Consider the following 115,343-nt stretch of genomic DNA (forward strand, 5'->3'; position numbering starts at 1 on the left):
GCATCGGCGGCGCCGACCCCGCGGGGGGCTCGGGTCTGATCGGGCTGCGTGACCGGGTGCATGCCCTGGGCGGGGCGATCGAGGTCAGCAGCCCCCCCGGGGAGGGGACGGCGATCGTCGTCGAGCTTCCGCTGCAGCCCGACTAGGGCGTGTCCGGTGGATCTTGTTCGATGAGAGCCGTGATCCAGGTGGTTCCTGGCGGCGCCGCTGGATGGCCCTCATACCGGGCGTATCCGGGCGATCCGGCGGTGTCGCCAGGGGCCGCCTGGGCGCGGCTATCGCGGACGAAGATCCGCCGGGCACGCCCTTAGTGGCGATCTGTTCCGTCCGCGGCACGGGCGCCGTCCTGGTCGGTGCTGTGGGCGGACCACTGGAGGAGGAATCGCAGCGCTTCCTGGGCCGGCGAGCCGGGCGGGGCGGTGTAGGCGACCAGGTGCTGATCGGGCTGGGTATCGACGGACAGCTGCTGGACGTCGAGGGTGAGCGCGCCCACGACCGGGTGGCGGTAGGTCTTGGTGAGCTGGCGCGGACCCCGCACCTGGTGACTGCCCCACCAGGCCCGGAAGTCCGGGTCCTGTACGCACAGCTCTCCCACCAGCGCCGTCACCCGGGGGTCACCGGGGTTGCGGCCGGCTTCCATCCGCAGCACCGCGACGCACTCGCGTGCGGAGCGCTCCCAGTCCGCGTACAGGGATCGGTACGCACCGTCGAGGAAGGTCAGCCGGATCAAGTTGCGCTCCCCCGCCGTCAGCGCGCCGAAGTCGGTCAACAGCGCGACCGCCGCACTGTTCCACGCCAACACGTCCTGGCGCCGGTTCAGCACCATCGCCGGGATGTCGGGCATCCCGTCAAGCACCTGCTGCAGCGCCCGGTCGACCTTCTGGCTGCCCGACGGTGGCCAGGTGGGAACGGCCGGCGCGACGTCGGTGTGAAGAGGTATCCGCGCGCGTCCGCAGCGAGTTGCAGCGCGTCCGCGAGGGCGTCGAGAACCGGGCGGGAGACCCTGAGGGTCCGGCCCTGCTCCAGCCGCACGACGTAGTCGGTGCTCACGTTCTCTTGGCAAAGAGGGTCCCGCCGTCGTCGTCTCCCACCCGATGAGCGGAGTGAAGGAGCAGACCGCGGGCCTCTACGCCGAACGCCTGGCCCGCGCCGGCTTCGTCGCCCCCGCCTTCGACGCCGCCTACCAGGGCGATAGCGAAGGGGTCCCACATCTGCTCGAAGACCCCGCCCACCGCTTCGAGGACATCAAGGCGGCCGTCACCTACCTCGGCCTTCGCGACGACGTCGCCCCCCGACCGCATCGGGGCACTCGGCATCTGCGCATCGGGCGGCTACGTCGTCCCCGCCGCAGCGACCGACCACCGGATCAAGGCCGTGGCGACGGTCAGTGCCGTCGACACCGGCAGCCTGTTCCGCGACGGCCTCGGCCGCACCCAGGACCCTCAGATCCTGCAGGGCATGCTCGACGCCTCAGGCGAGGCTCGCACCGAGGAAGCCCGCGGCGCGCCGGCGCGTCTCCAGCAGATCCATCCCGACACCGGCGAGCAGGCCAAAGCACTCGGGCAGCACGTCTACGACGGCTGGGAGTACTACCGAACCCCCCGTGCCCAGCACCCACGGTCGGAGAACCACTTTGTGCAGCGCAGCATCGACCTGATCGCTCAGTTCGACGCCTTCGGCCCCCTCTCTGTCAACGTTGGGCGAGTCACCTGATCGCACCCCGCCCACTGCTGATGATCGCCGGAACCAGGGCTGCCACCCCGTACCTCACGAGCGAGGCGATCGAGAAGGCACAGGGGCCGAAGGAGCTCTTCTGGATCGACGGCGCCACCCACGTCGACCTCTATGACAAGGACGAATACGTCCCCGGTGTCATCCCGAAACTGGCCCGATTCTTCGCGGCATAGCGGAGACGGCCGCCGGGGCCGCGGCGGCGCCGCCGGCATCGGTATCCCGCGCGACCCGGACCCCGGTAGGGCGTCGACGGAGGGTTCTCCCCACATCGGAACGCGGGTTGTCCCGGACAGCTGTAGGGACTGCTCGGTGTATCGAACCGCTCGTGCGGCACATCCTTCTGGGGTCGGAGTAGTCAACGGTCCGACCCGGTACCCGGAAGGAGCGGCGATCATGACCACCACAACTCTCCCCGCGTTGAGCAACCGGGACCGCGCCGTGCTCCGGGCGATCGCCGCGGACCGCTGCACCGTCACCGATGACGCCGGGCACGCGCTGACCGTCGACGGCCTGTCCTTCTGCGACCAGTTCGCGGGTGTGCGGCTGGCCCTCGCCGGGCTCGTGTCCGTTTCCGGCCCAGCGCCGCTCCGGCCGCGGCTCACCGCCGCCGGCGCGACGATGCTCGCCGCCGCATGAGCTCCCTTGCAGGAGGGGGTTGGCATCGGGTGAGCCGAGGACCGACACTGAGGCCCCAGAGCGGGGGCGACCCGCCCGCCGTGGAGTCGTCGGCCGGAGGACCGCAGCGCGATGAACGACCATCGCTGTCTGCCGCCGGCACCCGTCCGCGTCGGAGACGAGTACCCCTGCACGTGCCGCGCGCGGTACGTCTCGGTGCCCGCGTCCTCCGGGCCGGGAGCGGCCTCATGAGCAGGCGCATCCGGCCCGACCCGACGCGGCGGGCGCTCGTGACGGGAATCTGCGGCGCGGCGACGCTCACGGCCTGCGGCAGCGGGGGCGGGCCGACCAGTCCCCCGTCGGCGCCCGGTCCGGGCAGCCCCGCACCCAGCCCGACCCAGGCCGGTGGCTCGCCGTCGGTCGTGGCAAGGTCGGACATCCCGATCGGCGGCGGCACGGTCTTTCCCGACTACCGGCTCGTCGTCACCCGGCCCACGGCCGGGGACGTGCGGGCCTTCACCGCGATCTGCACCCATGACGGTTGCCTGCTCGCCACCGTCGCCGACGCGACGATCCAATGTCCCTGTCACGGGAGCAGGTTCGCCATCGCCGATGGCGCGGTCGTCCACGGCCCGGCGTTACGAGCGCTGACCCCGCGCAACATCGAGATCCAGGGCGACTCGATCATTTTGAATCCGTAAGTCGCCGGGCCGGGGACGCGCCGGGCGCAGATCTTGGATTTACCTTGAATATCTCTTCTACCGCCGATTACTGGCGGTACTCTTACCTGATTCCGGGGGGGAAAGGCGCCCGTGACATGACATACAGCCTTGGGGTCGATCTCGGAACCACGTTCGTGGCGGCTGCGGTGGCACGCTCGACCGGAGTCGAGATGTGCACTCTCGGTGACCGCACCGTGGTCATGCCCGCGGTCGTCTACGTGCGTGACGACGGCGGTGTGCTCACGGGAGACGCCGCCAACCGTCGTGCGGTCAGCCATCCGGACATGGTGGGCCGCGAGTTCAAACGCAGGCTGGGCGACCCCACGCCGATCATGCTGAGCAGCGTGCCCTACCCCGTCACCACCCTGCTCGGCGCGCTCCTGCGCGATGTCGTGCACAAGGTGGTCGCGATCGAGGGCGAGCCTCCGGAGCGGATCGTTCTCACCCACCCGGCCAACTGGGGCCCGTTCCGCCGTGAGCTGTTCGACGAGGTCCCGCTGGCCGCCGAGCTGCCGCCACCTCACATGGTGACCGAGCCCGAAGCCGCGGCCGCCTACTACGCCTTGTCCGGGCGGCTGGACGACGGCGAGACCGTGGCGGTCTACGACCTGGGCGGCGGCACCTTCGACGCCACGGTCGTGCGCAAGCAGGACGGGGCGCTCGGGATCCTCGGGACGCCGGAAGGCGTCGAACGGCTCGGCGGCGTCGACTTCGACGAGGCGATCCTGTCCTACGTCAACTACACCGCCGGCGGTGCGCTGAGCGAGCTCGACATGGGCGACGAGCAGACGGCCGTGGCGCTGGCCCGGCTCCGTCAGGACTGCGTCCTGGCCAAGGAGGCGCTGTCGCTGGACACGGAGACCGTCATCCCCGTGTTCCTGCCCGGCCGGCACTTCGACGTCCGGTTGACCCGTGCGGGCTTCGAGGAGATGGTGCGGGCTCCCATCGAGTCGACGATCGGGGCCCTCGCCCGGACCGTGCAGTCGGCCGGGCTGGCTCCTACGGACCTCAGCTCGGTGCTGCTGGTGGGCGGCTCGTCGCGCATCCCCCTGATCGCCGAGATGGTGTCGAAGGAGTTCGGTCGCCCGACCGTGGAGGACGCTCACCCGAAGTACGCGGTGGCCCTGGGGGCCGCGTCGATCGCGGCCGCGTCGATGCCCGCGCTACAGGGCGCGCAGGGCGGGCACGCCGCCCCGGCCATGCGCGTTGACGGCGTCCGCGCCGCTCCCCCGGACGGGGACGGCGCCCCCGCGCGGCCCGGGTGGGGTGCCGCCGGCGGTTCGGCACCCCGGCCACCTGCGAACGGTGCCGGTCCGATCCCGGCTCCCGCCAGTCCTCCCGTCTCCCCAGACGGGACCGGCCACGGCGCGGGCCCGGTGCCCGGCCCCGCGCGCGCGGGCTCGGGTGGGCCACCCCCGCGCGACCCGCCGGAGATGCCGGGCTTTCCCAGGTCAGAGCCGGAACCGCCGGCCCAACCCCTCGGGAAGCGCACCGGCATACGCCGCGTCCCCCTCGTGGCGGCGGCCATCGTCGCCGTGCTGGGCATCGCCCTCGTGTTCCTGCTGGGGCCGGGGCGCACCACGGAGACGCCCGTGCCGACTGACCAGGCCCAGCATGCTGGACACGCCCCGCCCGCAGTGAGCCCACCGGCGGCGACGCCGACCGTCGCGCCCGTCGCCAGCGTCGCACAGCCCACCGCGGCCGGGGCGATCCGCGTCGCGACGGGACCGCAGGCCGGAGCGGTGACGCCGGACGGCGCGTTCGCCTGGGTCACCAGCACGGGCAAGAAGGTGATTCCCGTGATCGACCTCGCCACGAACAACGTCGTCACGGAGATCCCGATCGCCGAAGGGCCCCCCGTCTACGTCGCGTTCACCGCGGACGGGCGCCGCGCGTACGTCAGCGTCCACGACGAGGCCAACCGGTCCCCCAACTCCGTTCTGGTGCTGGACACGCAGACGCGCGCCGTCATTGCGAGGATCCCCTCCGAGAGTTACCCCTTCACCATCACGGTCAGCCCGGACGGCCGTCAGGTGTACGTCCCCAACCACGACGCCGACCTGGTCTCGGTCATCGACACTGCCACCAACGAGGTGGTCAGGAAGATCAGGGTCAAACCCAACCCGCACGACGCGGCGTTCTCCGTCGACGGCCGCCGCGCCTACGTGGCCAATCACGCGTCCAACCTGGTGACGGTGCTGAACACGAAGAACGGGGCGATCCTTGCGGAGATCCCGGTAGGGCGCAGCCCGCACAGCATCTCTATGTCCCCGGACGGCTCGCGCATCTACGTCGCCCAGTACGACGCCGACTCCGTCGCGGTCATCGACCCGGCGGCCTACACCGTCACGGCGACGATCCCGGTGCAGCGGGAGCCCCAGTCCGTGGCGTTCGCGCCGGACGGCAAGCACGCCTACATCGCCAACTCCGGGAGCAACACCGTCTCCGTCATCGACACCGCGACCAACCAGGTCACCGCGACCGTCGGGGTCGGGCAGACACCGACCGACGTCTTCGTCGCGCCCGATGGGAGGCACACCTACGTCACGAACATCAGCTCCAACGAGGTGACGGTGCTGAACACCGGCGCGTGAGCCGGAAGGGGGCTGTTATCCGACCCGGGCGGGGTGGCGACGCCAGGACCGAAAGGAGAGGTCCCGTGGACACCGCGACCACCCGGAGCCGCCCGGACTGGACCGTCCCCCGCGCCTGGGGAGAACCCGACCTGAGCGGTGGGGTGTGCCCCATTCCCGTCCGGCCCGCGGTGCCCGACGATCGGGTGATGATGCTCGAGCCTGCGCAGGGCGCCGGCGACGCTCCCCCCACCGCCGCCGAGCACGGCACCGCCCCCAACCATCGCACCTCCACCCGCCTCCACGCCCCTCGGGAGGCGCGCCGCCAGGCGGAGCAGGAGCACTGGCAGCGCCGCCGCCTCCTGGAGCGACAGCTGCACGACGGCGCAGCACTGCGGATCTCCGCCCTCTCCCTGCAGCTCGGCTTGATCCGGCACCGGGTTCCCGACGCCGAACCCGACCTGCGAGCGTCCATCGACGTCCTCCAGGACGAGCTGCACGCCGTGCTACAGGAACTGCGCGACGTAGCAGGCAGGATCTACCCCCCGCTGCTCGACGAGGCCGGGCTCGGGCCCGCCCTGCGCGAGGTGGCCGACCGGGTCGCCACGCCGGTGCGGATCGACGCCCCGGAGGCGCGCTTCGGGCCGGCTGCGGAGGGAGCGGCCTACTTCGCTGTCACCGACTGCCTCGACGCCCTCGACGAGGGTGTGCCGCCGGTCGAGGTGCTCGTCTATCGGGACGGCGACGTTCTCGCCGTTGATGTGGCGGGCGTCGACGTCCGGCACGGCCCGCTGATGCACGACCGGGTCCATCGCATGGGCGGGACGATCGACGTGGAAGGCGGCCCCGGTATCGGAACGATCATTGCGAGGATCCCGTGCGAGTAGCGCTGGCCGAGGACGGAGCCTTGTTCCGCGAGGGGCTCCTGATGTTGCTGCAGGCGGCGGGCCACGAGGTGGTCGGTTGCACGGCCGACGGGAACTCGCTCGTCGACCTGCTGTCGACCCGCCCGGCCGACGTCGCCATCCTGGACATCCGCATGCCCCCCGAGCCCGACGGCGGCCTCGTGACCGCCGAGCGGTTGCGCGCGTTGCACCCCGACATGGGGTTGCTCTTCCTCTCCCACTACGCGGAGTCGCACTACCTCATGCGCATCCTCCAGATCGGCACCGACGCGATCGGCTACCGGTTGAAGGAGAAGGTGGGCAGCGTCGACGTCCTCACCGACACCCTCACGCGGATCGAGAGCGGCGAGATCGTCATCGAGCCGGTGCTGGCCAAGCGGCTGGTGGAGCGTCCCCGCGGCGACAAGAAGGGTGTCGTCGCCTCGCTGTCCGAGCGTGAGCTGGACGTGCTGCGGCTGATGGCCGAGGGCCGGTCGAACAATGGGATCGCCGCGCAACTCTTCGTCACGCCCAAGGCCGTGGAGAAGCACATCGCGAACATCTTCGGCAAGCTCGACCTGCACGCCGACACCGCTGAGCACCACCGACGGGTCCTGGCCGTGCTGACCTACCTGCGGTCGCAGCGCGACGGAGACTGAGGCTTGGCCTGGCTCGCCGGGGCCGTTAGCGTCATCCCGCGGGGCCGGAAAGGCGGGGCCGGAAAGGCGTCGGCGGGAACCGGTGGGCGTGATGAACCGGACGATCAGCGCGAGGATGCTGCGGGTACTCCTGGTCGCCTGCGGTGCTGCCTTCCTGCTCGTCGCCGTGGTGAGGGCAGGCGCCCTGATCCATGGACCCCAGCAGCTCGTGGTCGTGCTGCCGTTCGTGGCCGCGGGCCTCGCGGTGGTCGGGCTGGGCCTGGTGCTGCCCGTCGTCGATCGAGTCGTGGAGCGGCTGACCGGCCACCGCGAGGTGACCGCCTACTCGGCGCTGGCGGAGGCTGCCGCCCGCATCAGTGCCGGGTCACTGGAGCAGGCGCTGCCCGGGGTCGCCGAGGTCGTGGCGGGAGGCACGGGCGCCACCCGGGCAGTGCTGTGGCTCGCGGTCGGTGAGCGGCTGGTCGCGGGGGCGGCCTACCCACCCGCGCAGCCCGGTTCCGACAGCGGCCGCGGGCCCCCCTCGGTGGCCAACCTCGCCGTCCTGCTGGCCCGACCGGACACCGACCACGTCGTCCCCGTGCTCGACGGCGCGGTACTGCGCGCGGCGCTGGCCATCGAGAAGCCGAACGCTCCGATCACCCGGGCCGACCAGCGCCTGATGCAGGACGTCGCGAACGGCGCCGGTCTCCTGCTGCGCGGGGTGGCACTGAACGCCGAGCTCGCCGAACGGGTGCGGCGCGCCGACGCTCTCGCCGCCGAGCTGCAGGCCTCCCGGCAGCGCCTCGCCACGGCGCGCGAGGTCGAGCGCCGCCGGCTGGTGATGGAGCTCTCCCACGCGACGACCGACCCGATGGCCGCACTCCGTGCCGAGGTGGGCGGGGCCCGGAGGACCCTGGGCTCGGAGCCCGACGAAGCACCGGACAAGGCAGCATCTGCGCAGGAGATGCTGGCGCGCGCGCTGGTCGGGCTCGACGACCTGCTCGACCGCTTCCGGGTGATCGTCCGCGGCGTGTACCCGGCGGTGCTGCGTGACCAGGGCCCGGCCGCCGCGCTCGACGAGGTGGCCGCGGACCTCCCGCGGTCGGTGCGGCTGACCGGGGGGCTGACCGCGCGGCTGGACTGGGAGATCGAGTCCGGCATCTACTACGTCGCCGCCGCGGCCATGCACGAGCTCGCCGGCCGTCCGGCCGAGCAGGAGCTGGTCCTGCACCTCGAGCAGGCCGGCGGCCGGGTGACCGTCCTCGTCGAGGACCCGACGCCGCCCGTCACAGCCGAGCACCTGCGCACGGCGCTCGCCGACGACGTCGAGCGGCTCGGGGCGCTGGGCGGAGACCTGGAACTGAGCTCCTCCGGTGGAGCGGACCCTGAGCGTCCGGCCGCGGTCATGTTGCGCGCCTGGCTGCCCGAACGGCTCGAGCCGCTGGTCGAGAGCAGCGCCCGAGCGGAGCTGAGGGCATCGTGAACCCGGCGACGGCGGTCCGGACCGGGGCCGGCGCGGAGGTCGACGAGGGCTCTACCGTCCACGACCGGCGCCGGTCGCGGGCCGCCACCCTGGGCTACGCGGTGCTGCTGGCGGCCTGCGCCCTCTTCTCGCTGACGTGGCTCACCGTCGGCGCGATCGTCGCTGTCGCGGCACACGTGCCGCCGGTCGCCGCACATGTTGCCGCCGTCGCCGCAACTGGGAACGAATGGGCACGTGGCCTGGAGGCCGCGATACCGCGGGGCGAGCCCGCCGCACAGGCGATCGTCGACTATGCGTTCAGCCTGGTCAACATCGGCCTCGCCGCCGTGCTGCTGGCCTCCCGACGATCGAGCTGGTCCGCCCGGCTGCTCGCGCTCGCCCTGATCGGATCGGCGGGGGCGTTCAACCTGCAAGCGCATGCCGCGGCGGCTGCAGTGCAGGTCGCCACCGGTTTCGCCATCGGCGGGCTGCACCAGGTGGTCCTGCACGGTGTGGCCTGCGCGGCGTACATCCTCGCGCTGATGCTGTTCCCGGCGGACCGCATCCCCGGCTCCGGCGCGAGCGCCGCCCGCAACGTCGTCGTCGCCGCCGGTGTCGGGACGCTGCTGCTGGTCGGCGTCGGGACGGCGCTGCTGGCGCACACCATCAGCTGCGTGCTCTTCTTCGGCTTCGGCGTCCCGGTGGCCGGGCTGCTGGTGCTGCCCCGGCGCATCCGGCACGGGACGACCGTCGCGGAGCGGACGCAGGCCCGCCTGCTCTTCAGTGTGCTGGTGGCCGCCTTCGCGATCGTGATCGTGCTCGCGAGCATCTCGGTGCTGCTGTCGTCGATCGGCTGGACCGGCCTTGCCCTCGTCGACCCGACCGCGCACCCCGGCACCGCGCAACCGATCGCGCTGCTGTTCTGGTTCTCCCGGCTGGCCTGCGTCGCGGTCGCCGGGGCCATGCTCGTCGCGACCCGTCCGGGCGCCCTGTGGACCGCGGAACGGCTGTTCAGCCGGGGCCTGGTCGCGCTTCTCGTGACCGCGCTGATCGGCGCAGGCTACATCGTCGTCAACACGGTCGCCGGATATGCGCTCGACCCCGGAGCGGGCGATGGCGGGATCGCTGCGGCAGCGCTGGCCACAGGGTCCGCGGCGCTGGCGTTCCTGCCCGTCTACGTCTACGCCGAACGGCTGGTGGACCGGCTGCTCTACGGAACGCGGCCCGCCCCCTACAGCGTGCTCGCCGGCATCACCGCCCTCTCGCAGTCCGGCACCTCCGACGCCCCTGACCTGGAACGCGTCGCCGAGGCCGTCGGTCGTGGCCTGAGCGCCTCGACGTGCCGGCTGACCGTGATCAGGCCGGGCCTGCGCGACCGGACGTACACCTGGGCCAAGGGCGGAGCGCACGCATCCGACGAGCTCGTCGAGGTGCCGGTCAGACAGGGTGTCATGCGGATCGGGACGATCGAGGTCGACCACGCCGCCATCGCCGGCCTGCAGGAGCAGCGCCGGCACCTCCTCGAGGACATCGCCGACAGCCTGGGTGCCGTGCTGCAGGCGAGCCGGTTCGGGATCGAGCTGGAGCGCCAGCTCCGTGCGGCGCTCGCGCACGCCACCGAGATCGCCGACGCACGCCGAGCGGCCGCCGCCGAGATGGACGGCGAGCGACGCCGCATCGAGCGGAACCTGCACGACGGCGCCCAGCACCACCTCGTCTCGCTGCGGCTGACCCTCGGGCTGGTCGAACACCAGGTGTCCACAGGTCAGCTCGACCTGGCGCGCGGCCGGCTCGACCAGGTTCTCGAGCAGATCGACACGGCCGAGTCGGTCCTGGCCGAGACCGCGATGGGAGTGTCGTCGCCGCTGCTGGCCGAGCGAGGCCTCATCGGAGCGCTCGCCACGGAGCTCGGGGCGGGGCACCCACCCGTCATCGTGGACTCCGACGGCGTGGCTCCGGGCCAGCGGTTCCCCGCCGACATCGAGTCCGCCGTCTACTTCTGCTGCCTCGAAGCCGTCAACAACGCGCGCAAGCACGCGCCGGGCGCAGCGATCGGTGTGCACCTCTCCGTCGCCGACGCCCGCCTGCACCTCGTCGTGCGCGACGACGGGCCGGGCTGGGACCCGGCCGCCGCTTCCGGCTCGCCCGGGCACGGGCTGCGGAACGTGACCTCCCGTATCGGCGCCGTCGGCGGTCTGGTCCGGGTCCGCTCCGCGCTGGGCGCAGGCACGACCGTGGAGGGCTCCGTGCCGTTGCCGGACGGGTACGGCGACGACGGGCGCGCTCCCGCTCCGCACGCCGTCCCGGAGACGGCGTCCACGGACCTGCTCGACCAGGTCCGTCACGCGGTGCGCGTGGCGCATGGCCTCTACCAGGCCACCCGGCACGCGGAACCGCTGCGGGCGCTGGGTGCGCGGCTCGACGGGCCGGTGCGGGTCGCGGTCGTGGGACCGGCAGGCGCAGGGACGTCCACGCTGGTCGAGGCCCTTCGGCCGCCGACCCCGACGACCGGGCCCACGCTGATCGACCTGCCTGGGCTCGCCCTCGACGGTCGGGCAGGTCAGCCCGCCGATGCGTTCGTGGTGTTGCTGCGGCACCGCCGCCCCGACGACGCCGCGCTGTTCTCGCGACTGCTCGTCGGCGCCGGCGGGCACCGGCCGCCCCCGGCGGTCGGGGTGCTCGCCCGCGCCGACGAGGCCGTGGGCACGGCTCTGACCGACCCCGGCGTCGCCGAGCGTGCCGCTGCGGAGTGCGGAGCCCGGGCCGACGTGCGCCGCATCTGCCCCGTGGTGGTGCCGGTAGCGGGCCTGCTGGCGCGGGCGGCTGCCGCGACCCGGGAGGCCGACTACGCGGCGCTCGCGAGGCTCTCCAGGTCGTCCGACACCGCGCTCGCGCGGCTCGGTGCGGCGCAGTTCTCGCCGTCAGGTACCGGCCTGCCGGCAACGCACTCCCAGCGGGCCGACGTCGTCGCACCGGCACCCGCTGCGACCGTGCTCGGCGGCCCCGAGCTCACCCACCGGGAGCTACTCGACCGGTACGGGCTGGTGGGCGTCCGGCTGTCCATCGAGCTGATCCGGTCCGGGCGGGCCCCGTCGGCGGAGGCGCTCGCCGCGGCTCTGCTCTCGCTCAGCGGGTTGCCCCGGTTGCGCGAGCTGGTCGACACGCGGTTCGTTCGGCGGGCCGAGACGCTGAAGTCCCGGTCGGCGCTGTGGGCTCTGGACACCCTCGTTCGCAGCGATCCACCCCCCGGCGACTCCCGTCCACTTCTCTACCTGCTCGAACGGATCCAGTCGGGCGCGCACGAGTTCACGGAACTGGACCTCGTCGACGCGTTGCAGGCCGGGGAGCACGATCTGCCCGAGAAGGAGCGCCAGGCGGCCGAGACGCTGCTCGGCAGCTCGGGACCCGACCCGCGAACCCGGCTCTCGCTGGCTCCGGACGCCGGACCGCAGGAGGTGGCCCGGGCGGCAGCTGAGCAGCTCGCCCACTGGCGGCGCGTGGCCTCGCACCCCGCGGCGTCCACCGCCGTCCGGACCATGGGGCCGGTGCTGGTGCGCACGTGCGAGCGGCTGCTGGCAGGTGCGCAGTGAGCCTTTCCCAGTAGCGCCACCGCCGGCTCACCCGGGACCACCTTCAGCGGTTGAACGTTCGCGGACGATCTGGGTGCTCGAGTGTGCTGAGGAAGTCGGAGAACGCCCTATCTGTACGGGTGCTGTCGGCAGTGGCATCGAGGTCCATGAGGAGACCACGAATGACCGCGAGGACGAGGGTAGCGAGCTCCGGCCGATCGATGCTGCGCAGGCCTTCTTCGAGCGGCCCGAGCCAGTCGGTCGTCGCTACTCGGCGAAAGTCGGGCAACAGCTGCTGCGCCGCGCTTTCCCGCAACTGCCCGAACATCCGCAGATAGGGCCGCCCTTCGGGACCGGTTATGAAGGTCCAGGCGTTCGTCAGCGTGACGGTGTAGGGCTGGTCGGTTCGCACGCGCAGCAGGTCGCCGAAGGTGGTGAGCTGGCGTTGCCGCGCGTGCCCAAGGACGGCGCGCAGCAGGCCGTCGCGGGTGCCGAAGTGGTAGAGCAGCATGCGGGCCGAGGTGCCGGCGGCGCAGGCCAGCGGCTCGAGCCTGTCGGGCAGGCCGTGCTCGAGCGCGTGGTCGGTGCAAGCGTCGAGCAGCCGCTCCTTGATCTCGGGTTGCGGTCGCCGTCCCACCGGCGCACTTTTTCACGTAACTGCTGGTACGTCTACCGTTGATTGAACGGCAGTCGTGGTGAACGCGGAGGTGGCGATGAGGGTCGTGTTCGTGCACGGGGCGTGCGTGCAGGACGGGGGGTGGTGGTGGCACCGCATGACCGGGCTCCTGCAGGAGCAGGGGGTGCCGAGCGTGGCCCCGGCGCTCCCAAGCTGCGGAGAGGCCGGCGTGCCGGGAGGTGCTGGTGGCCCAGGGTTGACCGAGGACGTCGGCGCGGTGCGGCAGGTGCTGCAGGACAGCGACGAGCCGACTATCGTGGTCGCCCACAGCTACGGCGGCATCGTGACGGCAGAGGCGGCCGCGGGCGTAGCGTCGGTGCGCCACCTGCTGCTGATCTCTAGTTACCTGCCTGAGGTCGGGCAGAGCCTTTCACAGTTCGGCGACGGCACCCCCGCCCCGTTCCTCGACGTCGACCTCGACGCCGGGACGTTCGGGGTTCGCCCCGAGCTGCTGGTGGACACATTCCTGCAGGACTGCGACGCCGACGTCCAGGCCCAGGCGGCGGATCATCTCGCCGTTCAGAACGTGCAGGTGACCGGGCAGCCGGTTGGGGCGGCTGCCTGGCACGACGTCCCCTCGACATACCTCGTGTGCGCCCAGGACGCGGGCACCCCTGCCCGGTTGCAGCGCGAGTTCGCCCGCGGGGCCGGCCGTGTCGTCGAGCTCGACGCGGGCCATCACCCGTTCCTGTCTCAGCCCGTCGCGGTCCGCGACCTACTGCTTAGCCTGTAAAACGCCCGCGCCGGACAGCCGCCCCGCGCTACCGATAAGCTCAAACGTTTCCAGTCAGAAAGTGGACGTAGTAATCATCAGCTCCCGAGCCCGACGACGCAGCGAGTGTGGGCGGCGACCAGCTCGGGGGCATCCCAGCCGCGAGTCGCGGTGTCCGCGCCGGTCATCCCACATCTGGCGCAGACCCCGGACGCGTCGTGGATGACTTCTCGTCGCAGGATCGTCCAGCCGCCTTCGGCGTCGTGCGCGAACCTGTGGGTCTGGATGGCGTTCATGGCGGCTCTCCCGGCATGGGCGGCGAATCGGAGTCGCCGGCGGCGTGGCTTGATTTGCCTTACCTGGAGATTCTGGAGCGGGCCGACGCCGCGCTCGATGGTGTGGTCCCGCCTTCGGCCGACCTGGTCCCCCGACCTCGAGTAGGGCATCCCCCACCGTGCGGGCGTCACACGGGGTGTCGCTGCCGCGCAGAGAGGGTGTAGTAGAGGTGTGCGACGTCGTCGATGGGCAGCCGGGCGCCCTCTGCCCTCGCCGACTGTGCGACCTCGACGACGTCGAGCAGACCGACACCCTGCAGCATCGCCGCGGTGCGGAGCGCCAGCCGATGCGGCACGCCACGCTCGGTCAGTTCCGCGGCGTGCGAGCCGACCGACTCGGCCTCCTGCCCGATCAGAAGGTCGGGGAGCCGAGGCTGCAGGGTGCGTACCGGCGGACCGAACCGGACGGTCTCGGCCTCCACCAGGATTGGCTGCGGCCGATGGACGAGCAGCCAGTGCGTCGCGCGGGCGATCAGCTGGTGCGACACGCGGACGACCTCGTCGGCCACGGCGGTGGGCACGGTGCTCCGCAGGGCGTCGATCTGCCCCCACAACTCGGGCAGGTCGAAGATCGCGGTGGTGACGAGGTAGGCGCGCAGGACGTCGGCGGTGGAAGCCGACGTCTCCTCCCGCAGGAGGAACGCGCAGGTCATCCCACCGCGGTCGACCATCTCGTTCACGAGCGAGGTGGCGACGATCTCGCGCAGCAGCGGGTGCTCTCCCAGCGCGACGGGAAAGCGGTGGGTCAGCGCGGGCGGGAAGTAGCCGACGATCCGATTCGTCACGGCCGGCAGATCTGGCAGATCGGACTGCAGCATCTCGGCCTTGAGATCGAGCTTGACGTGCGCGAGGAGGGTGGCCAACTCGGGCGAGCTGAGCCCGGCGCCGTCGCCGGCCGTCTCGGCGAGGTTCGCTGGTTCCGGTAGTCCCTCGAGCGCGGGCTGCATCCCACGCCGCGCAACGAGGTCGGCGATCATCCGCGCGTGCACCGCGGCGGCATCCGCAGCATGGGAGCGGCCGATCCCGAGCACCACGTTCTGCGTCCGGTTGTCGGCGAGCACGAGCTGGGCGACCTCGTCGGTCATCGAGGCCAGCAACGTGTCGCGCGCCTCCCGCTCCAACTCGCCGGCGGCGACCAGCCGATCGAGCATGATCTTGATGTTCACCTCATGGTCGGAGCAGCTCACTCCGGCCGAGTTGTCGATCGCATCGGTATTGATCTTCCCTCCGGCCGCGGCGAACTCGATCCGCGCACGCTGGGTCAGTCCGAGATTGCCACCCTCCCCGACGACCTTGACACGCAGTTCCCGTCCGTCGACCCGCACCACATCGTTCGCCTTGTCCCCGACATCGGCGTGCGACTCCCCAGTCGCCTTGACGTACGTGCCGATACCGCCATTCCAGAACAGATCCGCCGGTGCCTGCAACACGGCCCGGATCAACTCCGGGGGACTGAGCGTCACGACCCCCTCGGCGATCCCCAACGCCGCTCGCATCTGCGGCCCGACCGGCACGGACTTCGCCGTCCGCGGCCACACCCCACCACCCGGGCTGATCACAGATCGGTCGTAGTCGCCCCACGACGAGCGCGGCAGTACCGCCAACCGTTCCCGCTCGGCATGGCTGCGATGCGGATCCGGATCCGGGTCGACGAACACGTGCCGGTGGTCGAACGCGGCCAGCAGCCGGATGTGGCGGGACAGCAGCATCCCGTTGCCGAACACGTCACCGGACATGTCCCCCACGCCCACGACACTGATCGGCTCCTGCTGGGCGTCCACCCCCAACTCCCCGAAATGCCGTTTCACGCTCTCCCACGCACCCCTGGCAGTAATGCCCATCGCCTTGTGGTCGTAGCCGACGGATCCGCCCGAGGCGAAGGCGTCACCGAGCCAGAAACCGTAGGACGCGGCCACCTCGTTCGCCAGGTCGGAGAAGCGCGCAGTCCCCTTGTCCGCTGCCACCACCAGATAACTGTCGTCACCGTCGTGACGCACCACCCCGGGTGGCGGCACCGTCTCCTCGCGCCCCGCGACCAGCGCCCGGTTGTCGGTCACATCCAGCAATCCGCTGACGAACATGCGGTAGCACGTCGCCACCTCAGCAGGACCCACCTCCGACCGGCGCACCACGAACCCACCCTTCGCGCCGACCGGGACGATCACCGCGTTCTTCACGGCCTGCGCCTTCACCAGGCCGAGGATCTCCGTCCGGTAGTCCTGCGGCCGATCCGACCAGCGCAGCCCACCGCGCGCGACGGCACCGAACCGCAGATGCACACCTTCCATGCGTGGCGAGTACACGAAGATCTCGAACATCGGTCGCGGTGCGGGCATGTTCGGCACGGCGCCGGAATCCAACTTGAACGAGAAGAACGGCCGCTCCCGGTAGTAGTTGGTGCGGAGCGTCGCCGTGATGACGTTCAGGTAGGCACGTAGGATCCGGTCCGAGTCCAGCCCGGGGACCTGGTCGATCAGCGCGGACGCCTCGGCGAACGCCTCGGTCTGCACTCGGTGCCGCTCGGCGGGGTCGGGCCCCGGATCGAAGCGGGCGTGAAAGAGACGCACCAGCGCAGCACTCACCTCCGAGTGCTCCATCAGGGCGTCCACGACGTAATGCAGCTCGAACGGGCTGCCCACCTGCGCCATGTACCGGGCATAGGCGCGCAACATCGCCGCGTCCCGCCATCGCAGTCCTGCGCGCAGCACCAGAGCGTTGAAGCCGTCGACCTCCGCGTCGCCCCGCCACGCAGTGAGGAAGGCCGTGCAGAACAACCGCTGCGTCTCCTCAGGCTTCCGCTCGGCCATCGCATCCCAGGTCGCGGCGTCGAGCCGCAACCGGAAGTCGTAGATCCAGCACCGGCTCCCGTCGGGCCGGCTGATCACATAGGGCCGCTCGTCGAGCACCTCCACCCCGAGGCTCTGCAACACAGGAAGCACCGTGGACAACGTGACACCCTCGCCGAGCAGGAAGAGGCGGAACCGCGGCTCGACCCCGTGCCTGCCGTGCTCGATCGACAGCTGCAGCTCCGGTTCCTCACCCAGGTCACGAACGATTCGCAGATCGGCGAGAGCCTGAACGGGGTCGACGTCGTCCTTGTAACCCTCTGGCACCCCTGCCACGTAGTCCGCGATCTCGGCGTCGTCGGCGCCGGCTACGTCGAGCACCCACTCGTCCCACGTCATGATCGCGGCGGCGAGCTGACCCTGCAGCCGGACCTGATCGGGTTGTGCGTGCGCCGGGTCGCTGTGCACGGTGAAATGGACCAGCGCCAGGCTCGATCTACCGACCCGGGCGCTGTGCTCGATCCGCCACCCGTGCAGCTCGTGCATGAGCACTTTCTGCATGGCCAGCCGCGCACGGGTGGAGTAGCGGTCGCGGGGCAGGTAGACCAGGCAGGAGAAGAACCGCCGATAGGGCTCCCGGGCCAGGAACAGGCGCAGCCGGCGCGGCTGCGTGAGCGCCACCACTCCGACGGCAGTATCACGCAGGCTCTGTTCACCGGCCCAGAACAGCTCCTCACGGGGATGCTCGGACATCACCTCGAGCATTCGCTGCCCCGCGTACGACTCCAGCGCAGCGCCTGCCTCACGGATCGCGATACGAACCCGCCGGTCGATCCCCGGAATGTCCAGCACGTGCTCGTGCAACGCAGCCACCGTCAGCGCGCCGAGGAACCGGTGTTCCCCCACAAGCCGCCCCGTCCTATCGACCAGGCGGACCACGACCAACGACGGATACACGGGGCGGAACACCCGACCCTGCGCGCTCGCCCGGGTGAGCACGAGTACCTGCTGGGCGGCGGGGCGGTCAGCTTCCAGGGTGTCGCGAAAAACGAGGCCGGCAACGTCGTCCCTGCGGAGGACACCCAGGCTCGAGTCCGACGCTGCCCGTAGCTCGAACCGTTCGCCATCGATCCGCTCACTGTCATAGCGGAGGTAGCCGAGGAACGCGAAACGCCCGTCGGTCAGCCAGAGCAGCAGTCGAACCGCATCCTGTATCTCGGGGCGAGGCGCTCCCTCGGACAAGTCCGCCAGATCAGCAGCCGCCGACCGCGCCGCATCGAGGAGCCGAGCCCGGTCCAGAGCCACGTCACGCACGTCACGCAGCACCAACCGCAGCTCTGCCCCCAGCTCGTCGGCCTCGTCGGCGGGGAGCGGATCCAGCTCGACGCGTATCCACTCCTCGGCGAGGGCGCCCGACGGCAGGTGATCCGTCACTGCCGAGCCCGGCAGGCCGGTGAGTTCGCCGAGGCCGTTCCGAAGCACCACCACCGTCGGATGGATCACCCGGCGGACCTTGGCCTCGATTCTGTCGAGGCCCGCGAGGAGCGACTCCACCACGAACGGCATCTCGTCGGTGACGACATCGACGACCAGCCCGTCGTCCGGCGGACCAGATCCGCTGACCTCGATCAGGGAATCGCCGGGTGCCCGACGCGCAGCCAGCCGCCGGTGCGCATGCACAACGGCGAGGAGCGCGGCATCGACTGCGGGCGGCTCGTCCGAACTCAGAGCGTCGGCCTGGAGGTGCCAGGCGTAGAGCCGGCACAGCTCGGTCAGGTCGGAGTCGGTTGCGTCGCTCGCAGCGATGGTGTCGTCACTCGGCTGGCCCATCACCTTCCTCCGAGCTCATTCGACGTCGGAGTCTGGCCACCCTAGCGGAGTAGACCCCGGGTGATGCTCGTCCCAGCCGTCAACAGATGCCTGAGTTCGCTCGTCGCATGTGCACGTCCCGGTCGGCGAGGGCGCGACCGGCAGCAGCGATGGCCCTCAGCTCGCCGGGCGTCCGGCGGCCTGCGACGGTCGGCAAGGCGGCGCGGAACAGCTCGACGCCGGACGCCCGGACGAACGGGACGCGAACCCCCGCTCGGGCGCGAGGTCGGACAGCTCGTCCCGCATCTGCCGGCGTCCGCGGTGCAACCGCGACATCACCGTGCCGATCGGCGTACCCATGATCTCAGCGATCTCCCTGTACGCGAAGCCCTCGACGTCCGCGAGATAGATCGGGATGCGGTACTGCTCCGGCAACCGGTGGAGCGCATGCGTCACCTCGTTGTCCGGCGACCGGTCCAACGCCTCGCTCTCGGCCGACCGCAGTCCGCTCGAGGTGTGGTTCTCGGCCTCGGCGAGCTGCCAGTCGGTGATCTCGTCGGTGAGTGACTGGATCGGCCGCCGCTGTTTCTTGTGGTAGTCGCTGATGTGGCTGTTGGTCAGGATCCGATAGAGCCACGCCTTGATGTTCGTTCCCTCCGAGAAGGTGTTGAACGCGGCGTAGGCGTTGAGGAAGGTGTCCTGGACCAGGTCCTCGGCGTCCGCCGGGTTGCGGGTCATCCGCAGGGCTGCCGAGTAGATCCGGTCGTGCAGCGGAATCGCATCGCGCTCGAAGCGTGCAGTGCGATCGGCGGATGTCTCGCCCTCGACGATCTTGATGTCGGCAACCGGCATGGCGTCCTCCTGCTCTGATGGCGCGGCGAGCCGCGACGATCGGCTTCCCGATCCCCGGCGGCACGGCCCACAGTTGTGTCGGGTGGAACCCGCAGACCCGCCTACGGCACGCGAGAAGGTGCTTTCCGCTCGCGAGAGAGCCTCCCGCCTGCACCCCGGGGGCACATCACCGCCAGTCCCCATCCGCGCTAGCGAAGTAGACCCCGGGTGGTGCCCGTCCCAGCCGTCAAGAGATGGCTGAGTCCGCTCGTCGCATGCGCATGTCCCGGTCGGCGAGGGCGCGACCGGCAGCAGCGATGGCGAGGTCGAGTGCAACGCGGGCGTCCAGCAGCGCGTCGGCGGTCCTGCGGGCGCCGGTGTCGTTGATGCCCTGGACAGCAGCCGCGGCGACGCAGTTCTCGAGCACGGCGAGCAGCGGCGCGGTGGCCACGTGGACCAGCGCGGAGGCCTGTGTCGCGTGCTGGCGGCCCGCCACCCGACCTGACGGGTGGGCAGCGTCGCGTGGACCGGCGCGGACCGCGTCCGCGGTGGGGAAGGCGATGACGGTCATGGCTGTGAACTGCTCTCCGTGGGAAGTCGAATGGTCCGTCGCCGACTGCACCGAGTTGGCGATCGCGGGCGCATTCCTGGTCTCCTGGTTCCACGTGAAGACTCCGCCGCGCGACACGCCCGGACCATCTCGCTGTCCCTACCGACTCGCGGGCAAACCCCCCGCCGGGGGTGGGAAAACCCCCTGCCGTCGATTCGCCTCCACGGGACCCGGCCCTCAGCTCGCCCGGCGTCCGGCTTCCTGCGACGGTCGGCAAGGCGGCGCGGAACAGCTCGACACCGCACGCCCGGACGAACGGGACGCCACCGCGCCACGGCTGGTGCGCCGGAACCCCCGCTCGGGCGCCAGGTCGGACAGCTCGTCCCGCATCTGCCGACGTCCGCGGTGCAACCGCGACATCACCGTGCCGATCGGCGTACCCATGATCTCAGCGATCTCCCTGTACGCGAAGCCCTCGACGTCCGCGAGATAGATCGGGATGCGGTACTGCTCCGGCAACCGGTGGAGCGCATGCGTCACCTCGTTGTCCGGCGACCGGTCCAACGCCTCGCTCTCGGCCGACCGCAGTCCGCTCGAGGTGTGGTTCTCGGCCTCGGCGAGCTGCCAGTCGGTGATCTCGTCGGTGAGTGACTGGATCGGCCGCCGCTGCTTCTTGCGGTAGTCGCTGATGTAGCTGTTGGTCAGGATCCGATAGAGCCACGCCTTGATGTTCGTTCCCTCCGAGAAGGTGTTGAACGCGGCGTAGGCGTTGAGGAAGGTGTCCTGGACCAGGTCCTCGGCGTCCGCCGGGTTGCGGGTCATCCGCAGGGCCGCCGAGTAGATCCGGTCGAGCAGCGGAATCGCATCGCGCTCGAAGCGTGCAGTGCGATCGGCAGTTGTCTCGACCTTGGGACCGGCCTGCGCCTGGGAGCCGGCGTGCCGGGTCAGCACGTCCGTCATGTCCGTGGCCGGGGCTTGTCTCTGCACCTCGGTGCAGCCGCCCTCGACGATCTTGATCTCGGCAACCGGCATGGCGTCCTCCTGCTCTGATGGCGCGGCGAGCCGCGACGATCGGCTTCCCGATCCCCGGCGGCACGGCCCACAGTTGTGTCGGGTGGAACCCGCAGACCCGCCTACGGCACGCGAGAAGGTGCTTTCCGCTCGCGAGAGAGCCTCCCGCCTGCACCCCGGGGGCACATCACCGCCAGTCCCCATCCCGCTCTTGGTACTGACCCGAAGTCCCACTACCTGCTACCCGGTAGTGCACCGGTGACCCCGGCGCGTGCCACGAGCACCGGCCGGCGGAAGCAGCGGAAGCGCTCGCCTGCCGACATCCGCTCACGCGGGTGCCGACGTGCGCCGGCGTGACGGCGTGGTGCTGCCGCCATGAGCAGCGGCTCTATCTCCTCCGCGACGTGACCAGGTCGTGGCCACGAGGCGGGGCCGGATGTTGCCGTTGGCGAGGCTGAGACTGGCACGGCAGGCGGCCGACAGGCGGGCAGTCGCGGCGCTGCTCCCCTGGCTGCACCGCGGGCAGCGCATGGTCACCGTTCCGGCGAGTTCGTCCACTGCAACGGTCAGTTCCGCTGCGCAGTCGCGACACCAGCGATGCCGCGTGACCGGGTTGACGTGCACCGGGGAAGAGACGCACTGGTGGATCCACCGGCCGTGCACGTGGCAGGTCAGCCGGTCGTCGGGGTCGAGCCGCCCGGCGTCCTCCGCCCGGTCCTCCGCGGCCAACCAGCGCGCCAGGACATGACCCGCCAAGCTCCGCACCTGACCCCGAAGCTCCCTCTCGTTCATGCCGAGCTCCCCACCATTACCGACCGCCGCCACCACGGACGAGGAGCGTGATCGGCAATTTGCTGCACGGATCGAGCCTCGCGGTGACGGCCACCGTGCGCATCACCGCCAGCGGCTGTCGTGCCCGGGCGGTGGCTGGAGTCCTCAGACTCATGCTGGCAGGTATCGCCTGGGGCGCTGACCTTCGCGAGAGCTGGGGGTGCCGGTCGACCCGGCAGGCTCCGTTCAGACGCGGCGCAACACCGAGACGATGACGCCCAGCACAACGGACTCGTCGCCGTCGATGACGTCGTAAGCCGGGTTGCGCGGCTCGAGGTAAACGTGTCCGTTGCGGCGGCGGTACACCTTCACCGTGGCTTCACCATCGATCATCGCGGCGACGATCTGGCCCGAATGGGCCTCGGACTGCTGGCGCACCACGACCGTATCGCCGTCGCAGATCGCAGCGTCGATCATCGAGTCACCGCGGACACGCAGAGCGAAGACGTTGCCGCGCCCGGCGAGTTCGCGGGGCAGCGTCAGAAAGTCATCGACGTGCTCCTCGGCCACGATGGGAGTCCCCGCAGCGATGTCGCCGACCACGGGCACGGAGACCGAGTCGTCGGCGGCCCCCCGAGCCTGGGGCTCCTGCAGGAAGACGCGCACGTCGATCGGTCGGCACATCGCCGTGCCACGCCGGAGGAAGCCCTTCTCCTCCAGGCTCGCCACGTGCTTCGACACCGACGACGGTGACCGCAGCCCGACGGCCTCACCGATCTCGCGCGTGCTCGGCGGATACCCGTACCGGACCACCCAGTCTCGGATCGCGACCAGGATCCGCTGCTGACGCGGCGGCAGCGTCGAGGTGTCCAGGTGCTCGAACGCATCAAGGTCATCGGAGACGGGCACCTGCGGATGGTAGAGGCGGGCACTCGAAGCGCCGGATGCCAGGTGATCGCACAGGGGCCGCCCAACCGGGCCGGCGGCCGGAACGCGGTCCGCCGGCGTTCGCCGCGGCGGCCAACCGGCACGTCAGGACGTTGCGGCGGCGTCCACTGCGACCTCGGCCGGCTGCCTCCGGGCGTGCCGGCGGCCGAGCAGGCCGTAGATCAGGAAGAGACCCGCAGCGAGGACGCAGAGGGCGGCGCCGACGATGCAGGCCGCGGCCCAGGATCCCGTGCTCTCACGCAGACCGCTGAACACGTACGGGACGATCAAGATGCCGATCCCGGACGACGCGATGCACACCGCGAAGAGGACACCGAAGACCTCCGACCGTAGTCCTTGAGAATGAAGTAGGCGATGACGTCGCTCTCGGCGCCTGACGCCAAGGACAGCAGGAGCACAGCTACCCCCACCATCAGGACCGGCAGAGCCGAGATCTGCGTCAGCAGGAGCGCACCGGCCGCGGTGAACAGCAGAATCCCGACCACGACCTTGGAGCGCGAGATCAGGTCCAGCAGGGCGCCGCCGACGATTCGACCGAGGAGGCTGCCCAGGGTGCCCATCGACATCATGGCGGTCGCCACGGCGATGCCGAGTCCGCCGTCGAGCAGCAAGGGCTGCATGTTGACGCCGAAGGCAGCTTGGATGCTGTACATGACCAGGACGGTGAGGGCGAAGACCCAGAAGCGAAGCGACTTGAATGCCCCCCGCGCGGTGACCGAGGTGCCGACGCCCGGCACATCCGGGTTCGCGGCCACCGAGGGGACAGGCTTCTCGACCGCGGGAACCTGCACGCCGAACAGCGCGCAGGGTAGCGCGATCACCAGGGCGAAGGCCGCGAGGACGAGATAACCCGCCCGCCAGCCCAGCGTGTAGACCGCCTCAGGTTCGGCGGCTGCGCCCGCATCACCGCCTACACCGCCTTACTCCCCCTCCGCCACCTCTCGAGAGGATTTCGGCGCTCGCCAGAATGCCATCCTGTCCAGCGCCCGGTCCCTGATCACGATGGTGTGCAACAGCACGCCGGCCAGGTGCGCGGCGAACGTCAGGTACAGCAGGTAGGCCGCGATGATGTGCGCGCGGAGCAGGATGGCGAACAGGGTGATGTTCTGCGGGACGATGGCCGGGAGGTGCAGAGATCCGAAAAGGACGATCGGCAGCCCGGACGCGGACACCATCGCCCAGCCGATCAACGGCTGACAGATCAGAAGCGCGTAGAGCAGGCGCTCGGAGTACTTCGCCGCGAGGCGGTCCAACGGCCCCATCCCGGGCGGGAACGGCGGCAGGACGTGCGTCAGCCGCCAACCGATACGCACCAACACGAACACGAAGATCGCGATACCCAGCGGCTCGTGAATGGCGACCAGGGCATGGAAGTCGGATATCGAGTTCACCATGAACACGCCGATGAACAGTGTGGCGATCACCATCACCGCCATCGTCCAGTGCAGCACCCGCGCGACCACGGTGAACCGCACCGGAGCCGGCGTCGGCTCAGTGCTCATAGCTCGCCTTCCTCGTTTCCACTGTTGTGACGTCGACCGCGCTGGGCGTATGGGGTTCGCGGGTTCTGCGCTCGTAGGACCGCGCATATACGGCCGACCGCGCGGCGAGCAGTGGGTCGTCGGACGGGGCGATGCCCGCCGGCAGCACGAGCGGGTCGAAGTTGACGTCCCGCGCGTTGCCGGGTGCCTCGGTCTGCAGCGAGTCGATCATGAGCGCGCCCACCTCCACCTGGCGTCGGTCGGCGGGCCATGGCTGCGTGGCGTCGTTCGTGGGGTCGCCGGGCTGACCGACCGTCACCAGGAACCGCCAGCGCACCGGACCCTGCGCCACCTTGGCTATCAACGCGTCGAACAGGTAGTCCCGGCCGGGTGGATGCGCTGCGCCCGCCACGGGCTGGAACGGCTCGTCGGGCATCACGGTCCAGCGCACCGGCACGGTCGTGCCCGCCGAGTTCGTGAACCAGAAAGCGTTCAAACTGTGGAACGGGCTGTTGTAGAGGTCCGTCGACGGCGGCGTCTTGTTGATCAGCGCCATGGCCCGTGCGGTCTCCGGATACTTCGCCAGGAACGCCGCGAGCTTCACCGGCTCCGGCTGGCCGGTAGCGGGCACCGGCTCGGTCGCCAGCAACCGCTCGTAGAAGCCCTGCGGCACGCGGTCGGTGAACACCGGCGTGTTCACCATCGCGGTGCGCCACTGCTCGCCGTTGGGCATGTGGAACAGCACGCCGAGACCCCGAACGGTGGCGTTGGCGTCGGCGACGGTCGGCACCCCGCCGGAGAGGGAGAACCGTGCGGTGACAGGTGTCGTGCCGGGCCGGAACACGGTCGCCGTGGACAGCACGGTGCCGGCGCCGTTGCTGGTGAAGACCCCCGTGGCACTGACACCCTTCGCGTGGTTGCGGCGGAATCCGTCGTGCCTGCCGAACACCTGCTCGAAACGGTCAGTGAACCGCGTCGTGGTGAGGGTCTCCGGGGTGAACCAGCCACCTGCCCAGAGAAACCCGCCGACGTTAACTGCGCTTATCCCGCCGATTGCGGCCAGGCCGCCCAGCACGCGCCGCCGGGACAGCGGCGTCCGGCCGATAGGCGGCTCGGCGGCAGGTGGCTCGGCGGCAGGTGGCTCGACCGGTGGAGTTGGTGGATCGGTCGTGTCGTCCATCGGGTCTGCTTTCTCTCCTTCTTCGAACGGCCACGCGTGCGCGCAGGCTGGGTCCGACGAGGGGGGACGCGCTCGGCGTCGAGCACGGTCACGTCTTGGAGATCGATCCCAGCCATGGCCGCCACCAGCCCGGCGATTTTCCGCTGCGACGTTCGCGTGATGCCGCCGACGATCAATGCAGACGTCATGACCGAGACGATAAGCAGACGGTACGGCGAGACTCCACGAACAGTCCACTCATCGGACTATGTTGTCCAGCATTGCCGGATATGAGCCGAAACGTCCCCCCCGCACGGCCGTGCCCTTGGCACTTCAGCCCTCAAGAATTCCCGATCCCGCCAGCCGAACCGTCGACGCTGCGGCCGACCCCGATGACCGAGAGCTCAACGAGCTCGTCGGCGAATCGACGGTGAAAGTGCGGACTTCCGCTCGGTCTGGTGCGAGCACCGGGTCTACGAATGCACCTCCGGCACCAAGCGGTTCACCCATCCCGTCGCCGGACCGATGAAGCTGGACTACCAGGCCCTCGCCCGCAGGCGGGGTCGACCGGTCAGTCGGGCTGCAGCGGTAGCTCGACGACGATCGCCGTCCCGTCACCGGGGCGGCTGTTGATCTCGATCGAGCCGTCCAGGGCCTGCACCCGGTCACGCATGCCGATCAGGCCAGTGCCTCCGGCGGGATCGGCGCCGCCGTTGCCGTCGTCGCGGATCGAGAGACACAGCATGGCGTCGCGCTGCTCGACGGTGACCTGGGCGTAGGAGGCGCGGGCGTGTTTGGTGGTGTTGGTGAGCGCCTCCGACACCACGTAGTAGGCCGCCACCTCGATCCGCTCCCGAGACCGGTTTTGCGCCCGAAACTCCAGCTCCACCGGGATCGCGGTGCGGCGGGCGAGGGTGCGCAGGGCGGGGCCGAGCCCGCCCTCGGACAGGATCGCCGGGTGGATGCCGTGGGAGATCTCGCGCAGCTCCTCGATCACCCCGATGAGCTCGTCGGCGACCCGACCGACCTGCACCTGAAGGGCGGGCAGGTCCGCGGGCACCGCGGACTGGGCGACGCGCAGCTCGAGGCCGAGCGAGACCAGTCGCTGCTGGGTGCCGTCGTGCAGGTCGCGCTCGATGCGTCGGCGGGCGGCGTCCGCGGCGGCGACGATGCGGGCGCGGGAGGCGGTGAGCTGGGCGCGGCTGTCGGCGTTCGCGATCGCGGTGCCGATCAGTTCGGTGAAGCCGGCCAGGCGCTGTTCGGTGTCGGCCGGGAAACGCTCGCGCCGCGTCCCGACGCCGATCCCGCCCCACAGACGTCCCTCGACGACGATCGGGGCCGCGACCCCCGACCGGATTCCCACCCGGCGGACGACGTCGCCGTAGGCGCCGGAGGGCCGGTCGTAGTCGTCGAGGCGAGCCGAGCGGCCCGTGTTCAGGACGGCCGCCATGGCCAGCGGTGGCTCAAGCTCCCAGCGGCTGCCCACAGGCAACGCATCGGCGTATGCGCCGGTGCCGGCGGCGACGGTCGCCGCGCCGTCGGGATCGAGCCGGAGGATGACCGTGGCGTCGGAACCGAGGACCCGCCCGACCTCGTGCGTGACGGCCGCGATCACTTCGGCCGGAGGCACCCCGCGGGCGACGAGCATGGCGACGCGACGCAACGCCGCCTGCTCGTCCGCGAGCACGCGCAGCTCCTCGCGGCTGTCGGCGTTCGCGATGGCGGCGCCGACGAGTTCGGTGAATCGAGCCATGCGCTCCTCGGTGTCGGCCGGGAGGCGCTCGCGCCGCGCCCCGACGACGATCGCGCCCCACGCATGCCCCTCGACGACGATCGGAGCCGCGACCGCCGACCGGATTCCCAACCGGCGGATGGCGTCGCCGTAGGCGCCAGGCGCTTGGCTGATGTCGTCGAGGCGAGCGGGGTGGCCCGTGCGTAAGGCGACCGCCAAGGCCAGCGGTGGTTCAAGGGTCCAGCGGCTCCCCACCGGCATCGTGGCGGCGTATGCGCCCGTGGTGGCGGCGAGGGTCGTCGCGCCGTCGGGATCGAGGCGGACGATGAGCGCGTCCTCGGCACCGAGGACGCTGCCGACCTGGTGCGTGACGGCCGCGAAGATCTCGGCAGGCGGCAGCCCACGAGCGACGAGCGTCGCTACCCGCCGCAACGCGGCCTGTTCCTCGGCGAGAACGGCGTTCGCGTTCGCAAGGGCTTCGGCCTCGCGGGTCCGGCTGTCGGCCACGCCGACAACCGAGCTGACCGCGCCCGCGACGAGGAGGAACCCGACCACGTCCACCACGTTGTTGAGTTCGGCGGCGCCGAAGTCGCGCATCGGTGGGATGAAGTAGTAGGCCAGCAGCAACGAGGCCGCGACCGCGGCGGCCAGCGCCGGGATCAGCCCCCCGACCAGCGCTACCACCACGACCACGAGCAGGTAGAGCAGCATCTGGCTGGGAATGTTCAAGCTGCCGCGGAGAAGCTTGTCCATTCCGAGTGTCAGCAGGGGAAGAACGACCAGCCCGGTCAGCGCTCCGGCGAGCCGACGCCGCCGGGAGGGCCCCGCGGACAACGCGTGCAGCCATCGTCGGGTCGCGACGGGCTTCGTGGGTGACGATGTTTGCAACGTCAAGGTCGCCCTTCCCGTGAGGCGGGTGGTGGTGGCGCGATGCCCGGTCCCGTCAGCAACCGGCCCCAGGTGCGACGGCCTGCGCCCAGTGGCGTGCTCGGCACGGGCAAAGTGCAGGCAGCACGGTGGGAACGTCGTTGCCGACCACAGCATGGTAAGGCCCGCCACGCCGGGCGGTGGCACGCCTGCGAGCCGGCTACAGCGGGGGCGGCGCCGGGGACCTCTGCTCGCGCCCGGTACCGCCGCCGATCACATCATCGACTTCCCTTCGGGCCATGAGCTACCTGGAAAATCCCGACGGAATGACCACCGCCCGAATCCGCCAATGATGTGTATCGCCCCTGCCACGCTGCGGAGCCTGAATTCAAGTGCTGTAGTCAGGCGGCGGTAGTGTGCGAGCCGGGGCGCGGCGCGGGGCACAGCGCATACGCCGCAGATCCGTCGGCGTGGACGAATTGGATCAATACCGAGACTCCGCATTTTTGCCACGATTTGCGCGAATCCGGCACCCACTGCCGTCGCCGAGGTGCGCATCACGGTGTGATCGCACCCACCATCCCTCCGGTGGTCGACCCCTGGACCAGCCCAGATGATTTCCCTTCGGCACCCGCCGAGCGACAATAGATCATTTAGTTGGCCTAGCCAATGAGGCGCTCCTACGATCGAGTTGTTTGTTACCGGGATATAACCGGGCGACGCGGGAGGCGAAAGATATGTGTGGAATCGCGGGACAGTGCGACTTTCGGGGCGACCTCGAGCGCGAACGAGGTCGCGTGCAGCCGATGGTCGACACCATGGCCTGCAGGGGCCCGGACGACGAAGGGCTCTGGACGAGCCGGCATGCCGCACTCGGTCACCGCCGGCTGGCGATCATCGACCTGCCGGGCGGACGGCAGCCGATGACCGTGGAGGAGAACGGCGCGACGCTGGCGACGATCGTCTACAGCGGCGAGGTCTACAACTTCACCGAACTGCGCGCCGAGCTGCAGGGGCGCGGCCACGTGTTCCGGACCGACAGCGACACCGAGGTCGTCCTGCGCGGGTACCTCGAGTGGGGCGAAGCCGTCGTCGAACGCCTCAACGGCATGTTCGCCTTCGCGCTGTGGGACACCAGGCGCGAGGAGCTGTTCCTGGTCCGGGACCGGATGGGCGTCAAGCCGCTGTACTACTACCCGACGCCCGACGGGGTGCTGTTCGGATCGGAACCCAAGGCGATCCTGGCCCATCCGTCGGCACGCGCCGCGCTGGACACCGACGGCCTGCGCGAGCTGCTCGCCTTCGTGAAGACGCCCGGCCACGGGATCTACACGGGCATGCACGAGGTCCGGCCTGGCTCCCTGGTCCGGGTGAACCGCAACGGCCTCACCGTCCTGCGCTACTGGAAGCTGGAGGCCCTCGAGCACACCGACGACCTCGACACCACGGTGGCTCACGTCCGTGAGCTGCTCGACGACATCATCGCCCGCCAGCTGATCTCCGACGTGCCGCTGTGCACGCTGCTCTCGGGGGGTCTGGACTCGAGCGCCGTGACCGCCCTGGCCGCGCAGAAGCTCGCCGCCGTCGGAGCCGGGGCCGTGCGCTCGTTCGCGGTGGGCTTCGTCGGCTACGAGGAGCATTTCAGCGCGGACCCGCTGCGCGACACCCCGGACGGTCCGTACGTCCGTGAGCTCGCCGAGCACGTCGGCGCGAACCACCGCGACATCACCCTGTCCAACGATGACCTGATGGACCCCGACGCCCGGGCGGCGGTTCTCCGCGCCCGCGACCTGCCGGTGAGCTTCGGGGACATGGACACCTCGCTCTATCTGCTGTTCAAGGCGATCCGGGGTCGGTCGACGGTGGCTCTCTCGGGGGAGTCGGCCGACGAGGTCTTCGGCGGGTACCGCTGGTTCCACGACCCGAAGGCGGTCAACGCGGACACCTTCCCGTGGATGGCGGCGTTCGGCAGGGGCGCGGACGACCGCGGCAGCCTGATCGAGCCGGGCCTGCTGCGGAAGCTGGACCTGCCCGGGTACCGCGACGCCTCCTACCGCGACGCGCTCGCGGAGGTGCCGTACGTCGACGGTGTCTCGGCGCGGGAGCGCCGGATGCGGGAGGTGTGCTATCTGCACCTCACCCGGTTCGTGCAGATCCTGCTCGACCGCAAGGACCGGATGAGCATGGCCAGCGGTCTCGAGGTCCGGGTGCCGTTCTGTGACCACCGCCTGGTGCAGTACGTGTTCAACACCCCGTGGGCGTTCAAGACGTTTGACGGCAGGGAGAAGAGCCTGCTGCGCGCCGCGACCCGCGATCTGCTGCCGAAGTCGATCGTCGAGCGGGTCAAGAGCCCGTACCCGTCGACGCAGGACCCCGGCTACGAGCGGATGCTGCGCGACGAGCTCGCCAAGCTGCTGGTGGCCGAGGACGCACCGGTGAAGCCGCTCATCAACCGGGAGGCCGCCCAGACGCTGACCGAGCAGGAGGTCGGGTCCCGCAGCCTCGAGAATGCCCGCGCCAGGATCGAGAACGTTCTGCAACTCGACGCTTGGCTGCGCCGCTACCAGCCGACCCTCGACATCGCCGCCTGAGCCCGCCCGCTGCCAGAAGACGCGCCGAACGGTGGCGGGAGGTGGATGCCGGCCAGCGAAACGGGCGCGTCGTGCTCAACGTCGCCAGGACCAGGGACCACCCCGACAACGAGAGACGGCATGAGCCGGCTGCCTGATGCTTGACTTGATACCCGTGAAGGCTCCGGAGTTGATGCTCGGCATCGATGTCGGGACGACGGCGGTCAAGGTCGCCGCGTTCACGGTGCAGGGAGACCTGGTCAGCGCGCACACGACGGATCATCCAATTGGGCGACCGCGGCCAGGGTGGGCCGAACAGGACCCGCTCGACTGGTGGCGCGGATGTGTGACAGGTATGCGCGCCGTCCTTGCCGGGCTCCCGGCTGGCGCGCTGCGGTCGGTCGGGATCGTCAGCCAGGTGAACACCCACGTCTTCGTCGACGAGCACCTGCGGCCACTGGCATCAGCGATCATCTGGCAGGACCAGCGCTGCGCCGACATCGCGCGAGAGCTCGACGCCAGGTTCACGACCGACGAGAAGGTCAGGATCTGGGGCGGCCCGATCGTGCTCGACGCTTCATTCGTCGGCGCGCGGGCGGAGTGGTTCGCCCGCGAACGGTCTTCGCTGTGGGAGCGGACGCGGTGGGTTTGAGCCCGAAGGACTTCGTGGTGGCGAAACTGACCGGGGTGGTGGCGACCGATCAGCTGTCCGGGGTGCGGGTGGCCGGGGCAGCGGGCTATCTTCCGGAAGCCGTTGGGCTCGTCGACGGGCTGGCTGGCAAGTTGCCGCCGATCTTGGAGCCCGAGGCGACACTGGGCCGCACGACGCTGCCCGAGCTCGGCTCCGCTGACGCGGTCGTCGGAACGATGGACGCCTTCGGCGCGGTTTTCGGCACGCGAACGACGGAACCGAGGCGTGGCATGGTGTCGTGCGGTACTTCGCTGGTTGTCGCAGGAGCATCGAACGATTCAGAACCCGCGCAGGGAATCGTCACCTTTCCTCCGAGGAAAGGGCTCTTCGTGCACGCTGGGCCGACGCAGGCGGCGGGGGACGCGGTGCGCTGGTGGAGCCAGGTCGTTGGGCTGAGCATCGAAGAGGTGCTCCTGTCGGCGGCGGCCGGCATGCCGGGGGTGATCTTCACGCCATATCTCATGGGCGAGCGGGCGCCGCTCTGGGACTCCGAGGTGCGAGGGAGCTTCTTCGGTCTGAGCTCGGCAACGTCGCAAGCGGACATGTCCCGCGCGGTCCTCGAAGGGGTGGCGATGTCGGGGCGGCATGTCCTGGGCGTGGTGGAGCAGGCGTGCGGATTCCCGTTGCCGTCCATGACGTTCTCCGGTGGTGCGGCGCGAAGTGACCTCTGGACGCAGATCCATGCGGACGTGCTGCAGCGCCCCGTCGAACGGCTACGGGTGCACGACAGCGCCGCGCTGGGTGCGGCCCTGCTGGGCGCCGTCGGCGCCGGGATCTATCCCGACGTGGAGACAGCAGCCGCCGCGACCGTCGCCGTCGACTGTGTCTTCACCCCCTCCCCCGACGCCGATCGGCTGGAGCCCCTCTATGAGGCGTACCGCACGTCCTACGCTGCCCTGCGCGACCTGCACACCCGTCTCGCCTCCTGGCGCACCGTTTCCGCGGCTGCGTGAGCGCCTCACTTGAACAACCGCGGCGACTTGCGGAGAACGTACTGACCTGCAGCAGGCTCATCGCGCGGGCACGCGGCGGCCGCCGAACAGCACGGCTCGCACCGGTGTTGCCGGGAGCTCCGCGAGCGCGACGGCGAGAGGATCGCGGAGCAGTACCAGGTCTGCCGGTGCTCCTGGGCGGATCCGGCGGCGCGGGCCGCCGGGATCGTCGGGTGGGGCGAGGTAGGCCGCCAGGGCAGCGGCCGGGGTCAGCCGTTCGGCCGGACCGAGAATGGCACCGGAGGAGGTGCGGCGGCGGGTCGCGGCGGTGATCACGGTCCACGGGTCCAGTGGGCCGTAGGGGGCGTCGCTCGACAGCGCCAGGGGCACTCCGGCGTCGAGCAGGCTGCGGCAGCGATAGAGGTCGGTGTGCTCGGTACCGGGGATCTCGCGTATGTAGTCGTCACCCCGGTCGGCGAGGAACCCGGGTTGGGTGACGACCCGCATGCCGCGTCGTTCGAGGTCGCCCAGCAGCTCGGCGGGCACCAGGGCGGCGTGCTCGACGCGGTCGCCACGGACGGAACCCGCGTCCTCGAGCGCGGCGAGGAGCAGCACGAACGCCTCGCGAGTGACGCAGTGGGCGGCCACTGGACGGCCGAACGCGTGCGCTGTGCGGATCGTCTGACTGAGCGTGTCGAGGTCGGGCAGGCCCGAGTCGGCAAGCACGATCTTGTACGGCCCGGCTGTCAGCGGGGCGGGAGGTGCGGTCCCGAGCGGAGCGCCGAGCACATGCACCTCCTGAGGGAGCGCCCCGTTCGTGACGGCCCCCGCGAGGGCATCGAGTGCTGCTGGATCGAGGTCCGGAGTGGCGTCGGTGACTGAAGTGATCCCGAATGCGGCGAGGCGGGCGCCGACAGCGGAGAGGTCGGGTAAGCCGCGGTCGGGCAGGCGGGAGCGCAGCCAGCCGTCGGCGCGCCAGAGCCGTCCGGTGGGGGCGCCGCCGGGCGCACGTTCGATCCCGGGGTGCTCGGCGTCGGGGAGGCCCAGGCGGCAGGCGGCGGCACTGTTCACGATCCACAGTGCGCCGCTGCGGTGCTGGAGGCGGACCGGGCGGGACGGGTGGAGCGCGTCCAGCGCGGCGGCGTCGAGGTGGCCCGCGACGGTCTCGTGGTAGCCGACGCCGCGGACCCAGCCGTGTTCGTCGGCGGGGGCGGCGGCGAGCGCGGCGGCGAGGGCCGCGGCATCGTGCACTGCGGGGGGACCGCACGCCGCGGAGCGTCCGGCGGCGGCCAGCGCGTGCAGGTGCAGATGGTGGTCGACGAGCCCCGGAATCAGCGCGGCGCCGTCGGCGTCGAGCACCTCCTCGCCTGCCCGGTGGACGAGGCCGACGCCGACCTCGGTCACGCTCCTATCGGCGATCCTGACGTCGACGCGACGGTCCTCGACCTCGGCGTCCCGGATGAGGATCACGGTGCGGTCATCACTGGGCTGTCATCACTGGGCAGGCACGCCCACCGCGGCGAGGACGGCGGCCGTGTCGGCGCCGGCGGCCGGGGCGGCTCCAGCGACGGTGCGCCGCTGTGGAACGGCAACCGGAACCGGACCGGTCGGGGTGTCGAGCATCCAGCCCGAGCCCTCGGGTCGGGCCGCGACGGCGGGGGCCGACGGCCCGGCGTCGAGAGTGGCGGCGACGACCCCGGCCATCGCGACGTCCCACAGCACGCCCGAGCCGTCGGCCGGGGCCGTGAGAGCCAGGGCTGCCGCGGTGAGGCCGGTGAGCGGGTCGGCGATCGCATCACCGCAGAAGACCGGGCCGGCCGCGTCGTACACGACCAGGCCGGCGGCGGCGGCGACGTCGTCGCCGAACCCGACCCGCTGCGAGGACCGGCCGGCCGCGGTGATCGAGATCCAGGTCGTCCCCGCGGCGACGGCGGCCTGCATGTCCAGCCCGAACCCTGCAAGAGCCCGCGGCCGCGAGGCTTCGATGACAATGTCGGCCGCATGGACAAGGGCGGCCAGCCCGGCCCGGTCGGCGGGGAGGCTCGGGTCGAGCACGACCGAGCGGTGGCCGGCATGCAGGAGGCGGTAGAAGCCGGGGGAACCGAGGCGGGCCCCGTCGGGGCGGGTGGGGGTCTCGACCTTCACTACCTGTGCGCCGCCCAGGCCGAGGAGGTGCGCGCAGAGCGGGCCGGCCCACAGCGCGCTGAAGTCGACGACGAGCAGCCCTTCGACGGATCGCGGCGGGAGGTCCGGGAACACCTGGGGTGGCGGTGGGTCCACCGGTGCAGCGGCGAGGCCGAGCAGCGTGGCACGCTCGGCGAGCTCAGCCCCCAGGTGTGCGCGGAGCCAGGCCGCCAGAGCCGGCCACGGGTCGCCGGTGAGGTCCGCGCCGACGAGCGCGCCGAGCAGGAGCGGGTCGTCGGGGCGGGCGCACGAGACGGTTGCCCATCCGTCGGAAGTCGGCAGCAGGCGGCAGCGACCGCCCGCGGACACCGCGCCGCCGCGGGTGTGGCCGGTGAACGCAGCGCGTTCGGACAGCAGGCGCGGCCCGTCCACCCGGACCCGGCCCCCGCTGGCCCGCCCGATCCGCTCGGCAAGCTCGCGCGCAACCGTGGCCGCGCGGCCCGGCGGCACAAGCGGCGGTCCGTCCGCCCGTCCGGTGAGTGCGACGACCCCGCTGGCAGCCCAGTCTGCGACCCGGTCGGACGCCGCAGGTCGCGCGCGGTGGTGCGGCACGGCGCTGACGATACGCTGGGGCCGCGATGACGATCAGCAGTCCGGCGGGTGCGTCGCTGTACAACCTCACTGAGTTATATGGCCGACCCGACGCGACGATCTATCGTCTTCGCATCAGAAGCCCACGGTGACGCACGCTGCCCGACCTCCCGCGGTTCCGGCCATTCCCGGCTCGGTCGAGGTGTGGTGCTCGTGCACGACCACCGACCGCGGGTGGGCGCCGTCGGTGAATTCCCAGTTCACTCTGGAAGTCGCGGTGGCCTTGCCTCCGGCGTCGGTCTGGAAGTCCAACCAGATCTCGTTCTGCGCGTTCGCGTAGGCCGGGTCGACGCTCGGCGTGACCGGGTCCTTCTGATGCTGGAAGTGCGGTCCGGCATCGGCGCCTGTGGCGCCGCAGTCCATGGTGTGGGCGTGCGCCCCGTAGGCGCGGTTGGGGACCAGTCCGCTGACGTCGAGCTTGACGGTCGACGCGCCACCACCGGAGGCCGACGTGACGTTCGCGGTGGCGCCCGCAGGCACGAGTGCGGGCATGTAGGTGAGCGCGATGCCCGGCCCCTGCGCGAACGTCGCCTGGACGTTCGCGGCACGCGCCGCGTTGCTCTGGATGGTGGCAGGGATCGCCTGGGCCGCGGGGGGCGGCGGGGCCGCCTGGCCCGAACACGCGGAGAGCGCGAAGACCGCGAGGAGGGATGCGGCATGGATCCGGTAGTCACGCATCTGTGGAAGATCGCTCGTGGCAATGCGTCGCATGAGGTGCTCCCGGGTGAGGTGACGGGATCGAAGGGTGGTGAGACGCCATGCCGGATGCCGGATGACCGACCGGCGATTATATTGATGCCCCTGCGATCCCATTGTTCAGGATCATCTATTTATTGATTCAGCACACAGTCAGCTCGATCAACTCTTACCCACTACCGCAACTTCGATATTACGGCGGGTTGCCGACCCAGCGCAAGCCCGTCCGCTTCCCCGACTCCCACTTGATCCAATTAGGACCGCCGGATGTTGACCGTCCACAACGCGGACGACAATTCCCGGCCATTGGTGGATATCGCACGCTGCTCTCCGCCCATGGGCTGTTCCGGACGGTGAAGTCGCCCAAGACGTCCGGCGCGCCGATGTGCAGGTCGCGGGCGACAGCGGCGCATGCATCCCGGGGGTCACCGCCGCCGCGGTGGACACGCTCGGCCGCGTCGACTGCGCCGTTGCGCCACGACGTCCGCCGCGACCAGGAGCTCGTCGACCCAGTGTTCGCCCGCGGGCTGCGCGAGCTCGCCGACCGGACCGGCGCCGTCCTGATCCTCGACGACCGTCCGGTGCACTCGGCGCGGTCACCGGAACCGACGTCCTGCGTGACGCGGCCCGCTCGATCTACGTGACGGGCTCGCTGCGCGAGGGGGTTGCGGTATCAGATCTGCGCCCTGCCGCCGTCGACGAAGAGCTCGATGCCCGTGACGAAACTTGAGTCGGCTGAGGCCAGAAACAGCGCCGCCTTGGCCACTTCGTCGGGCTCACCCATGCGGCCCATCGGAACGGCGGACACGATCTTCCCGATGGCTTCTTGGGGTTGCGCCGCCGTCATTGGCGTTGCGATCGGACCGGGGCTGAGTACGTTGGCGCGGATACGCCGGTCCTTCAGTTCGACGGTCCATCCGCGTACGAAATTCCGGATAGCCGCCTTGCTCGCGCCGTAGACCGCCAACCCCGGGGTTCCCTTGATGCTCGCGACGGAACCGGTGAGGATGATGGAACCGCCGTCCCTCATCACCGGTAGCGCCTTCTGCACTGTGAAGAGCACCCCCTTCACATTGATGTCGAATATTTTGTCAAAGTGCTCTTCCGTGACACCTTCGAGCGGAGCGAACTCTCCCACGCCGGCGTTGGCGAAGACGATATCGATCTGCGCCGTGGCTGCTTTGACAGTCTCGTAGAGGCGGTCCAGGTCGGCCAGATTGGCAGCATCTCCCTGAACACCGATGACGTTGTCGCCGATATCCTGCACGGCGTCGTCGAGTTCCTTCTGGCGGCGCCCCGTGACGAAGACATAGGCACCTTCTGCGACGAAGATCTTTGCCGCGGCAAGCCCGATCCCTGCGGTGCCGCCAGTGATGACCGCCACTTTCCCCTGCAACTTGCCCATGCTCATTGCTCCAGATAGAGGTGGATGTGGGTGGCCGGCGACGTCGATCTGCCCCGGCCGCTGAGGGCGTCCCAGCGCGTGTGCCCGGTCGGGTGTGGGTTATCACGAAGCAGCAGGCAGCGGATAACCACGAAACGATCGTCGCCGTCGCAGACGGCCTGTTCCGTGACCGTGGCGTCGACGCGGTGGCCTCAACGAACTGATGGGCGCGGCCGGACCGACGCGCGGCGGCTTCTACAACCACTTCGCCTCGAAGGACGCGCTCGTAGACACCGTACTCGCAAAGGCCATGGCGGACGGGATCGACAACCTCGACCGGGCCATCACCGCAGCCCAGGCATCCGGTAGCGATCCGCTCACCGAACGCATCGACTGGTATCTGTCGCCCGAACACCGCGCCGGCATCGAGCATGGCTGCCCGAACGCGAGCTTCGCCGGCGACGCTCGCCGACTGGACCCGGCCGCCCGCGCCCGCTACGCCAAGGGGCTGGCGGAGAACCTCGACCGCCTCACCCAGACCGTCCACACCTCCGGACTCACCGAGGGCGAGCGGCGAGCGCGCGCAATCGCACTGTTCAGCGAGATGGCCGGCGCGCTGCTCCTCTCACGTGCCGTCGCCGACGCCGACCCCGCCCTCGCCGACGAGATCCTCGAAAGTGCCCGCACCGACCTGCACAACCGCACCGGTGCTGCGCGATAGCAGGCACCCCCACGGGTCGCGCGGCGGCGCCGGACACCGGGAGGCTGCCTACTTCGAGCACGACCCGGACCGCCTGCGGGAGATCGCCTGGTGGCTGAGCAGGGCGGAGGGGGCGAGGCTGCGGTAGGAGCCGGCATGCCAGACCAGCGGCTCTCCGTGCGAGCGGCCGGTGGCGGTAACCGCGCCGACGACGATGGTGTGGTCTCCTTCCGGATGGGCTGCATGCACGCGGCAGCTCAGCCAGGCCAGGGCATCGTCGAGTACGGGCAGGCCATCGGCATAGGAATGAGCCAAGCCGGCGAATCTGGGACCAGGCCCGGTGAAGGCTTCGGCGACTTCACCGTGGCGATCACGCAGGATGTTAACGGCGAACCGGCCGCAATCTAGCAGCGTTGCCAACGTACCGGACCGGTTGTCGATGCAGACCAGGAGCAGCAGCGGGTCCAGCGACAGGGAGCAGACCGCGCTTGCGGTCATTCCCCGTGGGCTCCCGGAAGGCGCCACCGTGGTGATCACGGTGACACCCGAGGGCAGCTGGGAGAAAACTGATCGGAACGTCTGGCTGTCCGGCCTGCCGGAGAAGTCGATTGTGGACAGTGACGTGCCTTCTCCGCGCCGCGCCAATGCAGAAGTCGCCATGTCAGGCGCTCCCCGGCGAGGCCGACGGTGCTGTCTCGGCGGTGAACAGGACCTTGTTGTCACCGAGCAGTCCCCGCAGGATGGCTTCGAGGTTTTCCCGCAAGGCGCACTCGGCGATCGGGTTGATCAGGTCGGCGATGCTGGGCATACCCAGGTCGAACTCGGCGGTGAAGACGACGCGAGCATCCTGGCCGGCGGGCGTCACCGTCCACTCTCCTGAAAGTTCCTCGAAGTCTCCATCGAGCTGTTCGAACCTGATCACGCGCCCTGCAGGGTCAACGTGATCTCGCTCCGACCAGCACAGGATTCCGTTACGGAAGTTGACCGACCACTCCGACTCCACAACCCCGTTTCCCAGCCGACGTAACGTGATCTCGCGGACGGCGTCGGTGTAGTGGCTGTAGCGTTCGAAGTCGCTGATACGGGCGAAGACAGTGTCGGCGTCGGTGTGCGGGACGAGGGCTCGGACTTTCACCTGCGGCACGTCAGGCGCTCCTTTCCAGAGAAGTGGTGCGATGAGTGATGTGTCGGGCGGTACCGACGGCGCGACCGGTGCGAAATGTGGGTCAGGGCTTAGACAATCGACAGCGGGCCGCCGGCGATGTAGCCGCACAGCGGTTCGGCCATCCGGCCGCGGGAAGGTGGGTGGAAGGCCAGGGCAGTCGAGGCGGCGGCGAGATAGGTGACGTCGTTGGAGGAGATGTAGGCCATCCCGCCGAGCGCTTCGACGCACTGGCGGACAACCAGGCCGATCGTGTCCTGGGCGTGGTAGCGGCAGACGAGCGCATCGACAAGGGCGTCCTGCCCCGCGCGTTCCTGGCTGATCGCCCGGGCCACACCTTCCACGCCGCGCATCGCGGCCTCGATATCGGTGAATACTCCGGCCCGCAGCGAGGCGTTTACCTTGCCAGCAAGCAGGACCCGCTCGACCAGGGCGCTCGCCACACCGATGTAGCAGGCTGACATCAGCAACTCGAACCACACGAAACCGGCGGTCTGGAGCTCGTCGAGTTGCTGGTCCGGCGTGATCTCGGTGCGTACAACGAGATCCATGGGCACCTCGACGTCGGTCAGGACCACTTCGTCGCTTTCCGCTCCGGCAAGGACGGCATTGTTCCAGAATGGGCGCACCTGCAGGCCGGGGCTGTCCTTGCCGACCAGGGCCACTGCCATCCGCTCACCTTCGTCCGTGGGCAGGGCCACCGATGCGGTAAGCAGGTCCATGGAGTGCGCCAGGCTGCACGGCTTTTTGCTTCCGTTGATCACGACCTTGCCGCCGCGCACTTTCGCACGCATGGTCGGCGACAGAATCGCTTGCCCCGTGCGGCCTTCGGCAAAACCGGAAGCGACCAGCAAGCTCCCTTCAGCGATCGCCTGCAGCAGCATCCACTCGAGTCCCTGCGCGTTCGCGCTGACATCGACCAGACTGGCGATGGAAAAGTGGTGCATCGTGGTCGCAATCGCCAGCGACGGAGAACGGGAGGCGATCGCGCGTTGCACCCGAACTGCTGAGACGGCGTCGGCACCGAGCCCGGAGTGCTCAACGGGAACGAGCAGCGCCGGCCCACGAGCGTCCTTGAACAGCTTCAGTCCTGGGCCGCGAGCACATTCCAGATCGCCCAACGGCATGGCGGACAATTCGGCGTCCAAGCCCGGAAGAAGCTCATTCAGCGTAGCCCTCTCGCGCTGCATGAATCGCATGTCCGTTCCCCTTTCTGTTCGAGCACCCGGTTGCGAATTTTGATCAACAGCTATGACGCACAAACGACTTCTCCGGCGTCACCTCGGCGGCGTCTACCCCGGCGATCTCCTCGATGATCCCGGCAAGGGCGGGGAGGATCTCTTTGTTGCTCACGTGGTTCCCTTTCCCTCCTCGAACGCCACCTTTTCGGTGTGCAATCCGTGACGGACCGGATCCGCCGGAAATACATCGAAGGTGCGTGTCACGGGTGCCGACCACCTGACCGGAGTAGCTCGGTCCAACGCCGTACCCGGAGGAGTCCGTCCGGCTCGATCTGCGCTATGTCGAGAACTGGCACTGACCGACGCCACCACCGCGACCACCACCGTGCCCGCCAGCAACCACAGCGTCCAGCTGCGCAGGCCGTCGGTCAGCACCGCGTAGACGGCGCCGGCGGCGTCCCGGCCGCCCGGCTCGACGTGGGCGAGCACCGACGCGCGGGCCCACGGCAGGGCGATCAGCAGCAGCCCCAGCCCTGAGGCCGTCACCGCCCAGGCACGGACCGTGGCCAGCGGGCGGCGGGAAACCACGAGGGCGCCCGCGAAGGCCGCGATCGCGATCAGAGCGGTCCACAACCACAGCAGCTTCAGCAGTCCGACCGCCGTGTAGACCAGCGGCGCGTCGTGCGGGGTCAGCACGGTCACGCCGATGTCGTCCGGCACCAGATCGAGCAGCCGGGCCGCGAGTCCGACCGGGTCCTGCGTCGAGACGGCCAACGCGGCCTGGCCGACGGTGAGCCGCACCGGACGGCCCTCCACCAACTGCGCGTGCGCCGAGGCGAGGGCCGTAGTGCTGAATAGATCGGAGGTCAGCAGCGCGTGCACACCCGCGCCCACCATCGACCGGGCTCCGCGCTCGACCGCGGGCCGGAAGCCTCCCAACGTGGGCGGCAGCAGCGCCGCCGTCTCGTCGAGCGCGGGCTGGACGACCGTGTCGGCCACCCGGGAGCCGACCCAATCCTGCACCGCCGGCTCGGCGAGCACCGCCCGCGCCCCGGAGACGAAGACCTCGGTGTCCACGACGTAGCTGCGTGCCCACAGCGACGTGCTGGAAAGCACCAGGCACAGGGCGCTGACGGCGACCAGCAGGCCGGCGACGAAACGGCGCATGAGCTCTACTCCTCCTGGTCCTGTTGCGCCGGGCGGTGGTGGCGGGTCACCGCGCCGGAGCGGGTCGCGGCGTCGCGCCAAAGCAGAAGTCGCCATGTCAGGCGCTCCCCAGCGAGGCCGACGGTGCTCCCTCGGCGGTGAACAGGACCTTGTTGTCACCGAGCAGTCCCCGCAGGATGGCTTCGAGGTTTTCCCGCAAGGCGCGCTCGGCGATCGGGTTGATCAGGTCGGCGATGCTGGGCATACCCAGGTCGAACTCGGCGGTGAAGACGACGCGAGCATCCTGGCCGGCGGGCGTCACCGTCCACTCTCCTGAAAGTTCCTCGAAGTCTCCATCGAGCTGTTCGAACCTGATCACGCGCCCTGCAGGGTCAACGTGATCTCGCTCCGACCAGCACAGGATTCCATTGCGGAAATTGACCGACCATTCCGACTCCACAACCCCGTTTCCCAGCCGACGCAAGGCGATCTCACGGACAGCGTCGGTGTACTGGCTGTAGCGTTCGAAGTCGCTGATGCGGGCGAAGACGGCGTCTGCGTCGGTGTTCGGGACGAGGGCTCGGACTTTCACCTGTGGCATGTCATGCGGTCCTTTCCAGAGAAGTGGTGCGGTGAGTGGTGTGGCGGGCCGCCAGGGCGGTGGCGGCTTCGGCGACGGCGTCGAGCAGCCAGGTGGTATCCGCATCGGACAGGATGGCTGGCGGGGTGAGGCGAATGACGCGGTGGGCGTTGAGTGAGTGATTCACAAGCACGTGTCGTTCGAGCAGTTCCAGGGTTAGTTCGGCGGCGATCTCCTCGTCGCGCAGTTCGATGCCCATGAGCAGGCCGATGCCGCGGACGTCGGTCACCAGGTGGGGACAGAGCTCGGTCAGGACGGTGCGGATGGCAGGCAGGATCGAATCGCCAAGTGTCTTTGCGCGCTCGACCAAACCTTCTTCGCGGATCGCCTGGACGGTGGCAGTCGCGGCTGCCATGGCTACGGGTGATGCGGCGAACGTCGAGGTGTGCAGGAACGGGTCGCGGTTGAACGGGACGTAGGCATCCGTCGTGGCGATCATTGCGGCCACCGGGACGACACCGCCGGAGAGGTTCTTGCCGGCGAGCAGGATGTCCGGTTGGACTTCCTCGCGATCTGCTCCCCACCACGCTCCGAGCCGGCCGAGTCCAGTTTGGATTTCGTCGAGAACGAAGAGTGCGCCGTTTTCACGGCACAGCCGCGCTACCTCGCGCAGGTAGCCAGGCGGCGGGATGACAACACCGCCCTCGCCCTGGACTGGCTCCACCACCACGCAATGGTTTTCGCCCTTTCGCAGCACGGCGGCCAGGGCGTCGGGGTCGCCGTAAGGCACGTGCTGGACGCCGGGCAGTAGCGGCTGGAATGGCTGTTGGTAGAGGGGTTTCGCGGTCAGGGTGAGGGCTCCCATGGTCTTTCCGTGGTAGCCGCCGGTGGTGGATACCAGGTTTGGCTTGCCGAGGGCTCGGGCCAGCTTGATCGCGGCTTCGGTGGCCTCGGCGCCGGAGTTGACGAAGTGCACGCGGTCGAGATTGGCTGGTGTCACCGAGGCGAGCTCGCGGGCGGCCTCTGCGGCGGTGGGTTCGAGCAAGATCCGGGTTGACAGCGGATGACGCCGGATTTGCTCGATGACCGCCTCGGTGACCCTCGGGTGCCGGTGTCCCAGAAGGAAAACCCCGTAGCCACCGCAGTTGAGGTACTCGATGCCGTCGGCGGTGTATATCCGGGTGCCCTGCGAGGAGACTTCCATTGCGCCGCCGGCCATTTCGGCCAGCCGCGCCCGTCCACGACTGAGATGCCGTTTGTAGAGGCTGATGATCTCAGCGCTTGTTGCTGTGCTCATGCCGCAGCCTGCTTCGAGCGCACCGACCTGTTCGAGCGCACCGACCCGCGAGTCCGAGCCATGTAGACCGTTGTGGCCGCCTGGGCCTGAGCCAGCGCTTCCGTGGTGATCGCCGGCATGCCAGGAATGCGCTCCACGGTGGACGGGAAGGTTTTCGTAGCAGCGAACAGGGCCGCCATCGCGAGCAGGTCGTCGAACTGGCGACGGGCCATCTTCGGCAGTGGCTCGATGAACACAGGCCGGATCAGACGGTCGATCATTTCTGGTGTCACGAACCGGGGGGTCACGATGTCGATGCCCAACTCCCGCCCGGTGGCGACGACGACATCGAACACTTGCCGGGTGGTGAGTGCCGCCTCACCAGCTGTAATCCAGTACTCGCCGCTGGTGATCTCGCCGTCGACCAGGCCGGCGATGGCCCGGGCGACAATGTCCTGGGGGATGAAGTCGATGCGATCGGTTGGATCGAGCGGAAGCATCGGCAAGGTGTTCTTCAGTACCGCCAAGCCGAGCATGTGCAGGCCCTGGAACCGAACGATCTCGCCGGTGGCGGAGTCCCCGATGACCACGGAGGGCCGTACGATCGTTGCCGGAACTCCGCTGTCGAGCACCAGCTGCTCGGCCGCGCGCTTGGAGTTCAGATAGTCGGCCGGGTTCGCGGCGGCCTCCCCAAGACTGCCACTGGTCACATCAGCGCGGTCGACGAACGCAGTGCTGATATAGTGCAGGGACGCGCCGGCATCCTTGCAGAAACGCAGGATGTTCTCGGTTCCGGCAACATTCAATCCCGCGGTCGCATTGGGGCCTGCGGTGAAGTCAGTGATCGCGGCCGCGTGGATCACGATGTCGACATGCTCAACAAGGTTGTCGTAGACATCCAGGTCCATGCCCAAACCGAACTGAGTCAGGTCGCCCCGCACCTTCCAGATCTCAGCGGATGGTGTTCTTCGATGGGTCAACGCGATCACCCGGTGGTGTGCCAACTCGGGGATGAGGGCGGTACCGACGACTCCCGAAGCCCCGGTTAGCAGAATGGTCTTCGCCCGCGTGGATCTGAACATGGCGGTGTTCCTCCTCAGTGCAGGTCGCGGCGCACCCTTGCGTGGTGGGCGCGACCGGTGCGAGATGGGGGTCAGGGCTTAGGCAATTGACAGCGGGCGGCCGGCGAGCGTCAGTGCCTCGGCGGGCGACTCGGCGGGCCGTCGGACAATGAACAGACGGTCGCGCGAGCGCGGAGATACATCCGTACGGAGGGACGATCCCGGCGTCAACGTGGACCCCTGCCAGGTTGTTCTTGCCTCGCTGTCCCGATGTAGGCCACCACGTCACCAACGGTCTTCAGCTCGGTCAGCTGCTCGTCGGTGATCTTCATGCCGAACTTGTCCTCGGCCTGCACCGCGATCTCGACCATGGACAGCGAATCGATGTCGAGGTCGGCGACGAATGACTTCTCCGGTTTCACGTCGGCGGCATCGATCCCGACGACCTCTTCGATGATCTCGGCGAGGACGGGGAGGATCTCTTCGTTGCTCACGTGGTTCCCTTTCTCTTTGGTGTGCAGTCTCCTGACGGACCGGGCCCGTCGGAAATACATCGAAGGTGCGTGTCATTCCTGAAGCAGCGGGGCCGACCGCGTAGCGGCCGGCCCCGCGAATCCTCGGAGGCATGGAACGGCTGCCCGCTGCTTCCGGTTTGTCGGTGTTCGAAATGGTGTTTCGTCCGCGCTCCACCGCGGGTTCCCCACTATCGGGAGCGGGGCGGCAGCGGGTCGTGGACCCCGATCACCGCGGGGTGAACCAGCGGTCGTCGATGAACGCGTGGGTGTCGTCGACCGGGTCCCCTGGCCAGCGGTGCTCCTGGTCCTGGCTACCGCCCGGCGGGCCGGACGGTTCCCCGGCCGGGCTGGGCCACGAGCCCCACGGACCCTGCCCCGCCGAGCCCGCTACGGCGTCGCGCCGGCTCGGCCGCGGGGCTCCCCCGCCCCGTCCGGGCAGCAGCCGGGAGTCGCCACGCCCGGGACGGGCGGTGCGATCCCAGTTCCGCCGAACGCCGACCGGCGTGTCGGGTGGAGCCGCGCCCGCCCGACCCGGACCTGCCGGCATCGTCCGGTAGTCCACGTTGCGCCCGTTGGTGTGCGACGAGTCCGTGTGGTGGTTCATCAGGTCGACGGCTCGGGGGGCGCCGTTCGCGCGATCCTGCCCGGCGGAGTGGGGTCGTTGCCCGAGCGCCCGCCGTACAGGTGGACGGTTTCGCCTGGTCGGGGGTGCCAACCCCGGCCTGGGTACTCGTGGGGGCCGCAGCAGCGCTGATTCGATTGCGGCGAGCTCGACGCGGTAGCCGGAAAAGTTGGCCCGCGGGCCGATGCCGCCCAGGTATTCGATCTCGCCGTCCGCGTTGACCCGGCCCAGGTCGCCCGTGCGGTAGATCCGACCGGAACGGTTGGCCGGGATGCCGAGGAAGTCCGGGATGAACGCTTTGTTGGTCACGTCGTCGCGGTTGAGATAACCGCAGGCCAACCCGAGGCCGGCGATGCCGATCTCCCCGGTTTCCCCGTGCGGCAGCGCCCGGTGAGGGTCCTCGGCGTCCAGGATGACGGTGCTGTAGGTGGGCAGCGGGATCCCGATGGTGACCTGTTTGTCCGGGTGCAGCTCAGTCCAGGTGGCCGTGACCGGAGCCTCGGCCGGGCCATAGACGTTGAGCATCCGCCGGCCGGGGCGGTGCCAGCGCGTGATCAGATCCCGCGGGCATGCTTGCCCGAAGACCAGCAAGAACCGCAGGTTGGGCAGCTCGTGCGGGAGCGTGGCGAGTTGAACCGGCACGCAGCACATCGCGGTGACCTGCTGGCTGACCAAGAACTGGTGTAGGTCAGCCCCCAACGGGAGCACGTCGGGCGGTTTGGGCACCAAGGTGGCTCCGCACAGCCACGACACCAAGATCTCTTCGATCGCGAAGTCGAAGGCGAGCGACAGCCCCTGATACACACGATCGCGGGGGCGGATGCCGTACACCTCGGCGGCGACCTTGATGAAGTTGCAGATGCTGCGGTGGTCGATCGCCACGCTGGCGGGGCGGCCGGTGGGGTCGGTGGTGTAGCTGATGTAGGCGAGCTGGCCGGCGTGTGCGCCGCGCTCGATCTGGGCGAGCCGGTGGGAGCTCAGCTCGTCGATCAGCGGCGCGGCCGAGTCGAGGTGGACCAGTTGGGCGCCGCTGGTGCTCAACTGGTCGATCCACTCCGCCCGCTCGGCTACCGACGACATCGACAGCACCGTGCGCACCCGGGCGTCTTCGACGATGTAAGCCATCCGATCCGTCGGGAAGTCGGCGTCGAGCGGCACGTATGCGGCGCCGATCTTGAACACGGCGAGCATCGGGATGTAGGCGTGGGCCGGCTCGTCGAACAGTAGTCCGATCCGGTCACCTGGGTTGATCCCGCGCATCCGCAGATAGCGGGCCAGCTGGTTGGCCCGGGCGTCCAGCTCGTCGTAGGTCAGCGACAGCTCGTCGGAGTCCACCGCGAGCTGGCCGGGCCGGCCGTACAGGCGCACCCACTCACAGCACTCCTCGAACAGGCGGTCCAGACGCTCGTCCTGGCGCACTCGCCAGCCCTGTGGCGCATGCCGGTCGACCAAGATCAGCTCGGAAACGGGGCCCGCGGACGGTCGCTGTGCGTGAGCCGGCAACAGCGCCGGGGCCTCCCGGAGGCCGAAGCGGGTGTGCATCCGCCGCAACCATGGGGGCGCCCACCAGTTGATCCGCCCCGTCAGCTTCATCAACGCCGGGACCAGGAGTCCACGGACGAGCGTTGCGTCCATCAGCACCGCGAGCGTCATGCCGACGCCGAGCAGCTTTAGCGAGGTCACGCTGGACGTCGCGAAGGACAGGAACACCACCGCGATGATCGCGGCGGTCGCGGTGATCAGTCGTCCGGTATGGCCCAGCCCCCGTGCGACGGCGACGGTGTTGTCCCCCGTTTGCTCCCACTCCTCGCGGATACGCGACAGGAGGAAGACCTCGTAGTCCATCGACAGGCCGAATGCCAAGCAGAACATGAGGATCGGGATGGTGACGTCCAGCTGGCCGGTGACCGTGAAGTTCCCGAGGAGCCAGCGGAGGTGCCCCTCCTGGAAGATCCACACCATCGCGCCGAACGTGGCGCTGAGGCTGAGCAGGTTGAGCACCAGTGCCTTCAACGGCACGATGACGCTGCCGGTGAACAGGAAGAGCAGGACGCCTACGGCAAAGGCGATGATCGCGAGAGCCCACGGCACCTTGTCGGCGATGGCGTCGGAGGTGTCGACGAGTTGCGCCGACGCCCCGCCCACGAGCATCGGGACCGGCGCCGGGGTCGACCGGAGCCGGTCCACCAGCTCCTTCCCCGTGGTCGTGGACGAGTTGGCGGCAGGGACGATTGCCATCCAGGTGCCGGAGCCGCGCTCGAATCTGGCAGAGGTCCGGTCCGGCGCGGCGACCTGCACACCGTCGGCGAAGGAGCCGGTGAGCGCGTCGACGCGGGCGGCGCCCGGGAGCCGGGACAGCTCCATGGCGTAATCGGTCAGCGCGCCAGCCTCAGTCCTCTGGTCCGAGACCACGAACAGCTGTGCCGATTCCTGTGTCGCAAAGTCCTCGCGCAGCATGTCGCCGGCCTGTCGGCTCGACGCGCTCTGCGGCAGCGCGCGATCGTCGGGCAGAGCGAACTGGGCGTGCAGGAACGGAGTGCCGAGCGCGACCAGGATCGCGACGACGCCGACAGCGACCAGTCCGGGGCGGCGCATGACCGCACCGGCCAGTCGCTCCCAGAAGGTCGGGAGTACCCGGGCGCGCCGCGTCGGAATGCGACGGAAGATCGCCAGCTTGTTCACCCGCTCCCCCAGCAGGGCGAGGACGGCCGGCAGCACGACCACCGCGCTGATGGCGGCGAGGACGACGACGGCTATGCCGGCATAGGCGATCGAGCGCAGGTAGTACAGCGGGAAGATCAGCAGTGCGGCCAGCGAGATCATGACGGTGGTCGCCGAGTAGACGACGGTCCGCCCGGCGGTTCGCACCGTCTCGATCACCGCACAGTTCGGGGCCCGCCCCCGTGCCAGTTCCTCACGGAAGCGGGTCACCACGAACAAGCTGTAGTCGACGCCCAGACCGAGGCCCAGCGCGGTCGTCACGTTCAACGCGAAGACCGAGACGTCGGTCAGATTGGACAGGATCCACAGTTCCGCCAGCGTGCCGGCGATCGCGACCAGGCCGATCACGAGCGGCAGACTGGCGGCCACCACGCTGGCGAAGACCAGGACCAGGAGCACCAGCGTGATCGGTACGGCGTACTTCTCGGCCCGGAGGAGGTCGGCCTCGAGGACGTCGGTTATCTCGCGGGAGACCTCGTCCGAGCCGCCCGCACGCAGCGTCAGCACGCCCTGCTGCCGGTAACGGTCGATGAAGCCCCGAACGGTGCGTTTCCGGGCGTCGTCGTCACCGGCGAGCCGAGCCATGACGATTGCCGAGCGCCCGTCCTTGCTGCGCAAGCTGGCCGACTGGTCCATGCTCCAGAACGACTGGACCCCGAGCACCCCCGGTTCGGCACTCAGCCGGCGGTCGAGCTCCATCCCGGCCTCCGCGGCCGCGGGATCCGCGACCGTCTGCCCCTCGGGCACGGTGGCGACGAGGACGAAGGTCGGTTGCCCCTGGCCGAACCGTTGATCCAGCATTTTCTCCGCGCGTGCGGACTCCGAGTCCGGGTCGGTGTATCCACCGGTCGAGAGCTGATCCGCAACCCCGCTGCCGATCATCCCCGCGACGATCACCCCGAGAACGGTGACCGCGAGTATCCACAGTCTTCGGCGTACCGCCAGCGCGCCGAGCCGTTCGAACATGGTGCCTCCTGGGCGGACGTCGAGTCGTTGCTGTGCGACGGACGGGATGCGGCCGAGATACGTGCGGGGGCGCTCGTGCCGATACCGCCCTCGTGCAGGTTCACGGCCGGCGACAGGTCCACTGACGCATGCCGGCCGACCAGGTCGCCGGCGCTTGCCAGGACCGGCCGCGAAGCCCCGACGCACGCCAACGGGAGCGGGCAACGCATGCGGGCCGCTGCTCAGGCGCCCCGGCCAACAGCGCGATGACGAGCGCGGCCAACTCGTCCGGGGTCGGTTCGCCCTTGAGGACGGAGATCACGACCGGGTCCACCACGGGTTCCTCCTCACAGGGGCACGTTGCCGTGCTTGCGATGGGGCAACGCCGGCCGCTTCGCGCGGAGGAGCGCAAGGGACCGGATCAGAACCGACCGGGTCGCGCGCGGGTCGATGACATCGTCGATGAGTCCTCGCTCGGCCGCGACGTACGGCGTCATGAGCCGCTCGGTGTACTCCGCCACCAACTCCGCTCGCCGCGCGCTCGGATCGGGGGCGGCGGCGAGTTCCTTCCGGAAGATGATGTTGGCTGCGGCGTCCGCCCCCATGACCGCGACCTCGTTCGAGGGCCAGGCGAAGGAAAGATCGGCGCCGATGGACTTGGAGTCCATGACGATGTATGCCCCGCCGTACGCCTTCCGCAGGATGACCTGGATTCGGGGCACGGTCGCGTCGCAGTAGGCGTAGAGCAGCTTGGCGCCGCGCCGGATGATGCCCGCGTGCTCCTGGCCGGAACCGGGCAGGAAGCCGGGGACGTCGACCAGAGTCACGAGCGGGATGTTGAAGGCGTCGCAGGTCCGGACAAACCGGGCAGCTTTCTCAGCGGCGTCGATGTCGAGGACGCCCGCGAGCACCGAGGGCTGGTTGGCGACGATCCCCACCACCTGCCCCCCGAGCCGGGACAGGGCGCAGACGATGTTCCCGGCCCATCGCGCATGGACCTCGAGGTACTCCCCGTCGTCAGCGATCTCGGTGATCACGTCACGGACGTCGTAGGAGCGGTTCGGTTCGACCGGGACGAGATCGAGCAGTGCCTCGCAGCCCCGATCGGAAGGATCCGACGAGACGACTGCCGGCGGCTCCTCCTGGTTGTTCGAGGGCAGGAAGGACAGCAGGTACCGCACGTCCTCAAGGCAGCCGGCCTCGTCCTCGGCCACGAAGGCCACCGCGCCGGTACGGGTTGCGTGGATCGCCGCTCCGCCGAGGTCCTCGGGGCTGACCCGCTCACCGGTCACCGCTGCGATCACATCCGGACCGGTGATGAACAGCTTTGCGTTGTCCTGCACGGCGAAGACGAAGTCGGTCAGGGCCGGCGAGTACACGGCGCCGCCGGCGCACGCGCCGAAGACGACCGAGAGCTGTGGCACGACACCGGAGGCGCGCACGTTGCGCCTGAAGATCCCGCCGAAGCCCGCGAGCGCGTTGATGCCTTCCTGGATGCGCGCACCGCCGCCGTCGTTGAGTCCGATGATCGGCACGCCCGTCGACTCGGCCAGGTCCATGAGCTTGTGCACCTTGGCCGCGAAGACCTCTCCCAGTGCTCCACCGAAGATCCGGGGATCGTGTGCGAAGACGCACACCTGCCGGCCCTCGACCGTTCCCCATCCGGTCACGACGCCGTCGGTGTCCGGCCGTCGGTGCTCCATCCCGAAGCCGGTCGCCCGGTGCAGGGCGAACGGGTCGAGCTCGACGAAGGACCCCTCGTCGAGCAGCAGGGCAATCCGTTCCCTGGCCGTCAGCTTGCCCTGTGCCCGCAGCCGGGCCGTGGCCTCGGGGTCGCTCCCGTTCATCGCCCGGTGCCGGCGTTCGGCCACCTCGGCGGCCGCTTCCCGCAGGGATCCGGGTGCGGGTCGGGCCGGGGCGCTCACCGGACTCGGGCCCGGTCGACGGGAGGACAGCGGGGTGACGGAACCTCGGCCTACCCGGCCGGCTCGGTCCCCGCAGTGCCGGCACGGAGGTTCGCGGTCCGCACCCTCGCGCTCCGCGACGCCCCACATTTCAGTTCTCACCGTTTCTCCGTCTCCTGCCGACCGTCGTCGCTCCGCAGTCGTTCTCACCTCGGACGTCACGGGCCACCACTTCTCTTTCTCTTGGTCAAAGAAGGCCAGGGCCTTTCATCGGTCGTCACCACAGGCCGCCCGGGACCGCAGTCGGTGCTAACGTCGAGGAGGGTTCTGGTCTATGGCGGGGGCGCCGGTTGAGGGATCCAGACAGCCGCTGGTACGACGACGAGGACTATCTGAGGGACCTCCTCGCCGAAGCCCTGCAGCCGCTCGGGCCCTGCGAGGAGCACGTTCAGGTCTCCAACCGAGGAGCCTGCCGCGACACGGACACCGCGGCCGACTCCGAGGACCACGGGCCGACATCGCAGACGCACTGATGAAGGTGCGCGGGCGCGGTCAGGCGGAGAGGCCATGGATGTCGGCTGCCTCGAGAGCGGTGCGCAGCCGCGCCAGCAGGCGAGCTCGGGTTGGCCCGATGCTCCCGACCGGCATGCTCAGTCGCGCGCCGATCTCCTCATAGCTCATCGGCGGAGAGGCGACGAGCAGGCCGAGCAGCTCCTGGTGCCGCTCCGAAAGCTCCTGGACGGCGCGGCGGACCATCGCCACCCGCTCCTTCCGCACGGCGGAAGCCTCCGGCTCGTTGTCGTGCCGGTTCGCGGCCCGGTTCTCGGGCGCGCCGAGGTCCGTCCCGTCCGGGTCCAGCTGCGTCTCCCGGCGGGTAGTGCGGATGGCATCGATGGAGGCCCGCTGCGCCGTCGTCCGCAACCAACCGGGCAACCGCTCGGGGGTGCGGATCGTGCCGAGGTTCTCGACCAGCCGCAGCCAGGTCGTCTGCACCGCATCGGCTGCCTGCGCGTCCCCGAGCCGGAAACCGCGGACGACCGACCACACCAGCCCGTCGAACCGGTCGACGATGGCCCTCAGGGCCGCCTCGTCCCCGTGTCCGGCAAGGCGGAGCAGGTGCGCCGTGTCCTTCTCCGCGAGAGGATCGGGGCCGACCGTCCCCGCACCGGCCTCGAGAGACGGGGCGGTGGCAGCGGCCGTCATCCGGCCTTCGGCGCCTGCGGACCGCCGGCCCGGATGGTGCGCGTTGGACAGCCGGATCGTCCGGTGTCCAGCCACGTTCCCCGGCCCGGGGGCGGGCCTCGCCTGCCGTGGGTGCCGCATCAGGTCGGTGGTGCGGCGGGAACCCTGCGGGGTTCCCGACGCAGCCGTCGGGTGTACCCGGTACCGGGTGCGCTCTACCAGGCACATGGCCATGTCGACTCTCGTCTCGTCTGGGCTGCTGGTGCAGCGCGATGCCGATTTCGTGGACATCAGCCTGCTGCGCATCGCCGCCGGGGACGACCGAGCTGTCCCTAGGAGCGGCTGTCCCTGCCCTACATCTGAGGTAGGGAGGGCCCCAGGGCCTCGGCGCGGACCCGGGAACGTCCTCGACCACCCGCGGGTTTGCAGACGACGCTGAGCTGCGGCAACCGCAGCCGACGCAGCCACCGGCCGTACGCGGCCCGCGGGTAGGACCGGTCGGCCTTTCGTCCGCACTCGTATCAGGAGACATGCCCTCCCGTCTGTTGGCGCAGACAGCGGCAAACGAAGGCGACCTCGGCGTCGCAACGAACGAATCAGGCCTGGGAGGGTCCATGTCGGATACACGAATGGCTTCGGCAACCCGCGGTTCCCGGAGAGGCCCGCGTGCGGCGGCGGACGAGATCGTCGTCACCGGTCTGGGTGCCATCACTCCACTCGGTGGAGATGTGAAGTCGTTCTGGGACGGTCTGCTCGAGGGGCGCTCCGGGGTGGTGGCGCTGGACCATGAATGGGCGGCCGACTTGCCGGTCCGGATAGCGGCGCCGATGGCGATCGACCCGGCCGAGACCCTCTCCCGGGTACAAGCACGCCGGCTGGACCGGGCGTCGCAGGCGGCGCTGGCCGCGGCCCGTGAGGCGTGGGCCGACGCGGGCTTCGTCGGGACGGCCGGCGAAACGGGCCTCGACCCGACCCGGGTGGCGGTGGTCATCGGTACCGGGATCGGCGGTGCGCGCTCCATGATCACGCAGTACGACGTCCTGCGTGCGAAGGGGCCAGGACGGGTGTCCCCGCTGCTCGTCCCGATGACCATGGCCAACGGCTCCGCGGTGAACGTCGGTCTGGAACTGGGCGCGCAGGCGGGCGCGCACACGCCGGTGAGCGCATGCGCCTCTGGGTCGGAGGCGGTGGCCTATGGGCTGGACCTGCTGCACCTCGATCGGGCCGACGTCGTCGTGGTAGGCGGTACCGAGGCGTGCATCCACCCACTGACCATGGCCGGCTTCGCGCAGATGCGGGCGTTGTCCACGCGGAACCACGAGCCCCAGCGGGCCTCGCGCCCGTGGGACAAGGGCCGCGACGGGTTCGTCATGGGCGAGGGCGCGGGAGTTCTCGTCCTGGAGCGGGCCATCGACGCGGCCGCCCGCGGCCGAACCCCCTACGCGGTGCTCGCCGGCGCCGGGGTCACCTCCGACGCCTCCGACATCGTCCAGCCGGGCGGGGACGGCAGGGAGCGCGTGCTGGAGCACGCGGTCCAGCGGGCCGGCCTCTCCTTCGATGACATCGTCCACGTCAACGCACACGCCACCTCGACGCCGGTGGGCGACATGGGTGAGGCCGAGGTGATTGCCGAGTTGTTCGGCGAGGGCACCGTCGTCACGAGCACCAAGTCGATGACCGGCCACCCGCTGGCCGCCGCCGGGGCGATCGAGTCGATCGCCACCGTGCTCTCCGTTCATCACGGCGTAGTGCCGCCCACGATCAACCTCGAGGACCCCGAAGGCGGCCTCCGGGTCGACGTCCCTCGCGAGGCGCGGGAGATGTCGGTCGACGCCGCGATCTGCAACTCGTTCGGCTTCGGCGGGCACAACGCTTCTGTGGTCTTCACCCGACTCCCGTGAGGCCCTTGACGAGGGCGACGACACCCGGTTGCCGGCTCGACCAAAGCGGCCCCGTCGCCGTCGACAACAGCCTGGCCGTCCTCGTGAGGATCACGTCGACGCCGTTTCGCCGGTGATCGTGCCGCCCGGTCGCCAGCCGTCGTGTTCTCGGGAACGGCTGAACAAGTAGATCAGCCGCCGCGCCGCCGTCGCCGACATCTTCCCCGGCCGGTGCCCGATCCCGCTCGTCGGTACGGTGCTCGGCAGCGAAGTCCCGCATCCGCGTCGTCACCGCCGCACCCGCCACGTTGGTGCGTCGATCGTGACAACCGTAGCGATAACCGCCTAAAGTCTACAAAGGATAAAGTGGAGCGGATCTCGTACCCAACTCTGCGGACCTGGCGCACAAGCGGAGGGCACCGCAGCGTGGCGAGGGAGGTAGCGAACGGACAGCCACCCGGGGTAGTCCTCCCGCGCCGCTGCCGGCGGCATTCGGCGCATGCATCATGTTCGCAGTCGCCGTGACAGCCAACGCCGTCGATGGCGACGACCGTTGCATACCGCCACCTTCGGCCTGGTCGTGCTGGTGCCGCACACTTCGTGACAGGCGGACGGATGGCCTGAATGCCATCTCGTCGATCGCCCCGGCCTGAATTCGCCCGGGCCTGTCTCCGGAGGCCTCGATGTCCCCACCCGCTCATGCGCCGCTCCCGAACCCGGCCGACCAGTCCGACGGCATCCGACCAGCAGCCGCCGGCCCGACGCGTTCCCGCAAGAAGGAGCGGCTGCCAACACGACCGGGTTACGCCATCCGCGAGCTACTGGGCACCGACCTTCCGGCTACTGCCCAGTTACATATCGACGAACTGCCCGTGGGACTCTTCCCACGGCTGGGACGGCAGTTCGTCCGGAGGTGGCACCGCGCCTTTCTGGAGAGTTCGCATGCTGTAGCGCTGTCCGCCGTGCGCACAGACCCTCGCGGCGAGGAGTACCTCGTCGGGTTCCTGATCGGCGCGACGGATCGAGAGGCGTTCAAGCAGGAACTGGTCGGTCGGCACAGAAACGCGCTGATGACCCGCGGTGTTCTCGCGCTCGTTCTCCGCCCCCATGTGCTGATCAGGTTCCTGCGGACCCGGACGCGGCCCTACCTGCACCGGCTCCGTCGCGCTGAAACCGGTCCCCGGCCCGGAACCGCACACCTCGGCGAGTCTCGACACAGACTCACAACAGCTGAGCTGACAGCGATCGTGGTCGCTCCCGCCTTGCGTCGTAGCGGGGCCGGCCAAGCGCTGATCGGGGAGTTCCTCGGGCGGTGTGCAGCCGTAGGTACACCGACCGCCGAGTTGACGAACGTCTCCGGCCCGCGCTCCGCAGCTGACTTCTACTCCCGCACAGGTTGGACCGAAGCCGGACGGAGCGTCACATTCGACGGGCAGCAGGTTCTGAAGTTTCGGCACAACACCGGCCACGAGCCGGACGACTGAATGCCTCATGCCCTCCGGATCTCTCGGGATGCACCGCTCACCGCCCGGGACCGTGACGGTGCGCGGCGACGTGGGGTTGGTGCGCGGACCGGCGGGCCGGCGGCGGCCCGACCGGCGACGGTGGCCACGACATCGACGCCTTGAGTCGACCTGGGAGCGCCCTGAACAACTCGGCCCTACTGCGCTACGGGCGGAGTTGTCCAGGACCCTCCCAGCGGGCGAGGTGCTCCACGAACCAGTCGCGGGCCGGGAGGCTCGAGGACTCGAAGCCGGTGACGTACGCATCGAAGTGACCGCCCGGCAGGATCTGCAGCTTCTTCGGCTCGCGCGCCTTCTCGTAAGCAGCGACGGCCAGGCCGGTCGGGGTCAGGACGTCGTTCTGCGCCGGCAGCAGCAGCAGCGGGGTGGGGCTGATGTAGGGAAGGTAGGCGACCGGCTCGTACTCGGTGAACATCTCGACACTGCGCAGCGTGACCTCGTTGCGCCAGGACGGGGCGCGCTTCTCGTGGGTCTCGGTGAACCAGGTGTACGAGTCGGGCGTGGGCAGGGCGGACGGGGCGAGCGGGTCCTTGTCGACCACCGGCACCATCGCCGGCGGCTCGCCCCGGAACCGGGCCAGCCGGTCGGCGTCGAACTGCGCGCGGAAACCGTCGATGAAGTCGGCCCGGACCAGTGCCCGGAAGTTGTCGTGCCCGCTGACCAGCGGCACCTGGCTCACGACCGCCCTGACCCGGCGGTCGATCGCCGCGACGACGAGCGCGTGCCCGCCGGAGTAGCTGGTGCCCCAGACGCCGATCCGGTCCACGTCGACCTCCGGCAGCGTGGTGGCGTACGTGATCGCGTGGCGGTAGTCGCGTACCTGCGCCCAGGGGTCGATCTCCTGGCGCGGTTCGCCGTCGCTGGTGCCGAAGCCGCGGTTGTCGTAGACCAGCGCGTTCAGCCCGGCCGCTGCGAAGGCCTCCGCGTAGTCGTCGAGGTACATCTCCTTGACCGCCGAGAAGCCGTGCGCCATCACAACGGTGGGCGCGGCGCCCTGCGCCCCATCGCCGGTGTAGAACCAACCGCGCAGGGTCACGCCCTCGGCGTTGAACTCGATGTCGCGTCGAGCCATTGTTCTGGCCTCCCCTTCGACCTCGTCGTCAAAAAGCGCGACGCCGACCCTAGTGCCCTCCGCAGTCGGCACCACCCGAAGGAGAGCGCTGTCGCCGACAGACTGACCAGGGACTCAGCCGCGCGGGACGGCGAATTCAGTGAGGCGGCCGACCCCAGAGGCCAGCCCGGTCCAGCCCGTCGGGACCGCTAGCACGGCGATCCCGCTCGTCGGAAACTTGGTCCGGACCCGCTCCAGCGCGCCCTCGTCTGAGTCATCCCCGGCCAGATAGAGCGTCAGGTCCTGCACTCCCGGGCAGTGGCCGATGAGCAGCAAGGTCGTCGCCCACTCCGGACAGTCAGCGATCGCTCGAAGCAGCAGGGTGGTGTCCGCGCCGTAGACCCGGCGGTCGTACGTGACTGGCGGCGAGGCCGCCAACCGAGTCGCCGCGAGCTGCCACGTCTCGCGGGTTCGACGCGCTGGGGAGCAGAGAACCTGGTCGGGCGCCCGCCCGTGGTCTCGCAACCAGACCCCCGCCTTCGGCGCGTCGCGGTGGCCGCGCTTGCCCAACGGACGCTTCACATCCGGCACATCGGGCCACGCGGATTTCGCATGTCGAAGCACCACCAGCCACCTCGTGTCGTACAGGTCACCGCTCACCGCCGGTCTCCTACCCGTCCGCGGACAGCCTCCAGGACACCACCGAACAGTCCCAGCCGCACCTCGCAAGTACCCCGGCACAACCCTTGCCGGTATCACCTCGGCACACGGGCAGCATGCTCGACCTCGTCGGACCATTGCCTGCGCCGACCAGTGGGGGTGAACTGGGTCACCACGGGCGGCCGGCGCAGGTGCCATGTGCACCGATCGCCCGTCCAGGAGTGAACACCAGACGGACGGCCTGGGAGTGTTGCCGTGCAGGACAGCGGTCGGAACGGGCAGGCGATCCCGGGGCTGCCGGTCGTCCCCGGTTCGGTGATCGGCATCGTCGCGAACCCGATGTCAGGCCGCGACATCCGCAGGCTGGTCGCCCAGGCGTCGGTCTTCCCGAACGCCGAGAAGACCAACATGGCGCTGCGGCTGATCGCCGCGGCGGGCGCGACCGGCGTCGACCGCGTGCTGATGTCAACCGACGCGATGGGCGTCGCCGCCGGCGTGCTCCGGGCCCGTGACCGGCGGGCGGCCGACACCGGCCGGTGGCCCCGGCTCGACTTCGTCGAGCTCGACCCGATCACCGGGACCGCCGAGGACACCCGGACGCTGGTCCGGGCGATGCGGGAGCGCGGGGCAGACGTGATCGGGCTCCTCGGCGGCGACGGGACAGTCCGCGCCGCGAGCGTGGCGAGCGGCGACGTCGCCCTGCTGCCGTTGTCCACCGGAACGAACAACGCCTTCCCCGAGATGTGGGAGGCGACTGTCGCCGGCACCGCGGCCGGCCTGTTCGCGACGGGCCGGATCCCGGCGGACGAGGCCACGCGCCGGGCGAAGGTCCTGCACGTCGTGGCGGGCGCGGCGACCGAAGTGGCGCTGGTCGACGTCTGCGTCTCGACGGTGACCCATATCGGGTCGAAGGCCCTGTGGCAGCCGGCGACGCTGCGCGAGGTGTACTGCGCCTTCGCCGAGCCGCACGCCGTCGGCCTGTCCAGCATCGCTGGACTGCTGCACCCGAGCGCGCGCACCGACCCGCAAGGCGTGCTGGTCCGCCTTGCGCCGCCGGGCGCGGCGGACCGGACGGTGTTCGCCCCGATCGCACCCGGCGTGGTCGCACCGATCGGGGTGCGGGATGTGCAGGTGCTGCCCGCCGGCCTTCCGCACGCGGTGGCGCTCGACCGCGGCACCGTCGCCGTCGACGGCGAGCGCGAGATCGAGTTCGCGCCCGGGACGCCCGTGACCGTCACTCTCGCGCTCGACGGTCCGGTCGTCCTCGACGTGCGCGCCGTACTCGCGGCCGCCGCGCGGCGGCGGTTGCTCGTCTCCGAGACGCACGAGCTGACCGAGGAGGTCCGACGATGAAGGCGGCCCGCTTCCACGGTCCCGGCGACATCCGGATCGAGGACGTTCCCGAGACCCCGGTCGGGCCCGGCCAGGTCGAGGTGACGGTGGACTGGTGCGGCATCTGCGGCACCGACCTGCACGAGTACCTCGAGGGCCCGATCTTCATCCCGCCGGCCGGATCTCCGCACCCGCTCACGGGGCAGACGTTGCCGGTGGTGATGGGCCACGAGTTCGCCGGGGTGGTCACCGCGGTCGGTTCGGGCGTGAGCGGAGTCCGCGAGGGCGACCGGGTGGCCGTCGAGCCCTACTACGTGTGTGGCAAGTGCTCGGCCTGCACGGCGGGCCGCTACAACATCTGCCGGTCCCTCGGGTTCGTCGGCCTGGCCGGGCAGCAGGGCGGCTTCGCCGAGAAATGCGTGGTCGAGGGCCGGTGGGCCCACCCGCTCGGTGACCTGCCCACCGACCTCGGCGCTCTGGTCGAGCCGCTGGCGGTCGGCTACCACGCGGTGCGGCTCTCGGGGCTGCGCCCGGGCGGGACGGCCGCCGTGTTCGGGGGCGGCCCGATCGGGCTGGTCACGGCGGCCGCGCTGGTAGCGGCGGGGGCCGGGAGGGTGATCGTCGTCGAGCCTGCTGCAGCGCGGAAGGCGAAGGCGACGGCGGCGGGTGCCGACGCCGTGCTCGACCCCACCGAGACGAACGTGCCCGACGCGATCCGCGACCTGACCGGCGGCGCCGGCACGGACGTCGCCTTCGAATGCGCCGGCATCGACGCCGTGCTCGCCTCCGCCATCGGCTCGGTGCGCCCCGGCGGGACCGTCGTCAACGTCGCGATCTGGGGGCACGTGCCAGAGGTCGCGATGAACGAGCTCGTGTTCTCCGAGGTCAGCGTCATCGGCTCGCTCGCCTACTGCGGCGACCACACCGACACCATCGGCCTGATCCAGGACGGGAAGGTCGATGCCGCGCAGTTCATCACCGGCCGGATCGGGCTGGACGACATCGTCGAGCGCGGCTTCCGCGAGCTCATCGACAACAAGGAGGAGAACGTGAAGATCCTCGTCTCGCCGCGGGAGGTGCTGGCATGACCACGGCAGTGGTGACAGGCGCGGGACGGGGCATCGGCCGCGGGATCGCGCTGCGGCTGGCGCGCGACGGGCACGCGATCGCCGTCAACGACGTCGACAAGTCCACGGCCGAGTCCGTGAGCGCGGAGATCACCGAGGCCGGCGGCACCGCGATCGCCGTCCCCGCCGACGTGACCGACCGTGACGCCGTATTCGCGATGGTGGACCGCGCGGCGACCGAGCTCGGCAGCATCGACATCATGGTGGCGAACGCGGGGATCGCGCAGGTCAAGACGCTGCTCGAGGTGACGCCCGACGACCTGCAGCGCATCTTCGAGGTGAATGTGTTCGGCGTCGTGTACTGCCTGCAGGCGGCCGCCGATCGGATGATCGCCCAGGGCACCGGCGGAAAGATCATCAATGCCGCGTCGATCGCCGCGCACTCCGGCTTCGACTTCCTCGGCCATTACTCCGCCACCAAGTTCGCCGTGCGCGCCCTGACCCAAGCGGGCGCGAAAGAGCTGGCGAAGCACGGGATCACCGTCAACGCCTACTGCCCGGGCATCGTCGGGACGGACATGTGGGACCTGATCGACGAGAAGCTCGGGCCCTACCTCGGCGTCGCCAAGGGCGAGGCCATCGCTCGGTACTCCCAGCTGATCACGCTGGGCCGGGTGCAGACCCCGGAGGACGTGGCGGCGTTCGTCTCGTACCTCGCCGGACCGGATTCGGATTACATGACCGGCCAATCGGTCATGATCGACGGAGGGATCGTGATGGCATGACCGGCACCGTGACCACCGCGACTGTCCAGGAGCTGACGCCAGACCAGCTTCTCGACGCGTACCGCGTGATGCGCACCATCCGGGACTTCGAGGAGCGGGTGCACAAGGAGTTCGCCACCGGCGAGATCCCCGGTTTCGTGCACCTCTACGCCGGGGAGGAGGCATCGGCGACCGGCGTCTGCGCACACCTCGACCAGCGCGACACCATCGCCTCCACCCACCGCGGCCACGGGCACTGCATCGCCAAGGGCGTCGACGTCAAGGCGATGATGGCCGAGATCTACGGCAGGATCACCGGCTCGTGCCAGGGCAAGGGCGGCTCGATGCACATCGCCGACCTGTCCAAGGGCATGCTCGGCGCCAACGGCATCGTCGGCGGCGGTCCCCCGCTGATCTGCGGGCGCGCGCTGGCGTCGAAGTACAAGGGCGACGGCGGTGTCGCCGTGGCCTTCTTCGGCGACGGCGCCTCCAACCAGGGCACGACGTTCGAGTCGATGAACCTGGCCACCGTGTGGAACCTGCCCGCGATCTTCGTCGCGGAGAACAACGGCTACGCCGAGGCCACCTCGTCGACCTGGTCGGTGGCGAGCGACAACATCGCCGACCGGGCCGCGGCGTTCGGGATGCCGGGCGTGATCGTCGACGGGTTCGACTTCTTCGCCGTGCACGAGGCGGCGGGTGAGGCCGTGGCCAGGGCCCGTCAGGGCGGTGGCCCGACCCTGATCGAGGTGAAGTTCACCCGGTACTTCGGCCACTTCGAGGGCGACCAGCAGCTCTACCGCGCAGGCGAGGTCGCCGACGCCCGCGAGCGGCTCGACTGCCTGAAACGGTTCCGGGCCCGGGTCACCGAGCAGGCCCTGGTGCCCGTCGACCGGCTCGACGCGGTCGACGCCGAGGTCGCAAAGCTGATCGAGGACTCCGTGGCGGAGGCCAAGGCGGCGCCCAAGCCGGGCGCCGAGGACCTGCTGACCGACGTCTACGTCTCGTACTGACGGGAGGGATCGGACATGGCACGCAGCATCACCTACCGCGAGGCGATCAACGAGGCGCTGGCCCAGGAGATGGAGCGCGACTCGTCGGTCATCGTGATGGGCGAGGACAACGCGGGCGGCGCGGGCTCGCCCGGCGAGGAGGACGCCTGGGGCGGCGTTCTCGGCGTCACCAAGGGGCTCTACCACCAGTTCCCCGGCCGGGTGCTGGACACCCCGATCTCGGAGTCGGCGTTCGTCGGCGCCGCGATCGGCGCCGCCACCGGCGGGATGCGGCCGGTCGCCGAGCTGATGTTCATCGACTTCATGGGCGTCTGCTTCGATCAGATCTTCAACCAGGCCGCGAAGTTCCGGTACATGTTCGGCGGCAAGGCCGTCACCCCGGTCGTCATCCGAACGATGTGGGGCGCCGGCCTGCGCGCGGCGGCACAGCACTCGCAGTCGCTGCTCTCGGTTTTCACCCACATCCCCGGGCTCAAGGTGGTGGCGCCGTCGAACGCCTACGACGCCAAGGGCCTGCTCATCCAGTCCATCCGCGACGACGACCCGGTGATCTTCGCCGAACACAAGCTGCTCTACGACGTTGCCGCGGAGGTGCCGGAGGAGAGTTACACGATCCCGTTCGGCGAGGCGAACATCGTGCGCGATGGGTCGGACGTCACGATCGTGGCGATCGGCCGGATGGTCGCGATGGCCCAGGAGGCCGCCGCGCAGCTCGCGTCCTCTGGCATCGACGCGGAGATCATCGACCCGCGCACGGTCAGCCCGATGGACTGGGACACGATCCTGGAGAGCGTCGAGAACACCGGCCGACTCGTCGTGGTGGACGAGGCCAACCCGCGCTGCTCGCTGGCGACGGATATCGCCGCCGTGGTCGCGCAGGACGCGTTCTCGTCGCTGATGGCACCACCGCAGCTGGTGACCGGTCCGCACACGCCGGTGCCGTTCGCCGACTCGTTGGAGGACCTGTTCATCCCCGACGCCCAGCGCGTCGCGAACGCGGTCAAGACCGCCGTGGAGTGGAAGCGGTAACGATGACTGACGACCGCATCCAGCGGGTGACGATGCCCAAGTGGGGCCTGTCGATGAAGACAGGCAAGATCGTCGAGTGGTTCGTCGGCGAGGGCGACACGGTCGCGGGTGGTGACGACCTCCTCGACATCGAGACGGACAAGATCGCCGGCACCCTGGAGTCCCCGGTCGAGGGGCTTATCCGCCGGCTGATCGCCGAGCCGGGCGAGGACCTCCCCGTCGGCGCGGTGCTCGCCGTCGTCGCGCCGGAGGACGTGCCGGACGCCGAGATCGACGCCGTCGTCGAGGAGGCGAAGGCCGCCATCGCGTCCGGCGCGCTGGAGGTGGGCGACGAACCGGAGCCGCAGGTGGTCGACGTCGGCGGGCGGACGATCTCCTACCTGACGCTCGCGTCCGAGGAGCCGGCGGGAGATCCCGTCGTCCTCGTGCACGGTTACGGCGGGGACAAGAACTCCTGGCTGTTCGTGCAGCAGCCACTCGCCGAGACCGGCACCGCGATCGCGCTGGACCTGCCGGGCCACGGCGCGTCGAGCAAGGACGTCGGGGACGGGTCGCTGGCGATGTTCGCCGACACCGTCAAGGAATTCCTCAACGCGCTCGGGATCGAGCGGGCGCACCTCGTGGGGCACTCCCTCGGCGGTGCGGTCGCGGCGGCGGTCGCGCGTTCGGCACCGGAGAAGGTGGCGTCACTGACGCTGCTCGCGCCCGTCGGATTCGGCCCGGACGCCGACGCCGAGTACCTGCGGGGCTTCGCGGCGGCGACGTCACGTCGGGAGCTGAAGCCGCTGGTAGGGCGGCTGTTCGCCGACCAGTCGCAGGTCACCCGGCAGCTGGTCGACGACCTGCTCCGCTACAAGCGGATCGACGGCGTCGACAAGGCACTCTCGGCGGTGCTCGGCACCCTTCTCGACGCGGACGGACACCAGGCGATCGACACCCGCAGCCTGCTTGCCGACGTCGACGTGCCGGTGACCGTGGTGTGGGGCAGCGCCGACCGGATCCTCCCCGTGCCCGACGGGGTGGAGCTCGAGCAGGTCGAGGCCGGTCACATGCTGCACATGGAGGCGGCAGGCGACGTGGTCCGGCTGATCCAGCGCCGCCGGTAGCCCCGGCGGGGGCGCAGTGCATCCTCGGCCCACCACCGCAACACTCCGGATGGCCCGACGGCTCGCCCACCGGGCCGGTGGCGTGGTCAGATGACGCGGACGTTGTCCGCCTGCGGTCCCTTCTGACCCTGGCTGGTCTCGAAGGACACCCGCTGGCCCTCCTCCAACGACTTGAACCCACTGCCCTGGATAGCCGAGTAGTGAACGAAAACGTCCTTCCCGCCGTCGTCGGGGGCGATGAAGCCGAAGCCCTTTTCCCCGTTGAACCACTTCACGGTGCCCTCAGGCATGTTTCCTCCTTGATGGCCGATCGCGACCCGATCGTGCCACCTCACGTGGCAGAGGTACGCCACATCACTCACATGCGGAACAAATCGCCCGACGTCGCGACGACGACCAGCTCGACCCACCGCCGCCGCCTCGGCCAGCTCGCGCCGGGCCACACTCAGCATATGGCCGGCGCCGGCCGCCGGAAGCACATCCTTGGCCTCGTCATGCTTCGCGCAGATCGCCGTGCACGGCGCTCAGGCCTGCACGAGGACACCGACGATCGACGATGTGCTGCCCGGAGCGTCACGCGCCGGGGTCAACGGCGGGTGCGGAGCAGCGCGTTGACCCGGGCCATCTCGTTCCCGACGACCATCATTCCCTCGTCGACACCCATGCCGGGCTTCGCCAGGATCTGCGCCGCCCCGCAGGCCATCGCAATGTGCGTCGTCACCTGGGCCGAACGGTCGGTCTCGTTGCACGTTCCGCCGCAGTAGGCGGCCAGACCGGCGCGCCGCACGAGGAGCAGCGCCTCCACGACGTTGTTGACCCCGCCGAGGTCGGGGGTCTTCACGTGGATGACGTCGGCGGCCCGCTCAGCTACGAACAGCTCGATGTCGGCGAGGCTGTTGCACCACTCGTCGACCGCGATGCGCACGTCGCTGCCCCGCTCGCGCAGGGCCTGCCGGAGCCGGCCGTAGAGCTTTACCTGCGCGTCCCGGCCGCCCGCGTCGAGCACCTGCTCCAGCGTGAGCCGGAACGGGCTCGCCACCTGGCCCAGAGCGACGAGATAGTCGGCGACGGCTTCGACGTCCAGCGCGAACGCCTCGCCGACCGTCCCGTAGACGTCGAAGTACAGCATCGGCGCATAGTCGTCGCGGGTGCGGAGCGCGAGGATGCGGTCGCGCACCCACCCGACGTACTCGGCGAAGATCTCCCCGCGGGCGCCGAGCTTCGTCTCCATGTTGTTGATCAGGCCGTGCGGCAGGACGGCGGCCTCCTTGAGCACCATCTTGTCGACGCCTGCGTACCGCTCGTCACCAGTCTGCACGAACATCGGCACCGGGGCGATGTCCCAGTCGATGCCGTACTCGTCCCGCACGACCTCTGCCATGGTCGTCCGGCGGGCGCGGGCGACGGCGTCGAGCACTGCCTGGGTCACGCCGTAGCGGACGGCCGTGTGCAGGGGGCGCCCGTCGACGAGCAGACCGTCGACCGCGGCGGCCAGGTCACGGAAGCCGGTGAGCTCGGCCCCGCGCAGCAGCGGTGCCACATGCCGTTCGACCGTCTCCGCGGCGGCGTCGGCGTCGAACAACGGGTCGCGGCCGCCGACCCCGGCGTACTGCACGGCGGCGCAGTCACCGTGGGCGACCTGCCCGTCGTCCGTCAGGAGCATCACCGAGAGGGCCTGGCCGGCCTGCCGGACCGCCCGGAAGCCCGGAGTGACCGGTTCGCCCGCGTAGGTGAAGCCGTCGTGCCGCGCACCTGCCCGGATCGCGGTCTGGTCGTCGGTGAAGAACCCGGTCCGGGCGGGGGCACACAGGACCTCGGCGATGCGCATCGGGAACGGCTCCGTGACGAAGAGGGGCGGTGGGACAGGCGGGTCAGAACGCGTCCTGGAGCAGCTGGCGGGACGCGACGAGATGGGCGCGCATGGCCGTCTGCGCGGCCTGCGGGTCGCGGGCCTCGAGGGCGGTGAGCAGCGCGTCGTGCGACATCATGGTGTGCTGCCGCGCGGGCCGCGCCGCCCAGTAGCTGCGCCAGAACCGCAGGTTGTGCAGGAGCAGGCGCTCGGCCGGCGCCTGCAGCAGCGCGTTGCACACCGTGTGGACCAGCCGTGTGTGGATGGCGTGGTCGTCGCGCAGGAACGCCTCGTGGTCGGTGCCCTCGCGGGCCCGGTCGGCCGCCGTGACCAACCGCCGCAGCTCGGCGAGGTCCGCGTCGGTGGCCCGCCGCGCGACGATGTGCACGACGCCGCACTCGATCGCCTCGCGCGCCTGGAACATGGCGAACACGTCGTCCAGGGTCACCGGCGTCACGATCGTCCCGCGGCGCGGGAAAACGGTGACGAAGCGGTCGTTCGCCAGCCGCGCGATCGCCTCCCGGACCGGCATCCGACCCAGTCCGAGGTCCGTTGCGAGTGACTGTTCGTTGACGACGGACCCGGGCGGTAGGCGCAGGTCGAGAATGTGTTCGCGGATCTCCAGATACGCGCGATCGCTGGTCCGCAGCCGGACGGCTTCCACTCGTGCCTCCTCGTCTCACGGCGTGAACCGCCCGCGCGCCGGTCGAACTGGTCTCGTAGAGATATATCAAAAGTGCAGCCCGTTGGATTGTGACGCTTTGGGGTCGGAGCCGGACCGAGGACGTTGCCGACGTGACGGCCGGGTTTCACTGTCGATCATCGCCCTCAGGTCTGACACCAGGCATCCTGCCCCGGACCGACGACGTCGGAGCCCGCGCCGGGCCCGCCCGGGACGGCGTAACCGCCAATTAACGGTTCTTGACGTGGCAGTAACGTACGACTACTATCTTCTTGACATATCACACGGTGATAAGTGATCTGACTGACGGTCGGCGCGGGGGCCGACACGTTTCCGGACGTTCCGAGGGCATTGGGAACAACGGACGGCACGGGCCACCAGCCGCGCGCCGCGGGGACCACCAGAACAACCTCACGATGGCGGAGAAATCGCCCGCGGGCGACACACGGCACCGAACCATGAATGGAATGGGAAATGCCTGACAAGGTCGAGCAGAACACGTTGTCGACGAACGCCCCCGCGTCGTTCTCCCTGGCGGCGTCCGCACTCTCGCGCCGGCGGTTCCTCGCGATCGGCGGCGCCGCCGTCGGCGCGATCGGCGCCACCTCGCTGCTTGCGGCGTGCGGCAGCGGCGCTTCCGCGGGGATCGCCAACACCCCGTCCGACACGCTGACGGTGGGCGTCTTCCAGGAGCCGGACACCCTCGACCCGGGCGCAACCGGCCTCGCGCTCTCCTCGCTGATCGCCTCCGCGGTCTTCGACCCGCTGGTGTGGTGGCTCCCGACCGCGAACGGGGACAAGCAGTTCTACCCGGGCCTCGCGACGAGCTGGGAGGTCTCGCCGGACGCCACCACCTACACCTTCACGCTCCGTCAGGACGTCGACTTCCACGACGGCACGCACTTCAACGCCGAGGCGGTCAAGGCCACCTTCGACCACATCGTCAACCCGGAGACCAAGTCGCGCGCGGCGAAGGGCTCACTGGGCCCGTACCAGGAGACGCGGGTCGTCGACGAGTACACCGCGCAGGTGGTGTTCAGCGCACCCAACGCGGCGTTCCTGCACGAGATGACCACGGTGCTGTTCGGCATGTCCTCCCCGCAGGCCCTGCAGAAGTACGGGCCGACAGGCTTCGGGAACAACCCCGTCGGGACCGGACCGTTCTCCTTCGTGAGCTACGCCGCCCAGGACCACATCTCGCTCACGAAGAACCCGACCTACAAGTGGGGCCCCGAGGCCTTCGGCGCGCCCGGCCCCGCCAAGCTGACGAACCTCGACTTCCGGATCCTGCTCGACTCGACCGCCCGCTACAACGCGCTGCAGGCCGGCCAGATCCAGATGGCCATGAACCTCAACCCCAGCGACATCCAGACGATCCGCAACACGACCGGCCTGACGCACTACAACATGCCCTCGACCGGCCAGCCCTACGGCTACCCGCTCAACGTGAAGAAGACCCCGACCGACGACCTGCTCGTGCGCCAGGCCATCAACCTCGCGGTCGACCAGGACACGCTCGTCCAGTCGGTGCTGATGGGCGCCTACGAGCCCGCGCACAACGTGCTCACCCCGACGACGCCGGGCTACGACAAGTCGCTCGACACCATGTACGCCTACAACCCGGACAAGGCGAAGGCCCTGCTCGACCAGGCGGGCTGGGTGGCCGGGCCGGACGGCACCCGCAGCAAGAACGGGCAGCCGCTCGAGGTGGAGATCCTCATCCAGTCCTCGAACGGTTTCGACCTGCCGACGCAGTTCGTCGTCAGCCAGCTCAAGGCGGTCGGCATCGCCGCGACCACGAGCTCCGAGCCGTTCACCACCGCGGCGCAGTCCTACAACAACGGCGTGCAGAACCTGTCGGCGATCTTCTACTACGACGTGGACCCGTACCTGCTCAAGAACCTGGTCACGACCGAGCAGATCCAGAGCGGCTTCAACTGGGCGCACTACAGCAACCCGGCGGTCGACTCCGGCATCGCGCAGGCCAACGCCACCATGGACGACGCGACCCGGACTGGGCAGTACCAGCAGGTCACGCAGACGCTCATGGAGGACGCGATCTTCCTGCCGCTGTGGAACGTCAGCGGCATCTTCTCGGCGGCCAGCAACCTCAAGGGCCTCAACTTCGGGACCACCGGCTACGCGCTGTTCCACGCGGCCGAGCTCGCGTGACCTGCACCTCGGAAGGGTCGGCATGATCCGATTCATCGCCGGGCGACTGCTGGTGACGCTGCCGGTCCTCCTCGGCGTCACCCTCGTCGCGTTCCTCATCATCCACCTGATCCCGGGTAACCCGGCGCAGGCGATGCTGTTCGGGGCCAACCCGACCCCGGCGCAGATCCACGACCTGGAGGTCCGGCTCGGGCTCGACCAGCCCCTGTACGTGCAGTACCTGCGGTACATGGGCGGGCTGCTGCATGGCGACCTCGGCACGTCCTTCGTCACCCAGCGGCCGGTGATCAACGAGATCGTCGACAGGGCGCCCGACACGTTCGTGCTCAGCGGCGCCGCCATGCTCGTGGCGATCGTCGTCGGCATCCCGCTGGGGATCGTCGGCGGCGCCCGCCCGGGCTCGGTCTGGGACCGGATCGGCCGGGTCGTGTCCGTGTCCGGGGTCGCCATCCCGTACTTCTGGCTCGGCCTCGTCTTCCTGCTGATCTTCGCGGTGCGACTCAAGGTGCTGCCCGCGATCGGGACGCAGGGCTTCAGCTCGCTGATCCTGCCCGCCCTCGCGCTCGGCTGGGGCTACGCCGCGATCCTCACCCGCCTCGTGCGCAGCCGGCTGATCGAGGAATACCACGACGACTACATCAAGACGGCCCGGGCCAAAGGGGCCGGTCCGGCGCGGGTGCTGCTGATCCACGCGCTGCGCAACGCGATCATCCCAACGGTCACGATGCTCGGCCTGCAGATCGGCAACATCCTCACCGGCGCGGCGGCCATCGAGGTGATCTTCGGACGCCCCGGGCTCGGCAGCTTCCTCGTCAACGCGATCGCGGCGAAGAACATCCCGGTCGTGCAGGGCGCCGTCCTGTTCATCGGCATCGTGTACCTCCTGATCAACCTGGCGGTCGACGTGACCGTCGGGGTGATCGACCCCCGGACCCGGAAGCGGGTGGCGTTGTGACGTCGATCGACCGGCAGGACGCGGAGACGGTCCCGGCGGCCGGCCCCGCGATGGTTGCCGCTCCGGCGGCCCGCACCCGGCGGCGCCGCGGATCCTCGCTCGGCGCCGTGTTCGCACGCGGCGGGCTCGTGCAGGGCGCCGTGCTCGCGGCGCTCGTGCTGTTCCTCCTCGTGGTCGTGGTGTTCCCGGCCTGGATCACCCCGGGCGACCCGACGGCGTCCGTCGGCGGGGCGCTGCTCGGCCCGAGCCCCACCCATCTGTTCGGCACCGACAGCCTCGGGCGGGACGTGCTGACCCGGACGGTGTGGGGCGCCAACCCGATCCTGTTCGCCAGCGTGACCGGCATCCTCATCTCCACCGTCATCGGCGTCTCGCTCGGCCTGCTCGGCGGGATGACCAACGGCTTCGTCAGCGGGCTCGTCATGCGGATCCTCGACGTGATGCTTGCGCTGCCGGCGCTGCTCATCGCGCTCATGGTCGTAGCGATCGTCGGGACCGGCGTCACCAGCATCGTGATCGCCGTCGGCGTGGCCTACATCCCGGCCTTCGCCCGCGTCGTCTACAGCTCGGTGAAGCGGCTGCGCACGGCCGACTACATCGCCGCGGCGCGGCTGTTCGGGTCGAGCCGGCCGCGCACCGTGGCCCGGCACCTGCTGCCCAACCTCGCGACCGAGATCGCGGTCGTGGCGAGCAGCGCGGTCGGCTGGGCTGTGCTGACCGCGACCACCCTGAGCTTCCTCGGATTCGGGGTCAGCCTGCCCGCGCCGGACTGGGGCGTCGACCTCTCCGCGGGCGGGCAGTTCCTCGAGACCGCCTGGTGGATCTCCACGTTCCCCGGCCTCGCCATCACCGCGACGATCCTGCTGAGCAACTACCTCGGCGACTACGTCAGCTCGATCCTCGACCCCCGCCACACGATCCGGGTCCGGCAGCCCTGGCTGCCCGCCTGACCCGACGAGGAGACTCCGTGACCCTGCTCGAGGTCCGTGACCTGCGCACCCAGCTGCGCCGCCGCCGGGACGTCGTCACCGCCGTCGACGGCATCTCGTTCGACATCGCCCCCGGCGAGACCGTCGGGCTGGTCGGTGAGTCCGGCTGCGGCAAGACGATGACCGGGTCGTCGATCATGCGCCTGCTCCCGCCCAACGGCCGGATCGCGTCCGGCTCGGTGCGGCTGGCCGAACGCGACCTGACCGGGCTCACCGAGCGCGACATGCGCCAGGTGCGCGGGCGCGACGTGGCGATGGTGTTCCAGGACCCGATGACCTCGCTCAACCCGACCATGACGATCGGGCGCCAGATCATCGAGGCCGTCCGCCTGCACCGCGACGTGAGCAAGCAGGAGGCGCGCGCCAGGGCGATCGAGGTCCTCGGGCTGGTCGGCATGCCGCAGCCCGAGCAGCGCCTCGACGGCCACCCCCACCAGCTCTCCGGCGGCATGCGGCAGCGTGTGATGATCGCGCTCGCGCTCGCGTGCGAGCCGAAGCTGCTGATCGCCGACGAGCCCACGACCGCGCTCGACGTCACCATCCAGGCCCAGATCCTCGAGCTGCTGCGGGAGCTCCGGGACCGCCTGTCGATGGGCGTCCTGCTGATCACCCACGACCTCGGCGTCATCGCCGGGCACGCCGACCGGATCCTCGTGATGTACGCAGGCCGGATCGTCGAGTCCGCACCGACGAGGGACCTCTTCGCGAACCCCCGCCACCCCTACACCGAGGCGCTGCTCGGCGCGATCCCGCGGATGCACACCGACCGGAAGGACGAGCTGCGCGCGATCCCCGGGCTGCCCCCGGACCTGGCCGATCCGCCCGTCGGGTGCCGGTTCGCGCCGCGGTGCACGTTCGCGTCCGCCCGCTGCGGCACCGAGGACCCGGCGCTGACGGCCACGCCCCGGGACCGCGCCTTCGCGTGCTTCCACCCGCGGCCTGCGCAACGCCCGGTGCTGACGATCGTGTCGCGGGAGGCCGCCGCGGAGGCCGCGGCCGGACCGGCGGAGATCCTGCTCGAGGCCTCCGACCTGCACAAGGAGTACGCGCTCCCGGGATCCGGGTGGGGCCGCGGCCGCACGCTCAAGGCCGTCTCCGGCGTCTCGCTCACCGTGGCGGCGGGCGAGACCTTCGCGCTGGTCGGCGAGTCCGGGTGCGGGAAGTCGACGACGGGCCGGCTCCTCGTGGGCCTCGACGAGCCCACGGCAGGCACGATCACCTTGGACGGCGAGCGGCTCGTCGGCCGCCGCCGCGTGCGCCCCCGCGACATCCAGCTCGTGTTCCAGGACCCCTCGGCGTCGCTCGACCCGCGGATGAAGGTCGGCGCCAGCCTGATGGAGCCGCTCGCCGTGCAGCGCGTCGGCGACCGCCGCGCCCGGGAGGCGCGCATCGCCGAGATGATCGATCAGGTCGGCCTGCCGAAGAACGCGCTCGAGCGCTACCCGCACGAGTTCTCCGGCGGGCAGCGGCAACGGATCGGACTGGCCAGGGCCCTCATGCTGGGCCCGCGGCTGGTCGTCGCGGACGAACCGGTGTCCGCGCTGGACGTCTCCGTGCAGTCGCAGGTCCTCAACCTCATGCGGTCGCTACAGCGTTCGATGGGCCTGACCTACGTGGTCATCAGCCACGACCTGTCCGTCGTCCGCTACCTCGCGGACCGGATCGGCGTCATGTACCTGGGCAAGCTCGTAGAGGTCGGGCCGGCGTCCCGCGTCTACGAGCGCCCGGCGCACCCGTACACGGCGGGGCTGCTGGAGGCCATCCCGGAGCCGGACCCGGACGCGGAGCGGGCGAAGAAGGCGGCCCCGCTGGGCGGCGAGCTGCCGTCGGCGATCGACCCGCCGTCGGGGTGCCGCTTCCGCACCCGGTGCCCGCTGGCGCAGGAGATCTGCGCGATCGAGGAGCCGCCGCTGCGCCCGATCGCGGGAGGTCAGTCGACGGCGTGCCACTTCCCGCTGCAGGAGCCGTGCGCGGCGGAGGCCGTCACTGGCGCCTCGGCGGGGTGAACGGGCGGCGGGGGTCAGAACAAGGCCTGCAGCAGGCCCCGCGAGTCCGTGATGTGCTTGCGCATCGCCTGCTCGGCCAAGTCTCCCGATCGGGTGCGGATGCCCGCCAGCAACTCGTCGTGGCCGAGCATCGCCGTGCCGTGGGCGCGGCGGGTGGAGAAGTAGAACCGCCAGAACCGCAGGTTGTGCAGGAGCAGCCGCTCGGCGGCGTCGGTCAGCAGCGAGTTGCCGAGCATGCGCACGACGAACAGGTGGATCTCGAAGTCGGTCCGCAGGTAGTCCTCGGGCCTGGCCTCCGCGCGGGCCTCGTCGGCGACCGCGACCAGGTCGTCGAGAGCCGCCACGTCCGCGTCGGTGGCCCGCTGGGCGGCGATGTGCACGGCACCGCACTCCAGCGCCTCGCGGGCCTCGAACAGGTTACGGACGTCCTCGAGCGTGAACGAGGTGACGACCGTGCCGCGGCGGGGGAGCACGGTGACGAACCCGTCGGACGCCAGCCGTGCCAGTGCCTCGTGGACCGGCATCCGGCCGATCCCGAGCTCGTTGGCCAGCGACTGCTCGTTGACGACGCTGCCCGGCGAGAGCCGCAGGTCGAGCAGCCGTTCCCGCAGCTGCTCGTAGGCCCGATCACTGGCGCGCATCGTGCTCGCTGACATCCTGTCCCCTCGACCGACTGCCATAGCAGTATGTCGCACTGGTCATGCGATGACCCAATCACAGCATTGCATGCAGCAGTCGTATGTCAGATCAGGCCGGGTGCGCAGCGACCTCGACGGGCACGGCCGCCGGCTCGCGGCCGCTCTGCCACACCCCCGCTACGTCCGAGGCGTGCGCCATGTCGAACCGGTTTCGCATCAGCAGGAGCGACGCGTCGTGCTGCGCCGGGTCGTCGCTGGCGACGCAGTCCTCGACGACGACCACGTAGTAGTCGTTGAACAGGGCGTCGCGGGCGGTCGACTCGACGCACCCCTCGGTCGTGCACCCGGTGACGATCACGCTGCGGATCCCGTTGCTGCGCAGCAGCAGGTCGAGGTTGGTGCCCCAGAAGCCGCTCGAACGCCACTTCGGCACGACGAGCTCGCCGTCGCGCGGCTGGAACTCCTCGGCGAACTCGTGCCCCGGCGTGCCCGCCACGCAGTAGCGCAGCGCCGGGCGACCCGCTCGCGCCTCGGCGTGCATCCGGAGGTTGAAGCGCAGCTGGGCGGGCGAGTCGCTCCGCCGGTTCGGCAGCGCGCTCATCTGGACGTGGACGACGAGCACGCCTGCCGCGCGCGCGGCGTCGAGCAGACCGGCCAGCCGAGGCCGCATCGGGGGGTACATCCCGAGGTCGACACCGAGCCGGCCGAGCACGCCGTCCGGCTCCAGGAAGTCCCGCTGCATGTCCACGAGCACGAGCGCCGAATGCCGCGCATCGACCAGCTCGGAGAGCTCAGTCAGCACCTGCTTGCCGTCGATTTCGATCAACCGTTCGCTCCGCTCGGGTCGCACCTCGCCGCAACACCACCACTGTAACAGATCAGATGCTACAGTGTGATCTATCAGTTGCAGGCAATGCGCGAATCCGCTGGAGGAAACCGTGTCCACCCCCGCCGATCGCCCCACGGTCCTTCGCAACGGCGTCGCCCTCGTGGGGCCCGAACTCACCGAACGCCCCTTCCGGACCCTCACGCTCCACGGCGACTCGATCGGCGAGTTCGACTCGGCCGACGACGCCGGTGAGTCCTTCGACGTGGACGGCGGCTACGTCCTGCCCGGGCTGATCGACTGCCACGTCCACTTCGACCTCGCCGCGCACCCGCTCGCGTACGTGCACTGGGACCGCAGCGGCTTCGTCCGCTCGGTGACCTGCCTGCACAACGGGCTGCTCGCACTGCGGGCCGGGATCACCGGCGCCCGGGACCTCGGCTCCGTCGACCACCTCGTGCTGGAGTACGCCGCGCACGTGCGCGCGGGCTCCGTCACCGGCCCGCGGATCGCCGCCGCCGGCCGTCCCATCACCATCACCGGCGGCCACTGCGCGCAGTACGGGCTGATCGCCGACGGGCCGGTCGCCTTGCGCACCGCGGTGCGCTCGCAGATCGCCGCGGGCGCGCCGGTCATCAAGCTGATGGCTACCGGCGGCATCTCCACCCCAGGCAACCCGGGCGTGCAGGGGCTGAACCTCGACGAGCTGACCGCGGCTGTCGAGGAGGCGCACAAGCTCGGCGCCCGCACCGCCGCCCACGCACACTCCCCGGAGGGCATCAAGGCGGCCCTCGGCGCTGGGATCGACACGATCGAACACGCCGCCTTCGCCGACGACGAGGCGTTCGAGATGCTCAAGGGCAGCGGGACCACCCTCGTGCCGACCGTGAGCGCGCTGAACAACATCGCCGCCGGCGTCGGCATCCCCGACGACACCGTCGAGAAGAGCCTCGCCGCCCGCGAGACCTACCGGGCGAGCACGGCACGGGCGATCGGCGCCGGCGTGAAGATCGCCGCCGGGACGGACGCGGGCACGGCCTTCAACCCGATCGGCGGCCTCGTCGACGAGCTCGACATGTACGTGACGGGCGGGATGAGTGCCTACGACGCCGTGCGGTCGGCCACGGTCCACGCCGGGCCGGTCCTCGGCGACAAGGTCGGCGTCATCGCCCCGGGACACCGTGCCGACCTGCTGGTCCTCGCCGACGACCCGCGGGCCGACCTCGCCGCGCTGCGCCGTCCCGTCCGCGTCGTCGCGCGCGGGCGCATCGTGGACCCGGCGTGGCTCGACGCGACGATCGAGGAGTACGCGAGTGTGCTGGCGTGAGTGCGGCAGAGGACCGGAGGGAGTGAAGCAGTGATCATCGACATGCACATGCACATCGACGACGTCCCGTCTCTCGGCTGGGAGCTGTCGGCGGAGACGTGCCTGCGGAGCATGGACGAGGCCGGCATCGAGCGGGCCGCCGTCATGACCATCGGGGATCTGCCCGGCGGCGCCAGCCCGAAGGCGCTGGAGCTGATCGCCGAGGCGTGCGAGAAGCATCCGAACCGGCTCCACGGGTTCATCCGGCTCAACCCGCGGCAGGTCGACGAGGCCATCGGCCTCCTCCACACCGCCGTGCGCGACATGAACTTCCGCGGGCTGAAGCTGCACCCCGTCTCGACGCTGGCCCACCCGGGGGGCCGCGAGACGATCGCCCTCATCAAGGCCGCCGGCGAGCTGGGCGTCCCGACGCTGTTCCATTGCGGCGACGAGCCGCTGACCACCCCGCTGTCCATCGCACCGGCCGCGGCCGCCTGCCCGGACTCGACGATCATCCTCGGTCACATGGGGGGCTACTTCCACGTCGACGAGGCGATCGACGTGGCCGAGCGGTACCCCAACATCATCCTGGAGACCTCCGCGACGCCGTACCCCGCGAAGATCGGGGAGGCGGTGCGGCGCATCGGTGCCGAGCGCGTCATCTACGGCAGCGACGGCCCGGTCAGCTCCCCCGCGCTGGAGACGCAGAAGATCGTGCTCGCGCAGCTGAGCGACGAGGACCGCAATCTGGTCCTCGGCGGGAACGCGGAGACGCTGCTGGGGATCACGCGATGACGATCGACGCGCTCTGCTTCCTCGGGGTCTCCCGGTTCGGCTACCAACTGAACGCCGCGGACCTTGTGCGGACCCTCGACGCCGAGGGGATCGCGACGGCCGTCGTCGCTCCCGTCCACCCCCGTGACCACGACTTCGCCGCCGCGAACACCGAGATCGCCGCCGTCGCAGGCGACTCCGGCGGCAGGCTCGTCCCGCTGGCCCGGATCGACCCGTGGGACGGCGAGGCCGCCGTCGACGAGCTGGCCCGGGCGGTCGACGGCGGCGCACGCGGCGTGTTCCTGCACCCCGCGGAGGAGTACTTCCAGATCAACGACGTCCGGCTGCGGCCGGTGGCCGAACGAGCAGGTGAGCTCGGTGTCCCGGTCATCGTGGCCACCGGGTTCCATTGCCTGTCCGAGGCCATCCAGGTGGGGCGGTTCGCCGAGTGGTGCCCGGACGTCCCGGTCGTCATGACCAACGGCGGGCAGCTGAACATCTCCGGACTCGCGCAGTCGGACGCCGAGATCGCCCTCGGCGCGCCCAACGTGCACATCCTGACCAACGGCGTGTACCGGGACGACTTCCTGGAGCGGACGGTGCGCAACTTCGGGGCGGACCGCGTGCTGTTCGGCAGCTGCGCGCCACGGTTCGAGGTCGCGTACGAGCACCGGCGCGTGCACCAGGTGCACATCTCCGACGAGGAGCGCGCGCAGCTGCTCTCCGGAAACGCGAGCCGGCTGTTCGGGATCGGGGTGCCGGCGTGAGCGCCCTCGCCGGACGCACAGCGCTCGTCACGGGCGCGGCCAGCGGGATAGGCGCGGCGATCGCCGAGGCGTACGCGGTCGCCGGGGCGCGGCTCGCCCTCGCCGACCGGGCCGCGGGCGACGGACTGCAGGCGGTCGCGGACCGCTGCGCCGCCCACGGCGTGCCGGTCGTCACGGTGCGCGCGGACGTCGCGGTCGAGGACGACGTAGCCCGCATGGTCGCCGCCGCCGAGGAGCTCGGCCCGCTCGACGTGCTGGTCAACAACGCCGGGATCCTCACCGAGTGCCACGTCGCGGAGATGCCGACCGCGATGTTCGACGAGATGATCGCGGTGAACCTCCGCAGCGTCTTTCTCTGCTGCCGAGCGGCTCTGCCCGGCATGCTGGACCGCGGCTTCGGCCGGATCGTCAACATCGCCTCTCAGGTCGGCCAGAAGGGCGGCGCCGGGCTCGCTCATTACGCCGCCGCGAAGGCCGGCGTGATCGGCCTGACGAAGTCGTTGGCGAAAGAGGTCGGCGGGCGCGGCGTCACCGTGAACTGCATCGCGCCCGGCCCGATCATCACCCCGCTCGGTGGCGACCTGTCGGACGAGTGGACGGGGCCGCTGCTCGCCGGGCTCCCGCTCAAGCGGTTCGGGCAGCCCGGGGAGGTCGCACCCACGGCCGTCCTGCTCGCAAGCAGCCCTGGCGGGGATCTCTACACCGGGCAGACGCTCGGGCCCAACTCCGGGGACGTGATGCTGTGACGGCCCCGCGCACCGTGCTCGTCACGGGGGCGGCCAGCGGGATCGGCAGCGCCGTCGCCGTTGCCGCCGGCCGGCTCGGTACCGCCGTCGGAGTCGGCACCTTCGACGGCGACCCCCACGACGCCGCCGCGACGGTCCAGCAGATCGAGCGGGAGGGCGGCCGGGCCGTCGCGCTGCCGGCCGACGTGCGCGACCCGGCGCAGCTCGACGCTGCGTGCGCCACGCTGGTCGACCGCTTCGGCAGCCTCGACTTCGTCGTCGCGAACGCGGGTTGGCTGCTCCTGCGGCCGCTCGCGGAGATGACCGACGAGCTGTGGTGGAGCATCCTCGACGTCGACCTGACGGGCGTCATGCGGACGCTCCGGGCCGCCGCCCCGCACCTTCCTGAGGGCGGCGCGGCTGTGTGCGTGTCGAGCGTCGCAGGCGGCAGTGTCGGCTGGGCCGGCCACACGCCCTACACCGCGTCGAAGGCCGGGGTGATCGGGTTGGTGCGCAGCGCGGCGCTCGAGCTCGCGCCGCGCGGGATCCGGGTGAACGCGGTACTGCCCGGCGTCATCGAGTCGCCGCAGTCCCTGGACGGGGTCAACTCCGGCGGACCGGAAGGCCTCCGGCGGTCCGCGGCGAAGATCCCGCTCGGCCGGGTCGGACAGCCGGACGACGTGGCCGACGTGGTGTGTGCACTGCTGTCCGACACGATGCGGTACGTGACCGGCCAGACGATCACCGTGGACGGTGGCCTTCTCGCGGCATGGCCCACCTGACGGGACGGCTCCCGAAGGATCGACATCGAGGGGAAGTGCGACTTCGCATTCAGGCCACGCCGGTCAACCCATCTGATCTGTTGTATGTACGTGGTTACTTCTATGGCTTCGCCCGCCACAGTCGGAATCGACGCCCTCCCCGTCGCCCTCGACATCCAGGCTCGCGGCCGGCTCGCGCGCGAGCGGCCGTGCCGTGGTGCACGCCGGCGAGCGCGAGCAGCGCGAGGCCGGTGGGGAGGGCGATTGACGCCGGGCCGACAGCCCTGAACAGGGCGGCACCCAGCGCGGCGCCGGCCCCGAAACCGACGATCGACGGCCAGGTGTTCGCCGCGCGGCGGCGCGCCGCGGCCGCCTCAGCCGGGTCCTGCCCCAGCAGAACGTGACCGACGTCCATCGTGAAGCGGGTGATGTTGGTCGTCATCACCGCCGTGGTCGGCGCGCCTCGCACCGAGATCTGCACCAGGGCGTTCTGCACTGCCATGGCCGAAACGCCCAGCATCGCGGCGAGGACTTCGTTCGGCGCGTTCGGGTCGATGCCGATGGACGGGCTCAGCGCCAGGAAGCCCGCGAGCAGCAGGAATTGCAGCAGGAGAAGAGGACGCAGGGAGGCGAGCCCGGCCGCTTCCAGACCGGCCGCCAACAGTCTCGCCAAGGCGAGCACGACGATGAAGACGGGGACCGACAGCACGGGCGCGATCCCGACCGGGTCACCCGTGACGACGTGGGCGGCGAGGATGACCAGGTTGCCGGTGATGTGGGCGACGAACAGGCCGCCCAACCCGAGGAAGCTGATCACGTCCGCGCTCCCGGCGATCACACTGAGTACAGTTGGAAGCAGCTTCAGGCGCAGCGAATCGTCCACGGCTGGAGCCGAGACGGCCGGGGTCATGCTGGGGAACCCTGACCCTACGGCGTGAGGATCACGGTCAGGGTGGTGACGCCCTGGGCGGGGTGGACGGTGACGCCGCCGATGTCGGCTGATCCGGAGGGCCCCGAGAGCAGTACGGCGTAGGCGGCGTCCTGGAAGCTGGGGTGGCTGTAGGCGGTGTGGATGTTGTCGACGAGGTCGACGGGGTCGAGGAGCACGACCAGGTGCTCTGCGAGCGTGGCGATGGTGTTGACGCCCAGTTCTTTCTCGGTGACCAGAATCGATCCGGTTTCTGCTACGCCGAGTGGTGATCGGACGACTGTGACGTCGATGTCGGCGGGTGCCGCCCAGTCGGTGAGTTCCGCCGGATTGATTGTTCCGGCTGCCTCGGGGACCGTGGAGCAGACTCGCTGGGCGTGGGGGAAGGTGCGGGTCAGCCACTGTTGCAGGTCGTCGGGTGGCTGGGTGATGGTGTTGCCGTCGAGGCGTGCAAGGGCGGCGGCGAACAGGCCGGTGAGGTCATCGGCTTTGTGGTGGAAGTCGGGGATCTGCGGTAGCTCGCGCGACGGCGGCCGGCGCTCACGGATCGCGGTCAGGATGTCCTCACGTGTGCCCATCGTCAGCCCCATGGGTGCTTGTCGTGGTTTCCCGGGGCAGTGCATCCCGGGGGTGAGTGCTGCCGCGGTTGCGGGAATACCACTGGTGAAAGGTCTCCGCGCCCGGGCTCGGGAGGTCCCTGTGGCGTCCCCAGGCGTTGAGCCGGTTGTAGATCGCGAAATGCGGTAGAACGTCCAGCGCGGCCTTGCCTGCCTCGGTGGCCATCCGGTAGGCCTCGGGGTGGCTGAGAACCTTGTCGGCGACCTTCATGGCCGCCTTTTTGGTGGTGGAGAACTCCCCCTTGGCGTTCATCTCCTCGCGCCACTGGTAGATCTGTTCGTGGATATTGATCTGGACGGGGCAGACGTTCGTGCAGCTACCGTTGATCGTGGAGGCGAAGGGCAACTCGCTGTGGCGCTGGATGTCGAACGTCGGCATCATGATGATGCCGATGGGTCCCATGTAGGTGGAGCCGTAGCTGAGGCCGCCGCTTCGCCGGTAGACCGGGCATGTGTTCATACACGCGGCGCAGCGAATGCATTTCAGCGAGCGCCAGAAGCGCTCGTCGGCGAGCCGCTGCGTGCGGCCGTTGTCGACGAGCACGACGTGCATCTCGGCGCCGTCGCGGGGCCCCGCGAAGTGCGAGGTGTATTGGGTGATTCGCTCGCCGGTGGCGCTGCGGGTGAGCAGCCGGATGAAAACGGCGTAGCGGGCACCCGTGGCGGCGATGCGATCGAGTTTGTCGTTACCGATCGCGGCCGAGACGGCTTCCTCGGTGACCGCGAACGTCCCGCCGAAGCCGCAGCATTCATCGGGGCGGTCGAAGTCGGCGATGCTGATGCCCTTGACCTTCTCCAGCAGGCTTCTCGGTTTGGAGAACCACGGGTCGTTGGGCCGCTCGCTCATGGACTGCTCACACAGGCCGCGGATGGCCGAGCAGCTCACGTGCAGCGCAACCTCATGGGGGAACTCCGCCCACGGGAACTCCTGGACCCGCAGCACGTCGCAGAGGAACTCAGGCAAATCCCGCACCTGTGAGGACACGTGCCGGCGACCGGGTGAGTCCTTCGCCGCGGTGAACTTGTTGCGGATGTGATGCACGCAGCTGCCCGACGGCGCGACGATGTACTCGTAGTCGGCGAAGTTGCGAACGAGCAGTTCCTCAGTCGCTTTCGCCTGCGTGAACGCGCCGCTGTTGGCCATCGGCTGACCGCAGCAGGTTTGATCGAAGGGATAGTCCACCTCGACCCCCAACTTCTCCAGCAACTCCAGCGTCGCCACGCCGACCTGCGGATAGAACATGTCGATATAGCAGGGAACCATCAGCCCAACACGCACGACGGGGGCCCCTTCTGTGGATGAGACCGACGGTCGGTGACGGTCGGCGTCGGCGGTCACGGGTCGTTCTCGTTGGGCTGGTCGAGCCCGAGGTCACGCCGGGGGTGGCCGACCATGGCGGCGGGGTCGATGACGCGGTCGAATTCGGCGGCGACGACACCCAGGGCGAGGGCCGCCTCGCGAAGGGTGACCCCATCGTCGTCGGCCTTGTGCGCAATCGCGGATGCCTTGTCGTAGCCGATGGTGGGGCTGAGCGCGGTAACGAGCATCAGCGACCGGCCGACGTAGTCGTCGACCTTTGCTCGGTCGAGTTCGGTTCCGTCGACGCTGTAGCGGCGCAACTTCTCGCAGGCGTCGCCGAGGATGCGGGCTGAGTGCAGGACGTTGTTGATGATGATCGGGCGCATGGCGTTGAGCTCGAAGTTCCCCTGTGCCCCCGCGGCGGCGACGATCGAGTCCTCGCCGATGACCTGCAGGCAGACCATGACCATGGCCTCCTGTTGGGTGGGATTGACCTTCCCGGGCATGATCGATGAGCCCGGCTCGTTCGCGGGCAGCGTGAGCTCGTGCAGCCCGGCGCGGGGGCCGGAGGCCAGCCAGCGCATGTCGTTGGCGACCTTCATCAGCGCGACGGCTAGCCCGCGCAGCCCGGCGCTGACCGCGACAATCGCGTCCAGCGAGCCTTGGGCGGCGAACTTGTTGGGCGCAGTCGTGAACGGCTGCCGGGTGAGGTCGGCGACCTGTGCGGCGATCTGTTCGCCGAACCCGTCGGGGGCGTTCAGCCCGGTGCCGACGGCGGTGCCGCCGGCGGCGACCTGGTAGATCGCGTGCAGTGCATCGGCGAGACGCGCCCGGGCCTCGCGCAGTTGCGTGGCCCAGCCCGACCACTCCTGCCCGACGGTGAGCGGGGTGGCGTCCTGCAGGTGCGTGCGTCCGATCTTGACCACGTCCACCCACTGCACGGCCTTGTCATGGATCGTCTGAGCGAGCCGGTCGACGTGGGGCAAAAGACGCCCGGTCACCTCGAGCACGGTGGCGATGTGCATCGCGGTCGGGAAGGTGTCGTTGGACGACTGGCCCATGTTGACGTGGTCGTTGGGGTGCACCGGGTGTTTGGTGCCGAGTGTGCCGCCGAGCAGTTGGCTGGCCCGGTTGCCGATCACCTCGTTGACGTTCATGTTCGACTGGGTGCCCGACCCTGTCTGCCACACGTACAGCGGGAACTCACTGTCCAGATGGCCGGTGATGACCTCGTCGGCGGCCTGAATGATCGCGGCGCCGCGCTGCGCGTCCAGCCGGCCTGCGCTCTGGTTGACCAGCGCGGCGGCCTTCTTCACGTAGCCGTAGGCGTGATAGACGGCCTTGGGCATGTGGTCGTCGCCGATGGAGAAATGGATCAGGGAACGTTGGGTCTGTGCGCCCCAGTAGTGCTCGGCGGGCACCTCGATCTGACCCATCGAGTCGCTTTCCATGCGGGTGCCTGTGGCGCCGGTGCCGATTGGCACGGTCGGGACGGTCTTACCCGTGGTAGCCGTCATCACACGACAGCGTCGGGGTAGACGGGCTGCCACATTGCGTCCTGCACGGCCTGCACGACGTCGTCGGTCTCGACTCGGGCGACGCCCTCGTCAAGCGCTTGATGTACGACGGCGACCGCGACGGTGGCGGAGGCGGCGCGAAGGTTGGCCACCTCGGGTAGCAGCGACGCACCGCGGGTGGCGGTGTCGACCAAGCCGGCGATTGCATCGGCGGCGGCGCGGATCATGCCCGGGGTGACGTGTTTGGCGCGGGCGACCACGGTGCCCAGCCCGAGGCCGGGGTAGACCAGCGCGTTGTTGGCTTGCCCGATCTTGTAGTCGACGCCGTGGTACGGAACTGGCTGCCACGGGGTGCCGGTGCCGATCAGCGCTAGGCCGTCGGTCCAGCTCACGAGGTCGGCCGGGTGCGCCTCGATCTTCTCGGTGGGGTTTGACAGCGGGAAGATCAGCGGCCGCTCGACGTGCGCGGCCATGTCCCGCACGATCGGCTCGGTGAACGCACCACCCATTGTCGAGGTCCCGACGAGGATCGTCGGATGCACCTCGGCCACCGTGGTGGCCAGTGTGATCCGTCCCTCGCCGTCCCGCGGGTAGCCCTTGGCCTCGCTCGCCGGCCGGGCGTAGGGCGTCTGGAAGTCGCGCAGGTCGCCCATATCGTCGAGCAACAGGCCCTGCCTGTCGACAAGCCACACCTGCCGGGTCGCCGCGTCCACCTGCGCGCCGGCGCGGACCATCGCGGCGCGGATCTGGTCGGCGATGCCCACCCCCGCGGTGCCGGCGCCGAAGACGACTACCCGCTGGTCGGCCAACGGCGTGCCGGCCACGCGCACCCCGGCGAGGATCGCCGCCAGGGTGATCGCGCCCGTACCCTGCATGTCGTCGTTGAAGATGCACGCCTTGTCGGTGTGCTCCAGCAGGATGCGCCGGGCGTTGGACGGGCCGAAGTCCTCAAAGTGCAGCAGCGCCTTCGGGAACAGCCGCGACGCGGTCGAGATGTAGGCGTCGATCAGCCGGTCGTAGGCCGGCCCCCGGGTGCGGGAGTGCCGCACCCCGACGTAGAGCGGGTCGTTGAGCAGGGCCTCATTGTCGGTGCCCACGTCCAGCATGACCGGGATGACCCGGCCCGGGTCGATGCCCGCGGCCGCGGTGTAGACGGCCAGCTTGCCCTGCGAGATCGCCATCCCGTTGCTACCCCAATCGCCGATGCCAAGGATCTCCTCGGCATCGGTGGCCACCAGAAGATCAACATCCTCGGCGCCGAACCCGATGTTCGCGAACGCCGTCTCCACCCCGCCCGGGTCGTCGACCGATAGGTAGACCCCGCGGGGCCGCTGGTACTCGTGGCTGTACTGCTCGATCGCCTCGCCGACGACCGGGTCGTACACAATGGGCAGCATCTCGATCAGGTGGTCGACCAGCAGCTTGTAATACAGCGTCTCGTTGCGGTCCCGCAACGCCTCCAGGAACGTGTTCTTCGCGAGCGGCGTCGGCTGGCCGATGAACTGCCCGTACGCGCGCATTGCCTGCTGCTCCAGCGTTTGCATTGTTGGCGGTAGCAGGCCTGCTAGCCCGAGGTCGGCGCGCTGCTGCGGAGAAAAGGCTGTGCCACGGTTGCGGATCGGATCCCGGAGCACCGCAATCCCGGGAGAGCCCACCGTCGTCTTGTCCGCGCTCACGGTGTGTCCTTTCCTTCCGATGACTGCCTGGAATTTCACGGCCGCGTTGCGCCGACCGATGGGCATGACGAAACCCCGGCCCCTAACGCACGATTTCCCCACCATTATCCCCTTCGGCGCCCGGCGGCACATCACCGGCAGCCCCAATACGGGTCTGGACGCTGACCGGAGTCTCCGGGTGCCTGCTACCCGGTAGCGCAGTCACCCTTTCGCCAGGCGCTGACGGCTTCCCGGACAGTCGTGTGCAGTTCGGCGGGTGGTTCCGGGTCGAGCAAGATGACAATCCCGTCGTCCTCCCGCTGGTCGGACACCTGCTGCGCGATCAGCACGCATTGGCCTGCGCCGCAGCACTTGTCCTCGTCAACGGTCACGTTCATCGCGGCTGTCGTTCGGTGGGGAAACGGGCGCGAGCCACAGCCCGACGATCGAGTCGATCAAGCCGGTGCCGGCTTCCTGCCAGCTGACCCTCGGTGTAGGGGTGCCTTCGGCGACGGCGCGTTCGCGCTCGGCGAGCATGTGCACCATCAGCAGCCGAGCCATGTCGCCGCGTTCGAGGTGCACGTCGAGCGGCAGGTCGGGAAGGCACCGGTTGAGGCCGTCGATGATCTGGTTGAGCGACGGGGAACTAAGGTTTTCCTCGATCATGATCTCGCGCAGCCCGGGGTCGGTCATCACCTGCGCGCTGAACCGCGCGAACCAGGTGGGGCTGCTGTGGGCGGCCAGGTAGTCGGTGGTGGGACGGACCACGCAGGCCACCCAGTCCGGCGAGGCCCAGGCACCGCCGCGGACGGACACCGTCGTGATCGTTCTGGCCGTCGCGGGGATCGTGGTCGCGCTGATGCAGACCCTGGTCATCCCGCTGATCCCAGAGCTGCCCCGGCTCCTGAACGCCTCGGCGGCCGACACGACCTGGGTGATCACCGCCACGCTGCTCGCCGCCGCCGCCGCGACACCGGTGGTCGGACGGCTCGGAGACATGTACGGCAAACGGCGCATGCTGCTGGTCAGCCTCGCCATGTTGGTGGCCGGGTCCATCGTCGTGGCCCTCAGCTCCCGCGTGGTCCCGGTGGTCGTCGGGCGCAGCCTGCAGGGACTCGCAGCCGGGGTCATCCCGCTGGGGATCAGCATCATGCGCGACGTCGTCCCGGCAGGGCACGGCTCGGCCACGGCGCTGATGAGCTCGTCGCTGGGCGTGGGCGGCGCCCTCGGCCTGCCCGCGGCGGCCCTGCTGGCCCAAACTGCCGACTGGCACATCCTGTTCTGGACCGCAGCCGTCCTCGGCGCCCTCGCCGCCGCGCTCGTGCTCACCCTCGTGCCGGAATCCCGCGTCCGAAGCGGCGGTCGCTTCGACTTCGTGGGGGCCGCCGGATTGTCCGCCGCCCTGGAGTGCCTCCTGCTCGCCATCTCCAACGGCGCGGGCTGGGGCTGGACCAGCGCAATCACCCTCTGCCTTGCCTGTGCCTCGATCGGCACGCTGCTGCTGTGGGGCTGGTGGGAGCTGCGCACCCGGCAGCCATTGGTGGACCTGCGCACCACCGCTCGCCCCAGGTGCTGCTCACCAACCTCGCATCCGCCGTGTTCGGGTTCGCCATGTTCGCGATGACCCTGGCGCTTCCGCAGGTGCTGCAGCTGCCGACGGCCACCGGCTACGGGCTCGGCCAGTCCATGCTGGCTGCGGGCCTGGTGATGGCCCCGTCCGGCCTGGTCATGATGGCCATGTCTCCCGTGTCGGCACGCATCTCGGCGACCCGGGGGCCGAAGGTGACACTTATGCTCGGCGCCGCCACCGTCGCCGCCGGCTACGGGCTCGGTGTCGCGTTCATGTCCAGCACCTGGCACCTCGTGGCCGTCTCGACCGTGATCGGCGCCGGCATCGGGCTCGCCTACGGGAGCATGCCGGCACTCGTCATGGCCGCCGTGCCGATGTCCGAGACCGCCGCCGCCAACAGCCTCAACACGCTCATGCGCGCCATCGGCACCTCGATCTCCAGCGCGGTCGCCGGCGTTGTTCTCGCCCAGCTGACCGTGACCTCCGGCGCCGCGACGTTCCCCTCCCAGAACGGCTTCCGCCTGGTCATGGCCATCGGCGCCGCCGCCGCCCTCATCGCCGCCTTCCTCCCCCGCCGCCACATGGCCCCCACCGCCCCGGTAACGGCCACAGCACCGACCGGAGGGCAATGAGTGGGACGTCAGCCGCGTTATGTCGAGCCGGACGGGGCGAGCCATCGGAGCAGCGCAGAACCGACCGGCCCGGACCCGGTGCGCCTGCACATGCGCTACATGACGCTGGACGGCGACACCGTGCTGGACTCCGACTGGTGGGTACTGGCGGCCGAGGGACCGGCGGCCGAGATGGCGGCCGAGATGGCGGCCGCCGGCCTCGACGTCGACAGCTCCCTGGACGACCTGATCGTCGCCCGCCGCCCGGCCGGCTGAGCCTGGCTCGGACCTGGTCGACTGCTGTGGCCGCGGCGTGCGGTCAGTGGACCGATTGGGCGGCGGCAAGGATCTGGTTGGTGACCTCCACCGGGTGCGAGATGAGCGTCAGGTGCGAGCCGCCGGGCACCTCCACGATGTGGGAGTGCGCCCGCTGGGCCATGGCGAGTTCCGACTGCGGCGTGATGATCTGGTCGTTCATCCCGATCACGTACCAGGACGGGATCGTCTTCCATGCCGCGGCGGCCGAGGGGGTGTCGAACGCGGCCGTGGCGGCGGGCCGCTGCGTTGCCCAGAGCTGTTCCGCGGTGCGCGCGGGCAGGTCGGGGGCGAAGTTGTGCAGGAAGATGTTCTCCTTCAGGTAGTACTGCACAGCCCCGGCGGGGCCGCCGGCGTACGGCACGCTGTCGAACAGCGTGGCGGGGTTTCCGCTCAGGGCCGAGGTCTTGCCGCTGAGCTGTCCGTTCGTCTCACCCACGTCGGGTGCGGCCGCGTCGACGTAGACCAGGGCCTTCACGTTGGGGTTGCCGGCGGCGGCGTTGGTGATGACCGCGCCGCCGTAGGAGTGGCCGACCAGCACGATCGGGCCCTCGATGGTCGACAGGAAGTCCTTGACCTCCTCGGCATCGCTCGTCAGGCCACGCAGGGGGTTGTCGATGGCCCGCACGACGTACCCGTCGCGCTGCAGGGCGTCGACCTCCCCGTTCCAGCTCGAGGCGTCGGCAAACGCACCGTGCACCAGCACGATGGTCGGCTTGGGGGCGGCCTGGGCCGGTGCGGCGTGTGCGGCCGGTGCGGGATCGGCCGGGGTTGCGGCCTGCGCCGTCGTACCTGTGACGGTGGCCAGGCCAAGCGCGAGAACGGCCGAGAATGCGCCGGCCAGGAGCGCGGAGCGCAGCTTTGTGGACGAAGTGTGCATGGGTGGATCTCCAAATAAGCGGGCGTGATTGCCCGAGGGGATGAATGTGGTTCCCGGATGGCTCTGCGCGAGGCCTATCGCGCGGGCGAGCAGCGCCGGAGGTTCGCGTGGAGATCGCGTACCACGTGGGCTTGTTCCTCCACGCCGCGACGGTGGTCCTGCCTGAGAACAGTGAAGTCGAGATCGGTCCACCGCCGGCTTGTCCTGCCCGTGGAATCCAGCCGGATCCCGCCAATGCCCGGCACGACCGGCCAGACGGCGGTCCCCAGCCCCGGGTGTCGTCCCGGCCCGCCCGAGCCTCGCTCTTGATCATCAAGCGCCGAGGTCGGCGAGCATCATCGCGGCGTGCGACCCGCCAGCGCGCGGCTGGGAGTCGACAATGAGCAGGCCGTCGAGCGGTGCGGTCATGAGGTCCTCCTGAGACGGACCGCGCGAGCAGGTACTGGACTAGTGGACTAGCCACGTAGACTGTGGGTCAATACCTGCTACCTGGCAAAAATGGAAGAGGCACCCGACCGATGGCACCTCGACGCGATACCGGGCGGCGCTCGGCGAGGTTGCGGCCCGTCAGCCGCCCCCGGCTGTACGAGCAGCTCGTCGAGCGGCTGCTGGACTACATCCACAGCGAGCGGATGAAGGTGGGCGACCGGCTCCCGGCCGAGCGCGAGCTCGCCACCCAGCTGGGCGTCAGCCGGGCATCGGTGAGCCAGGCGCTGGTCGCACTCGAGGTGCAGGGAGTCATCGACGTGCGGCACGGCGACGGCGCGGTGATCCTGGACGTCTCGGCGGAGCGGCAGATCCGGGCCGCGCTGCGCGCTCGCCGTCACCGGCTGCGAGAGGTCATCGAGGCACGGGAGGCCCTCGAGGTGAAGCTCGCCGCGCTCGCCGCCCAGCGGTGCACGCCCGAGGACATCCAGGCCATCGACGATGCCCTCGGGCTGATGGCCCGCGAAATCGCCCAGGGCGAGCGGGGCCTGGCGGGCGACGAGCACTTCCACGCCGCGGTCACCGCGGCGGCGCATTCCGGGCTGCTCGCCGGCCTGATGGCCGAGATCGCCGAGCTGATCCGGGAGAGCCGCATCGAGTCGCTGGCACAGCCCGGTCGGCCCGAGGAATCGCTGCTGGCACACCGCAGGGTGGCCGACGCGATCCGGGCCGGCCACGCCGAAGCGGCGGCGACCGCGATGGCCGCGCACATCGTCGCCGTCTCCGACACCGCGCTGCTGCGCGAGGACTGAGCCAGCCGGTGCGCGGTTACGCTGGGGCCGCGGCGGCGCTCGCGGCAGGCGCGCTACCGGGACTAGCCGGACGCTGCGGTCGGACTGCTGCGGTTCATCAAGCGCGCTCAGGAACTCGGCTTCACGCTCGACGAGGTCGAGGAGTTGCTGCACCTGGGCGGCGGCGGTCCAGACACCTGCGATGCCGCTCGGGCGGCCCGAGGGTGCGCTACCGCCCCGGCGGGGCCAACCGGTACACCGCCCCGGCAACGTCGTCGGTTACGTAGATCGCGCCGTCCGGACCGACGACCGCGGCGACGGGACGACCCCAGCGAGAACCGTCCGCGGCCTGGAACCCGCCGACCAGGGTCTGCTGCGGCCCCAGCCCGCCGTCCCGCCAGGGGAAGAACGACACCTCGGGCGCCCGCGGAGGAGACGCGTTCCAGGATCCGTGGACGCCGACCAGCGCACCCCGCGCGTAATCACCGGGCAGGCCGCCGTCGACGAACGACAGGCCCAGCGGCGCCGAGTGCGCCCCGAGCGCCTGCTCCACCGGTGGCAGTGACGCGCAGTCGAGCCGACTCCCATCAGGGTTCGTCTCGACGTCGACGGTGAACGGGACGTTCGACAGGTTCAGCGCGGTGCCGGCGACGCCGGGTTCCACGTCGGGGTCCGGGTTGCAATACGGCCATCCCAGGTTCCGGCCGGGTGTGAGCCGAGCCAGCGCCTCGGCCGGGTGGTCCCGGACGTAGGCAACGATGACCTGGCCGCGCGACGACCCCGACGCCCCACCGTACGGGCGGTCGAACGGGTACTGAATGTTGTCCCGGTTGTTCACCGCGGTCCACACCGCACCGTCGGGAGCAACGGCCAGGCCGGTGCCGTTACGCACGCCGACCGCGAACGGTTCGGGCGCACCGCCGCCAGGAGGGACCCGGAGGATCGACGCCCGGGGCGGACGCGCGGTGAGGTCGTCGACGGAGATATTGCCGGTCGAGCCGACCGAGACGTAGACCGCACCGTCCGGGCCGACGGCCACGCTCTTCAACGCGTGCGCGTACTGACCCCCTAGGTCCGCGCTGCGCGCGTCGGGCAGGCCGGTGACGACGGGCCGCGGGTCGATCGCGGCGCCTGCCGAGTAGGCGTAGGCGTCCACCCGATCGCTCTGCGAGACGTAGAGGGTCGACCCGGCGAAGGTCAGCCCGTGCGGCTGGTTCAGCCCCGCCAGCAGGACCGACTCGCTCGCGGTGCCCCGCCCGTCCGGCACCAGCCGGACAACCGAACCCTGCGCCGGCACCGAGACCAGCAAGGCGCCGTCCGGCGCCCAGACGGCGAGCCGCGCCGACGGCACCCGGGCGAACACTGACATCGTCCAGCCGGAAGGAACGAACACCTGCCGGGGCGTGTCGAACGGGGACGCGCCCACCCCGGCCGGGACGGACACCTGCACCGGCACCAGGCCCGCGGACACGGCGGCGCGCGGCGCCGCGTCCTCCGGCTCGGGAACCGAAGCGGAGGAGATCGAGGAGCAGGCTGTGGCCAGCGCCGCGAGGGCTGCCACCACCAGCATGCGGGGTGAGACCATTTAGTCCCTCCAGGTCGGGGATCTCAGGGTCATGTTCTCCAACCGGATGTCGGGCACCCGTGTGATTGCAGGACGAGCTTGCCCCGAATCCGGTCGGACGGTCGGGCCCTTCACCCAGCCGGCCCTCCCCCGCGTGGGCCCACCGGGCTTCCCCACGATCAGCTTTTTCGAGCGAGAAGCGCCTGCTCGGGCCCGTGGAGAAGTACGGTCATCACCTCGGCCTGTTCGAGCAGGAGCTCACCACGGCACTGGGGCAGATCGAAAGGATGCTGTCGCCAAGTGCAGATGCCGCCAGTCCACTGTGAATCGGACGACGTCGCGGCGGACGCTCACTCCGGGCTCCCAGCGAGCTCGACGGCCCGGGAGACCTCCCGGCGCACGGCCGGGACGACATCGTCGCGGAATAGGCGCACCGACCGCAGCACGACGTTCGAACGGGGTGTGGAGCGACAGATGGGGCCCGAGCCGTAGCCCGGGCCCCATAGCTGCGATGGCGATGCGATCAGGCAGCAGCCGCCTTCTTGCGGCCGCGGCGCTTCGGCGGCTCGGCCACGACCTCGGGCTCCGGCTCCGGCTCCTCGACACGCGCAGGAGCGCTCCCCCGGTTCTCGTAAGCCTCCAAGACGCTGGACGGGATCCGCCCGCGACCCGACACCTCGTGACCGTTGGCGTTGGCCCACTCACGGATCGCCGTGGTTTCCTCGCGAGACCGCGAAGAACGAGACGCGCTCTTCTGCCGCGTCACCGGCACACTGCTTCCACCAGCGCGACGCGCAGCGCCTACGAACGGAGCGAGCACGTCACGCAACTCGGCCGCGTGCGTCTCACTCAGGTCGATCTCGAAGGTCCTTCCGTCGAGCCCGAAGGCGATCGACTCGGCGGCCTCGCCGCCGTCGAGGTCATCAACGAGCCTGACCTCTGTAACCTGCGCCATATTCCTACTTCCATCCATGCTTGTTCGGAGGGGGCAAGACCGATTCTCCACAAAATTGATGAAAAGTCGAGCTGGCAGCTTGCGTGTTGGACGTCGTCTCGCGCCCCGCGGTATGTCATGTGCGCTCGGGCGCATCGGGCCTCGTGGATCGTGCGCCTTCCGAATTCAAGCGAGGATGATGGCCAGGAGGGTCCTGAACGACTCCGCCCGTAGCGAGCGGCGTCCAGGTGGTCCCCGCCTGGGCCTCGCGCAGTAGGGCCGAGTTGTTCAGGGCGCTCCCAGTGTCGACCAGAGCGAACATGGCTCAGCGCACGTTCACGTACTCACCCAGCCTGCGTCACGTCGCCTTCCGGTCGGCGGCGCGACAGGGACGTCCTTGCCCATGTGCTCCGTGACCAAGTGCCGCAGCCGAGGCCCGTCGATCAGCTCGATCCGACCGTTCTCCTGCGCCTTGGTCCAGCAGCCGCTCGCGAACCACGAGGTCGTCACCAGGATCGCCCGGCCGGCCCGCTTCTCCTCCATCGCACCGACGAGCTCGCGGATGCGATTGACCCCCAGCACCCGCGTGTACTTTGGCCTGCACGATCGTCAACCCGCCCACGATCGGATCCCTGTCGAACACGACCGCGTCGACGTCGTCATCTCCTGTGCGATCGGTCGTCCAGCCCTGCATGCCCATGCTCTCGAATACCTGCCGCACGAAGTGCTCGAACTCGGTGGCCGTCATCGCCGTCAGATCCGAACGCGAGTCCACGCTCAATGCCACGTCGACCGACGAAGGGAGGACTTCGCGCGGTCGAAGTCCCGCACAGGTGGCAGCCGACCCTTGCCATGCGGCGCGTGAGGGTGCACCGTGTCTCGATCGAGCGGAGGCAGCCGAAGCCGATCCGGGAGCGGCCGTGGGTGACCCTTGGGGATTCCTCCGCGCCGCCCGTCAGAACCCGCGGCGCCGTCCAGTCGACCTGCGCTTGCGTGACTGGCGCGAGGTCTACGAACCGATGCCGGCAGACCGGCTTCGCCAGCAGGCCGGTCGGTGCATGGACTGCGGCATCCCGTTCTGCCACGAGGCCTGCCCGCTGGGCAATCTCATCCCCGAATGGAACGACCTCGTCCGGCGCGCCGACTGGCGCCGGGCGATCGAACGACTGCACGCCACGAACAACTTCCCGGAGTTCACCGGGGTGCTGTGTCCGGCACCGTGCGAATCGGCGTGTGTACTGGCGATCAACTCCGATCCGGTCACCATCAAGCAGGTCGAGTTACAGCTCATCGATCACGCCTGGGACCAGGGATGGGTGACACCCCTCCCGCCCACGGCACGGACGAACCGGACCGTCGTTGTCGTCGGCTCCGGTCCGGCCGGACTCGCTGCCGCCCAGCAGCTCACCAGGGTCGGACACAACGTGATCGTCTACGAACGCGCCGACCGGTTCGGTGGACTGCTGCGCTACGGCATCCCCGAGTTCAAGATGCAGAAGTGTCGGCTCGACCGTCGCCTCGAGCAGATGAAGGCCGAGGGCACGATCTTCCGGGCCGGAGCGGAGGTCGGCATCGACCTCACCGCCGAAGAGCTCCGATCCCGATCGGACGCCGTCGTGCTCGCCTGCGGCGCCACCGCCTGGCGCGAGCTCCCCATGCCCGGTCGCGAGCTCGACGGGGTCCACCTGGCGATGGAGTACCTGACCTGGGCCAACCGGATGCAGCAAGGCGACGTAGAGGTATCGCCGATTTCCGCCGAGGGTAAGGACGTCGCCATCATCGGAGGGGGAGACACCGGAACCGACTGCCTCGGCACGGTCCATCGCCAGCGCGCCCGGTCGGTCGTGCACCTCGACATCCGGCCACGCCCACCCGAGCGGCGCACCGTGAACATGCCATGGCCGACCTACCCCACGATCCATCGGACATCCCCGGCCCACGAGGAAGGCGGCACGCGTCTGTTCAGCATGGACACGCTCGAGTTCCTCGGCGACGAGAACGGTCGGCTGCAGGCGATCAAGATAGTTGAGGGGTTCCGCGACGAGCACAAGAGATTCCACCCAACAGCCCAGGCTCCAGCGGTGATTCCGGTGCAGCTCGCCCTGCTCGCGTTGGGATTCCTCGGCCCCGAGCACAGCAGGCTCTTGGCCGACCTCGGCGTGGAGCTCGACCAGCAGGGCAACGCCGCACGCGACGAGAACTTCATGTCCAGCGTCGAGGGCACCTTCGTCGCGGGCGACATGGGCCGCGGTCAATCACTGATCGTGTGGGCGATCGCAGAGGGCCGCGCCGCCGCGGCATGTGCCGACGACTACCTCACCGGACGCGATATCCTTCCCCGCCCGATCCAACCCACCGATCGCCCGATCGCTTGAACCGGACGCGTTCACGCTCGGCAAGCCATATCGGGAGCGATCCAGTGTGAAGTGTCACGCACCCCGTTGTTCCCATCAATGGGCGCCCGCCATGTGGCGCGCGACTCCGAATTCCAGTGCCGTCCGCCCTTCTGCCACTGGACCTGAGGTGTGGAGCATGAGTCCGCAGCCGGCGGCCAGCCTGGCTAGTTCGTCGACAGTCCGTTCCCGGCCGCCGAAGCACATCAGCATGAACAGGTCGATCGCGGTGTCCGCCCCCTGCCCCCGCACCGGCTCGATCACCACCACGGTGCCGTTCGGTGCGGCGGCCCGACGGCACCCCGTGAGGATCTTGCGGGCGTGGTCGTCGTCCCAGTCGTGCAGGATGTCGGACAGAAGATAGGCGTCGGCTCCGACCGGCAGGGGGTCGAAGAAGCTGCCGGAAACGGCGCTGGCCCGATCATCGAGTCCGGCTGCCGCGAATCTGTCGGTAGCAGCGGTAGCCGTCGGGGATAGGTCGAGAACCCGTCCGCGCAGATCGGGATGGGCGTGCAGGATCGCCGCGAGCACGGTCCCATCTCCCCCACCTACATCGAGGATCTCGGAGAATCGGCTCCAGTCGAAGCGTTCAGCGATCTGCGGCGCCTGCGCCCGGAATCGCCAATTCATCTGGGCATCGAACGAGTGCCGCAATTCCGGCCTGGTGTCGAGGTCCGCCCAGAATTCGCGCCCATATCGGTGCACGTAGGCGGGAGCGCCTGTGGTGATTGTCCCGAGCAGTTCGACGAAGGCAAGTTCAGCGCGCCCGCCGGCACAGTTGATGTCGAGTAAGGGCTTGATCCCTTCCGGAGCGTCCTCGCTCAACTGCGCGCCGAGGTTCGTGGGTCGATAGTGACTGGACTCCATATCGAGGTCGAAGACACCGATCGTGACCAGATGATCAAGCAAGCATCGTATGGCCGGCGTCGCGGTTCCGGTCTCGGAAGCGAGTTGCTCCGCCGTTGTTCCCGCGCTCCCCGCGCGCTCCACCAGGCTGAGCGTCGCGGCCACCCGTATGGACATGGGGGTAGCCAGATCGGCCATGGCTCGAATCGAAGGTGCTGCCGTTGGTCGGTCCATCGTCTGAACCTATCCAGGCTGACCCGACTGCCTCAGCCCTGGCCAGATCACGGCTCCACCCGCTCGTTCGACCCGCGCGCCACCGGAACCGGCGACACGACATTCCTAGCTGGGAGGACCGGCTCGCGCGCCGGCAGAATGAGCTGGAGCTGTTCGAGCAGCTGGACGAGACACCCTGGGTCACGCTGGCCAGGGCGGAAGCCGAGGTCGGCGTTTCCCGCTCGGCCCTGCGGTCCTGGTACCGCAACGGCGAGATCCAGTCCCGGCTGGTGGACGGCCCGAACGGGCCGCAGCGCCTGGTCCAGCTGGACGCGGTGATCGAGCGCGCCGCCGCGTCACCGCGCATTCAGCGCAGGGCGGAACGGGAAGTCAGCCTGGAAGCCCAGGTCACCCTGCTACGGCACCGGGTTGATCAGCTTGAGCTGCGGCTGGCCGCGCTGGAGCGGAAGTGACCGGCTCGAGCAGCACCCTCAAGAAGTTTGCGAGTGTAGCGAGGCTCGACGTTCAGCCGGCCGTGGTGATGACGGGGGTGCGGACGGGCGGGGGCGCGTCCTCACGTAGCCCTAAGCGCTGATGCATGCGCCGCAGCGGCGCGGGGGCCCACCAGTTGGCGCGGCCCGCCAGCCGCATCGCGGCGGGCACGAGCACCCCGCGGATGACGGTGGCGTCGACGAGCACGGCCAGTGCCATGCCCACGCCGAGCTGCTGCAGGAAGGTCACCTCGCTGGTGGCATAGACGGCGAAGGACACGGCGAGGATCAGCGCGGCGGCGGTGACCAGCGGTGCGGAGCGGGCGATCCCCCGCGGAACCGAGCCGAGGACGTCGCCGGTGCGGTCGTAGTCGGACTTGATCCGGGCGAGCAGGAACACCTCGTAGTCCATCGAGAGCCCGTAGGCGATGCAGAACATCAGCAACGGGATGCTCGGCTCGATCACACCGGTCGGGGTGAAACCGAGCAGCTCAGCCAGGCCGCCGTCCTGGAAGCCCCAGACGAGCACCCCGAACATCACCGACAGCGAGAGCAGGTTGAGCACCGACGCCTTCAGCGGCGCGACGACCGAGCCCGTCATGAGGAACAGCACGACGAACGTGACGACCAGGATCAGCGCCGCGACCAGCGGCAACCGCTCTGCCACGCCATCGCGGTAGTCGGTGAGCTCGGCGGGGTAACCGCCGACGAACACGTCAGTGGGCGCGGGCAGGGCCCGGACCTCGGCGACGAGTCCTGTCGGGTCGGCGGCGAGCCGCTCGCCGGTGGGAAGGACCGCGAACCAGGTGCCCGCGTCCGCGAGGTCGCTGAACCGGCCCGGGGCACCCGGACCCGCAGCGCCCGTCCGGACCCCGGCGCTGAACGCCCCGGCTGCGGAGTCGACCCGCAGCACCCCGTCGAGGCGCGAGAGGTCCGCGGCGTAACGGGCGACCGCCGCGTCGCCGCTGGGGAGATCGGGGGCGACGACCTGCAGTGCGTCGGCGTCCTCGGTCCCGAAGTCCGCTCGGATCGTGTCGTACATGGATCGGACGGGCTGGCTCGAGGGCAGCACCCGGTCGTCCGGCGAGCCGAAGTCGATACCCAGGGCCGGGGCCCCGAGCAGTAGCAGGACGAGCAGGCCGGCGCCGCCCGTGGCCACGGGACGGCGCATCACGCCGGTGGCGACGCGGAACCAGAAACCCTGCTCGTCGCCGGCGGCGGCCGCGGGCGAGCCGCGTCGTTGCACCCGGTGGCCGAGCAGCCGCAACGCGGCGGGCAGCAGGACCACCGACCCGGCGATGGCGGTGACCACGACCGCGATCCCCGCGTAGGCGAACGAGGACAGGAACGGGAAGGGGAACACGAACAGCACGGCGAGCGACGCGGCGACCGTCGCCCCGCTGAACACCACGGTCCGGCCCGCGGCGGACAGGGCGGCGCGCACCGCGTCGTCGATGCCGCGGCCTGCGGTGAGCTCCTCGCGGAACCGGTAGATCATGAACAGGCCGTAGTCGACGCCCAGCCCGATGCCCATCACCAGCGCGATGTTCGAGGCGAACGTCGAGACCTCGGTGAACATTGCGACCACCCGCAGGATGCCGAGCGTCCCGACCACGGCGAACACCCCGACGCCGAGTGTCACCAGCGCGGGTGCAAGCCTGCGGTAGACCACCCACAGCAGGAGCAGCACGAGCGGCGCGATGATCAGCTCGGCGCGCAGGAAGTCGGTACGTGCCTGCCCGGCGACCACACGGAAGACCTCGTCGCCGCCGCCGAGCGCAACGCTGATCGGACCGGCGTTCGCGGGCGTGACGACGTCGGCGGCGATCGCGGGAAGGAGCGTGCCGCGCACGTGGTCGGCGTCGCCGGGGACCCACGCCAGCACGAGCGCGTGCCGCCCGTCCTGCGAGGCGAGCGTGCGCGGGGCGTCGGGGCTCCAGTAGGACCAGGCGTCGCCCACACCGGAGTGGGCCGCGAGCGCGGCGGTGAGCCGCCTGCCCGCGTCGGCGACGACGGGCTCGTCCACCGAGCCCCCGGGCGCCGTGACCAGCAGCGTGACGTTGGGACTGCCGGTGCCGAACCGCTCGCCCAACACCGCGCGGGCGGCGACCGACTCCGAGCCGGGGGCCTCGTAGCGGTTGAGCGACAGTGCGTCGATGGTGCCGGCGGCCAGTGCGGCGAGTGCGGCGAACACCAGGCCCGCGGCCAGCAGCACGCGGACCGGGAAACGGGTGACGAGATACCCGAGCATGGGTTGCCTTCCTGCTACCGTGTCGAAGACGAGCGATATGTCGTATTTGCCCGACGGGGTCGACAATACGAGCAAACGCTCGTGTTGTCGAGGAGAGGGGTGGTCATGGCGACCGGACGGGTGGCCGAGCAGGCTGTGACGGGACGCGTCCCCAGGAGGCGGGCCCGCGGTGAGTGCCGGATGGCGCAGATCCTGGAAGCGGCCGCAGAGGTGTTCCACACCGTCGGTTACGAAGGGGCGACGACCAACGCGATCGCCGCGCGCGCCGGCATCTCGCCTGGGTCGCTCTACCAGTTCTTCGGCAACAAGGACGAGATCGTCCGCGCGCTGATCGAGACCTACGTCGTCGGGCTCGGCGCCGCCCATGTCGCAGCCCTCGACGGCGAAGACCTCGCCGCGCTCTCCCTGGACGACCTCGTCGGGCGTGTGCTCGACCCGCTGGTTCGCTACAACCGCGAGCACAGGGCATTCAAGGCGCTCTTCGCGCGCACCGACATGCCCCGGGCACTGAGCGAGGCCACCGGTCCGCTGCACGAGGCGATGCTGCAACGGGTCGTCGCTCTGCTCACCGCCCGCGCGCCGCAAAGCTCGCCCGCCGACCTACGGCACGCAGCCATCGTCGCAATCCAGCTGGTCAAGGCCCTCATGCCGATGATCGCGGTCGACGACATGACCGAGAGCGAGCGATACCGACGCGAGCTGCACCTGCTCCTCGTTGACTATCTGAGCCGGGTGGAAGGTAGTTAAGGGCAGAGGGGCGCTGGCCGTCGTAGCGGACACCGGCTATCCGTGCGCTGGTAAATCGGCCGGACACCCGGTCCGGTCCTGGTACGTTGCCGGGCATCGGGCCTCGCGGTTGGGGGCCACGCTGGTGTGCCGGGAAGCCTGGTCGGCGGCAGCGCCTGTCGAGAGACAGGTCCCTCAACAGAAGGGACGGCCGCCATGGCCAGCGCGCGCACCGCGACAAGCCTCGCCGATTCCTGGGGCATCCACCCGCACCAGTTCTGGCTCCGCCGGCAGCAACCGGAGCAACCGGTGCAGTTCGACGCCCAGACCGGCATGTGGAACGTGTACGGCTACCCCGAGACGCTGCAGGTGCTCAGCGACCCGCGAATCTTTTCCTCCAACACCCAGCGGCTGGTGCCCGATCTTGCCGACAGCGACACCCTCAGCGAAGGCAACCTCGTGCAGATGGACCCGCCGCTGCACCGCAAGCTACGCACGCTGGTCAGCCACGCCTTCACGCCCAAGATCGTTGCGGGCCTCGAGCCGCGGATCCGCCAGCTGACCACTGAGCTCCTCGACGCGGTGTCTGATCGGGACCGGATGGAGCTCGTCGCCGACCTGGCCTACCCGCTGCCGGTGATCGTCATCGCCGAGCTGCTCGGCGTACCCAGCTCTGATCGCCACCTGTTCAAGCAATGGGTGGACGGGATGTTCAAGAGCAACCAGCAGGTGTCGATCGTCAAGCGCTCCGAGCAGCAGGACCGCCAGATCGCGGCGGCGATGGAACAGGTGCAGCACCTGCGGGGCTACCTCGCCCAGCACGTCGCGGAGCGCCGGCGCGCCCCGCGCCACGACCTGCTGAGCAAGCTTGTACAGGCTGAGGTCGACGGCGCGCAGCTCAGCGACAACGAGGTGACGAACTTCGCGATGGTGCTGCTCATCGCCGGGCACATCACCACCACGATGCTGCTCGGGAACACCGTGCTGTGCCTAGACGCATACCCCGACCAGGCCGCCCGAGTCCGCGCGGACCGTGCGATGGTGCCCGCCGCGATCGAGGAGTCGCTGCGCTTCTTCAGCCCGTTCGCCGCGCTCGGCCGGGCCACCACCACGGCGGCGGACCTCGGCGGCGAGCAGGTGCCGGGCGACCAGCTGCTGATGGTGTGGATCGCTGCGGCGAACCGAGACGGACGCCAGTTCGCCCGCCCACACGAGTTCGACCCGTCGCGGGATCCCAACCCGCACGTGGCGTTCGGCCGCGGGATCCACTTCTGCATCGGAGCCCCACTGGCCCGGCTGGAGGGTCGGGTGGCGCTGAACCTCCTGCTCGACCGGTTCCCTGAGCTGCGCACCGATCCCGACAACCCACCCGCGTTCATCCCGTCACCGAACATAACCGGGGTCCGGGAGCTGCCGCTGCTGCTGGGCCCTCAGGGCTAGGACGGCTGAGCACGCGTGCGTACCGCGTCGGTCCGCCGGTCAGGCTCTCCCTACCCGTGCGCCCGATCCTGGTCCAGTATCGGGCGACATGGAAACGTGGGACGCAATCCGATCTCGCCGTAACGTGCGGCATACGCCGACCGGAGCATCCCCCGAGACCACCTGGACCGTGTGCTCGAGGCGGGCCGCCGGTCACCGTCGGCGAACAACTGGCAACCTTGGGACTTCGTCGTCGTGACCGACCGCACCCGCCTGACAGAGCTCGCTCAGGTCTGGCAGGGCGCAGGCCACATCGCTCGGTCGGCGGCGACCATCGCGCTCGTCGCTCCCGCGCCCCGCGACGACAGAGCGCAACAGTTGCTGCAGTTCGACCTGGGCCAGGCGACGATGTGCATCATGCTGGAGGCGACTGACCTGGGCATCGGGAGCGGACACGCCTCGGTCGCCGACCAGGATCTCGCCCGCTCGCTCCTCGGGTTTCCAGAAGGCCGCTTCTGCGCCTACCTCATCGCGCTCGGCTATCCCGCCGACCGGCCGCTCGCGCCGATAGCGCGCCCGAACCGGCGGCCGTTCGACGAGGTGGTCCATTGGGAACGGTGGTAGTCGGTAACCCACGGATCGCGTCAGTGCTGCTCGTCGACCTGACGGCGAGTCGTTGCACGCCCCCCGGAGGGCCTCTGTCCGTTCTGGGAGCGTGTTCGAGGTGTTCTACTCGCGGGCGAGCATGGCGGCGGCTTCGCGTTCCAGGTCGACGAAGGGCTGTCCGCTGACGTCGACGGCCACGCGGTGCAAGGTGCCGGTGAACGCCCACGGAGCGGTGCCGGGGTAGTCGTCGGTGACGGGCTCGCCGGCGTCACGGCCGGCGTTGAGGTCTTCCCCGGCCGCATCCCGTTCTGGGTCCACGCGCTCGAGCTTGGTCCAGCCGGTCCAGCGGCTGCCGAAGCGAGGCCATGGCCCCTGAGGTCGAAGGTCACCACGTCGTGGTCGCGCCGCAGCAGCTCGGTCAGCTCGTGCAGGTCGGCCTGTGTCGAGCTCAGCCCAGGGCACAGGACCAGCGGTCGTCCCCGGCCGCCGCGAGACACCGGGATCGCGACGCCGTCGTGGTGGACCGTGAAGGTTTTCGTGGTCATGCCGACCATGCTGAGAGGTTGACCCAGCGTCAGGGTCAACCGTCGCGGCGACATGACCTCCGCACACCCGCGGCCGCCGACCGGTGCCCCCACCGGCCGCGGCCGGCTGTCGTACGAGCGCGACGAGTACCTGACCCCGCCTGCCGTTCCCGGGGTACTTGCAACCTGCGGGTTGCAGTCGAAGCTCAGGTATGCAATCGTTCAGTTGCACATCAAGCCGAGGGAGGAAGCCGTGAACGACACCACCTACACCGCCGCGGAACTGGACGAGCTCGACCGGATCGCCCGGCAGATCGACATCGACGCCCCGGCCGAGCGGGTGTGGGACCTGATCGCCCGGCCCGGCTGGTACATCAACGACGGCGTGGTGGAGGACGAGCCCGACCTGCACTACGAGGGCGATGTGTCCGTGGTGCGCCACCCGTCGCTCGGCGAGTTCCGGTTCCGGACGGTGCAGCTGGACAAGCCACGCTACGCCGCGTTCCGCTGGATCGGCACGCCGTGGCGGGACGGCGCAACGCCCTCGACACTCGTCGAGTTCTGGATCGACGAGCGCGAGGGCGGCGGGGTGACCCTGCGCGTTGTGGAGAGCGGGTTCGCCAGCCTCGCCGACGACCCGGCCGCGTGGCTGAAGGAGCGCGAGGGCAACGACAAGGGCTGGCTGGCCGAGCTCGAGGCCGCGAAGGCGTTCGTCGAGAGCGCGCCGGTCCCGACGACGCGGCCGTGACCGCCGCCCTGCCCGCCATGTGCGCCGCGCTCGGTGACCCGACGCGCTGGGAGATCCTCACCCGGCTCGGCGAGGGCCCGATGTCGGCGTCCGCTCTGGCCAGGGTCCTGCCGGTGAGCCGGCAGGCGATCGGCAAGCACCTGGAGGTGCTGCGCGAGGTCGGGCTGGTCGAGTCCGAGCAGCGCGGGCGCGAGGTCGCCTACCTCGCCGTCGGCGCCCGGCTCAACGCGCTAGCCCGGGAACTCGACCGCATCGGCCGATCCTGGGAGACCCGCCTGCTGCGGATCAAGGAACTCGCCGAGTGGCCCGACCCCAACCGGCGACCCAGCCCCTGATCACCACACCTGGCCCGGCTGCGACCACCGGCGAGCGCTCGCCGGCGGTGGGCCACGGGCTGCGTCAGCGGGAGCGGATCCGCCTCCATGTAGAGGCCCTCTGCGCACTCCGGGGGCCGGCGCTGAGCGCGACCGAGCTCGACACACTGCTGCCCGCCCTGCTCCTGTCCAACGAGGCGACCCGGCCGGGGCCGGGCCCCGGTCGCACACCGATCATCCGTCACGGGTGGTGGCACCCGGCCGCCGTACCAACACGATGGGCCGCGGGCCGATCGTGCCCAGGGCCGCGCCCTTCCGACGCCTGTACGAGGAGGACCCATGGTTCATCGGCACGTGTCGCGGAAGGACCCGGAGGCGGACGCTCCCATCGCACCGGCCTACACCCAGCGGCTGGATCTCGAGCCCATCCCCAAGTTCCGGATGCCCGAGCAGGGCGCCGCACCGGAGGCCGCCTACCGCCTGATCCACGACGAGCTGCTGCTCGACGGCAGCTCTCGGCTGAACCTGGCCACGTTCGTGACGACGTGGATGGAGCCCGAGGCCGACCGGCTGATGGCCGAGGCGTTCGACAAGAACATGATCGACAAGGACGAGTACCGGCAGACCGCCGAGATCGAGCGGCGCTGCGTGAACATGGTGGCGCACCTGTTCAACGCGCCGGAGGACGGCGACTCGATCGGCGCCTCGACCATCGGGTCCAGCGAGGCCGTCATGCTCGCCGGCATGGCGCTGAAGTGGCGGTGGCGGGCGCGCCGGGCCGCCGCCGGGCTGTCCGTCGACCGGCCCAACCTGGTCCTCGGCTCCAACGTCCAGGTCGTCTGGGAGAAGTTCTGCCGGTATTGGGACGTCGAGCCGCGCTACATCCCGGTGCAGCACGACCGCTACGTGATCACCCCGGACGAGGTGGTTGCGCGGATCGACGAGAACACCATCGGCGTCGTCGCCATCCTCGGCACGACCTACACCGGCGAGCTCGAACCGATCCGCGAGATCCACGACGCCGTTGTCGCGCACAACGCGGCGACCGGCCACGACGTGCCGGTCCACGTGGACGCGGCCAGCGGCGGTTTCGTCGCACCGTTCCTGCACCCCCACCTGGCCTGGGACTTCCGCCTCCCGATGGTCAAGTCGATCAACGTCTCGGGGCACAAGTACGGGCTGGTCTATCCCGGCGTCGGCTTCGTCGTGTGGCGCGAACGCGCGGACCTGCCCGAGGACCTCGTCTTCCACGTGAACTACCTCGGCGGGGACATGCCCACGTTCACCCTGAACTTCTCCCGTCCCGGCAACCAGATCATCGGCCAGTACTACAACTTCCTGCGGCTGGGACGGTCCGGCTACCACCGTGTGATGGCGTCACTGCGCGACCTCGCCGTGCACACCTCGTCCCGGATCGCCGCACTCGGACCGTTCGCACTCGTCAGCGACGGCAGCGCGATTCCTGTATTCGCGTTCCGGCTCACGGACTCGGCGCCCTACACCGTCTTCGACGTCTCCGAACGGCTGCGAATCGCGGGCTGGCAGGTCCCCGCCTACACGATGCCCGACGACGCGACCGACGTCGCAGTGATGCGGGTGGTGGTCCGCGAGGCCTTCAGCTACGACCTGGCGGAGGCCCTCGTCAACGCGCTCGCCGACGCCACCGACTACCTCACCGAGAACCCACCGGCAAAGCCCACCGCCACGCACGGCTTCAGCCACACCTGACGACGGTCTAGCCACCGCAGCCCCTCGGGACTGCTCGTCACTCTTGCTCCCCGGCAGGCCATCGAACGCCGTGGTCCGGCGGTCGTGTGGCCCGGCCGTCCTGCACTTCCCGAGCGGTCGCGCCATCCGTGCGTCCGGGTCCGGCGACCAGCGCCGTCCCGTCGCTGAAGAGCACGCCGTCGGCGCAGCGCGCCTCGACCTTCCCGCCGGCGAACTGCTCGGTGTAGAGGCGGGCGTACAGGCCGTTCGTCGCGAGCAGTTCGGCGTGCGTGCCGCGCTCGACCACCCGGCCCGCCTCCACGGCGAGGATCAGATCGGCGCCGAGGATGGTGGAGAGCCGGTGCGCGATGGCGATCGTGGTGCGCCGCCTCGTCGCGTTCTCCAGCGCCTGCTGCACCAGCCGCTCGCTGGTGGTGTCCAGCGCGCTGGTGGCCTCGTCGAGGATGAGGATTGGCGGGTCCTTCAGCAGTACCCGCGCGATCGCGAGCCGCTGTTTCTCCCCGCCGGAGAGCCGGTAGCCACGCTCGCCCACCACCGTGTCATAGCCGTCGGCGAAGGACAGGATGCGGTCGTGGATGTTGGCCGCTCTGGCGGCCTCCTCGATCTCCGACTGGTCGGCGTCGGGCTTCGCGTACCGGATGTTGTCGCGGACCGTGGAGTGCAGCAGGTACGTGTCCTGCGTGACCATGCCGATAGCGTCCGCCACCGAGGCCTGCGTGAGCCCGCGGACGTCGCGCCCGTCGAGCAACACCCGACCGCGGTCGACGTCGTAGAGCCGTGGGACGAGGTAGGAGATCGTCGTCTTGCCCGACCCGCTCGGCCCGACGATCGCGGCCAGCTGCCCCGGTTCGACGGTGAAGGAGACGTCGCGGACGGCCCACGTACCCCGGCCATCGCCACCGGCCCCGTTGCTCCGCGTCCGGTCTGCCGCCGGTGCCGTGTCCGTCGCGGCATCCGGCGCGGGGGCGGGCGGATAGGCGAACCACACGCGGTCCAGCTCGACGCCCCCGCTGACGGTGGCGGTCTCGAGCGTGCGCGCGTCCGGCGCGTCCACGATCCGCGGCCGCATGTCCAGGTAGGCGAAGATCCTGGCGAAGAGCGCCAGCGAGGTCTGGACGTCCAGCGAGACGCGCAGCAGGTTCACCGTGGGGAAGAGCAACCGCGACTGCAGGGTGCTGAACGCGACGATGGTGCCGGCGCTGACCCCGATCCCCGCGGCGATGAGGAACCCGGCCACGAGGTAGACCAGCGCCGGGGTGATGCCCATGAACGTCTGCACCACGGCGAAGAACGACTGTCCCGACATCGCCTGGCGCACCTGCAGGTCGACCTGGCGGGTGTTCTCCTCGCGGTAGCGCGCCACCTCGTAGGCCTGCCGGTTGAACACCTTGGCCAGCAACACCCCGGACACCGACAACGACTCCTGGGTGATCGCCGTCATGTCCGACAGCGACTCCTGGGTCCGCCCGGCGAGCTTGCGCCTGACCCGCCCCACCCGCACCTGGAGCAGCAGGAACAGAGGCGTCATCGCCACCGCGACGAGCGTCAGCTGCCAGCTCAGCAGGACCATCGCGACCAGCGCGGCCACGACCGTCACGACGTTGCCGAGGATCGAGCTCGCGGTCTCCGACAGCACCGACTGCACGCCGCCGACGTCGTTCGCGAGCCGCGACTGGATCGTCCCGGTCCGCGTCGCGGTGAAGAAGGCCATGTCCATCCGCTGCAGGTGCTCGAACAGCCGCCCGCGTAGGTCGGCCATCACGCGGTTGCCCAGCAACGTGGTCCGGTAGGTCTGGTAGACCCCGATCAGGGCCGACACGACAGGCACGGCGACCATCCCGCCCACGAGCCACGCCAGCAGCGTGAGGTGCACGCCGCTGCCGTCCACCGGAAAGAGCGCACGGTCGAACGCGGCCTGCGTGAGGAACGGGGTGATGATCCCCAGCCCGCTGCTCAGCAGAACGGCTGCGGCAATGACCACCAGACTCGTCCGGTAAGGGGTGAAGAGTGACCACACCCGCCGACCCAGCCGGTCGGACTCCATGGCGCCGACCCTAGCCCTGGATCACCGTGGCATGTGACGATCGCTGCCCCTACCCACGAGGAGCCCAGGAGGGACGCTCGCCCGTGGGCCGTGAGGTGCACATGAGGGCTGTTGGATCTTAACTGGGCTTGCTCTGATGTTCATCTCACGGCGGCGGCCGGTGCGTGGATGTGTGCAGAGCCTGGGGTGCATGGGGGTCGGCTGGACGTGGTCGCAGGCTCTGCACACACATACGCGCCCAACTACTTGATGCCCAACCGCTCGCGCAACGCGTCCAGCAACGTGGTCCGGGTATCCACGACCAGTCGGTGTCGCGTTCCGTCCACCCGCAGCGAGATCTCCAACTCCATCTCGCCGCGTCGCGGCTCAACCGGCTTCTACAATTGTTCACTCGCCCCCGCACTTTCAGCACCTCAACCCAGCCTGGCGTACTGCGGCTGGGTGGGGACCAAGATGACCGTCGGCCCGTCCGCCTCGGTCGCGATCTTGAACTGGATCCTGATGTCGTCGGCTGTCTCCGCGTGGGCGGCCCGGCAACCGAACCCCTTGGCGACGGATGCGATGTCCAGCCCGGGCAGATCGAGTCCCGGCACGCCAGGCGCCTGCTCGAGCTCCGCGAACGACTTGAGGATGGAGTACTCGCCGTTCCGGAAGACCACGAAGACGATGGGCAGCTTGTGCCGGGCGGCAGTCCAGATCGCTTGAATCGAATACTGGAACGAGCCGTCCCCGATGGTGGCGATGACGGTCCGCTGGGTTCCCCGGGCGCGATCACCCAGCGCGACACCCACCGCACCCGGCACACCCCATCCGATTCCGCCGCTTCCGGTGGTGAAGAACGACCCGGACCGCACCGTGGGCAGCCATTCGGCCTGTACGGCCATGGTGGACGTGGACTCGTTGACGATGACGGCGTCCGCCGGTCGCACGTCCCGCAGAGCCGCGTAGGCCTCGGCGGGGGTCAACGGAGTGCTCGGGCTGCTCGGCAAGCGGTGCGGCCACGACAGCGGAGTCGGCGCCACCCGGCCGGACTGGCTGTCGACCTTGTCGATCAGAAGATCGATCGTCAGTTTCGCATCGCCCAGCAGACTGTCGCCTGAGTTGGCGTAGGCCGCGGTGTCGGGATCGCAGGTCACGTGCAGGAGTTCGGTCCCCTCCGGCAGGTAGCGACCGGGCACGAACGGGTAGTAGCGGAAGACCGGCGCGCCGATGACGACCACGAGATCGTGCCCGGTGAGCTGCTCACTCACCCCGGCGATGGTCATCGGCAGGTTGCCCTGGTAGAGCGGGTGGTCCTCGGGGAAGGACACACGGTCGGCGAGCGGCGACGAGCCGTACACCGCCGCTTGCAGCTTCTCCGCGAGCGCGACGGCGCAGTCCCATCCGCCGCTGCGGTCGACCTCCGGGCCGAAGACGAGAGCGGGGCGGCTGCTGTTGTCGATCCGCTCCGCGAACTGCGCCAGCCGAGCGACGTCGGGCGCCACCCGGTGACTGACCTCCCGCACCAGTGCCGGCCCGAGGGCCGGCTTCACCCAGTCGTCGAGCGGGATGGACAGGAACACCGGACCGGCCGGGGGCTGCAGAGCGGTCGCATAGGCCCGCATGAACGCGGCGGGAACATCCTCGGCGCGCGCCGGCTGGTAGGCCCACTTCACCCACGGTCTGGGCAGCATGGTCTCGTCGCGGTTGGCCAGATAGGGCTCGCTGATCACCATTTCCCGATGCTGCTGGCCGGCGGTGATGATCAGAGGGGTCTTGGCGTCGTAGGCCGCGATCAGACTTCCCATGGCGTTCCCGGTGCCGGCTGCGGTGTGGACGTTCACCAGGGCCGGCTTGCCGGTGACCTGCGAGTACGCGTCGGCCATCGCCACCACCGACGCTTCCTGGAGCGCCAGGATGTAGGTGAAGTCGTCGGGAAAGTCCTTCAGGAACGTCTGTTCCGTCGAGCCGGGATTTCCGAAGACTGTCGTCAGTCCGAGCCTGCGGAGCAGGTCGTAGGTGGCGTCGTGGACGGACGTCGGTGTGCTCATGTGATCGATTACTCCAGTTCGAAGACGGTGGCTGCTTCGGCGGTCGCGCAGTCGTCGCCGTCAGCGGCCCTGCCAGCGGGGCGGGCGCTTCTCGGCGAACGCGCGGGCTCCCTCCTGGGCATCCTGGGACGCCAGGACCGGGGCGACGATCCGGTCCTGCTCAGCGAAGGCGTCCTGGTCGTCGAAGGCGGTGCGTTCGGTCACGGCGCGTTTGACGGCCCGCACGGCCAGCGGGGCGTTGCACGCGATCCGGGTGGCCAGTTCCACGGCACGGTCGAGGGCCTCGCCGGGGGCGGTGAGGTGGTTCACCAGGCCCAGCTGCGCGGCCCGCAGGGCGGTCAGCGGATCACCGGTGAGCAGCAGTTCCATCGCGATGTTGCGGGGGATGCGTTCGGGCAGCCGCACGATGCCGCCCTCGGGAGGGACCAGGCCGTGGGTGACCTCGAACAGGCCGAACGTGGCGTCCTGCGCGGCGACGATCAGGTCGCAGGCAAGTGCCATCTCGGTGCCACCACCGATCGCCCAGCCCTCGACGGCGGCAATGAGCGGGGCCCGCGGGCGAGCCCGGGTCAAGCCGGCGAACCCCCGGCCGGGGATGATGGGGGTGTCTCCCGCCGCATAGGCCTTGAGGTCCATCCCCGCGCTGAACGCGCCGCCCGCGCCCGTGAGCACGCCGACCGCGAGGTCGTCGCGGGCGTCGAGCTGGTCGAAAGCGTCGGCCAGCGCCCGGGCGGTGGCGCCGTCGACGGCGTTGCGCACCTTCGGCCGGTTGATGGTGATCACGAGGATGCCGTGGAGTTCCCGGGTCTGCACCGGGCCGTCGTCGCAGGTCGACACCGCGCCGGTGGCCTGTGGGTCGCTCATGCGTCGCCTCGGAGTCGAATCGTCCCGGCACTCGCCAGGTCCTTGATCTCGGTAGTGTCGAAACCGATCTCGCTCAGCACGGCCTGGGTGTGTTCGCCCAGCTCGGGGGCGCGGCGTGGGCGAACCTTCTGCTCCTGGTCCAGCCGCACGGGGCTGTCGATCGTCAGATAGGACTCGGTGCCGCCGTCGGTGCCGCCGTCGTCGACGGGAACGAACACCCCGTCGGCGACGAACTGGGGGTCGTGGGCGGCCTCCTCGAGGGTCTGGACGACCCCGTAGGTGAGGCCGGCGCCGTCCAGCACCTCACGCCACTGCGCCAGCGGCCGGGTCGCGAACGTCTCGTCCAGCAGCGCGACGATCTCGGCCGCGTGCGCGTGGCGGCTCGCGGAGTCCTTGAAGTGGGGATTGTCGGCCGCCTCGGGGTGGCCGATGGCCTTGAGGAAGAGGGGGACCTCCTTGTCCTCGTTGGCGAAGGCCAGCAGCAGCCAGCGGTCGTCCGCGGTGCGGTAGGTGTTGCCCAGCGCGTTGGGCGGGTCGCGCCGGTCGAGCGGCCGGGGGTTGCTCGCGCCGGCCAGCACGGCCGACAGCCAGCAGCCCGCCCCCCACGCTCCTTCGGCGATCAGTGACGCGGTGACCCGCGCGCCCCGGCCGGTCTTCTCCCGGCGGTAGAGCGCCGTCATGACCCCGGCGAACAGGCTGATCGCCGTCGCATGGTCACCCGCCCCGAAGACGTTCAGCGCCGGCGGAGCCGTGCCCTGGCGGGTCATGTCCATCAGGCCGCTGCGCGCCCAATACGCCGTGACATCGAAGCCGGGCTTGTCGGCGTCGGGCCCGGTCTCGCCGAAGCCGGTGATGTCGGCGTAGATCAGGCGCGGGTTGAGCTGTTCCAGGTCCTCGTAGTCCAGCCCCAGCCTGGCCCGGGCCGGCGGCGGGAAGTTCGTCACCAGCACATCGGCCCACCGCACCAGCCGCTCGAGCACCGCGCGGGCGTTGGGGGACTTCAGGTTCAGCTCGATGCTGCGCTTGTTGCGGTTCTCGAGCTGCCAGGTGTAGTTGATGCCGTCGACCTCGGGATTGGGGGGAAATCGGCTGAAGGCGCGGTAGGCGTCGCCGACGACCGGCGGTTCCACCTTGACCACGTCGGCGCCGAAGTCGCCCAGCACGGTGGCAGCGGCGGGCCCGGCGATCCAGCTCGCGAGATCGACGACGCGCAGCCCGTCCAGCAGGGGGGTGTTCTCCATGGTGATTCCTTCTGCTCGGCTTCAGCGAGGCTGGGGAACGGGAACGAACGCGTTCTTCCCGGTGATGTCGCGGCCGACGATCAGCGCCTGCACCGTGTCGGTGCCCTCGTAGGTGTCGATCGCCTCGATGTCGCACAGGTGCCTGGCGACGTGGTAGTCGAGCACGATGCCGTTGCCGCCGAGGAGATCGCGGGCATCGGCGAGGATGGCGCGTGCGCGCTGTGTGTTGTGCATCTTGGCCAGCGCCACCTCGGGCATCGTCGCCTTGCCCTCGTCCAGGAGCTGGCTGAGCCGCCGAGTCATGAACAGCATGGCGGTGATGTCGGCCAGCATCTGCGACAGCCGATACTGGACGAGCTGGAAGCTCGTCAGGGGCATGCCGAACTGGTGGCGCTGCTGGGTGTAGGCCAGCGCAGTCTCGTACCCGGCGATCGCGGCGCCGATCGCCTCCCAGGCAACGCAGAAACGCGAGGCCATCAGCACCTTCTCCGTGTCGCGGAAGGTGTGGGAGCCCGCCAGGCGGTTCTCGGCGGGCACGCGGACGTCGGTCAGCGAGATCTGGGCGTTCTGCACGCAACGCAGCGCCGTCTTGCCGGCGATGGCCTTCGACTCGAACCCCGGCGTGCCCTTCTCGACCACGTACCCGCCGACGTGCCCGTCGTCCCCGCGCGCCCAGATGATCGAGTAGTCGGCGAAGGTCGCGTTGCCGATCCAGCGCTTGTGCCCGTTGAGCACGTACGAGTCGCCGTCGCGGCGGGCGGTCGTCTCCAGCACGACCACGTCCGTTCCGTGTGCGGGTTCGGTCAGTCCGAATGCGCCGACCTTCTCCAGGCGCGCCATCGGCGGCAGGAACCGCTGCTTCTGCTCCTCCGAACCCAGCAGCGCGATCGACATCATGGCCAGCGCCGAATGCACCCCGGCGAACGTGGAGATGCTCAGGTCGCCGCGGGCCAGCTCCAGAATAACGAGCCCGGCCGTCACATTGCTCATCCCCGGGGATCCGTAACCCGGGATCTGGAAACCCGCGATTCCGAGTTCCGCCAGCTTGGGAACCAGCTCGTGCGGGAACTCCGCGCGTTCCCAGTACGGGTCGATGATCGGGAGAACCTCCCGGTCCATGAAGCTACGAACCCGCCGGCGCAAAGCCCGCTGCTCGTCGGTCAGCAGGTCGTCGAGCAGGTAGTAGTCCGTGTGCGCGGGGCCGCCCAGTACGGGCGGCTCAACGACCGGCTTCCCGTTGGTGGCCGGATCGACCGTTGTGGTAGTGCCCGACTCCGAGTTGGCGGCGGGCGGCTGTGTCGCAGTCATCCTCGTAACTTCTCCGATCATTCCCCGGGCCCGTTGTGGTACAGGTCGCCCCTCTCGCCAGGTCGTGCGTGAGGGGGTGCCACCGCCCGTTCGCCTGCCCGCTGCCCGGTGGGGGATAGCGACTTCTGTTTGTGCGGCACGGCGGCCGGGTGCCCTTGACGGCACTGGGTGACGGTTGCTGCATCATCGCGGCCTCGCACAGCACGGTATGCATGGCGATGCGGGCTGCCACCGTGCCGCGGGCACGGGTTTCGGAGCCGATTGGTGTTCACCGCACAACGGGAACTCCGCGGCCGCCCGTCAAATCAGCCCGATCCCAGCGCCCGCTGCCCCTTCCCACGATGCGGTCACCGGGGCGTGCGCCGGCCGGATTTGGTTCGGTCGTCTCGCAGCAGAACGCCCTATGATGCCCCGGTGGACGGCGTGAGCCTCCCCGTCGACCGGCGGCTCGCGGTCGCGGCGGCGGCCGTGAAGCTGCGGCTCGCCGTCGTCAGCCAGGACGTCTGGCGGCGCCTGATCATCGAGATCCCCGAGCTCAAGGTCGACGACGCGCTGGTGAGCCTGCTCGCCGCAAGCGTCGAGGCCAACGTGGCCACGCTGCTCGATGTCATCGAGCACGGGATGGCGCTGGACACCCTCGACGCCCCCGCAGCCGCGATCGAGTACGCCCGGCGCGTCGCCCAGCGCGGCATACCCCTGCACGCCCTGGTCCGGGCCTACCGCATCGGTCACGCCCAGTTCCTGCAGTGGTGTCTGGACGAGGTCCCGCAACAGACCGACGACGCCGTCGTGGCCCGCGCGCTCATCGGCCGTCTGCTCGAGCTGAGCTTCAGGTACATCGACCGGGTCTCGGAACAGATGATCTCGGCCTACCAGCACGAACGGGATCGCTGGCTGTTGACCCAGGGGGCGGTCCGGGCGGTCCGCGTGCGGGCGCTACTCGACCACGAGCGGGTCGACGTGAACCGGATCGAGGCGGCGCTGGGTTATCGGCTGAATCAACACCACGTGGGGCTCATCGCCTGGATGCCCGAGGCGAGTTCGAGTGGCGAAGCGCTGACCAGGCTCGACCGGCTCAGCGCCGCCCTCGCCGACGAGCTGAACTGCCGGGGAAGGCCGTTGTACGTGCCGTGCGACGAATCGGCAGCCTGGTCATGGCTCCCCATGGGAAGCGACAAGTACGTCACGTGGGAGCGGCTGACCAGAGCCGTCGCGGCCCATGGTTCGACGGCGCGCGTCGCGATCGGCGATCCAGCAGCCGGGGTCGACGGCTTCCGGCAGACGCACCGGCAGGCCCTGCGGGCGCAAGATGTCGCCGTCGCGGCCCGCCCCGGCACCCAGGTCACCACCTTCGCCGAGGTCGGCCCGATCGCACTGCTGTCCGCCGATCTGGAAGCCACCCGGGGCTGGGTGTGGCTCGTCCTCGGTGAGCTGGCCAACGACGACGAGCCGACCGGACGACTCCGCGAAACGACGCGGGTCTTCCTGGCCGCGAACGGCAGCTACCAAACCGCCGCGGAACGTCTCGCGATACACAAGAACACAGTCCAGTACCGGATCCGCAAAGCGCAGGAGGCGGTCGGCCGCCCGACCCAGGACCGGCGCAGCGATCTGGAGCTGGCTCTGCGAATCTGTCATTACCTCGGATCGGTGGTGCTGCGACCTGTGGGGAAGTGACCACCGCAGCGACACGCAGCACCACGGTGCGATCGCCTCCGCGCGCACGGCCGATCGTCAGCGCAGGAAGCGCGTCACCATCGCGGCGAGTTCGTCGGCACGAGTGAGGATCCCGAGGTGCCCGTCGTGGTAGACGTGGAGCTTCGCGGCAGGCAGCAGGCCGGCCATGACGCGGGCGTTGACCAGCGGGATGACCGGGTCGTCGTCCCCCGCCAGCACCAGGGTCGGCTGCCGGATCAACGGCAGGAACGGAAGGCTGGTCCAGCCCCACCCGGTGGCCAGCTGGTACAGGTAGCCACGCCCCGACGCCGGGCGGTCGTGCGCCAGGATCATGCGCTCGACGAGCTCGGGCCGGTCACGCACGCTGCCGCCGTAGACCTCGCCCGCCACCGCGCGGGCGTATCCCGAGTCCCGATGCCGTCGCGGTGTCACCAGCTTCAGCAGCACGTGCGGGCTCGCCGGAACCATCAGCATCCCGGTGGCAGTGGCCACCAGCACCACCCGCCGGCATTGGTGCGGGTTGTGGAAGGCGAGCTGCTGGGCGAGTGCACCACCCCACGAGACACCCAGCACGTCGAACCGTTCGTAGCCGAGCACGTCGAGCATCCGGACGGCGAGCCGGGCGAGGGTGGAGAAGCGATGCGGCAAGGGTCCCAACGGCGAGCCCCCCACTCCCGGGACGTCGAACCGGACGACCTCCAGCGCCGGGTCCAGCGCCTCGAGGAACGGGGTCCACACCTCGAGCGGGAGACCGATGCCGTTGCAGAGCAGCAGGGGCGGTGCGCTCCCCGTGCCCGGCCGGACCGCGACCCGCAGCCGCTGCCGTCCGACGGTCACCATGCGCACCCTGTCCATCGGCCACCGCCGATCCACTTCGCCGGGGATTCGCTCATCGCTCGTCCTCGCTGACGCTCGGCCGGCGCTTCGCGCGGGCGCTGTGTTGATGATTCGCTCGCAGGCTCGCTCATCGATCCAGTACGTAGCTGCCCGGCGCCGACCCCAGCTCATTGAACCGAGTGCTCCCGAGCCCGTCAGGTGCGAGCTTCTCCGCGCCGGAGCGGTCGGCGAGCCACGCCGAGAAGTCCGGCCACCACGAGCCCTGCTCTGTTTTCGCGACTTCGAGCCAGTCCCTCGGGTCAGGCGGATTACCGGCGTCGTCCGCCGTGGTCTGGTAGCTGGACTTCGGATTGCTCGGCGGGTTCACCAGCGCCGCGATGTGCCCGTTGGTAGAGAGCACGAAGCGGCTCCGCCCGCCGAGCAGCTGCGTGCTGCGGTAACACGACTGCCACGGGCAGATGTGATCGGCGATGCCGGCAACCACGTACGAGTCCACGGTGACCTTCGCCAGATCGATGTCCGTGCCCAGGATTGCGGCGCCCCCGGGGCGGGTCAGGGCGTTGCGCATCGCGATGCGCACGAAGTCGCGGTGCAGCCGCGCGGTCATCCGCGTGGTGTCGGCGTTCCAGTACAGGAGGTCGAAGGCAGGCGGGCGCTTGCCCTCGAGGTAGTTGTTCACCCAGTAGTTCCAGATCAGGTCGCCCGGGCGCAGCCAGGCGAATGCCTCGGCGAGCGTGCGCCCGTCCAGGTAGCCCCTGGCCCGGGAGACCGCGACGGCGGCCTCCGCGGTCGTCTCGTCGACCACCGCGCCCGCGGTGCCGGCTGGTGCCTGGTCCAGCAGGGTGACCAGCAACGTGACCCCTGCAATCCGATGCTGCTGGCCGATCTGCGCGAGGTGCGCCAACGCCATGCTCGCGAGGATGCCACCCGAGCACGCCCCCATCAGATGGAGCGCATCCGTACCGGCGATGTCCCTCGCCGTCGCCGAGGCGTCGAGGATCGCCTGGCAGTAGGTGTCCGCGCCCCACCGGCCGTGCCGAGCGTCCGGGTTGCGCCAGGACACGACGAAGACCTGGTGCCCCTGACGGACCAGGTACTCGACCATGCTCCGGCCCGGCGCGATGTCGAGGATGTAGTACTTGTTGATCGTCGGCGGGACTACCAGGAGCGGCGTGCTCCGGACGAACGGGGTCTGCGGGCGGTACTGGATGAGCTCGAACACCGGGGTACGCAGCACGACCCCGCCGGGCGTCAGCCCGAGGTCGACCCCCACCTCGAACGCATCCGGCGGCACCATCGACGGCACCCGGGGCGGGCTCGCGATGTCGCGCACCAGGTGGCCCGTACCGGCGACCACGCTCCCCCCGCCCGAGTCGATCGCCGCCTTCCACGCGACGGGGCTGAGCAGGGGGTTGTTGCTCGGCGCGAGCGCCTCGACGAGATTGCTCGTGACGAAGCTGATCCGCTCGGTGTCGCGCCGGCCGAGAGGCACGTCCTCGACCAGCCCTTCGGCGGTGTTCCCGGTGACGACGTAGGCCTGGACCACTCGCCGCAACAGCGGGTTCTGCGTCCAGGCGGGGTCGGCGAAACGGCGGTCCCGCCGCGAGGGCGCCACGTCCGACGTCCCGATCACGATCCGGCCGAGTTCGGCCGCGAGACCCGCCACCCGGCCGGCCAGCCACCGCGGCCGGCGGGCCAGCGCGCCTGCGAACCGCAGCCCGGACGCGCCGGGGAAGAACCGGCGGGACGAGCCGAGCGCGGCATCGGTGAGCAGCAGGTCCAGGGCGCCCGTCCGGTCGCCGACGTCGGCGCCGCCGCCGGCGACGGACCTCCTCGACTCGACGGTCATGACGGCACCGTGGCCTTCACATCGGGCGGGACCTCGATCGCCCGCTTGAGGATCTTGCCGGTCGGGCCGATGGGCATCGCGTCGGTGAGCCATACATGCCGGGGGTATTTGTACGCGGCCACACGCGCCTTGACGTAGGCGCGCAACTCCTCGGCGGTCGCGACGGCACCGGGCCGCAGCTCCACGGCCGCGACCACCTCCTCCCCGTGCGTGGGGTGCGGGATCCCGATGACGGCCGCATACAGCACCGCCGGGTGCTCGTAGAACACTTCCTCGATCTCGCGGGGGTAGACGTTGTAGCCACCCCTGATGATCAGGTCCTTCTTCCGGTCCACGATGAAGT

Annotated in this window: 101 protein-coding genes and 7 pseudogenes (1 of these 108 running past the window's edge); 47 read left to right on the forward strand and 61 right to left on the reverse strand. The window is 70.0% G+C overall.

Features of this window, described 5'->3' with window-relative positions:
* Window positions 1-307: 307 nt before the first annotated feature.
* Both ABD143_RS15715 and ABD143_RS15720 read right to left on the reverse strand, forming a co-directional pair.
* The gene (locus ABD143_RS15715) at window positions 308-844 is read right to left on the reverse strand and encodes an MmyB family transcriptional regulator (protein WP_343977991.1); all 537 of its coding nucleotides are present in this window, start codon (window positions 842-844) and stop codon (window positions 308-310) included.
* Window positions 845-1,046: 202 nt separating this feature from the next.
* Window positions 1,047-1,316: a hypothetical protein gene (locus ABD143_RS15720; RefSeq protein ID WP_343977994.1), complete on the reverse strand. Its 270-nt coding sequence runs from the start codon at window positions 1,314-1,316 to the stop codon at window positions 1,047-1,049.
* 58 nt (window positions 1,317-1,374) lie between these two features.
* On the opposite strand from ABD143_RS15720, the gene ABD143_RS15725 reads away from it, so the two are divergent.
* From ABD143_RS15725 to ABD143_RS15765, 9 genes are all read left to right on the forward strand, one after another.
* Window positions 1,375-1,713, forward strand: a complete 339-nt coding sequence (locus tag ABD143_RS15725) for a hypothetical protein (RefSeq protein WP_343977997.1) — start codon at window positions 1,375-1,377, stop codon at window positions 1,711-1,713.
* A 20-nt stretch (window positions 1,714-1,733) separates the two neighbouring features.
* Window positions 1,734-1,907: an alpha/beta hydrolase family protein gene (locus tag ABD143_RS15730; protein WP_343978000.1), complete on the forward strand. Its 174-nt coding sequence runs from the start codon at window positions 1,734-1,736 to the stop codon at window positions 1,905-1,907.
* Window positions 1,908-2,127: 220 nt separating this feature from the next.
* Window positions 2,128-2,370 carry a hypothetical protein gene (locus tag ABD143_RS15735; protein WP_343978004.1) on the forward strand — a complete coding sequence of 81 codons (243 nt, stop codon included), beginning with the start codon at window positions 2,128-2,130 and terminating at the stop codon, window positions 2,368-2,370.
* Between the two features lie 227 nt (window positions 2,371-2,597).
* On the forward strand, window positions 2,598-3,050 hold the full coding sequence (locus ABD143_RS15740; RefSeq protein ID WP_343978007.1) for a Rieske (2Fe-2S) protein: 453 nt from the start codon (window positions 2,598-2,600) through the stop codon (window positions 3,048-3,050).
* A 116-nt stretch (window positions 3,051-3,166) separates the two neighbouring features.
* The gene (locus ABD143_RS15745; RefSeq protein WP_343978010.1) at window positions 3,167-5,665 is read left to right on the forward strand and encodes an Hsp70 family protein; all 2,499 of its coding nucleotides are present in this window, start codon (window positions 3,167-3,169) and stop codon (window positions 5,663-5,665) included.
* Window positions 5,666-5,730: 65 nt separating this feature from the next.
* Entirely contained in the window at window positions 5,731-6,531 is an 801-nt protein-coding gene (locus ABD143_RS15750) for a sensor histidine kinase (protein ID WP_343978013.1), read from the forward strand.
* Window positions 6,522-7,187: a response regulator transcription factor gene (locus ABD143_RS15755; protein WP_343978016.1), complete on the forward strand. Its 666-nt coding sequence runs from the start codon at window positions 6,522-6,524 to the stop codon at window positions 7,185-7,187. The genes ABD143_RS15750 and ABD143_RS15755 overlap by 10 nt, the downstream gene beginning before the upstream one ends.
* Window positions 7,188-7,278: 91 nt before the next feature.
* Window positions 7,279-8,649, forward strand: coding sequence for a sensor histidine kinase (locus ABD143_RS15760; RefSeq protein WP_343978019.1), 1,371 nt, complete (start codon window positions 7,279-7,281; stop codon window positions 8,647-8,649).
* Window positions 8,646-12,218: a sensor histidine kinase gene (locus tag ABD143_RS15765; protein ID WP_343978022.1), complete on the forward strand. Its 3,573-nt coding sequence runs from the start codon at window positions 8,646-8,648 to the stop codon at window positions 12,216-12,218. The genes ABD143_RS15760 and ABD143_RS15765 overlap by 4 nt, the downstream gene beginning before the upstream one ends.
* Before the next feature lie 43 nt (window positions 12,219-12,261).
* Here ABD143_RS15765 and ABD143_RS15770 read toward each other — a convergent pair whose 3' ends face one another.
* Entirely contained in the window at window positions 12,262-12,834 is a 573-nt protein-coding gene (locus ABD143_RS15770) for a TetR/AcrR family transcriptional regulator (protein ID WP_343978025.1), read from the reverse strand.
* A gap of 76 nt (window positions 12,835-12,910) precedes the next feature.
* Here ABD143_RS15770 and ABD143_RS15775 point away from each other — a divergent pair, with 76 nt between their 5' ends.
* Complete coding sequence (locus ABD143_RS15775; protein ID WP_343978028.1) at window positions 12,911-13,606, forward strand: alpha/beta hydrolase; 696 nt, start codon at window positions 12,911-12,913, stop codon at window positions 13,604-13,606.
* Window positions 13,607-13,683: 77 nt separating this feature from the next.
* Here the strand turns inward: ABD143_RS15775 and ABD143_RS15780 are convergent, their stop codons facing one another.
* The 10 genes from ABD143_RS15780 to ABD143_RS15825 all read right to left on the reverse strand — a co-directional run bounded on the left by ABD143_RS15780 (window position 13,684) and on the right by ABD143_RS15825 (window position 25,287).
* Entirely contained in the window at window positions 13,684-13,881 is a 198-nt protein-coding gene (locus ABD143_RS15780; RefSeq protein ID WP_343978031.1) for a hypothetical protein, read from the reverse strand.
* A gap of 167 nt (window positions 13,882-14,048) precedes the next feature.
* A complete protein-coding gene (locus ABD143_RS15785) occupies window positions 14,049-18,536 on the reverse strand; it encodes an NAD-glutamate dehydrogenase (RefSeq protein ID WP_343978034.1) in 4,488 nt (1,495 codons plus the stop codon).
* Window positions 18,537-18,692: 156 nt separating this feature from the next.
* Window positions 18,693-19,367 carry a sigma-70 family RNA polymerase sigma factor gene (locus tag ABD143_RS15790; RefSeq protein WP_343978037.1) on the reverse strand — a complete coding sequence of 225 codons (675 nt, stop codon included), beginning with the start codon at window positions 19,365-19,367 and terminating at the stop codon, window positions 18,693-18,695.
* A 226-nt stretch (window positions 19,368-19,593) separates the two neighbouring features.
* Window positions 19,594-19,917: a hypothetical protein gene (locus tag ABD143_RS15795; RefSeq protein ID WP_343978040.1), complete on the reverse strand. Its 324-nt coding sequence runs from the start codon at window positions 19,915-19,917 to the stop codon at window positions 19,594-19,596.
* A 216-nt stretch (window positions 19,918-20,133) separates the two neighbouring features.
* On the reverse strand, window positions 20,134-20,856 hold the full coding sequence (locus ABD143_RS15800; RefSeq protein WP_379659922.1) for a sigma-70 family RNA polymerase sigma factor: 723 nt from the start codon (window positions 20,854-20,856) through the stop codon (window positions 20,134-20,136).
* 1,068 nt (window positions 20,857-21,924) lie between these two features.
* Window positions 21,925-22,587, reverse strand: a complete 663-nt coding sequence (gene lexA / locus ABD143_RS15805) for a transcriptional repressor LexA (protein ID WP_343978046.1) — start codon at window positions 22,585-22,587, stop codon at window positions 21,925-21,927.
* 123 nt (window positions 22,588-22,710) lie between these two features.
* Complete coding sequence (locus tag ABD143_RS15810; protein WP_343978049.1) at window positions 22,711-22,896, reverse strand: hypothetical protein; 186 nt, start codon at window positions 22,894-22,896, stop codon at window positions 22,711-22,713.
* Window positions 22,893-23,492 carry an MFS transporter gene (locus ABD143_RS15815; RefSeq protein ID WP_343979088.1) on the reverse strand — a complete coding sequence of 200 codons (600 nt, stop codon included), beginning with the start codon at window positions 23,490-23,492 and terminating at the stop codon, window positions 22,893-22,895. The genes ABD143_RS15810 and ABD143_RS15815 overlap by 4 nt, the downstream gene beginning before the upstream one ends.
* Window positions 23,493-23,546: 54 nt before the next feature.
* Complete coding sequence (locus ABD143_RS15820; protein WP_343978052.1) at window positions 23,547-24,128, reverse strand: cytochrome b; 582 nt, start codon at window positions 24,126-24,128, stop codon at window positions 23,547-23,549.
* On the reverse strand, window positions 24,118-25,287 hold the full coding sequence (locus ABD143_RS15825; protein WP_343978055.1) for a catalase family peroxidase: 1,170 nt from the start codon (window positions 25,285-25,287) through the stop codon (window positions 24,118-24,120). Before ABD143_RS15825 ends, ABD143_RS15820 begins: the two co-directional genes overlap by 11 nt.
* Before the next feature lie 387 nt (window positions 25,288-25,674).
* On the opposite strand from ABD143_RS15825, the pseudogene ABD143_RS38205 reads away from it, so the two are divergent.
* A pseudogene (locus ABD143_RS38205) lies at window positions 25,675-25,899 on the forward strand (MmyB family transcriptional regulator); the annotation flags it as partial.
* Here ABD143_RS38205 and ABD143_RS15830 read toward each other — a convergent pair.
* Entirely contained in the window at window positions 25,838-28,042 is a 2,205-nt protein-coding gene (locus ABD143_RS15830; protein WP_343979092.1) for a sensor histidine kinase, read from the reverse strand. The pseudogene ABD143_RS38205 and the gene ABD143_RS15830 sit on opposite strands and share 62 nt — an antisense overlap.
* 560 nt (window positions 28,043-28,602) lie before the next feature.
* Between ABD143_RS15830 and asnB the strand changes: the two genes are divergently transcribed.
* The 3 genes from asnB (at window position 28,603) to ABD143_RS15845 (ending at window position 32,079) form a co-directional block, all read left to right on the forward strand.
* Window positions 28,603-30,456 carry an asparagine synthase (glutamine-hydrolyzing) gene (gene asnB / locus ABD143_RS15835; RefSeq protein ID WP_343978058.1) on the forward strand — a complete coding sequence of 618 codons (1,854 nt, stop codon included), beginning with the start codon at window positions 28,603-28,605 and terminating at the stop codon, window positions 30,454-30,456.
* A gap of 154 nt (window positions 30,457-30,610) precedes the next feature.
* The gene (locus tag ABD143_RS15840; protein WP_343978061.1) at window positions 30,611-31,087 is read left to right on the forward strand and encodes an FGGY family carbohydrate kinase; all 477 of its coding nucleotides are present in this window, start codon (window positions 30,611-30,613) and stop codon (window positions 31,085-31,087) included.
* 68 nt (window positions 31,088-31,155) lie between these two features.
* Window positions 31,156-32,079 carry a xylulokinase gene (locus ABD143_RS15845; protein ID WP_343978064.1) on the forward strand — a complete coding sequence of 308 codons (924 nt, stop codon included), beginning with the start codon at window positions 31,156-31,158 and terminating at the stop codon, window positions 32,077-32,079.
* A 57-nt stretch (window positions 32,080-32,136) separates the two neighbouring features.
* Here the strand turns inward: ABD143_RS15845 and ABD143_RS15850 are convergent, their stop codons facing one another.
* The 3 genes from ABD143_RS15850 to ABD143_RS15860 form a co-directional block, all read right to left on the reverse strand.
* Window positions 32,137-33,528, reverse strand: a complete 1,392-nt coding sequence (locus ABD143_RS15850) for an amidohydrolase family protein (protein WP_343978067.1) — start codon at window positions 33,526-33,528, stop codon at window positions 32,137-32,139.
* Window positions 33,529-33,552: 24 nt separating this feature from the next.
* The gene (locus ABD143_RS15855; protein ID WP_343978070.1) at window positions 33,553-34,794 is read right to left on the reverse strand and encodes a CoA transferase; all 1,242 of its coding nucleotides are present in this window, start codon (window positions 34,792-34,794) and stop codon (window positions 33,553-33,555) included.
* Window positions 34,795-34,908: 114 nt separating this feature from the next.
* Complete coding sequence (locus ABD143_RS15860; RefSeq protein ID WP_343978073.1) at window positions 34,909-35,511, reverse strand: superoxide dismutase family protein; 603 nt, start codon at window positions 35,509-35,511, stop codon at window positions 34,909-34,911.
* Window positions 35,512-35,999: 488 nt separating this feature from the next.
* On the opposite strand from ABD143_RS15860, the gene ABD143_RS15865 reads away from it, so the two are divergent.
* Window positions 36,000-36,173 carry a hypothetical protein gene (locus ABD143_RS15865; RefSeq protein WP_343978076.1) on the forward strand — a complete coding sequence of 58 codons (174 nt, stop codon included), beginning with the start codon at window positions 36,000-36,002 and terminating at the stop codon, window positions 36,171-36,173.
* A gap of 29 nt (window positions 36,174-36,202) precedes the next feature.
* Here the strand turns inward: ABD143_RS15865 and ABD143_RS15870 are convergent, their stop codons facing one another.
* Window positions 36,203-36,934, reverse strand: a complete 732-nt coding sequence (locus ABD143_RS15870) for an SDR family NAD(P)-dependent oxidoreductase (protein ID WP_343978079.1) — start codon at window positions 36,932-36,934, stop codon at window positions 36,203-36,205.
* A gap of 202 nt (window positions 36,935-37,136) precedes the next feature.
* Here ABD143_RS15870 and ABD143_RS15875 point away from each other — a divergent pair, with 202 nt between their 5' ends.
* Complete coding sequence (locus tag ABD143_RS15875; protein WP_343978082.1) at window positions 37,137-37,634, forward strand: TetR/AcrR family transcriptional regulator; 498 nt, start codon at window positions 37,137-37,139, stop codon at window positions 37,632-37,634.
* Between the two features lie 48 nt (window positions 37,635-37,682).
* Here the strand turns inward: ABD143_RS15875 and ABD143_RS15880 are convergent, their stop codons facing one another.
* From ABD143_RS15880 to ABD143_RS15930, 12 genes are all read right to left on the reverse strand, one after another.
* A complete protein-coding gene (locus ABD143_RS15880) occupies window positions 37,683-38,273 on the reverse strand; it encodes a flavin reductase family protein (protein ID WP_343978085.1) in 591 nt (196 codons plus the stop codon).
* A 1-nt stretch (window position 38,274) separates the two neighbouring features.
* Window positions 38,275-38,757: a type II toxin-antitoxin system RatA family toxin gene (locus ABD143_RS15885; protein WP_343978088.1), complete on the reverse strand. Its 483-nt coding sequence runs from the start codon at window positions 38,755-38,757 to the stop codon at window positions 38,275-38,277.
* An 89-nt stretch (window positions 38,758-38,846) separates the two neighbouring features.
* Window positions 38,847-39,974, reverse strand: a complete 1,128-nt coding sequence (locus ABD143_RS15890; RefSeq protein WP_343978091.1) for an acyl-CoA dehydrogenase family protein — start codon at window positions 39,972-39,974, stop codon at window positions 38,847-38,849.
* Between the two features lie 43 nt (window positions 39,975-40,017).
* On the reverse strand, window positions 40,018-40,128 hold the full coding sequence (locus tag ABD143_RS38475; protein WP_465269700.1) for an acyl carrier protein: 111 nt from the start codon (window positions 40,126-40,128) through the stop codon (window positions 40,018-40,020).
* A complete protein-coding gene (locus tag ABD143_RS15895; protein ID WP_343978093.1) occupies window positions 40,125-41,123 on the reverse strand; it encodes a hypothetical protein in 999 nt (332 codons plus the stop codon). The genes ABD143_RS38475 and ABD143_RS15895 overlap by 4 nt, the downstream gene beginning before the upstream one ends.
* A gap of 97 nt (window positions 41,124-41,220) precedes the next feature.
* Window positions 41,221-41,703: a type II toxin-antitoxin system RatA family toxin gene (locus ABD143_RS15900; RefSeq protein WP_343978096.1), complete on the reverse strand. Its 483-nt coding sequence runs from the start codon at window positions 41,701-41,703 to the stop codon at window positions 41,221-41,223.
* Window position 41,704: 1 nt separating this feature from the next.
* Window positions 41,705-42,979, reverse strand: a complete 1,275-nt coding sequence (locus ABD143_RS15905) for an aspartate aminotransferase family protein (RefSeq protein ID WP_343978099.1) — start codon at window positions 42,977-42,979, stop codon at window positions 41,705-41,707.
* Window positions 42,976-44,040, reverse strand: coding sequence for an SDR family oxidoreductase (locus tag ABD143_RS15910; protein ID WP_343978102.1), 1,065 nt, complete (start codon window positions 44,038-44,040; stop codon window positions 42,976-42,978). The genes ABD143_RS15905 and ABD143_RS15910 overlap by 4 nt, the downstream gene beginning before the upstream one ends.
* A gap of 206 nt (window positions 44,041-44,246) precedes the next feature.
* A complete protein-coding gene (locus tag ABD143_RS15915) occupies window positions 44,247-44,513 on the reverse strand; it encodes an acyl carrier protein (RefSeq protein ID WP_343978105.1) in 267 nt (88 codons plus the stop codon).
* A gap of 247 nt (window positions 44,514-44,760) precedes the next feature.
* Window positions 44,761-48,843: an amino acid adenylation domain-containing protein gene (locus ABD143_RS15920; protein ID WP_343978108.1), complete on the reverse strand. Its 4,083-nt coding sequence runs from the start codon at window positions 48,841-48,843 to the stop codon at window positions 44,761-44,763.
* A 100-nt stretch (window positions 48,844-48,943) separates the two neighbouring features.
* Window positions 48,944-49,159 (reverse strand): acyl-CoA carboxylase epsilon subunit, encoded by a 216-nt coding sequence (locus ABD143_RS15925; RefSeq protein ID WP_343978111.1) that lies wholly within the window; start codon window positions 49,157-49,159, stop codon window positions 48,944-48,946.
* 10 nt (window positions 49,160-49,169) lie between these two features.
* The gene (locus ABD143_RS15930) at window positions 49,170-50,669 is read right to left on the reverse strand and encodes an acyl-CoA carboxylase subunit beta (protein WP_343979095.1); all 1,500 of its coding nucleotides are present in this window, start codon (window positions 50,667-50,669) and stop codon (window positions 49,170-49,172) included.
* A gap of 407 nt (window positions 50,670-51,076) precedes the next feature.
* On the opposite strand from ABD143_RS15930, the gene ABD143_RS15935 reads away from it, so the two are divergent.
* Complete coding sequence (locus ABD143_RS15935; protein ID WP_343978114.1) at window positions 51,077-51,259, forward strand: hypothetical protein; 183 nt, start codon at window positions 51,077-51,079, stop codon at window positions 51,257-51,259.
* A gap of 19 nt (window positions 51,260-51,278) precedes the next feature.
* Here the strand turns inward: ABD143_RS15935 and ABD143_RS15940 are convergent, their stop codons facing one another.
* Entirely contained in the window at window positions 51,279-51,929 is a 651-nt protein-coding gene (locus ABD143_RS15940; protein ID WP_343978117.1) for an RNA polymerase sigma factor, read from the reverse strand.
* A gap of 608 nt (window positions 51,930-52,537) precedes the next feature.
* Between ABD143_RS15940 and ABD143_RS15945 the strand changes: the two genes are divergently transcribed.
* Both ABD143_RS15945 and ABD143_RS15950 read left to right on the forward strand, forming a co-directional pair.
* Window positions 52,538-53,809 carry a beta-ketoacyl-[acyl-carrier-protein] synthase family protein gene (locus ABD143_RS15945; RefSeq protein ID WP_343978120.1) on the forward strand — a complete coding sequence of 424 codons (1,272 nt, stop codon included), beginning with the start codon at window positions 52,538-52,540 and terminating at the stop codon, window positions 53,807-53,809.
* A 662-nt stretch (window positions 53,810-54,471) separates the two neighbouring features.
* On the forward strand, window positions 54,472-55,272 hold the full coding sequence (locus tag ABD143_RS15950; protein WP_343978123.1) for a GNAT family N-acetyltransferase: 801 nt from the start codon (window positions 54,472-54,474) through the stop codon (window positions 55,270-55,272).
* A gap of 184 nt (window positions 55,273-55,456) precedes the next feature.
* On the opposite strand, the gene ABD143_RS15955 is transcribed toward ABD143_RS15950, so the two are convergent.
* On the reverse strand, window positions 55,457-56,383 hold the full coding sequence (locus ABD143_RS15955) for an alpha/beta hydrolase (RefSeq protein WP_343978126.1): 927 nt from the start codon (window positions 56,381-56,383) through the stop codon (window positions 55,457-55,459).
* Between the two features lie 114 nt (window positions 56,384-56,497).
* A complete protein-coding gene (locus ABD143_RS15960; protein WP_343978129.1) occupies window positions 56,498-57,022 on the reverse strand; it encodes a SixA phosphatase family protein in 525 nt (174 codons plus the stop codon).
* A gap of 255 nt (window positions 57,023-57,277) precedes the next feature.
* Between ABD143_RS15960 and ABD143_RS15965 the strand changes: the two genes are divergently transcribed.
* From ABD143_RS15965 to ABD143_RS15990, 6 genes are read left to right on the forward strand one after another with little or no spacing between them, the layout of a single operon-like run.
* A complete protein-coding gene (locus ABD143_RS15965; RefSeq protein ID WP_343978132.1) occupies window positions 57,278-58,375 on the forward strand; it encodes an ATP-NAD kinase family protein in 1,098 nt (365 codons plus the stop codon).
* Window positions 58,372-59,442: a 2,3-butanediol dehydrogenase gene (locus tag ABD143_RS15970; RefSeq protein ID WP_343978135.1), complete on the forward strand. Its 1,071-nt coding sequence runs from the start codon at window positions 58,372-58,374 to the stop codon at window positions 59,440-59,442. Before ABD143_RS15965 ends, ABD143_RS15970 begins: the two co-directional genes overlap by 4 nt.
* Window positions 59,439-60,206, forward strand: a complete 768-nt coding sequence (locus tag ABD143_RS15975; RefSeq protein ID WP_343978138.1) for an acetoin reductase — start codon at window positions 59,439-59,441, stop codon at window positions 60,204-60,206. The genes ABD143_RS15970 and ABD143_RS15975 overlap by 4 nt, the downstream gene beginning before the upstream one ends.
* Window positions 60,203-61,198, forward strand: a complete 996-nt coding sequence (locus ABD143_RS15980; protein WP_343978140.1) for a thiamine pyrophosphate-dependent dehydrogenase E1 component subunit alpha — start codon at window positions 60,203-60,205, stop codon at window positions 61,196-61,198. The genes ABD143_RS15975 and ABD143_RS15980 overlap by 4 nt, the downstream gene beginning before the upstream one ends.
* Window positions 61,199-61,213: 15 nt before the next feature.
* Entirely contained in the window at window positions 61,214-62,227 is a 1,014-nt protein-coding gene (locus tag ABD143_RS15985; protein ID WP_343978143.1) for an alpha-ketoacid dehydrogenase subunit beta, read from the forward strand.
* Window positions 62,228-62,229: 2 nt separating this feature from the next.
* Window positions 62,230-63,333, forward strand: a complete 1,104-nt coding sequence (locus ABD143_RS15990; protein ID WP_343978146.1) for an acetoin dehydrogenase dihydrolipoyllysine-residue acetyltransferase subunit — start codon at window positions 62,230-62,232, stop codon at window positions 63,331-63,333.
* Between the two features lie 86 nt (window positions 63,334-63,419).
* Here the strand turns inward: ABD143_RS15990 and cspE are convergent, their stop codons facing one another.
* The 3 genes from cspE to ABD143_RS16005 form a co-directional block, all read right to left on the reverse strand.
* A complete protein-coding gene (gene cspE, locus ABD143_RS15995) occupies window positions 63,420-63,623 on the reverse strand; it encodes a transcription antiterminator/RNA stability regulator CspE (protein WP_343978149.1) in 204 nt (67 codons plus the stop codon).
* 296 nt (window positions 63,624-63,919) lie between these two features.
* Window positions 63,920-65,161 carry a methylaspartate ammonia-lyase gene (locus ABD143_RS16000; protein ID WP_343978152.1) on the reverse strand — a complete coding sequence of 414 codons (1,242 nt, stop codon included), beginning with the start codon at window positions 65,159-65,161 and terminating at the stop codon, window positions 63,920-63,922.
* A gap of 43 nt (window positions 65,162-65,204) precedes the next feature.
* Window positions 65,205-65,846, reverse strand: coding sequence for a GntR family transcriptional regulator (locus ABD143_RS16005; protein ID WP_343978155.1), 642 nt, complete (start codon window positions 65,844-65,846; stop codon window positions 65,205-65,207).
* A 492-nt stretch (window positions 65,847-66,338) separates the two neighbouring features.
* Between ABD143_RS16005 and ABD143_RS16010 the strand changes: the two genes are divergently transcribed.
* The 4 genes from ABD143_RS16010 to ABD143_RS16025 are packed head-to-tail and all read left to right on the forward strand — an operon-like array spanning window position 66,339 to window position 71,986.
* On the forward strand, window positions 66,339-68,036 hold the full coding sequence (locus tag ABD143_RS16010) for an ABC transporter substrate-binding protein (protein ID WP_343978158.1): 1,698 nt from the start codon (window positions 66,339-66,341) through the stop codon (window positions 68,034-68,036).
* 22 nt (window positions 68,037-68,058) lie between these two features.
* Window positions 68,059-68,991: an ABC transporter permease gene (locus ABD143_RS16015; protein ID WP_343978161.1), complete on the forward strand. Its 933-nt coding sequence runs from the start codon at window positions 68,059-68,061 to the stop codon at window positions 68,989-68,991.
* The gene (locus tag ABD143_RS16020) at window positions 68,988-69,941 is read left to right on the forward strand and encodes an ABC transporter permease (RefSeq protein ID WP_343978164.1); all 954 of its coding nucleotides are present in this window, start codon (window positions 68,988-68,990) and stop codon (window positions 69,939-69,941) included. Before ABD143_RS16015 ends, ABD143_RS16020 begins: the two co-directional genes overlap by 4 nt.
* A gap of 17 nt (window positions 69,942-69,958) precedes the next feature.
* Window positions 69,959-71,986 carry an ABC transporter ATP-binding protein gene (locus tag ABD143_RS16025; RefSeq protein WP_343978168.1) on the forward strand — a complete coding sequence of 676 codons (2,028 nt, stop codon included), beginning with the start codon at window positions 69,959-69,961 and terminating at the stop codon, window positions 71,984-71,986.
* A 14-nt stretch (window positions 71,987-72,000) separates the two neighbouring features.
* On the opposite strand, the gene ABD143_RS16030 is transcribed toward ABD143_RS16025, so the two are convergent.
* Together ABD143_RS16030 and ABD143_RS16035 are read right to left on the reverse strand one after the other, a co-directional pair.
* Window positions 72,001-72,642: a GntR family transcriptional regulator gene (locus tag ABD143_RS16030; RefSeq protein WP_343978171.1), complete on the reverse strand. Its 642-nt coding sequence runs from the start codon at window positions 72,640-72,642 to the stop codon at window positions 72,001-72,003.
* A 91-nt stretch (window positions 72,643-72,733) separates the two neighbouring features.
* On the reverse strand, window positions 72,734-73,450 hold the full coding sequence (locus ABD143_RS16035; protein WP_343978174.1) for a cysteine hydrolase family protein: 717 nt from the start codon (window positions 73,448-73,450) through the stop codon (window positions 72,734-72,736).
* A gap of 112 nt (window positions 73,451-73,562) precedes the next feature.
* Here ABD143_RS16035 and ABD143_RS16040 point away from each other — a divergent pair, with 112 nt between their 5' ends.
* From ABD143_RS16040 to ABD143_RS16060, 5 genes are read left to right on the forward strand one after another with little or no spacing between them, the layout of a single operon-like run.
* Window positions 73,563-74,777, forward strand: coding sequence for a metal-dependent hydrolase family protein (locus ABD143_RS16040; RefSeq protein WP_343978177.1), 1,215 nt, complete (start codon window positions 73,563-73,565; stop codon window positions 74,775-74,777).
* 30 nt (window positions 74,778-74,807) lie between these two features.
* Window positions 74,808-75,551, forward strand: a complete 744-nt coding sequence (locus ABD143_RS16045; RefSeq protein ID WP_343978180.1) for an amidohydrolase family protein — start codon at window positions 74,808-74,810, stop codon at window positions 75,549-75,551.
* Window positions 75,548-76,297: an amidohydrolase family protein gene (locus ABD143_RS16050; protein WP_343978183.1), complete on the forward strand. Its 750-nt coding sequence runs from the start codon at window positions 75,548-75,550 to the stop codon at window positions 76,295-76,297. Before ABD143_RS16045 ends, ABD143_RS16050 begins: the two co-directional genes overlap by 4 nt.
* Window positions 76,294-77,043 carry an SDR family NAD(P)-dependent oxidoreductase gene (locus tag ABD143_RS16055; RefSeq protein ID WP_343978186.1) on the forward strand — a complete coding sequence of 250 codons (750 nt, stop codon included), beginning with the start codon at window positions 76,294-76,296 and terminating at the stop codon, window positions 77,041-77,043. Before ABD143_RS16050 ends, ABD143_RS16055 begins: the two co-directional genes overlap by 4 nt.
* Complete coding sequence (locus tag ABD143_RS16060) at window positions 77,040-77,804, forward strand: SDR family NAD(P)-dependent oxidoreductase (RefSeq protein WP_343978189.1); 765 nt, start codon at window positions 77,040-77,042, stop codon at window positions 77,802-77,804. The genes ABD143_RS16055 and ABD143_RS16060 overlap by 4 nt, the downstream gene beginning before the upstream one ends.
* Window positions 77,805-77,904: 100 nt before the next feature.
* On the opposite strand, the gene ABD143_RS16065 is transcribed toward ABD143_RS16060, so the two are convergent.
* The 7 genes and pseudogenes from ABD143_RS16065 to ABD143_RS16095 all read right to left on the reverse strand — a co-directional run.
* Window positions 77,905-78,666, reverse strand: coding sequence for a DUF1275 family protein (locus tag ABD143_RS16065; RefSeq protein ID WP_343978192.1), 762 nt, complete (start codon window positions 78,664-78,666; stop codon window positions 77,905-77,907).
* Window positions 78,667-78,710: 44 nt separating this feature from the next.
* Complete coding sequence (locus ABD143_RS16070; RefSeq protein ID WP_343978195.1) at window positions 78,711-79,289, reverse strand: LutC/YkgG family protein; 579 nt, start codon at window positions 79,287-79,289, stop codon at window positions 78,711-78,713.
* Entirely contained in the window at window positions 79,276-80,667 is a 1,392-nt protein-coding gene (locus ABD143_RS16075; protein ID WP_343978198.1) for a heterodisulfide reductase-related iron-sulfur binding cluster, read from the reverse strand. Before ABD143_RS16075 ends, ABD143_RS16070 begins: the two co-directional genes overlap by 14 nt.
* A complete protein-coding gene (fumC, locus tag ABD143_RS16080) occupies window positions 80,664-82,112 on the reverse strand; it encodes a class II fumarate hydratase (protein WP_343978201.1) in 1,449 nt (482 codons plus the stop codon). The genes ABD143_RS16075 and fumC overlap by 4 nt, the downstream gene beginning before the upstream one ends.
* A gap of 32 nt (window positions 82,113-82,144) precedes the next feature.
* Complete coding sequence (locus ABD143_RS16085; protein ID WP_343978204.1) at window positions 82,145-83,821, reverse strand: NAD-dependent malic enzyme; 1,677 nt, start codon at window positions 83,819-83,821, stop codon at window positions 82,145-82,147.
* 185 nt (window positions 83,822-84,006) lie between these two features.
* The gene (locus tag ABD143_RS16090) at window positions 84,007-84,198 is read right to left on the reverse strand and encodes a ferredoxin (protein ID WP_343978207.1); all 192 of its coding nucleotides are present in this window, start codon (window positions 84,196-84,198) and stop codon (window positions 84,007-84,009) included.
* Window positions 84,182-84,583: pseudogene (locus tag ABD143_RS16095) on the reverse strand (TetR/AcrR family transcriptional regulator); the annotation flags it as partial. The gene ABD143_RS16090 and the pseudogene ABD143_RS16095, both read right to left, overlap by 17 nt.
* Before the next feature lie 76 nt (window positions 84,584-84,659).
* Between ABD143_RS16095 and ABD143_RS16100 the strand changes: the two are divergent.
* Both ABD143_RS16100 and ABD143_RS16105 read left to right on the forward strand, forming a co-directional pair.
* A pseudogene (locus tag ABD143_RS16100) lies at window positions 84,660-86,002 on the forward strand (MFS transporter).
* Window positions 86,003-86,257 carry a hypothetical protein gene (locus ABD143_RS16105; RefSeq protein ID WP_343978210.1) on the forward strand — a complete coding sequence of 85 codons (255 nt, stop codon included), beginning with the start codon at window positions 86,003-86,005 and terminating at the stop codon, window positions 86,255-86,257.
* A gap of 43 nt (window positions 86,258-86,300) precedes the next feature.
* On the opposite strand, the gene ABD143_RS16110 is transcribed toward ABD143_RS16105, so the two are convergent.
* On the reverse strand, window positions 86,301-87,176 hold the full coding sequence (locus tag ABD143_RS16110) for an alpha/beta fold hydrolase (protein WP_343978213.1): 876 nt from the start codon (window positions 87,174-87,176) through the stop codon (window positions 86,301-86,303).
* A 518-nt stretch (window positions 87,177-87,694) separates the two neighbouring features.
* On the opposite strand from ABD143_RS16110, the gene ABD143_RS16115 reads away from it, so the two are divergent.
* Window positions 87,695-88,414: a FadR/GntR family transcriptional regulator gene (locus tag ABD143_RS16115; RefSeq protein ID WP_343978216.1), complete on the forward strand. Its 720-nt coding sequence runs from the start codon at window positions 87,695-87,697 to the stop codon at window positions 88,412-88,414.
* A 96-nt stretch (window positions 88,415-88,510) separates the two neighbouring features.
* A pseudogene (locus tag ABD143_RS16120) lies at window positions 88,511-88,597 on the forward strand (MerR family DNA-binding protein); the annotation flags it as partial.
* A gap of 25 nt (window positions 88,598-88,622) precedes the next feature.
* On the opposite strand, the gene ABD143_RS16125 reads toward ABD143_RS16120, so the two are convergent.
* The 3 genes and pseudogenes from ABD143_RS16125 to ABD143_RS38210 all read right to left on the reverse strand — a co-directional run bounded on the left by ABD143_RS16125 (window position 88,623) and on the right by ABD143_RS38210 (window position 91,639).
* A complete protein-coding gene (locus ABD143_RS16125; RefSeq protein WP_343978219.1) occupies window positions 88,623-89,978 on the reverse strand; it encodes a PQQ-dependent sugar dehydrogenase in 1,356 nt (451 codons plus the stop codon).
* 502 nt (window positions 89,979-90,480) lie between these two features.
* Window positions 90,481-90,912 (reverse strand): histone-like nucleoid-structuring protein Lsr2, encoded by a 432-nt coding sequence (locus ABD143_RS16130; RefSeq protein WP_343978222.1) that lies wholly within the window; start codon window positions 90,910-90,912, stop codon window positions 90,481-90,483.
* Between the two features lie 315 nt (window positions 90,913-91,227).
* Window positions 91,228-91,639, reverse strand: a pseudogene (locus ABD143_RS38210) (restriction endonuclease).
* Between the two features lie 172 nt (window positions 91,640-91,811).
* On the opposite strand from ABD143_RS38210, the gene ABD143_RS16140 reads away from it, so the two are divergent.
* Window positions 91,812-93,266 (forward strand): glutamate synthase subunit beta, encoded by a 1,455-nt coding sequence (locus ABD143_RS16140; RefSeq protein WP_343978228.1) that lies wholly within the window; start codon window positions 91,812-91,814, stop codon window positions 93,264-93,266.
* A 75-nt stretch (window positions 93,267-93,341) separates the two neighbouring features.
* On the opposite strand, the gene ABD143_RS16145 is transcribed toward ABD143_RS16140, so the two are convergent.
* Window positions 93,342-94,328, reverse strand: coding sequence for a methyltransferase (locus ABD143_RS16145; RefSeq protein WP_343978231.1), 987 nt, complete (start codon window positions 94,326-94,328; stop codon window positions 93,342-93,344).
* 23 nt (window positions 94,329-94,351) lie between these two features.
* On the opposite strand from ABD143_RS16145, the gene ABD143_RS16150 reads away from it, so the two are divergent.
* Window positions 94,352-94,816, forward strand: a complete 465-nt coding sequence (locus tag ABD143_RS16150; protein WP_343978234.1) for an excisionase — start codon at window positions 94,352-94,354, stop codon at window positions 94,814-94,816.
* 52 nt (window positions 94,817-94,868) lie between these two features.
* Here the strand turns inward: ABD143_RS16150 and ABD143_RS16155 are convergent, their stop codons facing one another.
* A complete protein-coding gene (locus ABD143_RS16155; protein WP_343978237.1) occupies window positions 94,869-97,085 on the reverse strand; it encodes an MMPL family transporter in 2,217 nt (738 codons plus the stop codon).
* A gap of 105 nt (window positions 97,086-97,190) precedes the next feature.
* Here ABD143_RS16155 and ABD143_RS16160 point away from each other — a divergent pair, with 105 nt between their 5' ends.
* The 3 genes and pseudogenes from ABD143_RS16160 to ABD143_RS16170 form a co-directional block, all read left to right on the forward strand.
* Complete coding sequence (locus ABD143_RS16160) at window positions 97,191-97,832, forward strand: TetR/AcrR family transcriptional regulator (protein WP_343978240.1); 642 nt, start codon at window positions 97,191-97,193, stop codon at window positions 97,830-97,832.
* Window positions 97,833-98,027: 195 nt separating this feature from the next.
* Window positions 98,028-99,251, forward strand: a complete 1,224-nt coding sequence (locus ABD143_RS16165; RefSeq protein ID WP_343978243.1) for a cytochrome P450 — start codon at window positions 98,028-98,030, stop codon at window positions 99,249-99,251.
* A gap of 141 nt (window positions 99,252-99,392) precedes the next feature.
* A pseudogene (locus ABD143_RS16170) lies at window positions 99,393-99,854 on the forward strand (nitroreductase family protein); the annotation flags it as partial.
* Window positions 99,855-99,959: 105 nt separating this feature from the next.
* On the opposite strand, the gene ABD143_RS16175 reads toward ABD143_RS16170, so the two are convergent.
* The gene (locus tag ABD143_RS16175) at window positions 99,960-100,154 is read right to left on the reverse strand and encodes a hypothetical protein (RefSeq protein WP_343978246.1); all 195 of its coding nucleotides are present in this window, start codon (window positions 100,152-100,154) and stop codon (window positions 99,960-99,962) included.
* A 459-nt stretch (window positions 100,155-100,613) separates the two neighbouring features.
* Here ABD143_RS16175 and ABD143_RS16180 point away from each other — a divergent pair, with 459 nt between their 5' ends.
* From ABD143_RS16180 to gad, 3 genes are all read left to right on the forward strand, one after another.
* The gene (locus tag ABD143_RS16180) at window positions 100,614-101,108 is read left to right on the forward strand and encodes an SRPBCC family protein (RefSeq protein ID WP_343978249.1); all 495 of its coding nucleotides are present in this window, start codon (window positions 100,614-100,616) and stop codon (window positions 101,106-101,108) included.
* Complete coding sequence (locus ABD143_RS16185; protein WP_343978252.1) at window positions 101,105-101,443, forward strand: ArsR/SmtB family transcription factor; 339 nt, start codon at window positions 101,105-101,107, stop codon at window positions 101,441-101,443. The genes ABD143_RS16180 and ABD143_RS16185 overlap by 4 nt, the downstream gene beginning before the upstream one ends.
* Window positions 101,444-101,761: 318 nt before the next feature.
* The gene (gene gad, locus ABD143_RS16190; RefSeq protein ID WP_343978255.1) at window positions 101,762-103,150 is read left to right on the forward strand and encodes a glutamate decarboxylase; all 1,389 of its coding nucleotides are present in this window, start codon (window positions 101,762-101,764) and stop codon (window positions 103,148-103,150) included.
* Between the two features lie 37 nt (window positions 103,151-103,187).
* Here gad and ABD143_RS16195 read toward each other — a convergent pair whose 3' ends face one another.
* The 6 genes and pseudogenes from ABD143_RS16195 to ABD143_RS16220 form a co-directional block, all read right to left on the reverse strand.
* Window positions 103,188-105,194, reverse strand: a complete 2,007-nt coding sequence (locus ABD143_RS16195; RefSeq protein ID WP_343978257.1) for an ABC transporter ATP-binding protein — start codon at window positions 105,192-105,194, stop codon at window positions 103,188-103,190.
* Window positions 105,195-105,442: 248 nt separating this feature from the next.
* Window positions 105,443-105,544 (reverse strand): annotated as a pseudogene (locus ABD143_RS16200) ((2Fe-2S)-binding protein); the annotation flags it as partial.
* Between the two features lie 63 nt (window positions 105,545-105,607).
* Entirely contained in the window at window positions 105,608-107,224 is a 1,617-nt protein-coding gene (gene mdlC, locus ABD143_RS16205; protein ID WP_343978260.1) for a benzoylformate decarboxylase, read from the reverse strand.
* Between the two features lie 60 nt (window positions 107,225-107,284).
* On the reverse strand, window positions 107,285-108,088 hold the full coding sequence (locus ABD143_RS16210) for a crotonase/enoyl-CoA hydratase family protein (RefSeq protein WP_343978263.1): 804 nt from the start codon (window positions 108,086-108,088) through the stop codon (window positions 107,285-107,287).
* Window positions 108,085-109,329 carry a CaiB/BaiF CoA transferase family protein gene (locus ABD143_RS16215; protein WP_343978266.1) on the reverse strand — a complete coding sequence of 415 codons (1,245 nt, stop codon included), beginning with the start codon at window positions 109,327-109,329 and terminating at the stop codon, window positions 108,085-108,087. The genes ABD143_RS16210 and ABD143_RS16215 overlap by 4 nt, the downstream gene beginning before the upstream one ends.
* A 21-nt stretch (window positions 109,330-109,350) precedes the next feature.
* Window positions 109,351-110,637 carry an acyl-CoA dehydrogenase family protein gene (locus ABD143_RS16220; protein WP_343978269.1) on the reverse strand — a complete coding sequence of 429 codons (1,287 nt, stop codon included), beginning with the start codon at window positions 110,635-110,637 and terminating at the stop codon, window positions 109,351-109,353.
* A 414-nt stretch (window positions 110,638-111,051) separates the two neighbouring features.
* Here ABD143_RS16220 and ABD143_RS16225 point away from each other — a divergent pair, with 414 nt between their 5' ends.
* Window positions 111,052-112,314: a PucR family transcriptional regulator gene (locus ABD143_RS16225; RefSeq protein WP_343978272.1), complete on the forward strand. Its 1,263-nt coding sequence runs from the start codon at window positions 111,052-111,054 to the stop codon at window positions 112,312-112,314.
* Window positions 112,315-112,371: 57 nt separating this feature from the next.
* Here the strand turns inward: ABD143_RS16225 and phaZ are convergent, their stop codons facing one another.
* From phaZ to ABD143_RS16240, 3 genes are all read right to left on the reverse strand, one after another.
* A complete protein-coding gene (gene phaZ, locus ABD143_RS16230; RefSeq protein ID WP_343978275.1) occupies window positions 112,372-113,169 on the reverse strand; it encodes a poly(3-hydroxyalkanoate) depolymerase in 798 nt (265 codons plus the stop codon).
* Between the two features lie 109 nt (window positions 113,170-113,278).
* The gene (locus tag ABD143_RS16235; RefSeq protein WP_343978278.1) at window positions 113,279-115,000 is read right to left on the reverse strand and encodes a PHA/PHB synthase family protein; all 1,722 of its coding nucleotides are present in this window, start codon (window positions 114,998-115,000) and stop codon (window positions 113,279-113,281) included.
* Window positions 114,997-115,343: the end of a long-chain-fatty-acid--CoA ligase gene (locus ABD143_RS16240; RefSeq protein ID WP_343978281.1), read on the reverse strand. The gene runs 1,156 nt beyond the window's last position; the window shows 347 of its 1,503 coding nt (coding positions 1,157-1,503); the start codon falls outside the window, past its right edge; its stop codon occupies window positions 114,997-114,999. The genes ABD143_RS16235 and ABD143_RS16240 overlap by 4 nt, the downstream gene beginning before the upstream one ends.

It is taken from the genome of Pseudonocardia aurantiaca (assembly GCF_039526725.1).
GTDB lineage: Bacteria > Actinomycetota > Actinomycetes > Mycobacteriales > Pseudonocardiaceae > Pseudonocardia > Pseudonocardia aurantiaca.

Bases quoted from the DNA above. Each gene is read 5' to 3' on its own strand.
- ABD143_RS15715 (WP_343977991.1), bottom strand. From the start codon at position 844: ATGCCCGACATCCCGGCGATGGTGCTGAACCGGCGCCAGGACGTGTTG.
- ABD143_RS15720 (WP_343977994.1), bottom strand. From the start codon at position 1,316: ATGCCGAGTGCCCCGATGCGGTCGGGGGGCGACGTCGTCGCGAAGGCC.
- ABD143_RS15730 (WP_343978000.1), top strand. From the start codon at position 1,734: ATGATCGCCGGAACCAGGGCTGCCACCCCGTACCTCACGAGCGAGGCG.
- ABD143_RS15735 (WP_343978004.1), top strand. From the start codon at position 2,128: ATGACCACCACAACTCTCCCCGCGTTGAGCAACCGGGACCGCGCCGTG.
- ABD143_RS15740 (WP_343978007.1), top strand. From the start codon at position 2,598: ATGAGCAGGCGCATCCGGCCCGACCCGACGCGGCGGGCGCTCGTGACG.
- ABD143_RS15745 (WP_343978010.1), top strand. From the start codon at position 3,167: ATGACATACAGCCTTGGGGTCGATCTCGGAACCACGTTCGTGGCGGCT.
- ABD143_RS15760 (WP_343978019.1), top strand. From the start codon at position 7,279: ATGAACCGGACGATCAGCGCGAGGATGCTGCGGGTACTCCTGGTCGCC.
- ABD143_RS15775 (WP_343978028.1), top strand. From the start codon at position 12,911: ATGAGGGTCGTGTTCGTGCACGGGGCGTGCGTGCAGGACGGGGGGTGG.
- ABD143_RS15780 (WP_343978031.1), bottom strand. From the start codon at position 13,881: ATGAACGCCATCCAGACCCACAGGTTCGCGCACGACGCCGAAGGCGGC.
- ABD143_RS15785 (WP_343978034.1), bottom strand. From the start codon at position 18,536: ATGGGCCAGCCGAGTGACGACACCATCGCTGCGAGCGACGCAACCGAC.
- ABD143_RS15790 (WP_343978037.1), bottom strand. From the start codon at position 19,367: ATGCCGGTTGCCGACATCAAGATCGTCGAGGGCGAGACATCCGCCGAT.
- ABD143_RS15795 (WP_343978040.1), bottom strand. From the start codon at position 19,917: ATGACCGTCATCGCCTTCCCCACCGCGGACGCGGTCCGCGCCGGTCCA.
- ABD143_RS15800 (WP_379659922.1), bottom strand. From the start codon at position 20,856: ATGACGGACGTGCTGACCCGGCACGCCGGCTCCCAGGCGCAGGCCGGT.
- ABD143_RS15820 (WP_343978052.1), bottom strand. From the start codon at position 24,128: ATGAGCACTGAGCCGACGCCGGCTCCGGTGCGGTTCACCGTGGTCGCG.
- ABD143_RS15825 (WP_343978055.1), bottom strand. From the start codon at position 25,287: ATGGACGACACGACCGATCCACCAACTCCACCGGTCGAGCCACCTGCC.
- ABD143_RS15830 (WP_343979092.1), bottom strand. From the start codon at position 28,042: ATGCTGTGGTCGGCAACGACGTTCCCACCGTGCTGCCTGCACTTTGCC.
- asnB (WP_343978058.1), top strand. From the start codon at position 28,603: ATGTGTGGAATCGCGGGACAGTGCGACTTTCGGGGCGACCTCGAGCGC.
- ABD143_RS15860 (WP_343978073.1), bottom strand. From the start codon at position 35,511: ATGCGTGACTACCGGATCCATGCCGCATCCCTCCTCGCGGTCTTCGCG.
- ABD143_RS15870 (WP_343978079.1), bottom strand. From the start codon at position 36,934: ATGGGCAAGTTGCAGGGGAAAGTGGCGGTCATCACTGGCGGCACCGCA.
- ABD143_RS15875 (WP_343978082.1), top strand. From the start codon at position 37,137: ATGGGCGCGGCCGGACCGACGCGCGGCGGCTTCTACAACCACTTCGCC.
- ABD143_RS15880 (WP_343978085.1), bottom strand. From the start codon at position 38,273: ATGGCGACTTCTGCATTGGCGCGGCGCGGAGAAGGCACGTCACTGTCC.
- ABD143_RS15890 (WP_343978091.1), bottom strand. From the start codon at position 39,974: ATGCGATTCATGCAGCGCGAGAGGGCTACGCTGAATGAGCTTCTTCCG.
- ABD143_RS15895 (WP_343978093.1), bottom strand. From the start codon at position 41,123: ATGCGCCGTTTCGTCGCCGGCCTGCTGGTCGCCGTCAGCGCCCTGTGC.
- ABD143_RS15900 (WP_343978096.1), bottom strand. From the start codon at position 41,703: ATGCCACAGGTGAAAGTCCGAGCCCTCGTCCCGAACACCGACGCAGAC.
- ABD143_RS15905 (WP_343978099.1), bottom strand. From the start codon at position 42,979: ATGAGCACAGCAACAAGCGCTGAGATCATCAGCCTCTACAAACGGCAT.
- ABD143_RS15910 (WP_343978102.1), bottom strand. From the start codon at position 44,040: ATGTTCAGATCCACGCGGGCGAAGACCATTCTGCTAACCGGGGCTTCG.
- ABD143_RS15920 (WP_343978108.1), bottom strand. From the start codon at position 48,843: ATGTTCGAACGGCTCGGCGCGCTGGCGGTACGCCGAAGACTGTGGATA.
- ABD143_RS15930 (WP_343979095.1), bottom strand. From the start codon at position 50,669: ATGAACGGGAGCGACCCCGAGGCCACGGCCCGGCTGCGGGCACAGGGC.
- ABD143_RS15940 (WP_343978117.1), bottom strand. From the start codon at position 51,929: ATGACGGCCGCTGCCACCGCCCCGTCTCTCGAGGCCGGTGCGGGGACG.
- ABD143_RS15945 (WP_343978120.1), top strand. From the start codon at position 52,538: ATGGCTTCGGCAACCCGCGGTTCCCGGAGAGGCCCGCGTGCGGCGGCG.
- ABD143_RS15950 (WP_343978123.1), top strand. From the start codon at position 54,472: ATGTCCCCACCCGCTCATGCGCCGCTCCCGAACCCGGCCGACCAGTCC.
- ABD143_RS15955 (WP_343978126.1), bottom strand. From the start codon at position 56,383: ATGGCTCGACGCGACATCGAGTTCAACGCCGAGGGCGTGACCCTGCGC.
- ABD143_RS15970 (WP_343978135.1), top strand. From the start codon at position 58,372: ATGAAGGCGGCCCGCTTCCACGGTCCCGGCGACATCCGGATCGAGGAC.
- ABD143_RS15975 (WP_343978138.1), top strand. From the start codon at position 59,439: ATGACCACGGCAGTGGTGACAGGCGCGGGACGGGGCATCGGCCGCGGG.
- ABD143_RS15980 (WP_343978140.1), top strand. From the start codon at position 60,203: ATGACCGGCACCGTGACCACCGCGACTGTCCAGGAGCTGACGCCAGAC.
- ABD143_RS15985 (WP_343978143.1), top strand. From the start codon at position 61,214: ATGGCACGCAGCATCACCTACCGCGAGGCGATCAACGAGGCGCTGGCC.
- ABD143_RS15990 (WP_343978146.1), top strand. From the start codon at position 62,230: ATGACTGACGACCGCATCCAGCGGGTGACGATGCCCAAGTGGGGCCTG.
- cspE (WP_343978149.1), bottom strand. From the start codon at position 63,623: ATGCCTGAGGGCACCGTGAAGTGGTTCAACGGGGAAAAGGGCTTCGGC.
- ABD143_RS16000 (WP_343978152.1), bottom strand. From the start codon at position 65,161: ATGCGCATCGCCGAGGTCCTGTGTGCCCCCGCCCGGACCGGGTTCTTC.
- ABD143_RS16010 (WP_343978158.1), top strand. From the start codon at position 66,339: ATGCCTGACAAGGTCGAGCAGAACACGTTGTCGACGAACGCCCCCGCG.
- ABD143_RS16015 (WP_343978161.1), top strand. From the start codon at position 68,059: ATGATCCGATTCATCGCCGGGCGACTGCTGGTGACGCTGCCGGTCCTC.
- ABD143_RS16030 (WP_343978171.1), bottom strand. From the start codon at position 72,642: ATGTCAGCGAGCACGATGCGCGCCAGTGATCGGGCCTACGAGCAGCTG.
- ABD143_RS16050 (WP_343978183.1), top strand. From the start codon at position 75,548: ATGACGATCGACGCGCTCTGCTTCCTCGGGGTCTCCCGGTTCGGCTAC.
- ABD143_RS16070 (WP_343978195.1), bottom strand. From the start codon at position 79,289: ATGGGCACACGTGAGGACATCCTGACCGCGATCCGTGAGCGCCGGCCG.
- ABD143_RS16090 (WP_343978207.1), bottom strand. From the start codon at position 84,198: ATGAACGTGACCGTTGACGAGGACAAGTGCTGCGGCGCAGGCCAATGC.
- ABD143_RS16110 (WP_343978213.1), bottom strand. From the start codon at position 87,176: ATGCACACTTCGTCCACAAAGCTGCGCTCCGCGCTCCTGGCCGGCGCA.
- ABD143_RS16115 (WP_343978216.1), top strand. From the start codon at position 87,695: ATGGCACCTCGACGCGATACCGGGCGGCGCTCGGCGAGGTTGCGGCCC.
- ABD143_RS16125 (WP_343978219.1), bottom strand. From the start codon at position 89,978: ATGGTCTCACCCCGCATGCTGGTGGTGGCAGCCCTCGCGGCGCTGGCC.
- ABD143_RS16130 (WP_343978222.1), bottom strand. From the start codon at position 90,912: ATGGCGCAGGTTACAGAGGTCAGGCTCGTTGATGACCTCGACGGCGGC.
- ABD143_RS16145 (WP_343978231.1), bottom strand. From the start codon at position 94,328: ATGGCCGATCTGGCTACCCCCATGTCCATACGGGTGGCCGCGACGCTC.
- ABD143_RS16155 (WP_343978237.1), bottom strand. From the start codon at position 97,085: ATGCTCGGGTATCTCGTCACCCGTTTCCCGGTCCGCGTGCTGCTGGCC.
- ABD143_RS16160 (WP_343978240.1), top strand. From the start codon at position 97,191: ATGGCGACCGGACGGGTGGCCGAGCAGGCTGTGACGGGACGCGTCCCC.
- ABD143_RS16165 (WP_343978243.1), top strand. From the start codon at position 98,028: ATGGCCAGCGCGCGCACCGCGACAAGCCTCGCCGATTCCTGGGGCATC.
- gad (WP_343978255.1), top strand. From the start codon at position 101,762: ATGGTTCATCGGCACGTGTCGCGGAAGGACCCGGAGGCGGACGCTCCC.
- ABD143_RS16195 (WP_343978257.1), bottom strand. From the start codon at position 105,194: ATGGAGTCCGACCGGCTGGGTCGGCGGGTGTGGTCACTCTTCACCCCT.
- mdlC (WP_343978260.1), bottom strand. From the start codon at position 107,224: ATGAGCACACCGACGTCCGTCCACGACGCCACCTACGACCTGCTCCGC.
- ABD143_RS16210 (WP_343978263.1), bottom strand. From the start codon at position 108,088: ATGAGCGACCCACAGGCCACCGGCGCGGTGTCGACCTGCGACGACGGC.
- ABD143_RS16215 (WP_343978266.1), bottom strand. From the start codon at position 109,329: ATGGAGAACACCCCCCTGCTGGACGGGCTGCGCGTCGTCGATCTCGCG.
- ABD143_RS16220 (WP_343978269.1), bottom strand. From the start codon at position 110,637: ATGACTGCGACACAGCCGCCCGCCGCCAACTCGGAGTCGGGCACTACC.
- phaZ (WP_343978275.1), bottom strand. From the start codon at position 113,169: ATGGACAGGGTGCGCATGGTGACCGTCGGACGGCAGCGGCTGCGGGTC.
- ABD143_RS16235 (WP_343978278.1), bottom strand. From the start codon at position 115,000: ATGACCGTCGAGTCGAGGAGGTCCGTCGCCGGCGGCGGCGCCGACGTC.